This window comes from Streptomyces sp. NPDC012835 (assembly GCF_042900885.1).
Taxonomy (GTDB): Bacteria; Actinomycetota; Actinomycetes; order Streptomycetales; family Streptomycetaceae; genus Streptomyces.
The window spans coordinates 300,295-414,326 of record NZ_JBIBBW010000002.1; the positions used below are offsets into that span (position 1 = coordinate 300,295).

Genomic DNA, 114,032 nt, shown 5'->3' on the forward strand with positions numbered 1-114,032 from the left:
CGGGTGGGCGCCCCGGCCAGCCAGAGCAGCCCGAAGAGGACGGCGGTGAGAATGATCGCGGTGCCCATGTCGCCGCCGAGCATGATCAGACCGAGCAGCATGAACGCGCCGGGGACCAGCGGGACCAGGAGGTGCTTCCACTGGGTCAGCAGCCGCCTGTCCTGTTTGCGGGCGAGCAGGTCGGCGCCCCACAGGACGAGCGCCAGCTTGGCGAACTCGCTGGGCTGGAGCTGGAACGGACCGCCGAGGTAGATCCAGTTCTGGTTGCCGTTGACGGAGCGCCCTATCCCGGGGATCTGGACGAGCACCATCAGGATGACCGTACCGACCAGCAGCGGGTACGACAGGGCGCGGTGCAGCTTGAGCGGCATCCGGGCGGCCAGCAGCATCAGGCCGCCGCCGATGACGACCGCGATGAACTGCTTGCGGAAGAAGTACGCGGCGGGCAGTGACTTCTGGAGCGCGTAGATCATCGAGGCGGAGTAGACCATCACCAGACCGAGCACGGCGATCAGCAGGGCGCTGCCGAGGATCAGGTAGTACGCGGTGAGCGGCCGGTCCCAGGTGCGCCGCAGCTGCTCGTACAGCCGCCGGGGGCCGCCGCCGCGCGGGGCCCGGGTGCCCCCGCTCCCGCCGCCGCGCCGGACCTCCGGGGGCCTGCGCACGGCCGCTCCCGGGGCCCGGCCGCGCAGGGCGAGCCGGAACCGCCGGCCGTTCGCGGGGCAGGCCCCGGTCTCGCGGGCGGTGTCGGCGCCGTGCGGGCCCGCGAGGGCGGGTGCGCCCGGGAGTACGCCCGCGTAGCCCCAGCGGCCCGCCGCGGGGTGCGGCTCTCGGTCCGCGATGTCGTCGGCCGGCATCGTCGCAGTCCCCTCCAGTCGTGCCTGGCGCGGCTGTCGGCGGGCGGAGCCTCCCGGACACCGGTCGGCGGTGGCGCCGCCCCGGACAGCTCGGCACGGCACGGGGCCGGACCGGTCAGGCGTGCTCGGCGGCGAGGGCGTGTACCGCGTCCGCGAACGCCTCGCCCCGCTTGTTGTAGTTGACGAACATGTCCATCGAGGCACACGCCGGGGCCATCAGGACCGTGTCCCCCGGCCGTGCGAGGCGTGCCGCTTCCCGCACCGCCGCCGACATCGCTCCAGTGTCGGTCCGGTCGAGGTCCACGACCGGGACTTCGGGGGCGTGTCGCGCCAGGGCTTCCCGGATCAGCGCCCGGTCGGCGCCCATCAGGACCACCGCGCGCAGCCGTCGCGCCGCCGCGCCGACCAGCTCGTCGAAGGCGGCGCCCTTGGCGAGACCGCCGGCGATCCAGACGATCGGGTCGTAGGAGGCGAGGGACGCCTGGGCGGCGTGGGTGTTGGTGGCCTTGGAGTCGTCGATGTACGTGACGCCGGCGACCTCGGCGACCCGCTCGATGCGGTGCGGGTCGGGGTGGAAGGCGCGCAGGCCGTCCCGGACGGCGGCGGGCTCCACGCCGAAGGCGCGGGCCAGGGCGGCGGCGGCCAGGGCGTTGGCGACGTTGTGCGGGGCGGGCGGATCGACGTCGGAGACCTGGGCCAGCTCCTGCGCCTGCCGGTGGCGGTTCTCCACGAAGGCCCGGTCGACCAGGATGCCGTCCACGACGCCGAGTTGGGACGGCCCCGGAGCGCCCAGCGTGAAGCCGATGGCCCGGCAGCCCTCCTCGACGTCGGCGGCGCGCACCAGCTCCTCGGTGGCCGGGTCGGCCGCGTTGTAGACGCAGGCGACGCGGTTGCCCTCGTAGATCCGGCCCTTGTCGGCCGCGTACGCCGCCATGGAGCCGTGCCAGTCGAGGTGGTCGGGGGCCAGATTGAGCACGGTCGCGGAGTGGGCGCGCACGCTCGGCGCCCAGTGCAGCTGGTAGCTGGACAGCTCGACGGCGAGGACGTCGTACGGCTCCTCGGCGGTGACGGCGTCCAGCAGCGAGACGCCGATGTTGCCGACGGCGGCCGTGCGCAGTCCGGCGGCCGCCAGGATGGCGGCGAGCATCCGTACGGTGGTGGTCTTGCCGTTGGTGCCGGTCACGGCGAGCCAGGGCGCGGCGTCGGGCTTCCGCAGCCGCCAGGCCAGCTCGACATCGCCCCAGACCTCCACGCCCGCCGCCTCGGCGGCCGCGAAGAGCGGCTTGTCGGGCCGCCAGCCCGGCGCGGTGACGACCAGCTCCGTGGAGTCGGGCAGCGTCGCGCCGTCGCCGAGGCGGACGGCGACGCCGAGCTTCTCCAGCTCGGCGCCCTGGGCGCGGGCCCGTTCGTCGTCCACCTCGTTGACCACGGTGACCGCCGCGCCGAGTCCGTGCAGGACCCGGGCCGCCGGGATCCCGGAGACCCCGAGACCCGCGACGGTGACCCGCTTGCCGTGCCAGTTCACTTCTCGGCCGCCCAGCCCGCGTAGAAGATACCGAGCCCCACGATGACGCACATGCCCTGAATGATCCAGAACCGGACCACCACCAGGACCTCGGACCACCCCTTGAGTTCGAAGTGGTGCTGGAGGGGCGCCATCCGGAAGACCCGCTTGCCGGTCATCTTGAAGGAGCCGACCTGGATGACCACCGACATGGTGATCATCACGAAGAGGCCGCCGAGGACGGCCATCAGGAACTCCGTACGGGAGAGGATCGCCAGGCCGGCGATGGCGCCGCCGAGCGCGAGCGAGCCCGTGTCCCCCATGAAGATCTTGGCGGGTGAGGTGTTCCACCACAGGAACCCGAAGCAGGAGCCCATCAGGGCGGAGGCGACGACCGCGAGGTCCAGCGGATCGCGTACCTCGAAACAGGCGTTGGGGTTGGTCAGGGTCGCCGCGTTGGCGCACGCCTCCTGGAACTGCCACAGCCCGATGAAGGTGTACGCGCCGAAGACCATCACCGCCGCGCCGGTGGCCAGACCGTCCAGACCGTCCGTCAGGTTCACGCCGTTGGACATGGCGAGAATCATGAACAGCGCCCAGACCACGAACAGCACCGGGCCGATCGACCAGCCGAAGTCCGTGACGAACGACAGCTTGGTGGAGGCGGGGGTGACACCCCGGTGGTCGGCGAACTGGAGCGACAGCACCGCGAAGGCGATGCCGACGATCAGCTGACCCGCCATCTTCGCCTTGGCCCGCAGACCCAGCGACCGCTGCTTGACGATCTTGATGTAGTCGTCGAGGAACCCGACGAGACCCATGCCGGCCATCAGGAACAGGACCAGCGCACCCGAGAACGACGGCTTCTCGCTGGTGATCACCTTCGCCAGGGCGTAGGCGATGAGCGTGGCGAGGATGAAGGCGATGCCACCCATGGTGGGCGTCCCCTTCTTGCTGCCGTGCGTGCGCGGGCCGTCGTCCCGGATGAACTGCCCGTATCCCTTGCGGGCCAGCAGCTTGATCAGCAGCGGAGTGCCGATCAGGGTCAGAAAGAGCCCGATGGCTCCCGCGAAGAGGATCTGCCTCATCGGCCGGTGACCTCGCCCTCGGTGGCGTTCTCCAGCAGCGCCTGGGCGACCCGCTCAAGACCGACCGACCTGGAAGCCTTCACCAGCACGACGTCTCCCGGACGCAGTTCACTGCGCAACAGGTCGACCGCCGCCTGCGCGTCGGACACGTGCACCGACTCCTCACCCCACGAACCCTCGTTGTAAGCGCCCAATCGCAGCCAGGACGCTTCCCTGCCCCCGACCGCCACGAGCTTGCTGACGTTGAGCCGGACGGCGAGCCGTCCGACCGCGTCGTGCTCGGCGAGCGATTCGTCCCCCAGCTCGGCCATCGGGCCGAGCACCGCCCAGGTACGGCTCCCCTCGGGCCGTGAGGCACCACCCATGGCGACCAGCGCACGGAGCGCCGCCCTCATGGATTCGGGGTTCGCGTTGTAGGCGTCGTTGACGATCGTCACGCCGTCCGAGCGCTCGGTGACCTCCATACGCCAGCGGGAGAGGGTTCCCGCCTCGGAGAGCGCCACGGCGATCTCGTCGGCGGACATGCCCAACTCATGGGCGACGGCGGCCGAGGCGAGCGCGTTCGACACGTGGTGCTCACCGTACAGCCGCAGCGTCACGTCGCTGCACCCGGAGGGTGTTCGAAGCCTGAACGCGGGCTGTCCGGTGGCTGTGAGGCGGACGTTCTCTGCCCGTACGTCTGCTTCGCCCGACTCGCCGAACAGCACGACGCGCGCCTTGGTGCGCGAAGTCATGGCGCGCACGAGCGGATCGTCGGCGTTGAGGACCGCCACTCCGCCGTCCTGCGCGGCCGGCAGTGCCTCCACCATCTCGCCCTTGGCCTGGGCGATCTGCTCGCGCCCGCCGAACTCGCCGATGTGGGCGCTGCCGACGTTCAGTACGATGCCGATCCTGGGCGGGACGAGTCCGGTGAGGTAGCGGATGTCGCCGATGTAGCGCGCGCCCATTTCGAGGACGAGGTAGCGGGTGTCGGCCACGGCCCGCAGGGCGGTGATGGGCAGGCCGATCTCGTTGTTGAGGTTCCCCTCCGGCCATACGGTGGGCCCGGCGCGCTGGAGCAGCTGGGCGATCAGGTCCTTGGTGCTGGTCTTGCCGGCCGATCCGGTCAGTGCGACGGCGGTGGCGCCGAGGCGCTCCACGACGGTGCGGGCGAGGGCCCCGAGGGCCTGGACGACGTCGTCCACGACGATGGCGGGCGCGCCGACGGGGCGGGTGGCCAGTACGGCCACCGCGCCCGCCTCGACGGCGCCCCGCGCGTAGTCGTGGCCGTCGACGCGCTCGCCGGCGAAGGCGGCGAACAGGCTGCCGGGTTCCACCGCGCGGGAGTCGTAGACCACCGATCCGGTGACCAGGACAGCGGTATCCGGTATGTCGTGCGGCTGCCCGCCGACGATGGCGGCGATCTCGGCGAGAGAGAGGGCGATCACTGGGTCATCCCTGACTGTTGTTCTCGTGACGGTGCTCGTGGCGGAGCGGACGGGGGCGCTCGGGGCCCGGTTCGTCGCGGCGGGAGCGCAGGATGGCCTCGCGCAGCACCTGGCGGTCGTCGAAGGCGCGGACGACCCCGGCGATGTCCTGGCCCTGCTCGTGGCCCTTGCCCGCGATCAGTACGGTGTCGTCGGGCCGCGCGCGGGCGACGACGGCGGCGATGGCCGAGGCCCGGTCGGCGTCGACCAGGACGTCGCCCCGCTCGTGGATCGGCACCTCGGCGGCGCCGGCGAGCATCGCGGCGAGGATCGCGAGCGGGTCCTCGCCCCGGGGGTTGTCCGAGGTCAGTACGGCGGTGTCGGCGAGCCGGGCGGCCGCGGCGCCCATCGGTCCGCGTTTGGTCTCGTCGCGGTCGCCGCCGCAGCCGAGGACGATGTGCACCTCGCCCGTGGTGACCTTGCGCAGCGAACGCAGGACCGATTCGACGGCGTCGGTCTTGTGGGCGTAGTCCACGACGGCGAGGTACGGCTGGCCTGCGTCCACGCGCTCCAGCCGGCCCGGCACTCCGGGGACGGCGGCGATGCCGTCGGCGGCGGTCTGCGGGTCGATCCCGGCGGCGGCCAGGGTGACGACGGCGGCCAGGGTGTTGGCGACGTTGAAGGGCCCGGGGAGCGGCGCCCGGGCGCTCACCCGCTCGCCCTTGGGGCCCACGGCGGTGAAGGTGGAGTCGCGCGCGCCGACCTCGACGTTCTCGGCGCGCCAGTCGGCGTCCGGGTGGCCCTCGGCGGAGAACGTGGTGACCGGGACAGCGGACTCGTCGACGAGCCGGCGGCCGTACTCGTCGTCGACGTTCACCACGCCGGTCCTGCTGCGCTCGGTGCTGAACAGCCGGGCCTTGGCCTGGAAGTAGTCCTCCATGCCGGAGTGGAACTCCATGTGCTCCGGGCTGAGGTTGTTGAAGACGGCGACGTCGAAGACGCAGCCGTCGACCCGGCCGAGCACCAGGGCGTGGCTGGAGACCTCCATGGCGACCGAGTCGACCTCGCGCTCGCGCATGACGGCGAAGAGCGCCTGGAGGTCGGTGGCCTCGGGGGTGGTGCGCTCCGACTTGATGCGTTCGTCACCGATGCGCATCTCCACGGTGCCGATCAGGCCGGTGCGGTGGCCGGCCGCGCGCAGGCCGCCCTCGATCAGGTAAGCGGTGGTGGTCTTGCCGGAGGTGCCGGTGATGCCGATCTGGAGGAGACCGGCGCCGGGGCGTCCGTAGATCTCGGCGGCGAGTTCCCCCATGCTGCCGCGCGGGTCGGCGACGACGAGGAGCGGCAGCCCGGTGGTGGCGCAGCGCTCCGCGCCGGTCGGGTCGGTCAGGATCGCGGCGGCGCCGAGGTCGGCGGCCTGGCCGGCGAAGTCGGCGCCGTGGAGGCGGGCGCCCGGCAGTGCCGCGTAGACGTCGCCGGGGCGTACCGCCCGTGAGTCGTGTGTGATTCCGGTCGCTGCCCCGGGGCCCTTCACCTCCCCCGGGGCGGGGGGCTCGGCGCCCAGCAGGGCGGCCAGCTCCGTGAGGGGGATCGGGCGGACCCGCTCCGGGCGGGGCGTCCCCGGCTGGTTCACAGGGGCGTCCTCGGGGGTGGTTCGGTGATCAGCGTGTGGCACGGCGGTGAGCGTACCGGGCTCGGCGGGCGCCGGGCCAAGTGAGGTGGGGCGGTACGCGGGGGGTTCCTGGTGGTTCCCGGAATCGGGGGTGATCGTTGTCACTGGCGCTTTCCCTGGGGGTCACTCGCCGGGTTTGAAGGTGACCGGCAGCCGGGCGGGTGTACTGCCGGTCGGGGCGACCCGCAGTGTCTTGAGAGCGAACTCCATGACCTTCTTGTAGATGGGTCCGCAGATCTGGCCACCGAAGTAACTGCCCTTGGTGGGGTTCTGGATGGCGCAGTAGACGGTGATCTGTGGGTCGTCGGCGGGCGCGAAGCCCGCGAAGGAGGCGGTGTATCCCTTGTAGACGCCGAGTTTCGGGTCGACCCGGTTGGCCGTACCGGTCTTGCCCGCGACGCGGTAGCCGGGGATACGGGCCTTGGTGCCGGTTCCCTCCTCGTCGCCGACGACCGATTCCAGCATGGTGGCGACCGTCTTGGCGGTGTCCTCGCTGACCACGCGGGTCTTCTTGGGGGCCGGGGCGGCGGTGAAGCGGCCGTCGGCGTCGTGGGTGCCGCGGATGAGGGTGGGCTCGGTCCGTACGCCGCCGTTGGCGATGGTGGAGTAGACGGAGGCGGCCTGCATGGCGTTGATGGACAGGCCCTGGCCGAAGGGGATCGTGTACTGCTGCGAGGTGGACCAGTCCTGCGGTTCGGCGAGGATGCCCCGGGTCTCGCCCGGGTAGTTGAGCCCGGTGGGCCGGCCGATGCCGAATTTGGCCAGGTAGGAGTGCAGGACCTTGTTGGCCTCCGGCTGGGTCCCGCCGAGCTGGCCGGTGGCCAGGATGGTGCCGATGTTGCTGGATTTGGCGAGGACGCCGTTGAGCGTCAGGTTCCAGGTGGGGTGGTCGATGTCGTCGTGGAAGAGGCGGTCGCCCCGGTGCAGGGTGTTGGGGACGACGACGTGGGTGCCGGGGGTGGCGGCCTTCTCCTCCAGTACGGCGGCCATGGACATGACCTTGCTGGTGGAGCCGGGTTCGTACACGTCCTGGAGGGCCGCGTTGCCGAGGGAGGCCGCGTCGGCGCGGGAGAGGTCGTTCGGGTCAAAGCCGGGTGCGTTGGCCATGGCGAGCACTTCGCCGGTCCTGGTGTTCTGGACTATCACGTACCCGCGGTCCGCCTTGGACTCCTCGACCTGGTCGGCGATGGCCTGCTGGGCGGCCCACTGGATGTCGCGGTCGATGGTCAGTTCGATGCCGGAGCCGGGTACGGCGGGTGTCTCCCGGGAGCTGGCGGTGGGGACGCGCCGGCCGCCGGACTGGGCGTAGCTGACCTTGCCGTCGCGGCCCGCGAGTTCCTTGTCGAGCATGGACTCGATGCCGCCGCCGCCGTGCCCGGCGGCGTTCACGTAGCCCAGTATCCCGGCGGCGAGGTCTCCGTTGGGGTACACGCGCTTGCTGCTGCCCTCCTGGAACACGCCGGACAGCACGCTGACGCCGGAGCCGCCGCCGGTCTTCTCCTTGGCGGCCTTCTCCGCGAACACCCGCTTGAGGTCCTTGATCTGGTTCCAGACCTGCGGGGTCTGGCGCCTGGCCAGCACCGCGTAGCGGGACTTGGGGGTCTTGAGCTTCTTCACCAGTTCGTCGCTCTCGACGCCGAGGATCGGCGCGAGGAGCGCGGCGGCCTGCTCGGGGGCGTCCGCGATCTTGCTGAAGTCGGGGGTGAACATCATCGGGTCGGCGGTGATGTCGTACGCGTCGACGCTGGTGGCGAGCGCGACCCCGGAGCGGTCGGTGATCTCGCCGCGTTCGGCGGCGATCGTGTGGCTGAGGTAGCGGCTCTTCTCGGCCTTGGCGGCGTACGCGTTGGCGTTGACGGCCTGCACCTGGAGCAGCCGGACGACGAACATCAGCATGACGACGGTCAGCGCGAGCCCGACCAGCCGCAGCCGGGGCCGGGGGCTGGCCAGCTGGATGGAGCGCGGGGCGGTGGAGCGGCCGGCCGGGGGGCGGGTCCCCGGCCGGGGCCGGCCGCCGCCGCTGCCGGAGCGGGCCGGGCCGGGCACCCGGCGGCGCGGTGGTTCCTTGGGCGGCACTGCGTCACCTGCCGGAGGTCGTCGGGGTGGGCGGGCCGGACGCCGTACCGGGCGCGGGGGCCCCGGACGGGTCGGCCGGCGGGGAGGCGGGCGCGGACGGGGCGGGGTCGGACGCCCCACCGGGCCGGCCGGAGGGCTCCGGCCCGGTCGAGGGCGTGGTCGGCGGGGCCTCCTCCATGCCGGAGGGCTGCCCGGACGGCTGCGGGTCGGCGGTCTGCGCCTCGCCCTTGACCGTGCCGTCGGCGTTCAGGAAGGCGGGGCTGCCGCCGGGCACCATGCCCAGCTCGCGGGCGCGCCGCTCCAGGGCGTAGGGCGCCGAGAAGTCGTCGACGTCCCGTTGCAGGGCCTGCTGTTCGTCGGTGAGGTCGGTGGTGCGCTTCTTGAGGTCGGTCAGCCGGAAGGAGCCCTCGCTCAGCGCGGAGTTGAGCATCAGCAGGACGATGAGCCCGCCGGCGAGGAGCAGGACGACCAGCAGGACGAAGGGGGTACGGGCCGCCGAGCTGTTCCCCGCGGGCATCAGCCGGGCGAGCCGCGCGGCTCTCCCCTTCAACTGCTTGGCCGGTCCCCTCACAGAGCGTCCTCCCGGATTCGCTGCGCGCCCCGGAGCCGGGCCGGGGCCGCCCGCCGGTTCTCGGCGACCTCCTCCTCGGTGGGGAGTTCGGCGCCGCGGGTGAGCAGTTTGAGCCGGGGCTGGTAGCGCTCGGGGACCACCGGCAGTCCGGGCGGCGCCGTGTTGGCGGCGCCGGCCGCGAAGACCTGCTTGACCAGCCGGTCCTCCAGCGAGTGGTACGACAGGACGGCGATCCGGCCGCCGACGGCGAGGCTCTTGACCGCCGCGGGGATCGACCGCTCCAGCACGGACAGCTCGCCGTTGACCTCGATGCGCAGGGCCTGGAAGGTGCGCTTGGCGGGGTTGCCCCCGGTGCGCTTGGCGGCCTGCGGAAGCGCGTCGCGGATCAGCTCCACGAGCCGGGCGCTGCGGGTGAAGGGCTCCCGGTCGCGCTCTCTGACCACTGCGGAGACGATTCGCTTGGCCTGCTTCTCCTCGCCGTAGGCCCGCAGGATCCGCACCAGCTCGCCCGGCGCGTAGGTGTTGAGGACCTCGGCGGCGCTGACGCCGGTCGTCTGGTCCATCCGCATGTCGAGCGGCGAGTCCTGGGCGTAGGCGAAGCCCCGGTCGGCCTCGTCGAGCTGCATCGAGGAGACGCCCAGGTCGAACAGGACGCCCTGGACACGGGGAACGCCCAGCCCGTCGAGGACCTCGGGCAGTTCGTCGTAGACGGCGTGCACCAGGGTGGCGCGGTCGCCGAACGGGGCGAGGCGCTCGCCGGAGAGGCGCAGCGCCTCCTGGTCCCGGTCGAGGGCGATCAGCCGGGCGCTCGGGAAGGTCGCGAGGAGCGCCTCGCTGTGCCCGCCGAGGCCGAGCGTGCAGTCGACGACGACCGCGCCGGGCTCGGCGAGCGCGGGGGCCAGCAGGTCCAGGCAGCGCTGGAGCATCACGGGGACGTGTCTGACCTGGTTCACGCGCGTCCCCCGGTGTCGGCGGGGCGGGTGGTGGCCGTCCGCGTATCGCGCTCCGCCGACATGCGGCTCTCCATGGCCGGCTCGCTGCGCTCGCTCATGCGCCCTCTCAGGTCCGGCGCGGCCGTACGTACTGCCGGGTCCCCGCCCGCTCAGGAAGGGGAGGTGGTCCGCCGGCGCCGGGAAGGGCGTCGGCCGACCGCCGAGCGGGAGGGGGCCGAGCCGCACGTTTCGCCGCACACGCGGGGAAATCAGGATGTGGTCCAGGACGTGATCCGGAAGACGAATCGGGGGTCGATCAGGGGGTGTCCGTGAACTTCGCGTCACTTTAGTCCACTGGTCGTTCGGGTCAATCAACCGGCCAGCGCGTCGCGCGGGTCGCTTGCCGGAGGGGCCGAAAGCCGCGATTCACCCGAACGGCCGCTGCCCGCCCGGCCCTGTGGGTTAGCTCACACCACGCCGCGTTGAGGTTCTTTGTCCCCTCTCACCGGGGGCTTCACCGTTCATGGCCGACTAACGTCAGGGGTATGTCGACTTCCGCGCATCTCCCCGCAGAGTCCACCGGGGCCTCCGCCGGTGCGGCCCGTACCGACGGAACGGTCACCGACCGGCTCGTGGACGCCAACCACCGCTATGCCTCCGGGTTCACCGATCCGGGCATGGACGCCCGCCCGGTGCTCCAGGTCGCCGTCGTGGCGTGTATGGACGCCAGGCTCGACCTGCACGACGCCCTGGGGCTCGCCCTCGGCGACTGTCACACCGTCCGCAACGCGGGCGGCGTGGTCACCGACGACGTCATCAGATCCCTCACGATCAGCCAGCGGGCGCTCGGCACCCGCAGTGTGGTGCTCATCCATCACACCGGCTGTGGCCTGGAGAGCCTGACCGAGGAGTTCCGGCACGAGCTGGAGATGGAGGTCGGCCAGCGGCCCGCCTGGGCGGTGGAGGCGTTCCGCGACGTCGACCAGGACGTGCGCCAGTCGATGCGGCGCGTACGAACCTCCCCCTTCCTTCCGCACACCGACGACGTCCGCGGCTTCGTCTTCGACGTGAAGACCGGCCTGCTGCGGGAAATCGACCCCGCCACCGCCTGAGCGGCCGGCCGGCCGACTGAGCGGCGGCACGCCGGGGCACGTACTCCGTTGGGCACCGATCGCGGTGCCCGACGGAGCGGACGGCCGATCGCGCCGACAAATACCACCGACTTATCCACAGGCGGATGACACGAGACGGTAACGGCGAGAAGAATGCGAGGGATGGCAGCGTTCCGGAACATTCCGGGGACGGTGCCCGTGTTTCGGGGAGGGCCGGGCCGTCTGATGACCTTCGGCCCGAGGAAAGGGCCGAGGAGGGCCGGGTGACGACCTATGACGATCGATCGAGCCTCACTGATCTGACCACCACAGCGGAGCGGGTGCGCGCGTCGGTGGAGAGTGTGATCGAGGGCAAGCCAGAGGTCGTACGGCTTTCGCTGACCGTGCTGCTCGCCGAGGGACATCTTCTGATCGAGGACGTCCCCGGTGTGGGCAAGACCATGCTGGCCAAGGCGCTGGCACGTTCCGTCGACTGTTCGGTGCGGCGTATCCAGTTCACCCCCGACCTGCTGCCGTCGGACATCACCGGTGTGTCGATCTACGACCAGCAGCAGCGGGAGTTCGAGTTCAAGCCGGGCGCGATCTTCGCCCAGATCGTGATCGGCGACGAGATCAACCGCGCGTCGCCCAAGACCCAGTCCGCGCTGCTGGAGTCCATGGAGGAGCGCCAGGTCACCATCGACGGGCACACCTATGAACTGCCCGACCCCTTCATGGTGGTGGCCACGCAGAACCCGGTGGAGATGGAGGGCACCTACCCGCTCCCCGAGGCCCAGCGCGACCGCTTCATGGCCCGGGTGTCGATGGGATATCCCAGCGCCGAGGCCGAGTTGCGGATGCTCGACGTGCACGGGAGCGTCTCCCCGCTGGAGGACCTCCAACCGGTGGCCCACGCGCACGACATCGTGAAGCTGATCGACGCGGTGCGCACGGTCCATGTCGCCGAGTCCGTCCGGCGGTACGCGGTGGAGCTGGTCGGGGCGACCCGCGGCCACCCGGATCTCAGACTCGGCGCCTCGCCGCGCGCCACGCTCCATCTGGTGCGGGCGGCGAAGGCGGCGGCGGCACTGGCGGGCCGGGACTACGCGCTGCCGGACGACGTGCAGTCGCTGGCGGTCGCGGTGCTCGCGCACCGGCTGCTGCCCACCGCCCAGGCTCAGCTGAACCGCCGGACGGCCGAGCAGGTCGTGCTGGACATCCTCCAGCGCACCCCGGTCCCCACCGCCGACGGGGGCCGGGCTCCTGGCCGGCCCGGCGCGCCCGGCGGCGGCCTCTTCGGCCAGCAGTCCGGCGCCCGGCGGCTGTGATGGCGCCCGGGGGGCCGGACGGCGCGGACGGCGCGGAGCGCGGCGGGCCGCGCGCGGCGCTCTCCGGGCTGACCACGCGCGGCCGTTCGTTCCTGGCCGCCGGAGTGGCGGCCGGGGTCTGCGCGTATGTGCTGGGCCAGTCGGACCTGCTCCGGGTGGGGTTCCTGCTCGCCGCGCTGCCGCTGATCTGCGTGGCCGTCCTCTACCGCACCCGCTACCGGGTCGCGGGCAGCAGACGGCTGACGCCCTCCAGGGTCTCCGCGGGCTCCGAGGCGCGGGTGCGGCTGCGGATGGACAACGTCACACGGCTGCCCACCGGACTGCTCATGCTCCAGGACCACGTGCCGTACGTGCTCGGGCCACGCCCCCGGTTCGTGCTGGACCGGGTGGAGCCTGGCGGGCGCCGCGAGGTGTCGTACCGGGTGCGCTCGGACCTGCGCGGCCGTTATCCGCTCGGACCGCTCCAACTGCGGCTGAGCGACCCCTTCGGCATGTGCGAGCTGACCCGCTCGTTCAGCGCGTACGACATCCTGACCGTCATCCCGCGCACCGAACCGCTGCCGCCGGTGCGGCTCGGGGGCCAGTCCGCCGGGTACGGGGAGGGCCGGCAGCGCTCGCCCGCGCTGGCCGGCGAGGACGACGTGATCCCGCGCGGCTACCGCTACGGCGACGATCTGCGCCGCGTGCACTGGCGCTCCACCGCCCGCTACGGCGAGCTGATGGTGCGCCGCGAGGAACAGCCGCAGCGCGCCGGCTGCACGGTGCTGCTGGACACCCGGCGGGCCGGCTACCTGGGCTCGGGTCCGGACTCGCCCTTCGAGTGGGCGGTGTCGGGCGCGGCATCCGCCGTGGTGCACATGCTGGAACGCGGCTTCGCGGTACGGCTGTTGACCGACACCGGCAGTTCGGTGCCGGGCGAGGGCACCGACGGCTTCGCGGGGGCCGGCCAGGAGACCGGCGAGGGCGCCGCGCTGATGCTGGACACCCTCGCGGTCGTGGACCACTCGGACGAGCCGGGGCTCACCCGCTGCTACGAGACGCTGCGCGGCTCCACCGAGGGACTGCTGGTGGCCTTCTTCGGCGATCTCGACGAGGAGCAGACCGCGGTGGCCGTCCGGATGCGGCAGCGCGGCGGCGCCGCCGTCGCCTTCGTGCTCGACAGCGACGGCTGGTCGTCGGGCGGGGGGAGCACGGCCCGGAGCGAGGAGCGGTTGCGGCAGCTGCGCGAGGCGGGGTGGACCGCGCTGGCCGTCGAGGCGGGGGCCGAGCTGCCCGAGCTGTGGCGGCAGGCCGCGCGCCAGCACTCGGAATCGGCCGTCGCGGGCGGCTCCACAGGCTTCTCCGGAGGATGGTCATGAGCGGTCGCGGAAGGCTGGCGCTGTGTGCGCTGGCCGCCACGCTGATGTCGGCAGGCGCCCTGGTGCCGCTGGTGGAGCCGGCCTACTGGCTGCTCCAGGCCGGATGCATGGTCGGGGTGATGAGCGGGGTCGGCGCGCTGGCCAGGCGGGTGCCGCTGGCGCGCGCGACGACGGTCGCGCTCCAGGGGCTGTCGGTCCTGCTGATGCTCACGGTGGCCTTCGCGCGGGACCGGGCGCTGCTCGGTTTCGTACCGACCCCGGGGGTGCTGGGCGATTTCGTGGGACTGCTCACCGAGGGCGGCGACGACGTCGGCCGGTACGCCATACCGGCCCCGGCCACGGACGGCATCCGGCTGATGCTGATCGGCGGGGTGCTGCTCATCGGTCTGGCGGTGGACGCCATAGCGGTGACCTTCCGCAGCGCGGCGGCGGCCGGGCTGCCGCTGCTCGCCCTCTACTCGGTGGCCGCGGGGCTCTCCGGCGGGGCCGGCGGCTGGCTGTGGTTCCTGCTCGCCGCCGTCGGCTATCTGCTGCTGCTCCTGGCCGAGGGCCGCGACCGGCTCTCCCAGTGGGGACGGATCTTCGGCGGCACACGGGCGCCGGGCCGCTTCGCGTCCGGCCCGGAAGCGGCGGAGCGCCGCGCCCCGGTGCGTACCGGACGCAGGATCGGGGTGGTGGCGCTGGGTGTGGCACTGGCCGTTCCGGCCGCCCTGCCCGCGCTGGACGGCGGTCTGCTCGCCGAGGCGGGCGGGGGCAGGGGTTCGGGGTCCGGCGGCGGCACCATCTCGGCGGTGAACCCGCTGGTCTCGCTCCAGGACAACCTGAACCAGCCCGAGGACCGCGAGGCACTGCGCTACAAGACCAACGCGAAGGACACCCAGGACCTGTATCTGCGGATCATGGCGCTGGACAAGTTCGACGGGACGTCCTGGCGGTTCTCCCAGCGCAGCGTCGAGGACGTGCCGAAGCGGCTGCCCGGCGCGCCCGGTCTGCGCTCCGATGTCAGCACCACCGAGGTCACGACCAACATCTCGGCCGCCGGCTGGTACCGGCAGAACTATCTGCCCATGCCCTACCCGGCCACCGAGGTGGAGATCGCCGGGCGCTGGCGCTTCGAGCCGACCGGCCGGACGCTGGTGGGCGACCGGGGGCAGTCCACCCGCGGCGCCCGCTACGAGGTCGGCAGCCTGCTGGTCAGGCCCACCAAGGATCAGCTCGCCTCGGCTCCCGAGGCCCCGACCGCGCTGCGCCGCGAATACACCCGGATTCCGGCGATACTCCCGGACGTGGTGAGGGAGACCGCGCTCTCGGTCACCGAGGGCGCCACGAACGACTACGAGAGGGCCGTCAGGCTCCAGGACTGGTTCGCGCTGGACGGCGGGTTCAGCTACAACACCGAGGTCGACTCGGGCACCGGCGTCGCGGCGATCACCCGCTTCCTCCAGAACAAGGAGGGGTTCTGCGTCCACTTCTCCTTCGCGATGGCCGCGATGGCCCGCACGCTGGGCATTCCGGCGCGGGTAGCGGTGGGCTTCACTCCGGGCACCCCGCAGTCCGACGGCAGCATGTCGGTGGGGCTGCGTGACGCGCACGCCTGGCCCGAGGTCTATTTCGAGGGTGTGGGCTGGACCCGGTTCGAGCCGACCCCGAGCCGGGGCAGCGCGCCGGACTACACGCGCCCCGACGCCCCGGTCGACGGGCCGACGGACCCGAGCAGCCCCGACGCCGCCGCGTCGGACACGCCGTCCGCCGAGCCGTCCGCCTCGGACAGCTGCCCCGCCGAGGGGCGGCAGCCGGCCGGGTGCGGCGCCGCCGTGGCCGATGGCGCGGTGCCGCCCACGGACGCGGGACCGCCGGTGGGGACGGTGGCCGGGATCGTCCTCGGCGCGCTGGCCGTCCTGCTGATCCCCCTGCTGCCGTTGCTGTGGCGGCTGCGCGTCCGGGCCTTGCGGCTCGGACCGGGAGGACGCGCCGCCGAGGACGCCTCGGCCAGGACGCTGGCGGCCTGGCGGGAGATCACCGATACGGCCTGGGACCACGGCGTCCCGCCGGACGGTGCGCGGACGCCCCGGAGCGCGGCGGCCGAAATCGTCCGTCTCGGCGGGCTGGAAGGGCCGCCCGCCGAGGCGGTGCACCGGGTGGCCGGGGCGGTGGAGCGGGTGCTGTACGCGCCGGAGCCCCGGCCGGGTACGGGGCTCGCCGAGGACGCCCGGCTGGTCCGTGCGGGTCTGCGGGCCGCCTCGGGCCGCTGGACCCGGCTGCGCGCTCTGCTCGCGCCCCGCTCGTCCGTTCGGGTTGTCTGGGCCGTCTCGGAGGGGTCGCGGAGACTGAACGCGCGCTGGGCGGCCTGGCTGGGGGCGGTCGGCGCCCGCTGGTCGGCGGCCACGGGCCGCTGGCGGCCGTCCCGGCAGCGGGGCTGACCCGGGGAAGCGGGCGGCCGCTCCACGGAACGGACGCGGGGCGCCGGGCACCGACGGGGTAGGTCGGTGCCCGGCGTCCTCGCGTCCGGCCTGGGGCCGGTGGCGCACATGGCTGAGGGGCGGACGCCTCACGCGTCCGCCCCTCAGCCCAAGCCGTGCTCTTACTGCTTCAAGGACTCACTGGCCCTGTTCGTCACGACGGCGCTGCCACCGCTGCTCGATCCGGTTCATCATCGAGCGACGCTGTCTGGGTTGTCGCCGGTCGGCCGAGGCGCCCGAGGCACCGGCCGCCGACTGTTGCTCACCTGGTTTGGGCGCTTTGCGCCAGCCGGTGACCGCCAGGACCGCACAGCCCAGCATGACGAGGAACCCCACCACACTGATCCAGATCTGCTGGGCGACCATTCCGGCCATGAGGAGCGCGATACCCACCAGGAAGCCTGCGACCGCCTGGTAGACCCGTCGCCGGGTGTATGTACGCAGCCCGCTTCCCTCAAGCGCTGTCGCGAACTTGGGATCTTCGGCGTACAGCGCTCGCTCCATTTGCTCGAGCATTCGCTGCTCGTGCTCCGAGAGCGGCACGGAGTCCTCCTAGTCGTCGGTCGCGGGGGGCGACCGGTATGCGGCTCCTTCAAGGATAGGCAGGGAATCGCCCCCGTGAAACCCAGCCTCAACGCCAATTCGCCATTCCGGGCCACCATGTCGGCTCGGCTGTTGAGGCGTTGATTCCCCAACCATCGACCCGTCATGCCGGATGGTGTACCCCGATCATACGGCGCCGGGCGCCGCTCCGGGGGGCCTGTGGCGCACTCCATGCGCAGCTGCGCCGCTGATCAGCCACGCGATGGGGGTCGCCGGGCCCCGCCGGACCGCTCCCCGTCGCACCGGGCGGCTCGGCGGCGGGGCCCGCGCGCCCCCTCGCGGGCCCCGCCCGGGCCGTGGGAACGCTCCGCGGAAGCCTGCGGGAAAAACGTGTTCCGAACGCCCTCCGGATGTCTTCCGTACGCCTTCCGGGACCGGCCCCGGCCTGGGAACGCCGGGAGATCCGTGCGGGGCCCTGATCCGGCCCGGGGGCCCGGCCCAGGCCCGGTCAGCTCTGCTTCTCGCCCAGAACGTGCAGCTGCGTGGCCACGGCGTGGAAGGCGGGCAGCGCGGCGGCCTCCGTCTCCAGCCTCAGCAGCGCGTCCAGGGCGCCGGGCTGGGTGTCCACCAGGCTGCCGGGCACCAGGTCGGCGAAGACCCGCACCCCGTGCACGGCGCCGACCCGCAGACCGGCCTCGCCGACCAGCTCGGTGAGCTGCTCGGCGGTGAACCGCCTGGGCACCGGGTCGCCCTCGCCCCAGCGGCCCGCCGGGTCGCTGAGCGCCCGCCGGGCCTCGGTGAAGTGCCCGGCCAGCGCCCGCGCCAGCACGGCGCCGCCAAGGCCGGCCGCGAGCAGGCTGAGCGCCCCGGCGGGACGCAGCGCCCGCACCGCGTTGCGCACGCCCTCGGCCGGGTCGTCCACGTACTCCAGGACGCCGTGGCACAGCACGGCGTCGAACCCGCCGCGCTCGACCACGTCGAAGAGGCCGTGGATGTCGCCCTGCACGCCGCGTACCCGCTCGGCCACCCCCGCCTCGGCAGCGCGGCGCTCCAGCGCGAACAGCGCGTTCGGGCTCGGGTCGACCACGGTCACCCGGTGGCCCAGGCGGGCGACGGGGACCGCGAAGTTCCCCGTCCCCCCGCCGGTGTCCAGTACGTCCAGGACCGCTGTCCCGGCAGCCTTGGACCGGCGGTCGAGGGCGTCGCTCAGGACCTCCCAGACCACGGCGGTACGGAGGGAACCACGGGGGCGGGATGGCGTCTCCCCGCCGGAAACAGCGGAAGGCTCCGACACGGCAGTTGACTCCTCGGGGCGGCGCCGCCCCGCGCGGCGGGGCGTGGAACGGTGCGGGCTCGGGGCCCGTCGTCGAAGGCGCTCCGTCCGCCCGCGAGGCGGGCGGGACTCACGACCACGGGCCCTGGCCCCACCCTATTGCCTCGGCCCTGCCCGCCCGGTCACCCGCCCGCTCCGCTCACCTGGCGGAACCGCCCGGTCGCTCCGGGGACGGGCCGGCCCCGTCCGACCGGGGCCGGGGCAGCGCGGGATCGAGCGCGAGCAGCTGCTCCACCAGGCGCAGGAACATCGCGGCGTCGCGCAGCAGATCGTCCGCGTCCCGGCTGCTGGCCGCGCCCTTTATCCCCGCCTCGGCGCGGGCCCTGCGGTCGGCGCCCGACGCGAACAGACCGCTCCACTCGGTCAGCTCGGGAGCGATCTCGGGGAGCACCTCCCAGGCACTGCGGATCCGGCGCCTGCGCTGCGGCGTGGTCTCCGGGCGTCCGCGGACCGCGAGCACCGCCGCGGCGGTCCGCAGAGCGGCGAGATGGGCGGTGGCGTAACGCTCGTTCGGAATCTCCAGCCCGGTGGCCTCGTCCAGCCCCGTACGCGCCTGGGCGAGCAGGTCCAGCGCCGCGGGCGGAGCGGAGTCCCGCCGCACGACGGGGTGGACATCGGTGGGTGGCCCGGTCGGGGACGGCGGCGCGGAGGGAAGCGGGGGCGCAGGGGCATCTGTACGGCGCCGGTGGGCGGCGTCCGTGAAGGGGCTGGCCATGACGAGCCTCCTGTCGTCGTGTGACGGCGCTGTGGCCGTATGTGTCCATCCTGGACGACACCACTGACAATCGGCCCTGACCTGCGGTTTTCGCGCACGGAGGACATACGGGACGCCGGTCCGGCGCGGCTCCTCGTGCTGAGCCCCACCGAACCGGCGTCGTCCCCCGTGCTCCCCCGTACTCCCCCGTACTCCCCCGTACTCCCCCGTACTCCCCCGTACTCCCCCGTGTGCCGGAACCCCCGTATCCCCCGTTGGTTCCCGGTACTTCTCCCCGTTTCCCCTTCCCCCGTTCCCCCTCGCGTCGGGGGTGCCGCGCCGTTCCGCCGCCCCGTGTCGGCGGAGCGGCGCGGCGCCCCCTTCGCGCTCACCACTCTTTCGTCCCGGCGGGGGCCGGCCCATCCGCTCCCGTACTCATCCCGTGGTCTGAGTACGCCTACTCAGACCATCCGTACCCGGCCCCGGGCGACCCGCGCTCTGGATACGATCGCCTCCGTGTCCGTACTCCCCCTGATCTTCACCAGCGGCTGGGCCAGCGGCGTCAACGCCTACGCGGTGATCCTGCTGTTCGGCCTGTTCGGCGCGACCGGGCTCAGTGACCAGGTGCCCGACCCGCTCCAGCGCACCGATGTCCTGATAGCCGCCGGCGTGCTCTTCCTCTGCGACGCGGTGGCGGACAAGATCCCGTACGTCGACTCCGTCTGGGACACCGTGCACACGGTCGTCCGCCCGCTGTCGGGCGCCGTGGTCGGCGCGTTGCTGGCCGGGTAGAGCGGGTCGCTGCCGGAGATCGCGGCGGGTGCCGTGGGGGGTTCGACCGCCCTGGTGAGCCATCTGGTGAAGGCGGGCACCCGGATGGCGATCAACACCTCTCCCGAGCCGTTCAGCAATGTCCTCATGAGCACGGCCGAGGATCTGGGGATCGCCGCCGTCGTCACGTTCGCGATCTTCCATCCGTGGGCGGCCGCCGTGATCGCGGGCACGCTGTTGCTGGCGGGCATCGTGATCGTCGCGTTCCTCGCCGCCCGCATCCGCCGCTTCCTGCGGCGCAGGGCCCAGCGCCGGGCGGACCGCGAGGCCGCACGCGGCGGCGGCGCCGAGGGTGCCACCCGCGCCGGAAGTCCCCCGGTCCCGGGCGATTAAAGTCCCTGTCATGGCAGGGATTGTGGTGATCGGCGCCGGGATGGGCGCCATGGCGACGGCCGCCCGGCTGGCGGTGGCGGGCCACCGGGTGACGGTGTACGAGCGTGCGGCCACGTACGGCGGGTCGGTGGGCCGGTTCGAGCGCGACGGGTTCGTCTTCGACACCGGGCCGGGGCTGCTGCGGCTGCCCGCCGTCTACCGCGACCTGTTCGTCAAGACCGGCAAGGAGCCCCTGGAGCGGAGCGTCCGGCTCGACCAGGTGGAACCGGCCAGTCGCCATCTCTTCGCCGACGGTACGGACGTACGGCTGCCCAACACCTCACGCGCGGGCGTGATCTCCGCCCTGGACGCGGCGCTGGGCGCGGGCGCGGGCGAGCGGTGGGCGGCGTTCCTGGGGCGGGCCAGGGACGCCTGGGACCGGTCCCGCAGGCCGCTGCTGGAGGAGCCGCTGTGGCCGGACTGGCAGGTGCTCGGCCGCGATCCCTACCCGGCCGTACGGCAGCGGCGGCTGCTGCGCGGCGCCCGGCAGGCGGCCACCCTCGCGGAGATCGGCGCCTGGGAGCTGGCCGATCCCCGGCTGGCCGCCCTGCTGGACGGCCACGCCCTCGCGTACGGCCTCGATCCGCGCCGCGCCCCGGCGAGCGCCGCCGTGCTGCCGTATCTGGAGCAGACCTTCGGCAGCTGGTATGTGCGCGGAGGGATGCGGGAGTTGGCCCGCGCGGTGTACGAACGGTGCCTGGCCCGCCGGGTGGAGTTCCGCTTCGGCGCCGAGGTCGTCGGGGTCGTCGAGAAGGACGGTGCCGCCGCCGGGATCGAGCTGGCGGACGGTACGGTCGCGGCGGCCGACCACGTCGTGGCCGGTATCGCGCCCGGCCGCCTCGTCGCGCGGGACCCGGACGGGGACGGCGACGTGCGCCCGCGCGGGCCGGGCGGCGGGGACGGCGGGCCGCCGCCCGGCCGGTTCACGGTGCTGCTGGCGCTGCGCGGCGCCCGGGACCCCGAAGCGGCGCACCGTACGGTGGTGCACTCCCCGGACGGAAGCGCCGAGGCCGCCGATGTCTTCGCGGGCCGGACCGCCGCCGTCCCCACGGTCACGGTGACCCGCCCCGACGATCCGGCGACGCGCCCCGACGAGGGCCACGAGGCGGTGACGCTCACCGCGACCGTACCGGCGCACGGGCGCGTCGACTGGTCGGACGCCGCGCTGCGCGAGCGGTACGCCGATGTGCTGGCGCGGCGGGCCGGGGCGGTGCTGCCCGGTCTGGCGGAGCGGCTGATCCGGCGCGAGGTGCGCACCCCGGCCGACACCGAGGCGCAGACCGGCGCCGCGGGCGGTTCGGTGCCGCCTCCCGCGCTGGCCGGGGCCTCGGGCGGGTTTCTGTATCCGGCCAACGCCACCCGTCTGAGCGGGCTGTACCGCGCGGGCGGCTGGGCGCATCCGGGCGGTGGCCTCGCGCACGCCGGGATGTCCGGGGCGCTGGTGGCCGGGCTGATCGTGGAGGGTGCGGAGTTCCGGGGCTCGCGGTGAGCGGTGCGGCGACGTGCGTCGGCGCCGCTCCCGCGAGGCCGGTGATGTCACCTCACCGGCCCCGCGGGGAGGGCCGGTTGACGGCGACGCCTGGCTGACGGTTCGTCAGTACCGGTACTGCTGGTCGTTGTAGTGCGGGTCGTAGCCCTGTTGTTGGGGCTGCTCGCCGGGCAGGGGCGGGAACGCGTTCTCGTCGCGTTCGCGCTGCTGTGGGACCCAGACCCCGCCGGGCGGTGTGTCCCCCGCGTACTGCCTGCTGTCGTAGGGGTCGGCGTACTGCTGCCGGCCATCACCCGGCCCTTCGCCCAGGCCGTCGTACGGTCCGTACGGGTGGCCGTCGTGGGCCGGGGAATGCTGCGACGAGCCGACGTACGGGTCGGAGTAGGCGGCGTACCGCTGGTCGCCGGTCGCGTTCCCGTAGTCGTACTGCGGGGCGTAGGCGTCCTGGGCCGCGTACGCGTCCTGGCCGGGGTAGCCGGTGCTGTACGCGTCCTGCGCGGCGTACGCCTCCTTGCCCGCGTACGCGTCCTGGTTCCCGTAGGAGTCCTGGTCCGCGTAGCCGTCCTGCTTCCGGGGCGCGAAGACGTCCTGGTCCGTCTGGTCCGTCTGGTCCGGGGAGTACTGCTGATAGCCGGGGTAGGCGTCGAAGCCGGTGCCCCATCCGTCGGCGCTCTGCTGACTCCCCCGGTCCTCGCTCCCCTGCTCCCGGGCGGTGTCCTCGGACCGGGCGGCGGCCGGGGCGTCGTCGTAGCCGCCGTACGGCCCGGTGTCGTCGGAGCCGGACCGCTCCCCGTACGCCGGGGCGGCGTCCGCGGGCGGCGTGACCGGCTCGTACTCCAGGTCCGAGACCTCCAGGGCCGGTTCACGGTCGGCCGCCGCCGAACTCGCCCTGCGGCGGCGGCCGGCGCGGGGGCTGCCGCCGATCGACCAGCCGGTGGCGAAGCCGCGGCGGAACGAGAGGGTCACATAGGTCTGGCCGACCGCGAAGGCGATCGCGCCGACCGCGATGACGAAGACCTGGGGAATCAGGACCCCGAGGACCACCACGAGGAATCCGGCGAAGGCGAGGAGCCGCCAGCGCAGCCGCGCCTTGTACTGGAGCAGTACTTCACCCAGCAACCACAGGGCCACGATGCCGAATGCGATGTAGAGGACCGTCCAGCCCATGCGCGCCCCTCTCCTGCGGCCGCCCGCCCGGAACGGGGTCGGTGCGGCCGGTCACGACTGCTCGTGCAGTCCGAGATTCTCGTAGATTTCGAGCGTCGCCGTGGAGTTGTTGAGCGTGATGAAGTGCAAGCCGGGGACACCCTCGGAGAGCAGCTCGGCGCAGAACTCCGTCGCGAACTCGATGCCAATGGAGCGTACAGCGGCCGGATCCTCCTTGACCGCGAGGATCCGCTCCTTCAGCCGGGGCGGGAAGACAGCGGTGGACAGCTGCGGAAGCCGCTCCAGCATCCTGATGCTCGTGACGGGCATGATCTCGGGAATGATCGGTGTCGCGCAACCGGCGGCGGCGACGCGGTCGCGCAGCCGGAGGTAGCCCTCGGGGTCGAAGAACATCTGCGTGATGGCGTAATCGGCACCGGCGCGGCACTTGTCGACGAAGTGCCGGGTGTCCGATTCCCAGTCCGGCGAGCGCGGATGCATCTCGGGGAAGGCGGCCACCCCGACGCAGAAGTCACCGGCCTCCTTGATGAGCCGGACCAGATCGGCGGCGTAGCGCACGCCCCGCGGGTGCTCGACCCACTCGCCCATCGGGTCGCCCGGCGGGTCGCCCCGCACGGCGAGGATGTTGCGGATGCCCGCGTCGGCGTACTGGCCGACCATGTTGCGCAGCTCCGCGACGGACTGGCCGACCGCTGTCAGGTGCGCGACGGGGGTGAGCGTGGTGTCGGCGGCGATGCGCTCCGTCGCCCTGACCGTGCCGGCCCGGGTGGAGCCGCCCGCGCCGTAGGTCACGGAGACGAAGCTCGGGGCGACCGCTTCGACCCGGCGCAGCGCGTTCCAGAGATTGCGCTCGCCCTTTTCGGTTTTGGGCGCCCAGAACTCGAACGAATAGGACGTTTTTCCGGACGCGAGCAGATCTCGCACAGTCCGTGCGTGATCCGATCTGGTCGAAGCTGTACCGAGGGCCATATGTGCAGGTTAGCCAGGGCCTGCCGGTCGTCCCAACCGAACCGGAACATTTGACGGTAATGCCGGGTACCTGGCCGATCGCTGTCCACATGCCGATACGGGCCGGCGGCGCCTCGCCGGTACCGGCGCTCGGCGCCGGACGGGCCTCGCGCCGGTCCGGAAGGCCGGGTCACCCGTCGCGTTCGCGTACCCGCGCGGCCAGGGCCGCCGTCGCGGCGGCCGGGTCGTCGGCCTCGGTGATCGCCCGGACGACGACGATCCTGCGGGCTCCGGCGTCCAGCACCTCGTCGAGGTTGGCCGCGTCGATGCCGCCGATCGCGAACCACGGACGCTCCGGGGCCAGCGCCGCCGTGTACCGCACCAGACCGAGGCCGGGGGCGGGCCGGCCGGGCTTGGTGGGGGTGGGCCAGCAGGGGCCCGTACAGAAGTAGTCCACGCCGGGCTCGGCCGCGGCGGCGTCCACCTCGGCCTCGGAATGGGTGGAGCGGCCGATCAGCGGGGCGCTCCCGAGGATCGCGCGGGCCGCCGGGACGGGCAGGTCGCCCTGGCCCAGATGCAGCACGTCGGAGCCGGCGGCGTGGGCGATGTCCGCCCGGTCGTTCACGGCGAGCAGCCGGCCGTGGCGGCGGCAGGCGTCCGCGAACACCCGGAGGTGCTCCAGCTCCTCGGCCGCCTCCATGCCCTTGTCGCGCAGCTGGACGATGTCCACCCCGGACGCGAGCACGGCGTCGAGGAACTCGGGCAGGTCGCCCTGGCGCCGGCGGGCGTCCGTGCAGAGGTAGAGCCGGGCGTCGACCGTGGGCCTGTCGGCCGTGGGCATGGGAAATTCCCCCCGTTGTCGGTTCGGGCGGGTGCGCGGCGCCGCCATGGCCACCGGGGCCGGGGCGGCGCCGCGCACCGCGGACGGTGCCGGTCTCAGACGGCGAGTGCCTGGGCCCGGCGCTTCACCTCCGTGCCGCGATTCTCGCTGAGCGCCTGCGCGGGCGTGCCCGGCAGGCTGGGGTCGGGAGTGAAGAGCCACTCGAGCATCTCTTCGTCGGTGAAGCCGTCGTCCCTCAGCAGCGTCAGGGTGCCGCTGAGGCCCTTGACCACCTTGCCGCCGTCGATGAAGGCGGCGGGCACCTGAAGCGCCCTGTTCTCCCCGCGCCGCACGGCGATCAGCTGGCCTTCCTTCACCAGCTGCCGCACACGCGTCACCTCGACATCGAACATTTCGGCGATATCGGGCAGGTGGAGCCAGGCGGGGACGAGAGCATCGATCTTTGCGTCAATCTCGGTCACAGGACAAGCGTGCCATCCCGGACTGACAGTCGGTAGCCAAGGGCGCTGAAAGAGGCCGCCACCGCGTCGTGACCGTACCCGTACGTGACGGACGGAACAGCGCCCGGCCGGATTCCGCTCAGCGCACCGCCTTGCGCAGCGGTACGGACGGATCCGCCACCGCGTCCGGCGCGAGCCGCGCGCCCGCCTCGATCAGCTTCCTGCCCTGCGCCAGGTCCCGGGGCCTGCCGACGGCCAGCAGCGCCACCAGCACCCCGTCCCGCAGCCACACCGCCGACCACGCCGCGCCCGCCGGGTCGCCGCGCCGCACCAGGGTGTCGGCCGCGGCGTGGTGGCCCGCGTACTGCACGAACCGGCCGAACTGCTCGGACCAGAAGTACGGCACCGGGTCGTAGACCCGCTCGCTCTCGCCCACCACCCGCGCCGCGACGGTGTGCGGCCCCTGGAGCGCGTTGTCCCAGTGGTGGACCAGCAGCCGTTCGCCGTAGCGGGCCGAGGGGAAGGACGCGCAGTCACCCACGGCGTACACGTCGGGCAGCGAGGTGCGCAGCCCCTCGTCGGCGGTGACGGAACCGTCCGGGCCGAGCGCGATGCCGGAGTCCGCCAGCCAGCCCGTGGCGGGCCGCGCGCCGATGCCCACGACCACGGCGTCGGCGGAGAGCCGCCGCCCGTCGTCGAGCGTCACCGTGCCGGGCTCGACGGCCTCCACGCGCGCGTGGGTGAGGAGTTCGGCGCCGCTCTCCGCGTACCAGCCGGTCATCGGGGCCGTGACCTCGGCGGGCAGCGCGCCCGCGAGCGGCCGGTCCGCCGCTTCGACCACCGTCACGGCGCACCCGGCCTCGCGGGCCGCCGTGGTGAACTCGGCGCCGATCCAGCCCGCCCCGACCACCACGATCCGCCGCCGCTCGCCGAGGACCGGGCGCAGCCGCACGGCGTCGTCCAGCGTCCGCAGCGGATGGACCCCGGCGACCCCCGCGCCGCCGGGCAGGCCGACCGGCTCAGCGCCGGTGGCGAGCACGAGCACGTCGTACGGAACGGGTCCGGCGGCCGTGTCCAACTCGCGGTCGGCGGGGCGCACTCCGGTCACGTCGAGGCCGAGCCGCAGATCGACGGAGAGCGCGCCGAAGTCGATGTCGAAGGCCGAGCTGTCGGCCTTGCCGAGCAGCAGCGCCTTGGAGAGCGGCGGCCGGTCGTACGGCGGGTGCGGTTCGGCCCCGATCAGGGTGATCGGGCCGCGGTAGCCCTTCTCCCGCAGGGCGACGGCCGTCTGTACGCCGGCCATGCCCGCCCCGACGACGACGGCGCCCGGTCCCCCGGTCCGCCCCGGTCCCCGCCGCCCCTGGTGTCCCTGGTGTCCCTGCTGCTCCGGCTCGCTCACCCGGTCACCTTACGCAGAGGGCGCGACGGCCACCGCACGCCGGGCGTGCCGCGGCGCGGGCGCCCTTACCGCACCGGCGGGCCGGGCGTTAGTCTGGCGGGCGACACTACCTCGCGGGAGTCCGGACGCACCGGGCTGAGAGGGAGGCTGACGCGGCCTCCGACCGTACGAACCTGATCCGGGTCATGCCGGCGAAGGGAGGGGCTGGACGCCCATGCAGTCGTCTCGTACCGGTCGCACCGGCAGTGACGTCCTCGTCGTCGGGGGCGGGATCATCGGTCTCGTCACGGCCTGGCGGGCCGCGTCGCGCGGGCTGCGCACCGCCGTCGCCGACCCCGATCCGGGCGGCGGGGCCGCGCGGGTCGCGGCCGGCATGCTGGCCGCCGTCACCGAACTCCACCACGGCGAGGAGACGTTGCTCCGTCTCAACCTGGCGTCCGCCGAGCGCTACCCGGCGTTCGTCGCCGAGCTGGAGGCCGCGAGCGGGCAGGACACCGGCTACCGCGCGTGCGGCACGCTCGCCGTCGCCCTGGACTCCGACGACCGCGCCGAGCTGCGCGAACTGCACGCGCTCCAGCAGCGTTCGGGGCTGGCCCCCGAGTGGCTGACCGGTCGCGAGTGCCGCCGGCTCGAACCGATGCTGGCGCCCGGCGTACGCGGCGGTCTGCGGGCGGACGGGGACCACCAGATCGATCCCCGGCGGCTGGCGCGCGCCCTCCTGACGGCCTGCGAACGCGCCGGGGTCGTCCTGCACCGCGCCGGCGCCGCCCGCCTCGGCGTCGTACGCGACCGGGCCACCGGCGCCGTTCTGTCCGACGGCCGTGTGCTCCACGCCGACCAGGTGGTGCTGGCCGCCGGCAGCCTCAGTGGCACGCTGGAGGGCGTACCGGACGAGGTGCGCCCTCCCGTGCGGCCCGTCAAGGGCCAGGTGCTGCGGCTGAGCGTGCGGCCCCCGTACGCGCCGTTCCTGAGCAGGACCGTACGGGCCGTGGTGCGCGGCGGCCACGTCTATCTGGTGCCGCGCGAGAACGGCGAGCTGGTGATCGGTGCCACCAGCGAGGAACGCGGCTGGGACACCACCGTCACGGCGGGCGGGGTGTACGAGCTGCTGCGCGACGCGCACGAACTGGTCCCCGGCATCACGGAGTTGCCCCTCACCGAGACCTGTGCCGGGCTGCGTCCCTGCTCGCCGGACAACGCGCCGCTGCTGGGCCCCACCGCGCTGCCGGGGCTGAGCCTGGCCACCGGCCACCACCGCAACGGGGTCCTGCTGACACCCGTGACCGGCGAGGTGATGGCCGACGTGCTGACGACCGGCGCGCTGCCGGACCTCGCGCGGCCCTTCACCCCGCTGCGCTTCGGCGCCGCGCCGGCCCCGCACCCGCCCGTACGTCAGGAGCGAACCGTATGACCGACCTGCCCGCGACACCGCGCCCGACGCCCGTCGCCCCGCCCCGCCGCGTCCGTGTCCTGGTGAACGGCGAGCCGCGCGAGTTCGCCGCCCCGGCCGCCCTCGACACCGTCGTGGCCGCCCTCAGCCGGGCCGCCTCGGGGGTCGCCGCCGCCGTCAACGAGACGGTCGTCCCGCGCTCCCGGTGGTCCGCCACCTCCCTCCGGGAGGGCGACCGGGTCGAGATCCTCACCGCCGTCCAGGGAGGCTGACCGCCATGGCCGACGACCCGCTCGTCATCGGTGACACCGCCTTCGGCTCCCGGCTGATCATGGGGACCGGCGGTGCGCCCAGCCTCGATGTGCTGGAGCGTTCCCTGGCCGCCTCCGGGACCGAACTCACCACCGTCGCGATGCGCCGCCTCGACCCCGCCGTCCAGGGCTCGGTGCTCTCCGTCCTGGCCTCCCTGGGCATCCGCGCGCTGCCCAACACCGCGGGCTGCTTCACCGCGGGGGAGGCGGTCCTCACCGCCCGGCTGGCCCGTGAGGCGCTCGGTACGGACTGGGTGAAGCTGGAGGTCGTCGCGGACGAGCGCACCCTGCTGCCCGACCCGGTGGAGCTGCTCGACGCGGCGGAGACCCTGGTGGACGACGGCTTCACCGTCCTGCCGTACACCAACGACGACCCGGTGCTCGCCCGCAGGCTGGAGGAGGCGGGCTGCGCCGCGATCATGCCGCTGGGCTCACCGATCGGCTCAGGACTCGGCATCCGCAATCCGCACAACTTCCAGCTGATCGTGGAGCACGCACGCGTGCCGGTGATCCTGGACGCGGGCGCGGGCACCGCCTCGGACGCGGCCGTCGCGATGGAACTCGGCTGCGCCGCGGTGATGCTCGCCTCGGCGGTGACCCGCGCGCGGGAGCCGGTCCTGATGGCGGAGGGGATGCGCCACGCGGTCGCCGCCGGCCGGCTCGCGTACCGCGCGGGCCGGATTCCGCGCCGCCGTTTCGCGACGGCGTCGTCACCGGTGACCGGGGTGGCGGACTTGGACCCGGAGCGTCCGGCCTTCTCGTGAGGCGTCCGCCGAGGCACCGCGCGAGGCATCCGGCCGTCCCCTGTCCCGGTCCGGGGACGCCGGACCGTCACAGGTCCGCTCCAGTACCCGGGCCGGTCAGCCGGGGTGTCGGTCCCGGCTCGTAGACTCGACGGCGTGGATACGACCCTTCAGGACCCCATCGTCGGGCAGCTGCTCGACGGCCGCTATCGCGTCGACGCGCGCATCGCCGTCGGCGGCATGGCCACGGTCTACCGGGCCGTCGACACCCGGCTCGACCGGGTGCTCGCGCTCAAGGTGATGCACCCGGCGCTCGCCACCGACGTCTCGTTCGTGGAGCGGTTCATCCGTGAGGCCAAGGCGGTCGCGCGGCTGTCGCACCCCAATATCGTCGGAGTCTTCGACCAGGGCGCCGAGGGGGCGTACGTCTACCTCGCGATGGAGTACGTCGCGGGGTGCACCCTGCGCGACGTGCTGCGCCAGCGCGGCGCGCTCCAGCCCCGGGCCGCGCTGGACATCCTGGAGCCGGTGCTGGCCGCGCTCGGGGCCGCGCACCGGGCGGGCTTCGTCCACCGCGACATGAAGCCGGAGAACGTGCTGATAGGGGACGACGGCCGGGTCAAGGTCGCCGACTTCGGTCTGGTGCGCGCCGTGGGCGATGTCACCAACACCACGGGGACGGTCCTGGGCACGGTCTCGTACCTGGCGCCGGAGCAGATCGAGCACGGCGCGTCCGACACCCGGGTCGACGTGTACGCCTGCGGGGTCGTCCTGCACGAAATGCTGACGGGCGCCAAGCCGCACGGCGGGGACACCCCCGCCCAGGTGCTCTATCTGCATCTGAACGAGGACGTGCCCGCGCCCTCGGCCGCCGTCCCCGGGCTCGCGCCCGAGCTGGACGAGCTGGTCGCCGCGGCCACCGCACGCGACCCCGAGCTGCGCCCCGGCGACGCGGTGGCCCTGCTGGCCAGGGCGCGCGAGGCACGCGCCGCGCTCACCGAGGAGCAGCTCGACGCCGTACCGCCGAACGCGAAGCCGGAGCCCGAAGGGGGCGCCGGCGCGGAGAACCGTACATCGGTGATCCCGCGCGCCCTGTCCGCCGAGGACCGCACGGTGCACCGGACGAGCCGGCTGGAGACGCCGCCCCCCGGCCCGCGCGCCCGGTCGCGGCGGCCGGGCGGGGGCCTGGCGACGATGCCCCGGCGCGGGATCGTCGCGGTGGTCCTCGGGGTGCTGCTGACGCTCGGCATCGGCACCGGCGTCTGGTACATCAACTCGGGCCAGTTCACCCGCGTCCCCTCGCTGCTCGGCCAGACCGAGCAGGACGCCAGGAAGCGGCTCGCGGACGAGGGGCTCGACGCGAAGGTCACCAAGGACTTCAGCGAGGCGTTCCAGCGCGGCACCGTGATGGGCACCGACCCCGAGCCGCGCTCACGGGTCCGGGGCAGCGGCCCGGTGACGCTGGTCATCTCGCGCGGCCCGAAGGTCGTCCAGGTCCCCGACCTGGAGGGCCGGCCGCTCACCGAGGCGCGCACCGCGCTGAAGAAGGCCGGGCTGGCCGCCGGAGCGGTCACCAGGGAGTTCAGCGACGACATCGACCAGGGCTCCGTGATCAGCACGAAGCCCGGTTCCGGGACGGACGTACGGCCGGACTCCGGGGTGGCCCTGGTGGTGAGCAAGGGCGCCGCGATCAAGGTCCCCGACGTCAGCGGCACATCGCTGGAGAGCGCCACCGCCGAGCTGGAGGACGCGGGGCTCAAGGTCGAGGTCGCCGGCCGACGGGTGAACTCGACGGTGCCCGAGGGCTCCGTGGCCGAGCAGTCGGCCGATCCGGGGTCGAGGCTGGCCGAGGGCGACACGGTCACGCTGACGGTCTCCAAGGGCCCGCGCATGATCTCCGTACCCGACGTGACCGGGCAGAAGACCGACGAGGCCAGGAAGACGCTGGAGGCGGCGGGCTTCGAGGTCGAGGAGGAGCGCAGCTTCCCCTACCTGGGCGACACGGTGGGCAAGCAGTCCGTGGCGGGCGGCGACGAGGCACCCGAGGGCAGCACCATCACCCTCACGACCAAGGGACTGTGAAGGCTCATGCGCAACCCCGTAGGCGGCCATGTCCCGGTGGCCGGCGGACTGGCGACGGCCGGCCTCGGCTACGCCCGCGAGCTGGCGGCCGAGGCCGTCCAGGTGTTCGTCGCCAATCCGCGCGGCTGGGCGACGCCGGCCGGGAATCCGGCGCAGGACGAGCTGTTCCGCGCCGGGTGCGCGGCCGGGCGGATCCCGGCGTACGTGCACGCCCCGTATCTGATCAACTTCGGCTCGCACACGGAGGCGACCGCCGAGAAGTCCGTGGAGTCGCTGCGCCACAGCCTGCGCAGGGGCCGGGAGATCGGCGCGCTGGGCGTGGTGGTGCACACGGGCTCCGCCACGGGCGGACGGCCCCGTGAGGTGGCCCTCGCGCAGGTGCGGGAGCGGATGCTGCCGCTGCTGGACGAACTGACCCACGACGACGACCCGTTCCTGCTGCTGGAGTCGACCGCCGGCCAGGGTTCCTCGCTCTGCTCCAGGACCTGGGACTTCGGGCCGTACTTCGAGGCGCTCGACGCCCATCCCAAGCTGGGCGTCTGCCTGGACACCTGCCACATCTTCGCCGCCGGGCACGATCTGGCCGGGCCGCACGGGATGCGGCAGACGCTGGACCTGCTGGTGGAGACGGTCGGCGAGGGGCGGCTCAAGCTGATCCACGCCAATGACTCCAAGGACGTGGCGGGCGCGCACAAGGACCGCCACGAGAACATCGGGGCGGGCCGGATCGGGGAGGACCCGTTCCGGGAGCTGTTCTCGCATCCGGCGACCGAGGGCGTCCCGCTGGTCATCGAGACGCCGGGCGGCACGGAAGGGCACCGCGCGGACGTGGAGCGGCTGAAGAAGCTGCGCGACGGCTGACGACCCCCCTCTCCAGGGCCCACGCCGGACCCGGGCGGTCGTACGGGCCGGGCCCGGAGGCGGTCGTACGGGGCGGAAGCCGGTCGTACGGGGCGGAAGCCGGTCGTACGGGCCGGGAGGCGGTCAATACGGGCCGGGAGGCGCGACGGGTCAGAGTTCCGGGCCGTCGCCGGGCAGCTCCTGGTAGGAGTAGCGCTGCTCGGCCCAGGGGTCACCGACGTTGTGGTAGCCGCGTTCCTCCCAGAATCCGCGCCGGTCGGCCGTCATGTATTCCACGCCCCGGACCCATTTGGGGCCCTTCCAGGCGTAGAGCCCCGGCACGACGAGCCGGACCGGGAATCCGTGTTCCGCGGTGAGCAGTTCGCCGTCCTTGTGGGTGGCGAAGATCGTACGGTCGGAGACGAAGTCGGCGAGCCGCAGATTCGCGCTGAAGCCGTATTCGGCCCAGACCATCACATGGGTGACTCCGGGTGCGGGCGGCGCGAGTTCCACGACCGTACGGGCGGGAACGCCACCCCATTCGGCCCCCAGCATGCTGAACTTCGTGACGCAGTGCAGATCGGCGACGACCGTGGAGAAGGGAAGCGCCGAGAATTCCTCGTGATTCCAGCAGTGTTTGTCGCCGTCCGCGGTGGCCCCGAAGACGCGGAACTCCCAGCGTTCGGGCCGGAACTTCGGCACGGGGCCGTAATGCGTGACCGGCCAGCCGCGCTGCAATCGCTGCCCGGGGGGTAGCTCGGACCGCCCCGGCCCTCGCTGTTCCCGGCTCTCCGGCTGACCCATGTCTTCCATGGTGACAGACCGGCGGGGGTGGTCGTGACCAGGCAACGGACCGATCGGGGCAACTCCTACTAAGCATGCACTTACTGGACGGCCCATCGACGCCGGTGCAAAGATGCGCGCATTCCGCTTCGTCATCGTGTTGCCCGAAAGGAGTCTCTGCCATGCAGGGCGACCCCGAGGTCATTGAATTCCTCAATGAGCAGCTGACTGCCGAACTGACCGCGATCAACCAGTACTTTCTGCACGCGAAGATGCAGGAGAACTTCGGCTGGACCAAGCTCGCCAAGTACACGCGCGCCGAATCATTCGACGAGATGAAGCACGCCGAGATGCTCACCGACCGGATTCTCTTCCTGGACGGACTGCCCAACTATCAGCGGCTGTTCCATGTCCGGGTGGGCCAGACCGTCACCGAGATGTTCCAGGCCGACCGGCAGGTCGAGGTGGAGGCGATCGACCGTCTCAAGCGCGGAATCGCCGTCATGCGCGCCAAGGAGGACCACACCTCCAAAGGGATCTTCGAATCGATCCTGGAGGACGAGGAGCACCACATCGATTATCTGGACACGCAATTGGAACTGGTCGAGAAGCTCGGTGAGGCGCTGTACATCGCCCAGGTGATCGAGCAGCCCGACAGCTGAACCGGCGATCCGCGGGCGGGTCCCGGAGACCGGCACGCCCGCCGGTGGCATGTCCCGCCCGGTGGGCCGCGCCGCTAAGCCGCTTCGGGGTGGACCGCGGGCGCCGAGTCGGCGATGTCGGCGAGCACCTCGGACAGCGCCGTCGGCGAACCCTGGTCGAGCAGCTCACGGCGCGGGCAGCCGCCGCGCCCCAGGAGCGACTGGATACGGCGTACGCACGAGCCGCAGTCGGTGCCCGCCTTGCTGGCCGAGGCGATCTGCCGGGGCGTGCACGCTCCGGCCGCCGCGTGTTCCCTGACCTGTGTCTCGGTGATGCCGAAGCACGAGCAGACGTACACGCGGTTCACCTCCCGGCGGGGCCGTTGGCGGGGTCCTGGACCTGGCCACCCCCCGAACTCTTTCGGTGAGGCTAACCTAACCTTACCCGTCCTGGGGGGTGCGGAAAAGTCCGGGAAACGCCAGTGGGGTACGGATCACATCGATCCGTACCCCACTGCCGTACTCCTGCCGTACTCCGCCGCCGTACCGCGCCCGGCGACGGGCCGCGTCCTACTGGTCGCGGTACATCTCGGCGACCAGGAACGCCAGGTCGAGCGACTGGCTGCGGTTGAGGCGCGGGTCGCAGGCCGTCTCGTAGCGCTGGTGCAGATCGTCGACGAAGATCTCGTCGCCGCCGCCGACGCACTCGGTGACATCGTCACCGGTCAGCTCGACATGGATGCCACCGGGGTGGGTGCCCAGGCCCTTGTGGACCTCGAAGAAGCCCTTGACCTCGTCGAGCACGTCGTCGAAGCGGCGGGTCTTGTGGCCGGAGGCCGCCTCGAAGGTGTTGCCGTGCATCGGGTCCGTCACCCAGGCCACCGTGGCGCCGGAGGCCGTGACCTTGTCGACCAGCTCGGGGAGCTTGTCCCGGACCTTGTCGGCGCCCATCCGGACGATGAAGGTCAGCCGGCCGGGCTCGCGGTCCGGGTCGAGCCGGTCGATGTAGGTGAGGGCGTCGTCCACCGTCGTCGTCGGGCCGAGCTTGATCCCGATCGGGTTGTTGACCTTGGAGGCGAACTCGATGTGCGCGCCGTCCAGCTGGCGGGTGCGCTCGCCGATCCAGAGCATGTGGCCCGACACGTCGTAAAGCCGGCCGGTCCGGGAGTCGACGCGGGTCAGCGCCGACTCGTAGTCCAGCAGGAGCGCCTCGTGCGAGGAGTAGAACTCGACCGTGCGGAACTCGGCCGGGTCGGTGCCCGCCGCCTTCATGAAGTTCAGCGCGTTGTCGATCTCACGGGCGAGCTGCTCGTACCGCTGGCCCGAGGGGGACGACTTCACGAAGTCCTGGTTCCAGGCGTGCACCTGGCGCAGGTCCGCGTAGCCGCCGGTGGTGAAGGCGCGGACCAGGTTGAGGGTGGCGGCGGACGCGTGGTACATCCGCTTGAGGCGCTCGGGGTCGGGGACGCGGTCCTTCTCGTTGAACGCGAAGCCGTTGACCGAGTCGCCCCGGTAGACGGGCAGGGTGACGCCGTCGCGGGTCTCGGTGCCCTTGGAGCGGGGCTTCGAGTACTGGCCGGCGATCCGGCCGACCTTCACCACCGGCACGGACGCCGCGTAGGTGAGCACGGCGCCCATCTGGAGCAGCGTCTTGAGCTTGTTCCGGATGTGGTCGGCGGAGACGCCGTCGAACGCCTCGGCGCAGTCGCCCCCCTGGAGCAGAAACGCCTCGCCCTTGGCCACGGCGGCCATCCGGGCCCGCAGCTGGTCGCACTCGCCCGCGAAGACCAGCGGAGGATAGCTCTCCAGCTCGGCGACGACCTCGCGCAGGGCCGCCCGGTCCGGATACTCCGGCTGCTGGGCAGCGGGAAGGTCCTGCCAGGACGGCACGTCGGTCGCGGGCTTCTCAGCGTTCACTGTCACGCGCACCAGATTACGTGGTCGGCGCCACCGGTATCCGCGATGCTCACAGTGTGGAACGACACGGGCGGCTCGCTGCGCGGATGCGCTAGGGTGCCGCCCATGCTCGCGTTTTCGCATCAGACCTGGTGGTGGACCGCTCGTCCGGCGGCCCACTGATCGACGCGCGCACCACGATCGCGAAGGCCGCCCGAGGGGCGGCCTTACGTGTTTCCGGGTCCTCGGCGGACCGGCGGGACGGGCCGTTCCTCCCACCCGGAAGGAACACCCGCCGATGCCCGACACCCCCGGCACGCCCGATGCCCCCGTCCCGCCCGACGCCCCGGCCTCTCCCCGCACGCCCGGCGCCCCGCACGCGCCCGGCTCCTCCCCCGCCCGGCTCGCCCGCCTCGTCGACCGGCTCGGCTCCGCCGACTGCCCGCCGTTCGCGCTGCTGCGCCGCCGCACCCCCGGCCGCGACCACGGCGTCGTGGAGCTGCTGATCGGCTCCGTGCGCGAGGTGGACCGGCTGGCCGACCTCCCGGACGGCAGCGCCGGGCCCTCGCTCGCCCTGGTGCCGTTCCGGCAGATCAGGGAGCGCGGCTTCGACGTACGCGACGACGGGACGCCGCTGGCCGTGCTGGTCGCGGACGAGACGTACGAACTGCCGCTCGACGCGCTCATGGCACAGCTGCCCGCCCACGACGTCCGGGTCGTGGACGGCGCCTTCGACATCGACGACGAGCGGTACGCGCGGATCGTCCGGCGGGTGGTCGAGGACGAGATCGGCCGGGGCGAGGGCGCCAACTTCGTGGTGCGGCGGACCTTCCAGGGGCGCGTCCCGGGCTTCGGCAGGGCCGACGCCCTCGCGCTCTTCCGGCGGCTGCTCGCGGGCGAGCGCGGCGCCTACTGGACGTTCCTCGTGCACACCGGCGGGCGCACCCTGGTCGGCGCGAGCCCCGAGGCGCATGTGCGGATGAGCGGCGGGACCGTCGTGATGAACCCGATCAGCGGCACCTTCCGCTATCCGCCCGGCGGCCCGGACCTGGCGGGGCTGCTGGAGTTCCTCGGCGACCGCAAGGAGACCGACGAGCTGTCCATGGTGGTGGACGAGGAGCTGAAGATGATGTGCGCCGTCGGCGACCGGGGCGGGGTGGTGATCGGTCCCCGGCTCAAGGAGATGGCCCATCTCGCCCATACCGAGTACGAGTTGCGCGGCCGGTCCTCGCTCGACGTGCGCGAGGTGCTGAAGGAGACGATGTTCGCGGCGACGGTCACCGGCTCGCCGGTGCAGAACGCGTGCCGGGTCATCGAGCGCCACGAGACGGGCGGACGCGGCTACTACGGCGGCGCGCTCGCGCTCATCGGGCGCGACGCGGGCGGGGCGCAGACGCTCGACTCGCCCATTCTGATCCGTACGGCGGACATCGACGCCGGGGGCGCGCTGCGGGTGCCGGTCGGCGCGACCCTCGTCCGCGACTCGCGCCCGGAGAGCGAGGTCGCCGAGACGCACGCCAAGGCGGCGGGCGTGCTGGCGGCGCTCGGGTATGTCCGGCCGGTCCCCGCCGGGCCGCGTGCGGTGCGGGACGGTCGCGGGCTCGCGGACGATCCCCGGGTACGGGCGGCGCTGGACGCGCGGCGGGCGGACCTGGCGCCGTTCTGGCTGCGGATGCGCACCGAGCCGGTGTCGCCCTCGGGGCACGCTCTCGTCGTGGACGGCGAGGACACCTTCACCGCGATGCTCGCCCATCTGCTGCGGTCCTGCGGTCTCCGGGTGACGGTACGGCGCTACGACGAGCCCGGACTGCGGCGAGCCGCGCTCGGGCACGACGGACCGGTGGTGCTCGGGCCAGGACCCGGTGACCCGGCCGACAGGACCGACCCGAGGATCCGCGCGCTGCGCGGGCTCACGGCCGAGCTGATCAGGGGGACGGCGGGGCCGCGCCCGCGCGGTCTGCTCGGCGTCTGTCTCGGCCACGAGCTGATCGCGGCGGAGCTGGGGCTCGACACCGTACGCAAGCGGGTGCCGCACCAGGGCACGCAGAGCCGGATCGGCCTCTTCGGGCGCGCGGCGACCGTCGGCTTCTACAACAGCTTCACCGCGCGCTGCGACGACGCGACGGCCGCTGAGCTGGCGGCGCACGGCGTGGAGGTGAGCCGGGAAGCGGCGGCCGGGGAGGTGCACGCGCTGCGGGGCCGCGGCTTCGCCTCGGTGCAGTTCCACCCGGAGTCCGTCCTGACCCTCGACGGCCCGGGGATCGTGACGGAGCTGCTGGCGGGCCTGGGCGCGGGGCGCGCCCCTGGCGGGGGCGGGGCGGCCGCCCGGCGGGGTACGGAGCCGGGCGCGGACCGGCCGGTCGGGCGCGGGCCGCTCGGCTGAGCACGGGCCGGGGGCGGCGCCCGAGGACGGGACGGCCGCCCCCGGAGCCGTCGTACCGGCTCAGCTGTCGTCCAGACCCCGCTCGATCGCGTACCGGACCAGCTCGACGCGGTTGTGGAGCTGGAGCTTGCCGAGGGTGTTCTGCACGTGGTTCTGCACGGTGCGGTGCGAGATCACCAGCCGCTCGGCGATCTGCTTGTACGAGAGCCCCTTGGCGACCAGCCGCAGCACCTCGGTCTCCCGGTCGGTCAGCTCGGGGGCCTTGGGCTCGTCGGACGCGACGGGCGCGGGCTCGGAGGCGAGCCGGCGGTACTCCCCGAGGACCAGGCCGGCGAGTCCGGGGGTGAAGACCGGGTCACCGGCGGCGGTGCGGCGCACGGCGTCCGTCAGCTCCTGGGTGCTGGCCGATTTGAGCAGATACCCCGTCGCCCCCGACTTGACCGCTTCGAGCACGTCGGCGTGCTCACCGGAGGCGGAGAGCACCAGGACGCGCAGCCCCGGATGGGAGCCGACCAGCTCCTTGCAGACCTGGACACCGGGCATACCGGGCAGGTTGAGGTCGAGGACGAGTACCCGCGGGGTGGTGGCCCGCGCCCGGCGCACCGCCTGCGGGCCGTCGCCCGCCGTGGCGACGACCTCGAAGCCCGCCGCGTCCAGATCGCGGGCGACCGCGTCGCGCCACATCGGGTGGTCGTCGACCACCATCACCCTGATCGGGCCGTCCGCCTCCGCGTCCGGCCTGTCGGTCCCGCCCATGTCACGCTCGTTCATCGGTCCGCTCTTCCCCGTCCCCGTGGAACTCTCAATTCGACTTCGGTGCCCTGGCCGGGTACCGAGATCAGCTCGGCGGTGCCCCCGAGATCCCGCAGCCGCCCCCTGATCGACAGGGCGACCCCGAGCCGCCCCTCCCCCTCGGCCTGGGCGAGCCTGCCCTCCGGGATGCCCGGGCCGTCGTCCCGTACGGTCACGGTCACCTCGTCCGCCCAGTCCTCGACCAGGATCCACGCGCGCGCGTCCGCGCCCGCGTGCCGGGTGACATTGTCCAGGGCGGCGCCGACGGCCGCCGCCAGCTCCCGCGCCGCGGCCGGTGCCAGCAGCACCGGGGCGCCCGGTTCGGCGAAGGTGACCTTCGAGGTGCTGTACGGCGCGAGCAGCGTCCGCAGATCGCACGGGCCCTCGGCACCGTCCGGACCTCCGGGCGCGCCGGTCGGGTCGTCCGCCCCGAAGCGGCGGACGACAGCGCCCTCGGCGGCGTCCTCCGACACACGGGTGGCCGGCACCAGTCCGCTGGAGACCAGGGAGCGCAGGGCGATCTCCTGCTCCCCCGCCATCCGGCCCAGTTCGGCGGCCTCGCCGCCCATGGCCGTACCGCGCCGCTGCACCATCGCCAGCACCTGGAGCACGCTGTCGTGGATGTCCCGGGCCAGCCGCTCCCGTTCCCGCGTCGCCGCCTCGATCTCCAGGGCCCGGGCGAGGGTGCGCTCGGAGGCGCGGGCCACCTGGACGACATAGCCGATGGCGATGGACGCGACCCACACCAGCAGGACGTTGTGGACGGTGTCCCGGCTGGGGTGGCCGCGCTCGACGAGATTGGCGGCGGCCACCAGGGACGACGCGAAACCGGCCCAGCGCCAGCCGCCCTTGATCGCGAAGGCGAGGACCGAGCCCGCGGTCCATATCGACGGCAGGGTGGTGCCGTCCACGCTGCGCGCGTCCAGGTCGGCCAGCGGGGTGAGCAGGATGCCGGTGAGCGCGACGGTGAGGTCGGCGATCAGGAAGCGCTTGGTGCAGCTGACCGCGTTGGCCACCTTGGGCAGGGTGGCGAGCGTCCAGACCGCCAGGAACGCGAGGAACACGACGGCGATCCACGGGCGTTCGAAGCGGTCGCGCCCGTAGACGAAGAGCAGGACCGCGTAGCCCATCGTCAGAACGCGGTAGCCGCTCAGCGCGCGCCACAGCGGCTGCTCGACCGACATCCGTACGACCCGCTCGCGCTGCGCCACGTGCCCCCCTGGTCCCTCGCGGCCCCGACGGGCCCTCAGCCGTCCTTCGGACCCGCCTGCTTCGTCCCCGGCGTCCTGGCGTTCGCCGCCTTCGCGTTCGCCGCCCTGGCCTCATCCGCCAACTGCCGCTTCGCCGCCGTCGCGTAGACGTCGACGTACTCCTGACCGCTGAGCTTCATGATCTCGTACATGACCTCGTCGGTGATCGACCGCAGGATGAAGCGGTCGCCCTCCATGCCGTCGTAGCGGCTGAAGTCGAGCGGCTTGCCGATCCTGATCCCCGGACGCATCAGCTTGGGGACCACCTTGCCGGGCGGCTGGATCTTCTCGGTGTCGATCATGGCGACGGGGATGACGGGCGCCCCGGAACCGAGCGCCACCCGGGCCAGACCGCCGGGCTTGCCGCGGTAGAGACGGCCGTCGGGCGAGCGGGTGCCCTCCGGGTAGATGCCGAACAGTTCGCCGTTCTCCAGGACCTTTATCCCGCTCTGGATCGCCGCCTCGCCCGCGCCCCGCACACCCGAGCGGTCCACCGGCAGCTGTCCGACGCCCTTGAAGAAGGCGGCGGTGAGCTTGCCCTTCACACCCGGCGAGGTGAAGTACTCGGACTTCGCGATGAAGGTGACCTTGCGGTCGAGCACCGCCGGCAGGAAGAAGGAGTCGGAGAAGGAGAGATGGTTGCTCGCGAGGATCGCCGGCCCCTCCGCGGGAATGTTCTCAAGGCCCTCCACCCAGGGCCTGAAGGCGAGTTTCAGGGACCCGCCGATGGAGAACTTCATTGCGCCGTAGATCAACTCGGGTGCCTCCTGTGTGCTGTCGGACAGACCTTAACCCGTGGGGGCCCCGGGCTCTCCTTCATGGGTGCCGGACGGACCTGGTCGGTGTCGGCCCGGTCGCGTACGGTGAAGTACATATTCCACAGACTCACGAACAGGAGACCCCGGTGCCGGTCCTCCCTGGAGCCGAGCCGTACCGCCACGAGGGCGGCGAGGTCGGCGTCCTTCTCTGTCACGGATTCACCGGATCCCCTCAGTCGATGCGCCCCTGGGCCGAGTATCTGGCCGAGCGCGGGCTGACGGTCGCGCTGCCGCTGCTTCCCGGCCACGGCACGCGCTGGCAGGACATGCGGATCACCGGCTGGCAGGACTGGTACGCGGAGGTGGACCGGGCGCTGCGGGAGCTGCTGGAGCGGTGCTCGCAGGTCTTCGTCCTCGGCCTCTCGATGGGCGGGGCGCTGGCGCTGCGGCTGGCCGCCAGGCACGGGCGCGCGGTCAGCGGGGTCGTGGTGGTCAATCCGGGGATCAAGGTGCACGGGGCCGCCGCGTACGCGCTGCCGGTCCTGCGCCATCTGGTGCCGTCGACGAAGGGCCTGGCGAGCGACATCGCCAAGGAGGGGACGGCGGAGCTGGGTTACGACCGGGTGCCGCTGCACTCGGCGCACTCCCTGCGCGCGTTCTTCCGGCTGGTGGACGGGGCGCTGCCGCAGGTCACCCAGCCGTTGCTGCTGTTGCACAGCGCCGTGGACCATGTGGTGCCGCCGGCGGACTCGGCCCGGATCCTCAGCCGGGTCTCGTCGGTGGACGTCCGTGAGGTTCTGCTGGAACAGAGCTACCACGTCGCGACGTTGGACCATGACGCGGAGCGGATTTTCGAGGAGAGTCTCGCGTTCATCGGCCGGCTCGCTCCGACTGTCGGGAAGAAGGGGAGCACTACCGGTGGCTGAGCACAACGCGGACCGTGAGCCGCAGCCGATCGACGAGGAAGCGGCCTGGGCGGCGATCGTCGCGGGGTACGGCGAGGAGCCGGCGGATCCGCCGGGCGCCAAGCCGTTCAAGTCCGTGGAGGATCTGGCGCTGCTGGAGGGCGACCGCAACGGCGGTACGGGGCCCGGTGACGAGCGCGACGCGGCGGCCGCGGAGAAGACCCCGGGGAAGGACCCCGCGAAGGACCTCATCAAGGGCCGGGAGAAGGCGCCGGGGAGACCCGCGCCGCCGGACGGCGAGCGGACGCCGGACTCCGGCACCGCCTCCTCCGGCGGCGACGAGGACACGGACGCCACCGGGCCCGATGCCCCGAAGCCGGCGCTGGGCGGCTCCGTGGTCTTCGCGCCCGGCGTGGGCGGTCCGCGCGACTACCGGCTGGCCGAGCCGGGCGACGACGACTTCGACGAGGACGACGAGGGCCATTTCGTCCCGCCGGAGCCGCCTCCGCTGCCGGAGAGCGATGTGACCTCCAGGTTCGCCTGGCTCGCCGTGGTCGGCGGGCCGGTGCTGATGCTGGTCGCGGTGCTGCTCCAGTGGGAGATGACCTGGTGGCTGACGACGCTCTGTATCGGCGGCTTCCTGGGCGGCTTCGCCACCCTGGTGGCCCGGATGAACGGGGACGACGAGGAGAGCGACGACCCGGGGCGCGGCGCGGTCGTCTGACGGCCGTCTTCCCCCGGCGGCCGGGCCCGTTCAGGACGGGGGTACGCGCAGGGCGGCCAGCACCGGAAGGTGATCGGTGGCCGCCCGCAGATCGTCCTCGGTGACGCCGGGCAGCCCGCGGGGCACGCCGCAGCCGAGGACCTCGATGCCCTCGGTGACGAAGACCGCGTCGATGCGCTGCCGGGGCTGTGCGGGCGTCGAGGTGTACTCGTCCCCCCAGGGCGCGACGGCCCAGCAGTCCCGCAGCTTCCCGGCGAGCAGCCGGAAACTCCGGCCGGTGGGACGGTCGTTGAGGTCACCGGCGGCGACGGCGTACGGCACGTCCATGGCCGCCAGCCGCTCCAGCAGCGCCTCGGCCTGGGTGTGGCGCTCCGCGGCCTGGAGGCTCAGATGGCAGCTGAGCAGCCCGAAGCGGGCGTCGCCGATCCGTACGACCGCCGTGGCGAAGCCGCGCCGGTGCAGCCCCGGGGTGCGGGGCAGCAGGATGTCCTCGGTCCGCTCGACGGTGACGCGCAGCGAGCAGAGCAGCAGCGGACCGGTGGCGGGGGCGCCGCCGCCGAGGACCACGAGGCCGGTGTGCGCGGCCAGCCAGGCGGCGCGCTTGCGCCAGCGGAAGAAGCGCGGCGCTTCCTGGACGAGGACCAGATCGGGGGCGCAGGCGCTGATCACCCGCGCCAGCGCCGCCGGGTCGTCCCGCATCGAGCGGATGTTGTAGCTGAGCACCCGGATCAGGGCCGAACCGTCCGGCCCGGTAGCGGAGCCGGGCAGCGTGGGCATCGCCATACGGACAACGTAGCGGGCCCGGCGCGGGCGGGAGGCGCCGACACCACGGGCCCGGCGCGGGCGGGACGGGCGGGCACCGCGGGCCCGGCGCGGGCGGGACGGGCGGGCACCGCGGGCCCGGCACGACCGCGCCCGCCGTATCCCCTGACGGATACGGCGGGCGTTCGGATCGTGTCGGGCCCGGGGGCCGCCGATCGTGTCCGGTCAGCCCTGCCTGGCGAGGTCGGCCGCGCCGACCAGCCCTGCCTCGCCGCCCAGTTGGGCCGCGAGCACCTGGGCGTGCGGGCGCCACTCGCCGCCGATCAGCCAGCGGCGGAACGACTTGCGGATCGGGTCGAGGACCAGTTCGCCCTCGTCCGAGACGCCGCCGCCCACGATGAACGCGGACGGGTCGAAGAGCGAGGCCAGGTCGGCCAGGCCCGCTCCGGCCCAACGGGCCAGCTCCCGGAAGGAGTCGATGGCCACCGGGTCGCCCGAGCGGGCCGCGGTGCTGATGTGCCGCCCCTCGATGCCCTCCGGGGTGCCGTCGCCGAGACCGAGCAGGATCTCCGCGTTCTCCGGCGTCGCGTTGGCGCGCTGCCTGGCGTACCGGACGAGAGCACGCCCTGACGCGTACTGCTCCCAGCAGCCCTGGCTCCCGCAGCCGCACAGCAGACCGTCCGGCACGACCCGGATGTGCCCGAACTCGGCGGCCACGCCGAAGCGTCCGCGCCGCAGCTTGTTGCCGATGATGATGCCGCCGCCGAGCCCGGTGCCGAGGGTGATGCAGATGACGTCCTCGTGCCCCTGGCCGGCGCCGAACCGGTACTCGCCCCAGGCGGCCGCGTTCGCGTCGTTCTCCACGACGACCGGCAGGCCGACCCGCTGCTCGACCTTGTCCTTGAGCGGTTCGTGCCGCCAGTTGATGTTCGGCGCGAAGAGGACGGTCGCGCGCTTGTCGTCCACGTAGCCGGCGGCGCCGATGCCGACGGCCTCGATCCGGTGCCCCTCGCCCGCGCCGGAGACGGCGGCGCAGATCGCGTCGACGATGCCTTCGGCGGTCGACGGAGTGGGCACCTTGTGTGTCTCCAGGATGGTGCCCTCTTCGTCGACCACGCCGGCCGCGATCTTCGTGCCGCCGATGTCGACGCCGATGGTGAGTCCCATGTGTCCCTCAGTTTTCGGTCGAGCCCCGCTGGGGCCAACCGTACCCGAGGGCGGGCGCCCGGCCGGTCAGTCCAGGTCGATGTGGCCGTCGGAGGCGGGGCCTTCGTCCTTGCCGCCGTCGCCCGGGCCCTTCGTGGCGTCGCCCCTGGGGTCCGAGGGGTTCTCGGACTTCCTGGTCTCCGCGGCCGGCCCCCGGGCTTCGCCCCGGGTCCAGCGGGCCTCCTGGCCCTCGACGGCGGAGCGGTAGGCGGCGAGGAGTTCACCGCCGGCGGCGGCGAGATGGTCGAAGACGTCGGGGTTGCGCTCGATGACGGGCTCGACGGCCGCCTTGGCCTGGTGGATGAACTGCTGCACGGCGCCCTGGGCCGCCATCCCCAAGAGCGGGCTCTGGAGCGACGAGACCTTGTCCGCGACGGCGTCGACCAGCTTGCGCAGCTCCTCGGCGGCGGAGCCGGGCGGCGGGCCGTAGGCGGCGCGGCGGCGCGCCTTCTCCGCTTCCAGGTCCTCGGCGCACGCCGCCGCCCAGGCATCGGGGTCGGCGTCGGCGGCGGGACGCTCGGTGGCTTCGCTCATGGGGTACTCCCGCATCGGGTGCCGGTCCTTCCACCGGGGCCGGGGAAGGGGTGCTTCGCGCACCAGGTCGTCACCTTCGACGGTACCGGAACGGCGTGAAGTCGTTCAGGGCGTGCGCGGCCACAGCGCGGGGTCGGGCGTGAACCGGACCCGCAGCACCCCGTCGGTGAGAGCGGCCCCGGTGACCGTGCAGCGGCGCAGCGCCGAGGGCAGCGGCACGGTGCGGTGGAACGGGCCGACGCTGAGCAGGAGTTCGTCGTCCCTGCGCACGAGCCCCAGTTCGCTCTTGACGGCGCCGGGCAGCGGTACGCACCAGACGAGGAGGTTCTCCTCGGCGAGCCGGTCCTCGACCGGCCAGTGCGCGGGGGCGGCGCCCGGGCCGACGGCGGCGGCGCCGAGCCGCGCGAGGTCGTCGGCCCCCCGGGGGTCCCGGCCCAGGTGGGGGGTCTCGTGCGTGGCCGGCCACGCCTCGGACCACTCGTCCAGGCACTTGCGCTGCTGGGCCACGAGCGTGGTCAGCCAGGCACCCGCTTCGGGGGGCAGCACCCGGTTGGCCACGACGGTGTCGACGCGCAGGCCGTACAGCGCGAGCGCGGTACGGGCGGAGCGCAGCGCCTCGGCCGCGGCGGGGCCGGGTTCGGCGACCAGCCGTACGGTCGTGCCGGGGTCCTCGATCAGCGCCTGTACGGCGGCGAGCCCCTCGTCCCAGCGGGCGGCGGCCTCGTACAGCCACTGCGCGGGCATGGGTATCCCGGCCAGCTGGGCCATCATCGGGCGCAGCGCCCGCGCGGCCTGGCGTTCCCGGGGCAGCAGGCGGCGCAGATAGCGGCGCAGCTGCTCGGGCAGGGCGAGCAGGGCGAGGGCGTCGCGCAGCGGGGGCAGGTCGACGACGACCAGGTCCCAGCGGCCGCCGGCGGCCCGGCGCACCGCGTGGAGCAGGGCGGACTGCTGGCCGCCGGGCAGTTCGGTGATCTCCTCGGCGGCCAGCGGGCGGGCGCCGAGGAGGTCGAGTCCGGCGGACAGTCGCTCCTGGAGGGCGAGGGTCTCGGTGCGGAAGTGCTCGCCCGGGTCGATGCCGGCGGCCCACAGACCGGGCTCGACCTCGACGGGCTCCGGGCCGGGCGAGATACCGAGGGGGCCGTCGAGGGAGCCGGCGGAGAGGAGCAGGGCGCGGCCGCCCGCGCGGGCGGCGGCCAGGGCGGTGGCGGCGGCGACGGTGGTACGGCCCGAGCCGCCGGGGCCGGTGACGAGGACCGTACGCATGGGTGTCAGGCTCCCGTGCCGGCTTCGACGCGCTTCTTGAGTCCGGCGAGAGCCCGGTCGATGATGACCTTCTCCGCCTTGCGCTTGATCATCCCGAGCATGGGGATCTTGACGTCGACGGTGAGCCGGTAGGTGACCTCGGTGCCGCCGGCGACGGGCGCGAGGACGTACGTACCGTCCAGGGCGCGCAGCATCTGGGACTTGACCAGCGTCCAGCTGACCTCGTTGTCCCCGGTCCAGGTGTACGCGAGGGTGTGGTCGTCCTTGATCGCTCCGGCGTCCAGCACCAGCCTGACCTGCTCGGCGCGGCCCCGGTCGTCGGTGGCCAGCACCTCGGCCTCCTTGACCTCGCCGGTCCAGTCCGGGTAGCGGGCGAAGTCGGCGATCACGCCCATGACGTCGGCCGGTGCCGCCTCGATCGTGATGCTCGAACTGGTGTGTTCCGCCATCGCCGTGCCTTTCGGGTGCCTGGGTACGCGGTGTGCAGGCTATCGCGAGTGCGCCGGTCCACACCGCCCGGTCCGGGGCCGCCCGTCGTCGCCGGACCCGTGGCTCCCCGGTCCCCGTCGGAGGCCGCCTGTCACCACTCCATGGTCCAGGGCCGCCCGGTGGAGGCGAAGTGCCCGACGTTCACGCACTCCGTGGCGCCGACCCGCATCCGGCGGGCCAGCGGCTGGTGGACATGGCCGAACAGCGCGTAACGGGGCTTCGTCCGGCGGACGGCCTCCAACAGGGCGCGGCTGCCGCGCTCGAAGCGCCGCGCGACGGTGTCGTACGTCAGCTCGGGCACGTCCGGCGGGATGTGCGAGCACAGCACGTCGACCTCGCCGAGCGCCTCGACCTTGGCGGCGTACTCCTCGTCGGAGACCTCGTACGGGGTGCGCATGGGCGTGGTCAGTCCGCCGCCGACGAAGCCGAAGACCCGGCCGCCCAGCTCGACGCGCTCCCCGTCGAGCACGGTGGTGCCGGGCCCGGCGTACTCGTGCCAGAGACCGGGGATATCGACATTGCCGTAGGTCGCGTACGTCGGGGCGGGGAGGGCGGCGAACAGTTCGGCGTACTGCCGCCGCACGGCTCCCTCGATGGCGGTGTCCGGTTCGACGTCGAGTCCGGCCCACAGCTCCCGGCCGAACGCCCGCGCCTCCTCGAAGCGGCGGGCGGTGCGCAGCTCCACGAGCCGGTCGGCGTTGGCGGTGCCGAAGAGGTCGGGGAAGATGCCGCGCGCGTGGTCCGCGTAGTCCAGGAAGAGCACGAGATCACCGAGGCAGATCAGCGCGTCGGCGCCGTCCCCTGCGCTGACGAGGTCCCGCGCGTTCCCATGCACATCACTGACCACGTTGACTCGCATGAAGCCCACCCTAGAACCCGGTCCTGGCCCCCGGTAGTGGGGCGGACCTGCGGTTCCTCGCCGGTGTTCACGGACGTGGACTACTGTGCGCGAGGTACTGTCCATTGCGTGTGACGCAGGGAACATCGGGCGAGGCCCTCTATCGGCGAGCGCGTACCGATGGGTAACGTCCGGGCAGTCCAGTCGTGCTCGTCCCACCGAGCACCTGCCCGTCTTGGACCGCAGCCGGCGTGCACAGAGCCGTGGCGCCGGCGCCCGATGAGGAGCAGCAGTTTTGCGCGAGTTCAGCCTTCCGGCCCTGTACGAGGTCCCCTCGGACGGCAATCTGACCGATCTCATCCGCCGCAACGCCGCTCAGCATCCCGAAGTGGCGGTCCTGGCCCGCAAGGTGGACGGGGTCTGGACGGATGTCACCGCCACCCGGTTCCTCGCCGAGGTACGCGCGGCGGCCAAGGGGCTGATCGCGGCGGGCATCGAGCCGGGCGACCGGGTCGCGCTGATGTCGCGCACCCGCTTCGAATGGGTGCTGCTCGACTTCGCGATCTGGAGCGCGGGCGGCGTCACCGTCCCGGTGTACGAGACGAGTTCGGCCGAGCAGGTGCGGTGGATCCTCGGCGATTCGGGCGCGGTCGCGGCGATCGTGGAGAGCGCTGATCACGCCGCCACGGTGGAGTCCGTACGGGACGGGCTGCCCGGTCTGCGGGACGTCTGGCAGATCGACAGGGGCGGCGTCGAGGAACTGGTCGCGACCGGCGCGGACATCACCGACGGGACGGTCGACGAACGCGCCACGAGCGCGCGGGCCGACGATCCGGCGACCATCGTCTACACCTCGGGCACCACCGGCCGCCCCAAGGGCTGTGTGCTGACGCACCGCAGCTTCTTCGCGGAGTGCGGCAACGCGGTCGAGCGTCTCAAGCCGCTCTTCCGCACCGGCGAGTGCTCCGTCCTGCTCTTTCTCCCGACCGCGCACGTCTTCGGCCGGCTGGTCGAGGTGGCGGCGGTGATGGCCCCCATCAAGCTGGGCTGCGTACCGGACATCAAGAACCTGACCGAGGAACTGGCCGCGTTCCGGCCGACGCTGATCCTCGGTGTCCCCCGCGTCTTCGAGAAGGTCTACAACGGCGCCCGTGCCAAGGCGCGGGCCGACGGCAAGGGCGCGATCTTCGACCGGGCCGCGCACACGGCGATCGCCTACAGCCGCGCCCTGTCCACTCCGCGCGGCCCCTCCCTGGGCCTGCGGATCCGCCACAAGATCTTCGACAAGCTGGTGTACGGCAAGCTGCGCGCGGTACTCGGCGGCAGCGGCGAGCACGCGATCTCCGGCGGCGCCCCGCTCGGTGAGCGGCTGGGCCACTTCTTCCGGGGCATCGGCTTCACCGTGCTGGAGGGGTACGGACTGACCGAGTCCTGCGCGGCCACCGCCTTCAACCCCTGGGACCGGCAGAAGATCGGCACGGTCGGCCAGCCGCTGCCGGGCTCGGTGGTACGGATCGCCGACGACGGCGAGGTCCTGCTGCACGGCGAGCACCTGTTCACGGGGTACTGGAACAACCCGGAGGCCAGCGCGGAGGCGCTGACCGACGGCTGGTTCCGCACCGGCGACATCGGCACGCTGGACGAGGACGGCTATCTCACCATCACCGGCCGCAAGAAGGAGATCCTCGTCACCGCGGGCGGCAAGAACGTCGCCCCCGCCGTCATCGAGGACCGCATCAGGGGGCACGCCCTGGTGGCGGAGTGCATGGTCGTCGGCGACGGCCGCCCCTTCGTGGGCGCGCTGATCACGCTGGACGAGGAGTTCCTCACCCGCTGGGCAGCCGACCACGGCAAGGCCGCCGGTGCCACGGCGGCGGAGCTGCGGCTCGACCCCGACCTGCTGGCGGAGGTGCAGCGGGCGGTGGACGAGGGCAACGCGGCGGTGTCCAAGGCCGAGTCCGTACGGAAGTTCCGGGTGCTGAGGGAGCAGTTCACGGAGGAGGCGGGGCACATCACGCCGTCGATGAAGCTGAAGCGGAACGTGGTGGCGAAGGACTTCGCGGAGGAGATCGAGGCGCTGTACCACCGCTGAGGCCCACACCCACACCCCAAGCGGGCGCGGCGCGGGTGCGCCGGACGCCACCCCCTAGAGCAACTCCCGCAACCGCTCCGCCAGCAGATCCCAGCGCCACCTCTCCTCGACCCACTCCCGCCCCCGCTCCCCCATCCGCCGCCGCAGCCCCGCGTCCCGCAGCAGCGTCACGATCCGCTCCGCCGACTCCGCCGCCGCGACCCGCTCGGGGCCGCCGCGCACCACCCAGCCGGTCTCGCCGTCGAGTACGGCGTCGGGCGCGCCGCCGGAGTCGCCGGCCACGACGGGCAGGCCGGTGGCGGATGCCTCCAGGTAGACGATGCCGAGGCCCTCGACGTCGAGGCCGCCCCGGCGTGTACGGCAGGGCATGGCGAAGACGTCGCCGGCGCCGAAGTGGGCGGGCAGCTCCGCCCAGGGGACGGCGCCGGTGAACCGTACGGAGCCGGTCACGCCGGTCGCGGCGGCGAGCTTGCGCAGGTCGTCCTCGTAGGGGCCGCCGCCCACGACGAGCAGGACGGCGTCCGGGACATGGGCGAGGACGGCGGGCATGGCGCGGATCAGGGTGTCCTGTCCCTTGCGCGGGACGAGCCGGGAGACGCATACGACGACCGGCCGGTCCGTCAGCCCGAGCGCGGCGCGGACGGCGGCGCCGCCGGAGTCGGGGCGGAAGGTCTTCTCGTCGACGCCGGGCGGCAGTTGGACCATGCGCGCGGCGGCGGACGGTGTGAGCGCGGAGGCGATGCGCGAGCGCGTGTACTCGCCGAGGTAGGTGAGGGTGTCGGTGGATTCGCCGACGCGCCGCAGCAGCGTCCGCGCGCCCGGCAGCTGCGCCCACGCCGCCTCGTGGCCGTGGGTGGTGGCGACGATGCGCCGGGCGCCCGCCCGGCGCAGCGCGGGCCCCATCAGGCCGAGCGGGGCGGCGGCGCCGAACCAGACGGACTCGCAGCCGTGTTCCCGCAGCAGTCCGGCGGCCCGCCGGGTGACGCGCGGGGTCGGCAGCAGCATCGTCGTGCGGTCCCGCACGACGGTGAAGGGCTGTTCGGCGTCGAACGCGGCGGTCGCTTCCGCTCCCTCGCGGCCGCGCTTCCAGGTGGAGGCGTAGACGACGAGCCGGTCGGGGTCGAGGCGCAGCGCCATGTTGTGCAGGAACGCCTGGATGCCTCCGGGCCTGGGCGGGAAGTCGTTGGTCACGATCAGTGTCTTGCGCATCCCGGCCGACAGTACCGGGCGGGCGCCCGGCCCTGCTTCACGGCTCTCGCACAGCCTCGCCCGGCATCATGGCTTCCGCCGACCGGAGGACGACACGGAGACGGGTGATCATGGCGGCCGGGCAGAGCGAGGGCACCGCGTCCGGGCACAGCGGCAGCGGCGCGGCGTGGGGCGCGGTCGCGCTGTGGGCTCTGACCAGGGCCGCGCTGCTGCTCTGCGTCTTCAAGGTCGTGACGCTGCCGGGGCCCGATGTGACGAGCGACGTGTCGGTGATCTACCAGGGGTGGTACGAGGTGCTGCGCGCGGGCACCTATCCGCTCTCCGACGTGACGTGGCAGTATCCGCCCGGCGCTGCGCTGGCGGTCGTCTCGCCCGCAGCGCTGCCCTTCCTCGGCTACGCCTCCGCGTTCTTCGTGCTGGTGTGTCTGTGCGACGCGGTCGTGCTGGGGCTGCTGCTGCGCGCGGGCCGGGGCGGGGGCCGGTCGGTGCGGGGCGCGTGGGTGTGGGTCGTGGGGGTGCCGCTGCTGGGTACGACCTCGTACGCGCGCTACGACCTGATGGTGACGGCGGTCGCGGTGGGCGCGCTGCTGGCGGGCGCCGCGCGGCCGAGGCTGATGGGGGCGCTCGCCGGGTTCGGCGCGCTGCTGAAGGTGTGGCCGGTGCTGCTGCTGGCGGGCACGCCGCGCGGCGGGGCGACCCGGCGGTCGTGGACGGCGGCGGTGGTCACGGGGCTGGCGGTGACGGCGCTGTGCTGGGTGGCGCTGCCGGGCGCGCTGGAGTTCCTCACGTACCAGCGCGACCGGGGTACGGAGGTCGAGTCGCTGGGCGCGCTGGTCTTCCAGGTGGCGCGGCACTTCGGCTGGGAGGGGAGCGTGCTGTTCAGCTACGGCTCGGTGGAGTTCGCCGGGCCGTACGTCCCGCTGGTCAGCCGGGCGGCGCTGGCCCTGGCGGTGCTGGCGTTCGGCTGGCTGCTGGTGTGGCGGCTGCGGGCGCGCGAACTGGGCGCGGCCACGGTGTACGACGCGGCGTTCGCCGCCGTGCTGCTGTTCACCACGACGAGCCGGGTGATCAGCCCGCAGTATCTGCTCTGGCTGGTGGGCCTGGCGGCGGTCTGTCTGACGCTGGGGGCGAGCCGGATGGCACTGCCCGCCGGGCTGGTGCTGGCCGCGACGGCGGTGACCCAGCTGGAGTTCCCGCTGATGTTCGACCAGGTGGTGGCGGGTGAACCGGTGGGGGTCGCGCTGCTGTTCGTACGCAACGGGCTGCTGGTCGCCTCGGCGCTGACCGCCTGCCGTGTCCTGTGGCGGGGGACGGTGCCCCGGCGGGAGCGGCCGGCGGGCGAGGGCGCGGGCCGGGGCCGGGGCCGGGGCGGGCTGATCAGCCGAGCCGCTGCCGTACGAAGGCGCGCCACCGCTCGGTGAGGGCGTCCTCCGTGGTGGCCAGGACGTCGTGCGCCGCTGCCGCCACCGCGCCCTTGCGGTGGCCGTGCGCGCCCACCGCGCGGTAGAAGTCGGTCAGCTTCCGCTCGCCCCACCGCTCGGCGATCATCTCGCAGGCCAGCCAGCCGCTTTCGTACGCCCTGGCCAGCAGGTCGGCGTCACCGGCGAAGGCGAAGTCCGCGTCGGACGGCAGGGTCTCGGGGGCCTCGCCGCCGCGGACGGCCCGCTGGAGTTCGGGGGCGATCCGGCCGGCGCCGCGGCCGGTTCCCCGGTACGCGACGAGATCGGCGAAGCCCTCGGAGAGCCAGAGCGGGGTGGCGGCGCTGGTGGCGGTGCGGGTCGCGACGTGGGTGGTCTCGTGGGTGAGGACGACGCGCTGCCCGAAGTCGCCGAGTCCGCCGTACGCCTCGGGGTTGACGATGACCCGGTCGGCCGGCGAGGCGCCCGTGCGGCCCGTCTCGCCGGTGGTGACCGCAGCGATGGAGCGGTAGGTGTCGGCGGGTTCGCCGAGCAGGGCGGCCATGTCCGCCGGCGAGCCCGGTACGAGCAGGACGACCCGGCGGCTCCAGCGGCCCGGCCAGGCGTCGTCGACGGCGGGTACGGCCAGATCGGCGGTGGCCGCGATCCGGCGCAGCCGCCGCTCGTCCTGGCCGACGCCGAGGACCAGGCTGCGCTCGCCGCGTACGGCCCGTACCGGCCCCTGCTGCCAGAGCTGCTGGGCGCCGCCCGCGCCCGGCTCGTCCGCGGTGAGGTACCAGTGGCCGTCGTGCTCGGTGAGCCGCATGGCGCGGGAGGCGGTGACGGGCGCGCTGTCGTAGCCGGTGATCCGGTAGCGCAGCTCGGCGCTCGCGGTGGCGCGGTCGCCGGTGCGTTCGACGCTGGTGAGACGGTACTCCCAGGAGCCGGCGGGTACTTCGGCGAGGTTCTCGAACTCGGCGCGCGCGGAGGCGCGCAGGGCGTGGGATTCCGGGTCGAGGACGGCGAGGTAAGCGTGTTCGTCGCGGTCGGCGAGGGCGGTCGCCCGGCGGTCGAGGGTCCGTCCGATCCCGGCGGTGGCGGTGGCCGTGGCGCGGGGGCCGTCGGTGCGGGGACTGTCGGTGCGAGGGCTGTCGGCGCGCGGCGCCTTCGCCGGGGCCGCGCAGCCGGTGGCGGGCAGCAGCAGGAGGGTGAGGGCGGTCGCGGCGGCCCGGCGGCCACCGCGCCGCCGCGACCGCGCCGCTGTCCTGTGCTGTCCGTTCCGGCCCGTCATGCGGCTGATCGTACGGGCCGCTCGCGGGGGCCGTTACCGGCGCCGGCGCCCGGCTCAGATCCGGGTGACCGAGGAGACCGGCATCATGCCGACCGGGTCGTAGCGCACCGGGGCGCCGGGGTAGGGGGCGTGGATGACCTGCCCGTTGCCCACGTACATGGCGATGTGGCTGGCGTCGGCGCGGTAGGCGACCAGGTCGCCGGGGAGTGCCTGGGAGAGCGGGACCTGCCGGCCCGCGTAGCGCTGTGCCTGGGAGGTGCGCGGCAGGCCGACGCCCGCCTGCGCGTACGACCACTGGGTCAGCCCCGAACAGTCGAAGCCGGAGGGCCCGTTGGCGCCCCAGACGTAGGGCCGCCCGACCGCGTTCTGCGCGGCGCGCACGGCGGCGGCGGCACGCGCCGAGGAGGCCGCGCCGCCGGGGCCGCCGAGGAGGAGCGAGCCGCCCGCGCCGTCACGGTCCGAGCGCGAGGAGCGCCCGTAGTCCCCGCGTTCGGCGGTGGGCAGGGCGGCGAGTACCCGGCGCGCCTCGGCGAGCTTGCCCTCGACGGCGCGTTTGTGGCGGGCGACGGCGGCCCTGCTGCGTTCCAGCTCGGTGAGGTCGCGGGTGGCTTCGGACCGTACCCGTCCCAGCGTCCGCTGGGCCTGCTCCAGTTCGCGCAGGGCGCCGGTCTGGCGCAGGCCGACGCGTTCGAGGACGGCGGCCCGGTCGAGGTAGCCGTCGGGGTCGGAGGAGAGCAGCAGGTCGAGCGCCGGGTCCATGCCGCCGGAGCGGTACTGGGCGATGGCGAGCGAACCGAGTGCTCCGCGCATCTTGTTGACGGCTTCCTGGCCGCGCGCCGCGCGGTCCTGCGCCCGTTCCACGAGACCGCGCAGCCGGCGCGTGCGCTCGTCCGCCCGGTTGTAGCGCTCGGTGGCCTTCTCGGCGTCGGCGAAGAGCCGGTCGACCGTGGCGCGGGTGACCTCGGGCCCCCGCTGCGGGTCGGCTCCCGCCGGGGAGGCGCCGAGCGCCGCCGCCGCGGTGGCCGCCGCTGCGGAGACCACCGTGGCGGCGCCGACGCGGGCACCGAGGCCGGGTCCTGACTGTGTGGGACGGCGATGGGACACCACGGGAAGCCGAACTCCCTTCCGCTGTACGCGCGGACGTGCCCCCTGCCGCCCGACGGGCGGACCGCTTGCCGGGGGCCGCGCGCAGCAGACAGTAGCGGGGCGACCACGGAGCGGCCAACGACCGCCCCGCGCACACAAAGTGGCGCCCCGCCGAAGACCACAAGGTCATCGGCGGGGCACGACGTCAGCGAAGGGCGCGGGATTTCGCCCGAATGGGCGGTGTCGGCGGCGGGTCAGCCGATTCGCACGCCGAACTGGAAGGGCATGTTGCCGATGGCCTCGTAGCGCACGTTGGCACCGGGCTTGGGGGCGTGCAGCACCTGGCCGTTGCCGGCGTAGAAGCCGACGTGGTGCAGGTCGCCGTAGAAGATGACCAGGTCGCCCTGTTGCAGCTGGCTCATGCCGAGGCGCTGGCCGGCGTTGGCCTGGGCCTCGGAGGTGCGGGGTATGGAGACACCGGCCTGGGCGTAGGCCCAGGAGGTCAGCCCGGAGCAGTCGAAGGAGCCGGGGCCGCTGGCGCCGTACACGTACGGGGTGCCGATCTTGCCCTGCGCGGCGGCGAAGGCGGCCGAAGCGCGCTGCGAGGCGGGCACGGACTTGCCGAGGTCGGTACGGGAGGAGTCGGCGCCTGCGCCGGCGCTGGAGGCGGAGCGGCTGGCGCGCTGCTCGTCCTCCTTGACGAGGGCGGCGCGCTCCTGCGCGGTGAGGGTGTTGAGCAGCTTCTGCGCGGCGGCGAGCTTGCCCTGGACCTCGTCCTTCTTCTTGCCGAGTTCCTTGCGGGTGTCGGCCAGGTCAGCGACCTTCGACTGGGCCTCCTTGCGCTCCTGCGCGAGGGACCGCTGCTTCGACTGGATCTCCTGGAGCGCCTGGGCCTGCTTGGCGCTGACCTGGTCGAGCGCGGACGCCTGGTCGAGGTAGGAGTCCGGGTCGGAGGAGAGGAACAGCTGCACGGCGGGGTCGATGCCGCCGGTGCGGTACTGGGCGCTGGCGATCGAACCGAGGCCGTCGCGCAGCTCGTTCAGCTCTTCCTGGCCGCGCGCCACCTTGTCCTGGAGGGCGCTGACCTCCTTCTCCAGCTTCTCCTGCGACTCCTTGGCCCCCGTGTACTTCTCGGTGGCCTTCTCCGCGTCCTCGTAGAGCTTGTCGACCTTCTCCTTGACCTCCGACTTGCTGGGCGTCGGTGCGGCGTTGGCGGAGTTGGCGGTCAGCGCGACGGCGGCGGCGGCGGTCGCGGTGAGCACGGTCACCCGGGTGCGGCTCGGGGGCTTGGGACGACGGTGGGACGCCACGGAGGCGAGCTCCTTCTCCTCAGCCGCCTACCGGGCCAGTGGGGGACGCAGGCCCCGGCTCCACGCGTCCGGCACCCCGAGGAAAGGGGCGAACGATGTGAAATCGGCGGTCCCTTCGCTGCCACCCCGGATGGGTGATCAACCGCGCGAAGGTTCGAGCCATGACCATAGTGACCTACTTGTGATCAGTTCAAATCCTTGCAAGAAAAAACTCAGTCACGACGCATAGTTTTTACAGATGCAGCAGGACATCACACGCTCCGTCATGGACATTTGGCGGCGCGTCATCCCGATGAGTGGTTAATCCGGTCATTCCACGAAGGAGTTGACCAGAAGGGGCCCGACCCCACGAAAGCCACGTCGCTGTATCCGGAAAAGCCACGTCGCCGTACCCGGAAAGCCGCTTCCCGTGACCGGGACCGCCGCTCCCCCCTGCCCTTATACGCGGGACAGCCGCCTGAGCAGCAGCGCGGACGCGACGGGCCGGGCACCGGCCTTCGCCACACCGTCCGCCACCTCACGGTCGGTGGAGACCACCACCACGGGCCGGCCGGGCGGCTCCGCCCTGACGAGCTGACGGATCAGCTCGTCCGCCGTCACCCCCGGCTTGGAGAACAGCACGCGCACCCCGCGCGGCGGCGCGAGCAGCACCGGCGCCGCCAGCTCCGCGCCGTCGAACACACAGGTCATCTCGGCGCCCGTCTGCGCCGCCAGCATGGCGAGCCCGCCGAGCAGCCGCAGCCGCTGCTTCTCCAGCGGCATCGTGGGATAGCCGGTCTTGGTGACGTTGTAGCCGTCCACCAGCAGATGCGCCTGCGGCAGCGCCAACAGCTGGTCCAGCAGCGCCGGATCGGTCTCGGACAGCGCCCGCGCCGCCACATCCTTGGGCGACATCCGGCCCGGCTCCACCGCGTCGACGGCGTCGGCGGGGCGGCTGGTGACGGGCGGCAGCGCCAGCTCGCGCCGCAGCCCCTGCGCGGACTCCAGCACCGTGTCCAGCAGCAGCCGCAGCCGCATGTCCTCGACCGAGCGGCCCTCGCGGGCGGCCCGGCGGCCCGCTTCCACCGTCGCCTCCGCCTCGGCCAGCCGCGCCCTGATCCGGCGGGTCTCGCTCTCGGCCGCCGACACCTGGGCGGCGGCCTCCGCGCGGAGCGCCTCGGTCTCCGCGTTCGTACGGCGCAGGGCGGCCTCGCCGCGCTTGACGTCGCTCTGGGCACTGCGCAGCTTGCGGTGGAGCGCGTCGGCCTCTTTACGGACCGCCTCCAGCTCGGTACGGAGCCGTTCGGTGTCGTTCCTGGTCTGCGCCCTGGCGACGGCCAGCTCCTCGCGCAGCCGCTCCAGCTCCTGCCGGGTCTCCTCGTCGACGCGCTCGGCGTCCGCCCGCTGGGCCTCCTCACCCGCGGCGGCCACCAGCTTCACCCATCCGGGTGGTCTGAGCACATACGCGGCGGCGGCCACGTCGACGGGATCGGCGGCGGCGGGCGGCGATCCCGCCTCCAGCGCGGCGGCCAGCTCGGGCTGGGACTGGGCGAGCCGGTCCCCGATCCGCTGCCGGAAGATCGGGTCGGCCTCCAGCGCGGCGGCCATCGCGTTGCCCGCGAATTTCGCACGTCTGTTCGGGGTGAAGCGCGCGTACTGCCGCAGCTGGGTGGGCAGCTCCGGGACGGTCAGACCACCGAAGGCGTCCGAGACGAGCGCCACGACCCGGCGTCGTACCCCGTCGGGAAGCGGGCGGTCGAGCGTCTCCGCGGCGTCACCGGCCGCACCGGCCGGCTCAGCACCGCCCGCGGGCTGCTCCACGATCCGTCACCCCACTACCCCTTTCGGGCCGCTCCCTCTCAGGAACCCGCGCCCGGCCTGTCCACCAACTCGATCTGATCCACCGCGTTGCACCAACGGCAGCGCACCGACTCGATGGTCTCACTGACCACCTCGCGCTCCTCGACCGTGGGCTCCCCGGCCAGGTCCAGATGGACGTACTCGACGGCCTTCGACGACCGGGTCACGTCGAAGCGGGTCAGATTCCCGCACAGCGTGCACCGCCACCTGGTGGTGGCCGTCGGCTGCGGAACCGTCGGAAGCGTTGCCATCGCGTCGTCCTCTTTTCGTCGTCCCTCGTGCGGTGCCCCGCGGCGCGCCCTCGAACCGCGGATCACACCCCGCAACCCTACGGCCTCGCGGGCACCGCGCGGGGCGGCGAGGCGCTCTGTACCGAAGGGTCCGGTACGGCATGCTCTGTCGGTGATCACATGGCGAGGGCAGAGGACGGCCGGCGTACCCGTGGTGACCTACGGGCTGATCGTCCTGTGCTGTCTGGCCTTCCTGATCGGCCCGGTGTCCGGCCTCGGCGCCGGCCACGGCAGGGGCGACGCGCTCCTCGCCGCGCAGAGCGCGTATTTCGAACGGTGGGGAGTGATCCCGGACGAGCTGGCGCACGGCTCGGCGCGCGCCCTGCTCACCCCGCTCACCGCGCTGTTCGTGCACGGCGGCTGGCTGCATCTGCTCGGCAACATGCTCTTCCTGCACGTCTTCGGGGCGATGACCGAGGAGCGGATGGGCCGGGTCCCCTTCCTGCTCTTCTACCTCGCGGCCGGCTACCTCGCGCTGTTCGCCTACGCGGCGGCCAACGCCGACTCGGACCAGACCCTGGTCGGGGCCTCCGGGGCGATCTCCGGTGTGCTCGGCGCCTTCCTGTATCTCTTTCCGCGGGCCCGCGTCACCAGCCTCTTCCCGTTCCTGTTCTTCCTGCCCCTGCGCTTCCCCGCGTGGATCGTGCTGATCTTCTGGTTCGCGCTCCAGTGGCTGGCCGCCCGGAACGCGGGCGAGGGGCCCGGGGTCGCCTATCTGGCCCATGTGGCCGGCTTCGGTGTGGGCTTCCTCTACGCCTGGGGGCGCTACTGGCGTACCGATAGAGTGGCCGCACAGACCGGGGCCACCGAGGGAGAACGCCAACCGTGATCACCGCGATCGTGCTCATCAAGACCAGCGTCGACCGGATTCCCGAGATCGCCGAGGCCATCGCCGCCCTGGACAGCGTCAGCGAGGTCTTCTCGGTGACCGGGACCTACGACCTGATCGCCATGGTGCGGGTGCCCCACCACGACGATCTGGCGGATGTCATCCCCGGCCGGATCAGCAAGATCGCGGGCGTGGAGGCCACCGACACGCACGTGGCGTTCCGCACCTACTCCCAGCACGACCTGGAGGCGGCCTTCGCGATCGGGCTCGACGCGTAGGACCGCCTCCGGGCACCTCCGGGTCCGTACCCCCGGCCGCGTCCGGCCGGCCGGGAAGGACCTACGCGGCGGCCGTTCCCCGGTCCGGCACGCAACGCCCGTCCTCCGTGCGGTAGTTCCAGCGCGCGCCGTCGCTGACCAGCTCGCGCACCGCCCGTACGAACCGCTCCACGTGCTCGTCCGGCGTCCCGGCGCCGAAGCTCACCCGGATCGCGTTCAGCGAGCGCCCGCCCGGCTCGGCCTCCGGCGCGCCGCACTCCCCCTGCTCCCGCGGGTCGCCGTCCAGCAGCGTCCGTACCAGCGGGTGGGCGCAGAACAGGCCGTCCCGCACCCCGATGCCGTACTCGGCGGAGAGCGCGGCGGCGAAGTGCGAGCTGTTCCACCCCTCCACCACGAACGACAGCACACCGACCCTCGGCGCGTCGTCCCCGAACAGCGAGAGCACCTTCACCTCGGGCACCTCGGCGAGCCCCTCGCGCAGCCGTGCGACAAGGCGCTGCTCGCGGGCCGCCAGCGCGTCGAACCCGGCCTCCTCCAGCGCCTTGCAGGCCGAGGCGATCGCGTACACCCCGATGACGTTGGGCGAACCGGCCTCGTGGCGGGCCGCGGTGGCGTGCCACTCCACGTCCACCCCGCCGTCGGCGCGGCGCGCCACCTTGCGGCTGGCGCCGCCGCCCGCGAGGTACGGCTCGGCGTCCCGGAGCCAGTCGGCCCGCCCGGCCAGCACCCCGGAGCCGAACGGCGCGTACAGCTTGTGCCCGGAGAAGGCGATCCAGTCCACGTCCAGCTCGGCGATGTCCACGGCGTGGTGCGGTACGAGCTGAGCGGCGTCGAGCACGATCCGGGCACCGTGCCGGTGCGCGGCGGCGGCCAGTTCCCGTACGGGCCACAGCTCACCCGTCACATTGGACGCGCCCGTGACACAGACCAGCGCCGGCCCACGGGAGTCGCGCGAGGCGAGCGCGCTCTCCAGGGTGGCGACGGCACCGGCCGGGGTGCGCGGGGCGTCGAGACAGCTCACCCGGGCGTTCCGCCAGGGCAGCAGCGAGGCGTGGTGCTCCGTCTCGAAGACGAACACCTCGCACCCCTCGGGAAGGGCCGCCGCCAGCAGATTCAGCGAATCCGTGGTCGAGCGGGTGAAGACCACCTGGTCGTCCGCGCGGCAGCCGAGGAACTCCGCGACCGTGCGGCGGCTGTTCTCGAACAGATCGGTGGACAGCTGCGAGAGATAGCCGGCGCCCCGGTGGACGCTGCCGTAGTACGGGGCGTACGCGGCGACGTCGTCCCACACCCGCTGGAGCGCCGGGGCGCTGGCCGCGTAGTCCAGGGCCGCGTAGACGACCTCGCCGCCGGTGACGAGCGGCACGGTCACATCCCGTCCGAGCACCGGCAGCGGCGCTCCACAGGCGGGGTCGTCGGAGGGCCGGGCGGGCTGCGCGGCAACGGTGGCGGTGGCGTTCGGGTATGCGGACATGGCGATATCTCCCGGCAGGACAAGGCGGAAAAGCGGCTTCAAGGACCCGCGGGCACGGCAGGGCCGTGACGGTCACGCGGGGGATGCCTCGACACACGGAGAACACCGTGCGGAGGGTGTTGAAGAGGGGCGTGGAAGCCCTAACGCATTCGCTTGCTCACGAGACTGCTCCCTTGAGGACCAGGACCCCAAAGGTGCGAGGGGTCCGCGCTTGCCGTAGACCTCGCTGCCTACGGCCTGGTCTTCACCCGGGGCACCCCGCCACGGACGGAGGGTTGCCGGACAGCGAGCCGGGGCCTAAATCGCTGTCACTCATGACCTTGGGCGAAATTATGGCACAGCGTGCCGCGCCGCCCAACAGGTGTCCGCGATACGGGACAAGGGCGGGCGCCGACCGGCGCCCGCCCCCTGTCGCAGCCGCCGCCGTCAGGCGTTGCTGGCCTCGACCCAGCGCGCCAGCGCCCGGCCCGCCGCGCCCGAGTCGATCGACTCCGCCGCCCGCGCGATCCCCGCCGACAGCTGGAGCTCCAGCGGATCGTCCGTCGGGTCCAGCGCGACCAGCGCCGCCGCCGAGTTGAGCAGTACGGCCTCCCGTACCGGGCCGGTCTCGCCGGCCAGCAGCCTGCGGGCCACATCCGCGTTGTACGAGGCGTCCGCGCCGCGCAGGGCCTCGACCGGCACCAGGGACAGACCGATGTCGCGCGGGTCGAAGGACTGCTCGGTGACGGCGCCGTCCCGGACGACCCAGACCCGGGAGGTCGCGGTGGTGGTCAGCTCGTCGAGCCCGTCGTCGCCCCGGAAGACCAGGGCGGAGGAGCCCCGCTCGGCCAGCACGCCCGCCATGATCGGCGCCATCCGGGCATCCGCGACACCCGTCGCCTGGGCCCGCACCTTCGCGGGGTTGGTGAGCGGCCCCAGGAAGTTGAAGACCGTACGGATACCCATCTCGCCGCGCGCGGCGGCCACGCGGCGCAGGGCGGGGTGGAACTTCACCGCGAAGCAGAAGGTGATGCCCGCCTCCTCCGCGACCCGGGCGACCCGCTCGGGGGACAGCTCCAGATTGACGCCGAGCTTCTCCAGGACGTCCGAGGCGCCGCTCGCCGAGGACGCGGCCCGGCTGCCGTGCTTGACGACCTTCGCTCCGGTGCCCGCGACCACGATCGAGGACATGGTGGAGATGTTCACGGTCTTGGCGCCGTCGCCGCCGGTGCCGACGATGTCGACGGTCCTGCCGGGCACCTCTATGACCCTGGCGTGCTCGTACATCGCCCGTACGAGACCGCTGATCTCGGCGACCGTCTCGCCCTTGGCCCGCAGTGCCACCACGAATCCGGCGATCTGCGCGTCGGTGGCCGCGCCGCTCATGATCCGGTCCATCGCCCAGGCGGTGGCGTCGGCGCTCTGGTCGACGCCGTTGAGCAGCGTGTCCAGTACGCCCGGCCAGGTGAGTGCCGCCACGGTGTCGCCTCCGACGGGGGTAACAGCGCTCATCGCTCGCTCCTGGGGTCCGGGACGGGTACCGGGCCCCTGCGGGGGCCCGGGAGAAGCCTATCGGCGTGCGCCCGGCCCGTAGGACGACCGCCCGCACTGCGGACAGGCTCCGCGCGCCGGGCGGGGAACGCCGAGGGCCCCGGCCGGCCCCCTCGCGGGGAGACCGGGCCGGGGCCCTCGGTGGTGGCGACCTCGCCGAGGCCGGGTGGGATCAGTGGTGGCCGTGGCCGCTCTGGATCTCCTGGTACTCCTCCGCGGTGGGCTTCGGCAGCTGGTTGCCCTCGCCGTAGTAGCCCTTGCTCAGCTTGACCCTGAGCTTCTCGACGGGCGACACCTTGCGCTCCACACCGTTCTCGTCGACCGTCGGGCCGATCTCGGCGGGCGTGTACTGCTCGTGCGCGGTGAGCTTGTGCAGCGCCGCCTGGTCGAGCGGGGCGTGCACCTCGATGAACTCACCGTGCGGCAGCCGCTTGATGACACCGGACTCGCGTCCGTGCAGGACCTTCTCCGCGTCGCGCCGCTGAAGGCCGATGCAGATCCGCTTGGTGACGACGAACGCGAGGACCGGCGCGACGAAGAACGCGATGCGCACGAACCAGGTGATCGTGTTGATCGACAGATGGAAGTGGGTGGCCAGGAGGTCGTTCCCACCACCCGCCAGCAGCACGAAGTACCACACCAGCCAGGCCACGCCGAAGGCCGTACGCGTCGGTACGTTGCGCGGGCGGTCCAGGAGGTGGTGCTCACGCTTGTCCCCGGTGACCCAGGACTCGATGAACGGATAGACCGCGATCGAGCCGAGGACCAGTGGCAGGATCATCAGCGGGATGAAGACACCCAGGACGAGGGTGTGGCCCGCGACGTTGATCTCCCACCCGGGCATGGCCCGGACGAGCCCTTCCGGCATCCCCATGTACCAGTCGGGCTGGGCGCCGGTGGACACCTGGTCGGGACGGTAAGGACCGAGCGCCCAGATCGGGTTGATCGTGGCGATCGCCGCGACCAGCGAGATCAGACCGAAGACCAGGAAGAAGAACCCGCCGGCCTTCGCCATGTAGATCGGCAGCAGCGGCATGCCCACGACGTTGTTGTTGGTCCGGCCGGGACCCGCGAACTGCGTGTGCTTGTGGTAGAAGACCAGGATCAGGTGGGCCACGACCAGCCCGAGCATGATGCCGGGCAGCAGCAGGATGTGGACCGAGTAGAACCGGGCCACGAAGTCGCCGCCGGGGAACTCGCCGCCGAACAGGAACATCGAGATGTACGTACCCACGATCGGCACGGACAGGATCGCGCCCTGGGTGAAGCGCACACCCGTACCGGAGAGCAGGTCGTCGGGGAGCGAGTAACCGGTGAACCCGGTGAACATGCCCAGCACGAACAGCAGGAAGCCGAACAGCCAGTTGATCTCGCGCGGCTTGCGGAACGCGCCCGTGAAGAAGACGCGCATCATGTGGACCATCATCGCCGCGAGGAAGATCAGCGCGGCCCAGTGGTGGATCTGCCGGATCAGCAGACCACCGCGGATGTCGAAGCTGATGTCCAGCGTCGAGGCGTACGCCTCCGACATCAGCACGCCCTGGAGCGGGACGTAACTGCCGTGGTACTCCACCTCGTTCATCGACGGGTGGAAGAACAGCGTCAGATACACACCCGTGAGGATGATGATGATGAAGCTGTAGAGGCAGATCTCCCCGAGCATGAAGGACCAGTGGTCCGGGAAGATCTTCCGCATGTTGGCCTTGGCGAGGGAGTAGATCCCCAGCCGGCCGTCCGCCCAGTCGGCGACCCGCTCACCGGCGGGCGCCTTGCGGCTTTTCTCGTCTGTAGCGGTCGTGGTACTCATCCGCGCTCCCAGAAGGCAGGGCCGACGGGCTCGTCGAAGTCGCCGAGCGCCTCAAGGTTTCCGTCCGCGTTCACACCGATCCGCAGCTGCGGGAGGGGGTGACCGGCCGGGCCGAAGATGACGCGGGCGCCGTCGGAGAGATCGAAGGTGGACTGGTGGCACGGGCAGAGCGCGTGGTGCGTCTGCTGCTCGTACAGGCTGATCGGGCAGCCGACATGGGTGCAGATCTTCGAGAAGGCCACGATCCCCTGGTGGGACCACTCCAGCTCGCGCTTGTCCTTGATCTCGTCCGGCTGGATCCGGATGATCATCAGGGCGGCCTTGGCGATCTCGCTCTGGAAGTTCTCGTCGTGCTCCGAGAGCCCCTCGGGCATGGCGAAGGTCAGCGACCCCACCACGACGTCCTCGGGACGCAGCGGCTCATGCGTGTTCATGTTGATGAGCTGCTTGCCCTTGGCCCACAGCGTGGACCTGAGCTTCTTCTCGGGCAGCGGGCCCAGGTCGCGCAGGAGCACCACACCGGAGAGCGGCACCAGCGCGAGCGCGCCGAACATCGTGTTGCGGATCAGCTTGCGCCGGCCGAAGCCGGACTCGGCCGCGCCCGCGGCGAAGTCCGCGAGGACCTTCTGCTTGACCTCCGGCGGCGCCTCGATCGGGTGACGGTCGTCCGCCACCTCGACGTCCGACATCAGCGTGCGGGCCCAGTGGACCGCGCCCGCGCCGATGCAGAACAGCGCCACGGCCAGCGTCACACCCAGCGAGAGGTGCAGGATGCTGACGTGGCCGAGCGGGAAGACAAAGACGCTCTTGTCGACCGGGAACGCCACGAACGAGGCGATGAACGCCACCGTCGCGAGCATCGACACCAGGAACAGGATCGCGACCATGCGCTCGGACCGCTTGGCCGACCGCTCGTCGATGTCCTGCTTGCGCGGCTGGTGCGCCGGCAGGCCCGGGTCGGCGAACGGGTCGTCCTTGGTCAGCACCGCGCCGTGCGCGGCGTCCTGCTCGCTCGGCAGGTTCTCTTGTGAGATCTCTTCTTGGCTACTCATGACTTCTTGGCCTTAGCGGTGTGGGCAGCGACCCAGACGGCAGCCGCGATCAGAACACCGAGACCGAAGATCCAGGCGAACAGCCCCTCACTGACGGGGCCGAGGCCGCCCAGTTCGAGACCGCCAGGGCTCTCGGTATCGTCCCCGTTCACCGCCTTGACGTAGGCGATGATGTCCTTCTTCTGCTGCTCCGGCATCGTGGTGTCGGGGAAGGAGGGCATGCTCTGCGGGCCGGTCTGCATGGCCTCGTAGATGTGCTTGGGATCCACGCCCTCCAGGCTGGGTGCGGACTTGCCGTGAGTCAGCGCGCCACCCTTGCCGGTGAAGTTGTGGCACTGGGCACAGTTGGTGCGGAACAGCTCGCCGCCGGAGGCGACGCTCGCGTCGGAGGCGCTGTACTGCTCCTTGGTCGGCGTGATCGGACCGGCTCCGAGGGACGCCACGTACGCGGCGAGCTGGTCGATCTCGGCCTGGCTGTAGATGACCTTCTTCTTGGGCACCTGCGGGCCGGGCTGCTGGGCCGGCATCCGGCCGGTGCCGACCTGGAAGTCCACGGCGGCGGAGCCGACGCCGACCAGGGGCGGCCCGTCGGAGGTTCCCTGACCACCGGTGCCGTGGCAGCTGGCACAGCCGACGGAGTAGAGCTTCTTGCCCTCCTCGATGGCGAGGGACTGGGAAGTTTCGTCGGCCTGTGCCTTGCCCGCGGGCGCGAACGCGGTGTACAGCCCCCCGGTGGCCGCCAGCGCGAAGAGTAGGACGACGACCGCCGCCAGCGGATGGCGTCGTCGTGCGGAGAGCTTTTTCACGGATTACCCCGGTGTCAGGATCTTCTGCGTCGGTGCTTCTGGACTGTGTGCGCGTCGGGCGCGTTGCCCGGGCTACTTGATCAAGTAGATCGTGGCGAAGAGGCCGATCCAGACGACATCGACGAAGTGCCAGTAATAGGACACGACGATGGCTGCGGTTGCCTGCTCATGGGTGAACCTCTTGGCCGCGTACGTCCTGCCCAGGACGAACAGGAACGCGATGAGACCCCCCGTCACGTGCAGACCGTGGAAGCCGGTGGTCAGGTAGAACACCGAGCCGTACGGGTCGGAGGAGAGCGAGATGCCGTCCTTCTTGACCAGCTCGGTGTACTCGTAGACCTGACCGCCGATGAAGATCGCACCCATCACGAACGTGACCACGAACCAGGTGCGGAGCTTCTTCACGTCGCCCCGCTCCGCGGCGAAGACGCCGAGCTGGCAGGTGACCGAGGAGAGCACGAGGATGGTGGTGTTCGTCGCCGAGAACGGGACGTTCAGAGCATGAGCCATTTCCTTCCAGTGCTCTGCGCCCATCACCGACCGCAGGGTGAAGTACATCGCGAAGAGGGCCGCGAAGAACATCAGCTCGGAACTCAGCCAAATGATGGTTCCGACGCTGGTGAGGTTCGGTCGATTGACCGACGGGTGCGCGTGCCCGGTTTCTACTGTCGTTGCTGTCGCCACGACCGACATTATGTCGGTCGCTTATCCCGCGCTGACTCCCGGGGTGCCATTCGGTGTGTCCATGGGGTGTGCGCAGCCCGAACGGCCCAGTGAAGAGACGTTCTTACCCGTGCTGACACGGTGTCCGACAGAGTACGATCCGCGCATCGGTTCAGGGCCTGTGGAGTCCTGGAGCCCTCGCAGACACTGATGTCACGGAGGAACAATGCAGCCGACCGCCACGGTGCTGGTCTACAGCGACGACGCGAACACCCGCGAGCAGGTCCGGCTGGCGGCGGGCCGCCGGCCGGCCGCCGACGTACCGCAGGTCGAGTTCCTCGAATGCGCGACGCTGCCGGCCGTGCTGAAGCGGCTGGACGAGGGGGGTGTCGACGTCTGTGTGCTGGACGGCGAGACGGCCCCTGCCGGCGGGATGGGCGTCTGCCGGCAGATCAAGGACGAGGTCTTCAACTGCCCGCCGGTGCTGCTGCTGATCGGCCGCCCGCAGGACGCCTGGCTGGCCACCTGGAGCCGCGCGGACGCCGCGGTGACGCTGCCGGTCGAGCCGGTCGGCTTCGCGGACGCCCTGGCCGGGCTGCTGCGCGGCAGGCTCGCGGGCGCCGCCTGAGCGGCCCGGGACCGGGCGCGCCGCCGCCCGGTCCCGGGGGCCCCACGGGGCGCCCTCGGCCGGTCAGACCTGGGGACGCAGCCGGGCCGCGTCGGCGGGGCTGCTGCCGTCCCTGACGCCTGCCTGGAGGACGCTGCCCTTGCGCCAGTCCTGCCAGTCCAGGTTCCAGTCGCCGAAGCCGTTGCCGAAGTCCTCCATGGAGTCACCCGCGCTGTTGATGACCTGGACGATGTCGCCCTCCTCGACGATCTCGAAGAACCACGCCGCGTTGGCGGTGGACATCCCGGTGCAGCCGTGGCTGACGTTCGCCGCGCCCTGCTGCCCCACGGACCACGGCGCGGCGTGCACGTACTCGCCGCTCCATGTCACCCGGGTGGCCCAGTAGACCGGCAGGTCGTACCCCTCGCTGCCGCCGATGCCGACGCTGGAACCGCGCATCCGTACGAAGCTCTCCTTGCCGAGCACGACCTTGATGCCGTTGCGGGTGGAGAACCCGGGCTTGCCGGTGGTCACCGGGACGGTGTTGATCCATTCGCCGTTGCGGTACACCGTCATGGTGTGCGCGGCGGCGTCGACGATGGCCTCCAGCTTGTTGCCGATCTTCAGGGTGAGCGGCTTGACCGCGCCCCCGTACAGCTTGTCGCTGATCTTCACCCCTTCGAGGCTGCTGGAAGCGGTGACGGTGCTGTTCGCGGGCCAGTACTCCTTGGGCCGGTAGTGGAGTTCCGAGTCGTCCACCCAGTGCCAGGTGCCTTCCTCGGCTCCGGGTGCGCGGACCTTGAGGGAGCGCTCGACGACGTCCCTGGCCGCCTTGGACTTGACCGGCTCGCTGAGGGTGGCGGTGATGGGCTGCCCCACCCCGTACGTGCCCTCCTCCGGGCCGAACTCGACGGTCAGTTTCTTCTTGGCGGCGGCGGTGTCGAAGGTGAGGGTCCGGCTGCCGGGGGCGCCGTCGTTGTTCTCGGTGGCGACCCTGACCGTGTAGCGGGCGCCGGCCGCCAGCGGGGCCGTGGAGTGCCAGCGCATGCCGTCGGCGGTGAGTTCGCCCGCCAGGTAGTGACCGCCGGCGTCCACCGCGGTGACGTCGGTGATCCGGCTGTCGCGGTTCTTGGCGGTGATCTCCAGAGGCTTGTCCGGGTTGGCCTTGACGCTGCCCTCGGGCGCGCTGAAGGCGATCTGCCCGGTGGCGTTGTACGGCTTGGTGGCCAGCGGGTGGGGGTCGTTGCTGCTGCCGCACGCGGTCGCGCCGGCCCCGAGGGACACGACCAGGGTGCAGCTGAGGACGGTGCGCAGACGCGGCGTATGGGTCATGAATCACACGGTATGAAGATTCCGTGAGGACAGCGCGACGAGTGACGCAAACGGGGGGCCCGGACACTCCGTGCTGGAGTGTCCGGGCCCCCCGGAAAGACGCTCTGCGGCAGTTGTCTACTGGGTGCGGCTCTCACCGCGGTAGTACTCGAAGACCCAGCCCCAGAGGCCGATCAGCAGCAGCGGCGCCGAGAAGTACGCCAGCCACCAGCCGACGGCCACGCTGAGGAACAGCAGCGCGCCGCCGATCGCCAGCGCGAACGGCTGCCAGCTGTGCGGGGAGAAGAACCCCACCTCGCCGGCCTCGTCCGCGACGTCGGCCTCCTTGTTGTCCTGGGCGAGCGCGTCCATCCGGCGGGCCGTGAAGGCCAGATAGAACCCGATCATGATGCTCAGGCCGAAGGCCAGGAAGAGCGCCGTCGTACCGACCGGCTCCTTGGACCAGACGCCGTACACGATGGCCACGGCCAGGATGAAGATGCTCAGCCAGATGAACATCCTGCCTTGGATCTTCACTTACCGGCCTCCTTGCCACCGACGAGGGCGCCGCCACCGGCTCCGTGGCCGGCGTTCTCCAGCTCTTCGAGGGCGGCGATCTCCGGGTGGTGCAGATCGAACGCCGGGGATTCCGACCGAATACGCGGCAGGGTGACGAAGTTGTGCCGCGGCGGCGGGCACGAGGTCGCCCATTCGAGCGAACGGCCGTAGCCCCAGGGGTCGTCCACCTCGACCTTTTCGCCGTACTTCGCGGTCTTCCACACGTTGTAGAAGAACGGCAGTATCGACAGCCCCAGGACGAAGGAGCTGATGGTGGAGATGGTGTTCAGCGTGGTGAACCCCTCGACGGCGAGATAGTCCGCGTAACGACGGGGCATACCTTCGGCGCCGAGCCAGTGCTGGACGAGGAAGGTGCCGTGGAAGCCGATGAACAGCGTCCAGAAGGTAATCTTCCCGAGCCGCTCGTCGAGCATCTTGCCGGTGAACTTCGGCCACCAGAAATGGAATCCGGCGAACATCGCGAACACCACGGTCCCGAACACCACGTAGTGGAAGTGCGCCACCACGAAATAGGTGTCCGACACGTGGAAGTCCAGCGGCGGCGACGCGAGGATGACCCCGGTCAGACCACCGAAGAGGAACGTCACCAGGAAGCCGACGGTCCAGAGCATCGGCGTCTCGAACGACAACGACCCCTTCCACATCGTCCCGATCCAGTTGAAGAACTTCACCCCGGTCGGCACCGCGATCAGGAACGTCATGAACGAGAAGAACGGGAGCAGCACGCCACCGGTCACGTACATGTGGTGCGCCCAGACCGTCACCGACAGACCCGCGATCGAGATCGTCGCCGCCACCAGACCGATGTAGCCGAACATCGGCTTCCGGGAGAACACCGGAATCACTTCGGAGACGATTCCGAAGAACGGTAGGGCGATGATGTACACCTCTGGATGCCCGAAGAACCAGAACAGGTGTTGCCAGAGCAACGCCCCGCCATTGGCCGCGTCGAACACATGGGCCCCGAATTTACGGTCCGCCTCCAGCGCGAACAGCGCGGCGGCGAGCACCGGGAAGGCCAGCAGCACCAGCACGGCCGTCAGCAGCACGTTCCACACGAAGATCGGCATCCGGAACATCGTCATACCCGGAGCGCGCATGCAGATGATCGTGGTGATGAAGTTGACCGCGCCGAGGATCGTCCCGAACCCGGAGAACGCCAGACCCATGATCCACAGGTCCGCCCCGATGCCCGGCGAACGCACCGCGTCCGACAGGGGCGAGTAGGCGAACCAGCCGAAGTCGGCGGCACCCTGCGGCGTGATGAAACCGCTCACCGCGATCAGCGAACCGAAGAGGTAGAGCCAGTACGCGAACATGTTCAGCCGCGGGAACGCCACATCGGGCGCCCCGATCTGCAGCGGCATGATCCAGTTCGCGAACCCGGCGAACAACGGCGTCGCGAACATCAGCAGCATGACCGTGCCGTGCATCGTGAACGCCTGGTTGAACTGCTCGTTCGACATGATCTGCGTGCCCGGGCGGGCCAGCTCGGCGCGCATCAGCAGCGCCATCACACCGCCGATGCAGAAGAACGCGAACGACGTGATCAGGTACATCGTGCCGATCGTCTTGTGATCCGTGGTGGTCAGCCACTTCACGACGACGTTGCCCGGCTGTTTGCGCCGTACCGGCAGCTCGTTCTCGTAAGAGTCCTCAGCTGCTGCGGCGGCACCCTGGGGTTCGTTGAGGATGCTCACAGTTTGTTCGTCTCCGCGTTCTTGGCCGGATCCGTCTGCGCGATGCCCGACGGGATGTAGCCGTTCTGGCCCTTCTTGGCCAGCTCTTCGAGGTGCTGCTGGTAGCGCTCCGGAGAGACCACCTTGACGTTGAAGAGCATCCGCGAGTGGTCGGCGCCGCACAGCTCGGCGCACTTGCCCAGGAAGGTGCCCTCCTGGTTGGGGGTCACCTCGAAGGAGTTGGTGTGCCCCGGGATGACGTCCTGCTTCATCAGGAACGGCACCACCCAGAAGGAGTGGATGACATCACGTGAGGTCAGGATGAACCGGACCTTCTCCCCCTTGGGGAGCCACAGCGTCGGACCCGGGTTGTTGTTCTCCGGGTTCCGGGTACCGGGGATGCCGTAGTCGTAGACGCCCTCGGCATGCTGGGGGAAAGCCTTCACGAACCGGTTCGGGATGGCGTCGAGCTCCTTGGGGACCTCGTTGCCGGTGGTGGTCTTCCCGTCCACGTTCTCGATGTAGTTGAAGCCCCAGCTCCACTGGTAGCCGACCACGTTGATCGTGTGGGTCGGCTTGGCGGAGAGGGAGAGCAGCTTCGACTCGTCACGAGCGGTGAAGTAGAAGAGCACCGAGACGATGATGAGCGGGACCACGGTGTACAGCGCCTCGATGGGCATGTTGTACCGGGTCTGCGGAGGTACCTCCACCTTGGTGCGGCTGCGCCGGTGGAAGAAGACACTCCACAGGATCAGACCCCATACCAGTACGCCCGTGATGAGCGCTGCCGCCCACGAGCCCTGCCACAGGGAGAGGATCCGGGGAGCCTCCTCCGTCACCGGGGTGGGCATTCCGAGGCGGGGGAAGTCCTTGTATGTGCAACCGGTGGAGGTCGCGAGGATCAGGCCCGCAGTCAGCACCTGCGGCAGCTTCCGCCGCATCGGGCGCCGCGACGAGCGGTCGGAGCCGTTGGGACTCACGTAGCGCCTTCCCGAGAGTCTCGCCCGCGCGACCGGCTGCGGCCGTCTCCTGGTCGGTCGCCGGCCCGACGCGGGCAGGGGTTTGGATGTTTATGCGGACCAAACCCTACTGGACGTGATTTGAGGTCGTGCGGGGAGGGTGCCCAACGCGCCGCCCGACTCCCCGAAGGGATGGACCACGTTATTCCCGTGCGGGCCGGATCGCCGACCCACGGGTGCGAGGGCGTTCCTGACGCTCCTTCCGGGCACGGTCGCCCGCGTGCGCGTTAGCGTGACGGCGTGCCCTACTTCGACGCCGCTTCCTCGGCCCCGCTGCACCCCGTCGCCCGTCAGGCCCTCCAGGCGTCCCTGGACGAGGGATGGGCGGACCCCTCCCGGCTCTACCGCGAGGGCAGGCGGGCCGGGCTGCTGCTGGACGCGGCCAGGGAGGCGGCGGCGGAGGCCGTCGGCTGCCGTCCGGACGAGTTGGTTTTCACTCCTTCGGGGACGCACGCGGTGCACTCCGGAATCTCGGGCGCGCTCTCGGGGCGTCGGCGTGTCGGACGGCATGTGGCGGTCTCCTCGGTGGAGCACTCGTCGGTGCTGCACGCGGCGGCCGCGCACGAGAGCGCGGGCGGGACGGTGAGCGAGGTGGGGGTGGACCGGTACGGAGCGGTGGACCCGGACGCGTACGCGGCGGTGCTGCGCGCGGACACCGCCCTGGCGTGCCTCCAGTCGGCCAACCACGAGGCGGGCACGGAGCAGCCGGTGTCCGCCGTCGCCGAGCTCTGCCGCAGCCGGGGCGTCCCGCTGCTGGTGGACGCGGCGCAGTCGCTGGGCTGGGGCCCGGTGGAGGGCGCCTGGTCGCTGCTGACCGGGAGCGCGCACAAGTGGGGCGGTCCGGCGGGGGTCGGGCTGCTGGCCGTACGCAAGGGGGTGCGGTTCGCCGCGCCGGGTCCGGCCGACGAGCGGGAGTCGGGTCGCGCCCCGGGCTTCCAGAACATTCCGGCGATCGTGGCGGCGGCGGCCTCGCTGCGCGCGGTGCGCGCCGAGGCGGCGGCCGAGGCGGTACGGCTGCGGGCGCTGGTGGAGCGGATCAGGGCGCGGGTGCCGGAGCTGGTGCCCGATGTGGAGGTGGTGGGGCATCCGGTGCGCCGCCTCCCCCATCTCGTCACGTTCTCCTGTCTCTACGTGGACGGGGAGACGCTGCTGCACGAGCTGGACCGGGCGGACTTCTCGGTGTCGTCGGGCTCGTCCTGCACCAGCTCCACCCTGACGCCCAGTCATGTGCTGCGGGCGATGGGAGTGCTCTCGGAGGGCAATGTCCGGCTCTCGCTGCCCCTCGGGACACCGGAGGCGGAGGTGGACCGCTTCCTGGAGGTGCTGCCGGGGGTGGTGTCCGGGGTGCGGGAGCGGTTCGGCGCGCCGGCCTCCGCCGGGCCCGCCGCAAGCCGACCGGGCGGCAGCGCCGAGCGGGTGGTGGACGCGCTCGGCCGACGGTGCCCGATCCCGGTGATCGAGCTGGCCAAGGTCTTCGGCGAGGTGCCGGTGGGCGGCACCGTGGTGGTCCTCTCGGACGACGGGGCGGCGCGGCTGGACATTCCGGCGTGGTGCGAGATGCGCGGCCAGGAGTACGTGGGCGAGCGGCCGGCGGACCACGGTGTCGCGTATGTGGTCCGCCGGGTGTCGTGAGCGTCGCCCCCGTGGTCCGGCGGCGGTTCGCGCGTCGGCTCAGGCGGCCGTCTCGGGCAGGTGGGCCTGGACCTCGGCCGCCGCGTCGTAGCCGTACGCCTTGGTGAAGCGCTCCATGAAGTGGTTCCTGCGCAGGGTGTACTCCTGCGTGCCGATCGTCTCGATGACCAGGGTGGCGAGCATGCAGCCGATCTGGGCGGCGCGCTCCAGGCCGACGCCCCAGGTCAGGCCGGAGAGGAACCCGGCGCGGAAGGCGTCGCCGACGCCGGTCGGGTCGGCCTTGACGGTCTCGTCCGGGCAGCCGACCACGATCGGCTCGTCGCCGACGCGGTCGATCCGTACGCCGTTCTTGCCGAGCGTCGTGACGCGGTGGCCCACCCGGGAGAGGATCTCCGCGTCGTCCCAGCCGGTCTTGGACTCGATGAGCCCCTTCTCGTACTCGTTGGAGAAGAGGTAGGTCGCGCCGTCGAGCAGGGTGCGGACCTCATCGCCTCCCATGCGCGCGATCTGCTGCGAGAAGTCGGCGGCGAAGGGAATACCGCGGGTGCGGCACTCCTCGGTGTGGCGCAGCATGCCCTCGGGGTCGTCCGCGCCGATCAGCACCAGGTCGAGACCGCCGACGCGGTCGGCGACCTTCTTCAGCTCGATCTGGCGGGCCTCGCTCATCGCGCCCGCGTAGAAGGAGCCGATCTGGTTGTGGTCGGTGTCGGTGGTGCACACGAAGCGGGCCGTGTGCAGGACCTCGGAGATCCGGACGGAGGTGGTGTCGACACCGTGCCGGTCCAGCCAGGCGCGGTACTCGTCGAAGTCCTGGCCGGCGGCGCCGACCAGGAGGGGACGGGTGCCCAGCTGGCCCATGCCGAAGCAGATGTTCGCCCCGACACCGCCCCTGCGCACTTCCAGGTTGTCGACCAGGAAGGAGAGGGAGACCGTGTGCAGCTGCTCGGCGACCAGCTGGTCGGCGAAGCGGCCGGGAAAGGTCATCAGATGGTCGGTGGCGATGGAGCCGGTGACTGCGATTCGCACGGGGTGAACGCTCCTGATGAGGAGAAGGTTGACACTTCACGCTACCGGGTCAAGTGACGGGCCTGATCCGCGAGGCGGGTGGGAACCGCCCCCGCACCCTTTCCGTCCAACGGGCGTTCCCTCGTACAGGGGACGCGGTCGACGGTAGGGATACCCAGAGTATCCGATCAGTTACTCTCCGTCCACCGGTCCGGGAGCGGACGGAACGCCCGACACAGCCGAAGGAGCAGCGGTGACCAGTACGGAGCGGCCCCACGATGACACAACCGGAACCGGCGGAGCGGAGGCGCCCCGCCGCCGTCGGCGGCCCCGGCTCGCGGTCGCCGCGGTGGCGGCTGCGGTACTGGTCGCCGGGGGCGGTGGCGCGTACTTCGCGACGAACGCCTTCGGCGGCGGCGCGCCCCCGGCGGACGGCGGGCCGCCGCCGCTGGCCCTCGACGGTCCCGACGCCGAGGGCCCGGCCTCGGGCGGGGAGGCGCCGCCGCGGGGCATCGCGCCCGGCGAGCCCGATCCGGGCGGCGTCACCTACCGCGCCAAGGGCGCGCTGCCGGAGGGGCCCGGTACGGCGCGGGTCTTCCGGACGAGCGGCGAGGTGACGGCGGCCGATGTGACCCGGCTGGCGACGGCGCTCGGGCTGGCGGGGGCGCCGAGGCCGGAGGGGACGGCCTGGAAGGTCGGTACGGACAAGGACGGTTCGGGTCCGCTGCTGAGCGTCGCGAAGCAGGCGCCGGGGACCTGGACGTATGCCCGGTTCGGCCCGCCGGGTGGCGACAACTGCCTGAAGGGCAGGGCGTGCCCGGCGGGCGGGAGCACGGCGTCCGGTCCGGGCGCCGGGGGTCCGGCCGCCGACGGCGCGGGCGCGGCGGTGAGCGAGGCCGCGGCCAGGAAGGCGGCGGCGCCGGTGCTGGAGGCGCTGGGGCAGGCCGACGCCGATCTGGACGCCGGGCAGTTGATGGGCTCGACCCGGGTGGTGAACGCGGACCCGGTGGTCGGCGGGCTGCCCACCTACGGCTGGTCGACCGGGATCCAGGTGGGTACGGACGGCCAGGTCACCGGGGGCAGCGGTCAGCTGACGGCGCCGGAGCGCGGCGACTCCTATCCGGTGATCGGCGCGGCCGCGGCCCTCAAGGAGCTGAACAGGGCCGCAGAGGGCGCGGGCGGCACGGGTACGGGACGGATCGGCGGCTGCGCGACGGCCGTACCGCTGGAGAGCGGGCGGCCGGCCGCTCCCTGCGAGGCCACGGGCGCCGCCCGCGCGGCCGCACAGCCGGTGGAGATCGACAAGGCGGTCTTCGGGCTCGCGGCGCGGTCGGTGGCGGGCAAGGGCGCGCTCGTGCCGTCCTGGCTGTTCGAGGTGGTGCCCGCCGACGGCGCGGCGCCGTACACGGTGACGCATCCGGCGGTGGCTCCGGAGTTCCTGACGAAGTCCGGGCCGTCGCACCGGGAGCTGCCGGGCGGCCCCTCGTCGGTGGGCCCGGACACGCCGGGGGCCGATGGGTCCGGGAGCGGCACGACCGCCCCGGAGACGTCCCGGTCGAACGGCGTCGTGTCGTACACCTCGGAAGGCCGGAAGCTGACGCTCCACTTCATGGGCGGGGTGTGCTCCACGTACACGCCGCAGGCGGACGAGAGCGGGACGGCGGTGAAGGTGAAGCTGGTCGTCTCCCACCCGGATCCCGACAAGGTGTGCGTGGCGATCGCCAAGGAGCAGTCCGCGACGGTGACCCTGGACCGGCCCCTGGGCGAGCGCCCGGTGGTGGACGCGACGACGGGCGAGAAGCTCGCGCGCCGCTGAGCGGATCGTGTGACGGCAGCGCGACGGCATACGGAAGGGGGGGGCCCCCCCCGGGGGGGGGCCCCCCCCCCGCGCGGCCCCCCCCCCCCCCGGGGCCCCCCCCCCCCGGACCAACAGTATGAGTGGCCGCCCGCGGCCGGGCCCCCCCCCGGGGGGGTGCCCGCCCCCCCGGGCGACAACCCCGCCCCCCGCCCCGCCTACGGTGTCCCGCCCGCCCCCCGCCCCCGGGGGGGGGGCGCCCCCCGGGGGGGGCCCCCCCCCTTCCGTATGCGTTCCGTCCGCCGCGGGGAACCCCCCGGCAGGACCTAGCTGAAGGAGTCTCCGCAGGCGCAGGAGCCCGACGCGTTCGGGTTGTCGATCGTGAAGCCCTGCTTCTCGATCGTGTCCACGAAGTCGATGGAGGCGCCGCCCAGGTAGGGGGCGCTCATCCGGTCGGTGACGACCTTGACGCCGCCGAAGTCCTTGATGACGTCGCCGTCGAGCGAACGCTCGTCGAAGAACAGCTGGTACCGCAGGCCGGAGCAGCCGCCGGGCTGAACGGCGACGCGCAGCGCGAGGTCGTCACGCCCTTCCTGGTCCAGCAGGGCCTTGACCTTGCCGGCGGCGGCGTCGGACAGGAGGATGCCGTCGCTCACGGTGGTGGTCTCGTCCGATACGGACATCTGCTTCTCTCCCGGGTTGTACGGACTGCTTGCGGACAGCTTGCCGACAGTGCAACCGGCTCGGCCGCGGATTCATTCCGGGCGCTGGGCGCTTGTCTTTCCCTACTGTCTTCCCGTCTTCATGCTCGCACACCGGCCGCGCCTTCGGAATGCGTCACATCGACGCTATCGCCATCGTCAAAGTGACGTGAAGCGGCTATGATAAATAGCGTCATTTAGACGAAAAGGCTCGTCCGTTCGTCCGTAGAGAAGAAAAGGTGCGTGCCGTGACCACCACCCCGTCCGTGGACCTCGACGTCCAGCCGACCCCCCTCGCCCTGCTGCTCCTCGGCCGCGGCGCCGACCCGCGCAGCGAGCGCGGCGTGGAGTGCCCCGGCGACCTGCCCTCCCCCTCGGACCCGGATCTGGTGGAGCGCGCCCGCGTGGCGAAGGAGAAGCTCGGGGACAAGGTCTTCGTGCTCGGCCACCACTACCAGCGCGACGAGGTCATCCAGTTCGCGGATGTCACGGGTGACTCCTTCAAGCTGGCCAAGGACGCGGCGGCCCGGCCCGCCGCCGAGTACATCGTCTTCTGCGGTGTGCACTTCATGGCCGAGTCCGCCGACATCCTCACCACCGACGACCAGAAGGTCGTCCTGCCCGACCTGGCCGCCGGCTGCTCCATGGCCGACATGGCCACGGCCGAACAGGTCGCGGAGTGCTGGGACGTGCTGACCGAGGCCGGCATCGCCGACCGGGTGGTGCCCGTCTCGTACATGAACTCCTCGGCCGACATCAAGGCGTTCACCGGCGAGCACGGCGGCACGATCTGCACCTCGTCGAACGCCGAGCGCGCCCTGAAGTGGGCCTTCGAGCAGGGCGAGCAGGTCCTCTTCCTCCCCGACCAGCACCTGGGGCGGAACACGGCGGTACGGGACCTGGGGATGTCGCTCGACGACTGCGTCCTCTACAACCCGCACAAACCCAACGGCGGCCTGACCGCCCAGCAGCTGCGGGACGCGAAGATGATCCTGTGGCGCGGCCACTGCTCGGTGCACGGGCGCTTCTCGCTCGACTCCGTACGTGACGTGCGCGAGCGGATACCGGGGGTCAAGGTGCTGGTGCACCCCGAGTGCAGGCACGAGGTCGTGGCGGCGGCCGACCACGTCGGCTCGACGGAGTACATCATCAAGGCCCTGGAGGCGGCCCCGGCCGGCTCGAAGTGGGCGATCGGCACGGAGCTGAACCTCGTACAGCGCCTGGCGAACCGTTTCGCCCCGGAGGGCAAGGAGATCGTCTTCCTCGACAGGACGGTCTGCTTCTGCTCCACGATGAACCGCATCGACCTGCCGCACCTGGTGTGGACCCTGGAGTCGCTGGCCGAGGGCAACGAGGTCAATGTGATCCAGGTCGACAGGAAGACGGCGGACTTCGCGCAGCTGGCGCTGGAGCGGATGCTGGCGCTGCCGTAGCCCGTACCGTCCGGCCCGCCCCCGCGCCCCCGCGGGACGGGCCGGGCGGTCGGCGCCGTCATCCCGGCGCGCTCCCCGGCCGGGCGAACGCCCTGTCCAGCCCGCGCTTCAGCATCCCCGACACCGGCCGCTCCACGAACCGGTGCACCAGCCAGGCCAGCACCGTGCATCCGGCGATCACCGTGACGACCAGCAGCCGGGGGTCCATGGTGCTCCGGAGGTGGGGGATCAGCGCGGTGCCGGCGGCGTAGTGCGTCAGGTAGAGCGGATAGGTCATCGCCCCCGCCGTGACCAGCCACCTCCACTGGACACGGTCCGTCGCGCCGAGGGCAATGGCCACCATGACCAGCAGGAAGACCGTGAAGACCAGTGTCGCCCCGCGCCAGCCCGACACCCGCTCGACCTCGTCGATCCGCTGCCCCAGTTCGTACTGGCCCATGAGCCAGGCCATGGCGAGGATGCCCCACAGGAGCAGGTCCTGGCCGAAGCGGTGCATGAGGTAGAGGGCGAGGCCCGCGATGAAGTACCAGGCGCCCTCCGGGTTCGCCAGCAGCTCCAGCAGCGGGAGTCGCGAGACCGGGGCGAGCATGGCCACGGCGCCCCAGGCGCAGCAGAAGAGGACGACCTTGCGGTACGTCAGGCCGGTCCACACCACCGCCAGGAACAGCAGGTAGAAGCGCAGCTCGGACCAGAGGGTCCAGTAGACGCCGTCGATGTGCGCGACGCCCGAACCCGCTTGCAGCATCGTGAGGTTGAGCAGGACATCCCGCGTGCGCGGCCGGTCCCAGACGCCCGGGAGAGCGATCAGCACGGCCGTCGTGAAGGCGACGGCGAACCAGTACGCCGGGTAGAGCCGGATCACCCGCGACACGAAGAACTGCCTCGGGGTGCGGCCCCAGCAGGACATGCAGATCACGAAGCCGCTGATCACGAAGAAGATCTCGACGCCGATCCAGCCGTAGGACGCGAGCCGGAAGACGGTCGGCATGAGATCGGACACCGGGCGGTCCCAGACGAGGTTGCCCGGCCGGTCGACCCTGCGGGTGCCGGCGTAGTGGTGCGCGGCGACCATCAGGGCGGCGAGCAGGCGGATGCCGTCGATGGCGTACAGGCGGCGGCCCGCGCCGGCGCGTGAGCCCGCCGGCCCACCGGAGGTCCCGGCGGGCCGGTCCGGCGCGGGTGCCCGCTGAACGGCCGGGGGCCGCACCGGTATCGGCGCCCCGCTCTCCGTACCCCGCATCGGCACCTGTCCGTCCTCACGTGGGAATCCGGGCCGGACGGCACGGGACACCGCACACGCTAAGACCGCCGCCATCACCGCACAGCGGACAGAGCGGAACATTCCTCACCTCCGGGCGGCGGTTGTGTCCCAGCGCTCGTCGAAGCACCCCCCGGAGTTCCCGCGGACTTCACCGCGCCCTCACCGTCGGGACCGACTACGCCCCGATCGACGGGACCGCCGAGTACGAGGTGCCCGCCGGGGACCGGCCGTACCGGCTGACGATGGACGTCTCCCGCGATCCCGCGCTGTACTCGGTGAGCACCCGGGTGGCGGTGGACCGGGTGTTCCGGTCGGCCGGGACTCCGGAGGACGGCGGTTCCGTGCCGCTGCCGCTGTCGTCGGTGCGGTTCTCGCCGGAGCTGTCGCCGTCGAGCACGGCGCCGGCGGGCGGGCCGTTCACGGTGCCCTTCACGGTCGAGGGTGCCGCCGCCGGGAGCAAGGGGCGGGGGCGGGAAGCTCGCCTTCTCGGTCTCGTACGACGAGGGCGCGACGTGGGGGACCGCGAAGGCGGTCGGCGGTGACCGGCTGGAGCTGACGCACCCGGCGGGCGCGGACAGCGTGCCGCTGCGGGCGGAACCGACCGACGGGGACGGGAACACCCTGACCCGGACGATCGAACGGGCCCACCTCATCGCGGAGTGACCGCGCGGCCTCGTCTCGGAGTGACGCGCGGCCCGGCACACGCCGACGCCCCGGTACGGACCGTGCAGACGGTCCGTACCGGGGCGTTCAGCCGGTTACCGGCCGGCGGTCAGGCGTTGACCGGCTCCTGGTCCGGCTCCGCGGCCGGGGCGCCGGCGGCCGGGCCGTCCCCGGCGGAACGCTTCGCGGCCTTCTTCTCGGCCCGGCGCTCCTTGCGGAGTTCGACCATCGCGTACAGCGCGGGCACCAGCAGCAGCGTGAGCAGCGTGGACGAGATCAGGCCGCCGATCACGACCACCGCGAGGGGCTGGCCGATGAAGCCGCCCTCGCCCGTGATCCCCGCCGCCATCGGCATCAGCGCGAAGATCGTGGCGAGCGCCGTCATCAGGATCGGGCGGAGCCGGTGGCGGCCACCCTCGACGACCGCCTCCACGACGCCCAGGCCCTGGGCCCGGTACTGGTTGATCAGGTCGATCAGCACGATCGCGTTGGTGACGACGATGCCGATCAGCATCAGCATGCCGATCATGGCCGGAATGCCGAGCGGCGTGCCGGTCAGCAGCAGCAGGGCGATCGCGCCGGTCGCGGCGAACGGGACGGAGACGAGCAGGATCAGCGGCTGGACGAGCGAGCGGAAGGTCGCGACCAGCAGCATGAACACGATGGCGATCGCCGCGAGCATGGCCAGCGCCAGATTGGCGAAGGCGTCGTCCTGGTCCGAGGTGACACCGCCGATGGTGGCGGTGGCGCCGTCGGGCAGCTCAAGGTTGTCGATCTTCGTCTGGAGCGCCGTGCTGACCGCGCCGGTGTTGTCGCCGAGGGGCCTCGCCGTGATCGTCGCGGAGCGGGCGCCGTCGATACGGGTCATGGAGACCGGGCCGGGAACGAGCTTCACGTCGGCGATCTGACCGAGCTTGACCGGGCCGAGCGGCAGGTTCCGCAGCTCGGCGATGGTGGTGGCGGGCCGCTGCGAGGTGACGACGACATCGCGCTCGCTGTCGTCCAGCATGGCCGTACCCGAGCGGGTGCCGCTCACGGCCTGGGCCACGGCCCCGCCGAGCGCGGCGTCGTTGAAGCCGGCCGCTGCGGCCTTCTCGTTGGCCTTCACCGAGATGCGCGGGACGGACTGCGACAGGTCGCTCTGGACATCGGTGACGTCGTCCAGACCGGCGACGGCCTCGCGTACCTCTTCCGCAGCCTTTTCGAGGGTGTCCGACTCGGACGCCTTGACGACCACGCTGAGGTCCTGGCCGCCGAAGCCGCCGCCCCCGCTGATGGTGGTGGTGCCGATGCCCTTGAGCTTGGCGAGTTCCTTCTCGATGTGCTCCTGGGCCTGCGCGGACTTCTTCGCGTCCGCCAACGTGACCTGGTACGACGCCTGGTTCGCGCCCGTACCGCCGCCGAAGGCCGCCATGAAGCCGGAGGAGCCGACGGTGACCTGGTAGTCCGTGACCTCGTCGAGGCCGGAGAGGAGCTTCTCGATCTTCTTGGCGGAGGCGTCGGCCGTCTCCAGGCTGGTGCCGGGCTCCAGCTTCTGCTGGATGGTGAGGCTCTCCTGGTCGCCCTCGTCGAAGAAGTTGGTCTTCAGGAGCGGTGCCATGCCCAGCGTGACCAGCAGGACCGCCGCGGCGATGACCACGCTGGTGACGCGGCGGCGGGTGGCGAACCCGAGGACCGGCACGTACAGCCGCTGGAGCCTGCCGCGGGTCTCCTCCTCCTCCGCCCGGCGGCGCGCCTCGTCCGCGTCGACGCCGTCCGCGAGCCCCGGTGCCTTGAGGAACCAGAACGAGAGGACGGGGATGACGGTGAGGGAGACGAGCAGCGAGGCGAGCAGGGCGGCCGTGATGGTGAGCGAGAACGAGCTGAACAGCTCGCCGACGATGCCGCCGACCAGACCGATCGGCAGGAACACCGCGACCGTGGTCAGGGTCGAGGCGGTGACCGCGCCCGCGACCTCCTTGACGGCGGTGAGGATGGCCTTCTCGCGCTCCTCGCCGTACCCGAGGTGGCGCTTGATGTTCTCCAGCACGACGATCGAGTCGTCGACGACCCGGCCGATCGCGATGGTCAGCGCGCCGAGGGTGAGCATGTTGAGCGACAGGTCACGCGTCCACAGCACGATCAGCGCCAGGACGATGGAGAGCGGGATGGAGACCGCCGTGACGAGGGTGGAGCGGATCGAGGCCAGGAAGACCAGGATCACGACGACCGCGAAGAGCAGACCGAGCGCGCCCTCGGTGGTCAGTCCCGAGATCGACTTGGAGACTTCGGGGCCCTGGTCGGTGACGACGGTCAGCGAAGCGCCGGAGCCGAGGTCCTTGCGGAGGTCGGGCAGCTTGTCCTTGACGCCGTCGGAGATGGCGACGGCGCTGCCGTCCTTGTCCATCGCGACCATGACCGCGAGGCTGGGCTTGCCGTTCGTCCGGGTCAGGGAGGTCGCGGCGGCCGGCTTCTGCTCGACGGTGGCGATGTCGCCGAGGCGTACGGGCTCGGGCGCCGCCGAGCCGCCGGCGCCGCCCTGGGCGGCCTGGGGCGCGATCCGCAGGTCCTCGATCTGCTTGACGGAGGTGTAGCCGCCGCCGACCTGGACCGTGCGGCTCTTGCCGTCCTCGGTGAAGGAGCCGGCCGGCAGGGTCGCGCCGCCGGCCTTGAGGGCCTCGGAGAGCGACATGGCGGTGAGTCCGGCCGCCGCGAGCTCCCGGTCGTCGGGCGTGACGGAGACCTGGAGTTCGCGCACGCCGTCGATGGTGACCTGGCTGACGCCGTCGATGCCCTGGAGCGCCGGGACCACCGAGCGGTCGAGCTGGTCGGCGAGGGCCTGCTGGTCCTTGTCTGAGGTCACGGCGAGGACGACGGTCGGGATGTCGTCCGTCGAGCCGGCGATGACCTGGGGGTCCACGCCGGAGGGCAGCTGGGACCTGGCGCGGTTCACGGCCTGCTGGACATCGGCGACGAGCTGCTTCGTACCGCTGTCACCGAAGTCGAAGGAGGCCATGACGATGGCGTTGCCCTCGCTGGCCGTGGAGGTGACGGACTTGATGCCGTCGACGCCCTTGAGCGAGTTCTCCAGCGGCTCGACGACCTGCTTCTCGACCACGTCGGGGGAGGCGCCCTGGTAGGGGGCGAGCACCGAGACCATCGGGAGTTCGATGGAGGGCAGCAGCTGCTGCTTGAGCTGCGGTATCGCTATCGCGCCGAACACGATCGCGATGATCGAAATCAGCCCTATCAGGGCCCGTTGCGCGAGGCTGAATTTTGCCAGCCAGGACATGGGGTCTCTCTTCTGTGGTGTACGCGGCAGGTGGGTTCGGCGGCTCGGCCCCGGTCGGCGTACGGAACGCCTCCGGAGGTGGGCACGGCGGCCCCCCTCTACGATCTGCCATCCCCGGGGCCGAACGCGTAGCCCCCAGGTCCCCTTCTTTATCTGCCGCGTACCGCGCCTGGAGTAGCGCCGGGAGCGGTCAGTCCACCTTCGGACGTACCAGACCCGACTCGTACGCGATGACGACGAGTTGTGCCCGGTCGCGGGCGCCGAGCTTCGCCATCGCCCGGTTGACGTGGGTCTTCACCGTCAGCGGGCTGACCCGCAGGCGCGCGGCGATCTCGTCGTTGGAGAGGCCGCCCGCCACCTGGACGAGCACTTCGCGCTCGCGCACGGTGAGGGCGCCCAGGCGGACGGCGTGGGCCGTGCCGCTCCGGTCGGAGTCCGTGCCGCCGCCCTGGGCGAGGAAGGTGGCGATGAGCCCCTTCGTCGCGGCGGGCGAGAGCAGCGCGTCACCCGCCGCCGCGATCCGGATCGCGTGGAGCAGCTCCTCCGGCTCGGCGCCCTTGCCCAGGAAGCCGGAGGCGCCGGCGCGCAGCGACCGCACCACGTACTCGTCGACCTCGAAGGTGGTCAGCATGACGACGTGCACGGCGTCGAGGTCGGGGTCGTCGCTGATCGTCCGGGTGGCGCTGAGGCCGTCCGTACCGGGCATCCGGATGTCCATCAGGACGACATCGGGCCGGGTGGCCCGGGCCAGCTCCACGGCCTGCGCCCCGTCGGCGGCCTCACCGACGATCTCCATGTCGGGCTCGGAGTCCACCAGCACCCGGAAGGCGCTGCGCAGCAGTGCCTGGTCGTCGGCGAGCAGCACCCTGATCGTCATGCGTTCTCCCCCTGCCGCGTACGGTCGTCGACGGGCAGTATCGCCTGCGTGCGGAAGCCGCCGCCGTAGCGGGGGCCGGCGGTGAGGGAGCCGTCGAGGGCGGTGACGCGCTCGCGCATCCCGATGAGGCCGTGGCCGCCGCCGTCGGACGCGCCGGGGTCGGGCCCGCCGGGGTCCGGGCCGGACGCGGGCGTCCGGGGGCCGCCGCCGTCGTCCAGCACGGTTATCTCCACGGTCGCACCGAGGTGGACGACGCTGACCTCGGCCTTCGCCGCCGGCCCGGCATGCTTGCGGACGTTGGTCAGGGCCTCCTGGATGATCCGGTACGCGGCGAGGTCGGCGGCGGCGGGCAGCCCCCGGGTGTGGGCCCGGCCGTTCATGGCGAACTCCACGGGCAGCCCCGCGTTGCGGAAGGTGTCCAGCAGGCGGTCGAGGTGGGCGAGGCCGGGGGCGGGTTCGGTGGGGGCGGCCGGATCGCCGGACTGCCTGAGCAGCCCGACGGTGGCGCGCAGCTCGCTGAGCGCGGAGCGGCCGGCCTCCCGTACGTGTGCGAGCGCCTCCTTGGCCTGGTCGGGGCGCTTGTCCATGACGTGCGACGCGACGCCGGCCTGCACGTTGACCAGCGCGATGTGGTGGGCGACGACATCGTGCAGATCGCGGGCGATCCGCAGCCGCTCCTCCGCGACCCTTCTGCGCGCTTCCTCCTCGCGGGTGCGCTCCGCCCGTTCGGCGCGCTCGCGGATGGCGCCGACGAAGGCCCGGCGGCTGCGTACGGCATCGCCCGCCGCGCCCGCCATGCCGGTCCAGGCGAAGATCGACAGGTTCTGCTGGGCGTACCAGGGGCCGGGGCTGAGGGCCATCGCGACGGCGGTGAGCACGAACATGGTGGCGGCCCCGACCCGCCAGGTGGTGGGCCGGTCGGTGCGCGAACCGACGGTGTAGAGGGCGATGACCGCGCTGAGGACGAGGGGCGCGGGCGGCTGGGCGAGGAGGAGGGCGAGGAGGGTCAGCCCGGCGGTGCAGAGCAGCACGGGCATGGGCGCGCGGCGGCGCAGGACGAGCGCGGCGCCGCTGAGCACCATGAGCACGACACTGACCGCGTCGGGGGTGCGGGCGCCGAAGGTGGGGCCCTCGGGAGCGCCGTGGTCGGTGAACGACCCGACGATCATGACGGCGAGGGCGACGGCGGCCAGCGCCCCGTCCGAGGCGAGCGGATGTTCGCGTGCCCAGCTCCTCGTGCGGGTGTACGCGCTTTCGATTCGGCTCACATCGGGCAACGGTACGGGGTGCGGGCGCGCGCCGGAACGCGCGAGCGCCCCGCACCGTGCGGGTGCGGGGCGCTCAGGAGTGGCTGGGGTCTGGAGTGCGGACGCGGGACATACGCCGTCCCCGGGTGGCTCCGCGCGTCCTCGGGATGGCGCCCCGGGGCGGCGGACGGAGCCGTCCTCCCGTCAGGCGGACGGGATCAGGCCGTCGTCGTTGAGCATCGCGCGGACCTCTTCCATGGTCGCGCCGGGAGCGGGAAGGATCAGCTCGGACGGCTCCAGGGCGTCGTCCGGCAGCGGCTCGCCGAGTTCGCGGACCTTGTCCAGGAGCGCGTGGAAGGTGCGGCGGAAGCCGTCCTCGTCCCCGTCCCTGACCTCGGCCAGCAGTTCGTCGTCGAGTTCGTCGAGTGCGGCGAAGTGGCTGTCCGCCAGCTTCACCTGGCCCTCCCCCATGATCCGTACGATCATGACGCGCCCCTACTGCTTGTCGAATTTATTGGTCGACGGCCGGGCGTCCTGCGTGCCCGTACCGCCCGTGCCGCCCTCGATCGCCGGGCTCGGCGTCGAGCCGCCGGCCAGCTCCGCCTTCATGCGCTGGAGCTCCAGCTCGACATCGGAACCGCCGGAGATCCGGTCCAGCTCGGCGGCGATGTCGTCCTTCGCCATCCCGGACTGGTCGTCCAGGGCGCCGGAGGCGAGCAGCTCGTCGATCGCGCCGGCCCGCGCCTGGAGCTGTGCGGTCTTGTCCTCCGCACGCTGGATGGCCATGCCGACGTCGCCCATCTCCTCGGAGATGCCGGAGAACGCCTCGCCGATCCGGGTCTGCGCCTGCGCGGCCGTGTAGGTCGCCTTGATGGTCTCCTTCTTGGTACGGAAGGCGTCCACCTTGGCCTGGAGGCGCTGCGCGGCGAGCGTGAGCTTCTCCTCCTCGCCCTGGAGCGTCTGGTGCTGTGTCTCCAGGTCGGTGACCTGCTGCTGGAGCGAGGCACGGCGGGACAGCGCCTCGCGCGCCAGGTCCTCGCGGCCCAGCGCCAGCGCCTTGCGGCCCTGGTCCTCCAGCTTGCTCGACTGGCCCTGCAACTGGTTCAGCTGCAATTCCAGCCGCTTGCGCGACGTCGCCACATCGGCGACACCGCGGCGCACCTTCTGAAGCAGCTCCAGCTGCTTCTGGTACGAGTAATCGAGGGTCTCGCGCGGATCCTCGGCCCGGTCAAGGGCCTTGTTGGCTTTCGCGCGGAAGATCATCCCCATACGCTTCATGACACCGCTCATGGGCTTCGCGCGCCCCCTTCTGACGGACTCCAGCTACAGCACTCCAACAGAACCCACAGTACGGGCCCTGTCTCTATTACCGCACTGTTCCAGCGCGGATGCGCTCCTCCCCAAGGACGACTGGCCGTGCGAACGCTCGGACGCAGGGAGTAGAGGCACCCCGACGGCCGTGGGGAAAAGCGGGGACAAGACCCACTCTGTCCCTGTACTGACGCAGGACGTTGCGGGATCGTTCCCCGTCGGGGTGGGGTCCCGCCACGACACCCCGTACCCTTGGTCTTTGTGTTCCGAAGCCGCTCCAAGGAAGAGAAGGCCACCGCCACCAAGGTGACGGCGGACCTCTCCACGCAGCCCCGCGACCCGCAGGCCCCCAAGGGCCGCCCGACCCCCAAGCGCAGTGAGGCCGAGTCGCAACGCCGACGCGCCTCCACGACGCCGACCGACCGCAAGACGGCCATGAAGCGCCAGCGCGAAGCGCGCCGGGCCGACCTGACCAGGCAGCGCGAAGCGCTGGCCAGCGGCGACGAGCGTTATCTGCCGGCCCGTGACAAGGGCCCGGTGCGCCGCTTCGTCCGCGATTTCGTGGACTCGCGGTTCGCCATCGCCGAGTTCTTCCTGCCGCTCGCGGTGGTGATCCTGGTGCTGAGCATGGTCAGGGTCGGCGCCCTCCAGAACATCGCGCTGCTGCTGTGGCTCGGCGTGATCGTGCTGATCGTCATCGACTCGATCGGCATCTGGCTGCGGCTCAAGAAGCAGCTCGCCGTGCGCTTCCCCGACACCCCCAAGCGCGGCGCGGTGGCCTATGGCCTGATGCGTACGCTCCAGATGCGCCGGCTGCGTCTGCCCAAGCCGCAGGTCAAGCGCGGAGAGCGGCCCTGAGTACAGAGGTCTCCGGCTTCTCCGCCGCGAGAGCGAACTGGCTGGCCGGGCTCGGGGGACTGCGCAATGTGGTCCGCCAGGAGCTGGTGGCCCGCCAGCTCGACGAGCAGATAACCGCGCGCTTCCCCTTCGGGCGGCGGCTGCGGGTGCTGGACGTCGGCATGGGCCAGGGCACGCAGGCGCTCCGGCTGGCGCGGGCCGGTCACACGGTGACCGGTCTGGAGTCGGACCCCGGGATGCTGGCCACGGCGCGCGAGACGTTCGCGCGGGAGCCGGAGGGCATACGGGAGCGGGTCAGGCTGATCGAGGGCGACGGCCTGGAGACCGGGGTGCACTTCCTGCCCGGCAGCTTCGACGTCGTGCTCTGCCACGGCGTCCTGATGTACGTGGCGGAGCCGGACGCGATGCTCGCGGGGCTGGCCCGGATGCTGGCGCCCGGCGGCCTGCTCTCCCTCCTGGTGCGCAACGGTGACGCGCTGGCCCTGCGGCCGGGCCTGGCCGGGGACTGGGACGGGGCGCTGGAGGGCTTCGACTCGGCCATGTACACCAACCGCTTCGGGGTGCGCGTCCGGGCCGACCGGCTGGAGGCGCTGACCGCGACACTGGCGGGGATCGCCGCGCCGCTGCACGCCTGGTACGGGGTGCGGGTCCTCACGGACGGCGCCGCCGCCGACGCGCCGCCGCCCGAGGGCGAGGAGCTGGAGCGGCTGCTGACGGCGGAGGACCGGGCGGGGCGCACGGAGCCGTACCGCAGGGTGGCGGCGATGCTGCATCTGTGCGGGGTCCGTGGCTGAGTCGGGCGCGCGCACCTCGGGCGCTTCCTCACGAAGGTGAACGACACGACGGTGAGCGACACGACGGTGAGCGGCGCGACGGTGAGCGGCGCGGTGGACGGCGTGGTGGGCGGCGTGGACGCCGAAGCGGACGGCGATCCCCTCCCCCGGCGCCCGGTCGCGTCCGGCGCGCGGGAGACCCCGAAACTGCCCGCCCGGGAGACCTGGCGGGCCCTGTACCGGCATTTCCGGCCGCATCGCGGGACGGTGGCCCTCGGCGCGCTGCTGGCGCTGATCGGCACGGCGACCGGTCTCGCGCAGCCGCTCGCCGCGAAGGCGCTGGTCGACCGGCTCGGCGCTGGCGGCTCGATCACCGGGGTCCTGCTGCTGCTCACCGGGCTGGTGGTCTTCGGTACGGCGGTCCAGGCGGTCGGCGCGTATCTGCTGGAGCGGACCGCCGAGTCGGTGGTCCTCGCCGCCCGCCGCACCCTGATCGGGCGGCTGCTGCGGCTGCGGCTCCCCGAGGTGGAGCGGACCCAGCCGGGCGATCTGATGTCCCGGGTCACCTCGGACACCACCCTGCTGCGCGCGGTGACGACACAGTCGATCGTCTCGGCCGCCACCGGCAGCCTGGCGTTCCTCGCGACGATCACGCTGATGGGTGTGCTGGACCCGGTACTGCTGGCCGTCACGCTCGGGGTCATCGTGGTGATCGGCGGCGCCGTCGCGCTGGTGATGCCGAGGATCGCGCGGGCGGCCAAGCGGTCCCAGGAGGCGGTCGGCCACATATCCGCGGTGCTGGAGCGGGCCTTCGGCGCGTTCCGCACGGTCAAGGCGTCGGGTGCGGAGGACCGGGAGACCGCGGTGGTGGAGGCGGCGGCCCTGGACGCGTGGCAGCACGGGGTGGCGGCCGCGAAGTGGCGGACGGTGGCCGGGGCTTCGGTCGGGCTGGCCGTGCAGGTGTCGTTCCTGGCGGTGCTGGGGGTGGGCGGGGCACGGGTGGCGTCGGGGGCGATCTCGGTGTCGACGCTGGTCGCCTTCCTGCTGTTCCTCTTCTATCTGATCGACCCGGTGTCGAATCTGGTGAACGCGGTGTCGCAGTACCAGGTGGGTACGGCGGCGGTGGCCAGGATCGTGGAGGCGGAGCGGCTGGAGACCGAGCCGGGGGCGCCGGCGGCGGGCGCTCCGGAAGCGGCCGGCGTTCCGGAAGCGGCGGGCCCGGAGCCCGGCGCTCGCGTGGGCGGGCCGGAGCGGGGGCCTGCCTCGGTCGTCTTCGAGGACGTGTCCTTCCGCTACCGCGACGATCTCCCCTACGTCCACCGCGGTGTCTCCTTCGAGGTGCCGGGTCCGGGCATGACCGCCTTCGTCGGCCCCTCGGGCGCGGGCAAGACGACGGTCTTCGGGCTGGTGGAGCGGTTCTACGAGGCGAGCGGCGGGCGGATCCTGCTCGACGGGCGGGATGTGCGCGACCTGCCGCTGGCCGAGCTGCGCGGCGCCATCGGCTATGTCGAGCAGGACTCGCCGGTGCTGGCCGGGACGCTGCGCGAGAACCTGGTCTTCGCCGCGCCGGACGCCTCCGAGGAGGAGATCCGGCAGGTGCTCGTGCGGGCCAGGCTCGACGGGCTGGTGGAGCGGCTGCCGGACGGGCTCGACACGCTCGTCGGCCATCGCGGCTCCAAGCTGTCGGGCGGCGAGCGGCAGCGGGTGGCGATCGCGCGGGCGCTGCTGCGCGGACCCCGGCTGCTGCTCCTCGACGAGGCGACGTCTCAGCTGGACGCGGTCAACGAGCTGGCGCTGCGGGACGTGGTGGCGGAGGTGTCCCAGGAGGTCACGGTCCTGGTGGTGGCACACCGGCTGTCGACGGTGACGCTGGCGGACCGGATCGTGGTGATGGACGCCGGCCGGGTCCGGGCGGTGGGCACGCACGAGGAACTGGTGGCGGGGGACGCGCTGTACGGGGAGCTGGCGGCGACACAGTTCCTGACGGTCGCGCGCTGACACCCGGCCGCCCCTGCCCGGCGGGGCTCCCGCCCCCTGATCGGCGGCGTACCGCAGGCCGCACCTCGCGGACAAACGGGATACTCCGGGCATGACTGCTTCTCTTCACCGCCGCCGCCCGCGCCGGATCCCGCTGACCCTGACCGCCGTGACCTGTCTGGTCGCGCTGGTGGGCGGCTGCTCCGGCACCGGCGGTACGGGCTCCGGTACGTCGATGTCCGGCACGACCACGCGGGCCGCCGCCGAGCGGAGCGACGGAAACGATCTACAGACGGAGTACGAGACGGTGATCAAGAACGTACTGCCGTCGGTCGTCCAGATCGAGACCGGCAACGACCTCGGGTCCGGCGTCGTCTACGACGGACAGGGCCACATCGTCACCAACGCCCATGTGGTCGACAGACAGCGGACGTTCACGGTCACGGTGGCCAACAGCGAGCAGCCTCTCAAGGCCACGCTGGTCTCCAGCTATCCGCAGCAGGATCTCGCCGTCATCAAGCTCGACTCGGTGCCCGGCGGGCTGAAGGCCGCGAAGTTCGGCGACACCTCGCGGGTCGCGGTCGGTCAGATCGTGCTGGCCATGGGCTCTCCGCTGGGGCTCTCCGGCAGCGTCACCCAGGGGATCGTCTCGGCTGTCGGACGGACCGTCAGCGAGGGCTCGGAGGGCGGCGGCACGGGAGCCACGATCGCCAACATGGTGCAGACCTCCGCCGCGATCAACCCGGGCAACAGCGGGGGCGCGCTGGTCAATCTGGACGGCGAGGTGATCGGCATCCCGACGCTCGCGGCGACCGATCAGCAGATGGGCAACGGCGCGGCGCCCGGGATCGGTTTCGCCATTCCGGTGTCCATGGTCAAGACGGTCGCCGGCCAGATCATCAGGAGCGGCCGGGTCACCGACTCGGGCCGGGCCGCCCTGGGCATCACGGGCCGTACGGTCCTCGGCTCCGACCTCCGCCCGGCGGGGGTCGCGGTCGTGGCGGCCGCGAAGGGCGGCGCGGCGGCCGGGGCGGGGATCAGGGCCGGGGACATCATCACCAAGCTGGGCGGCGCGCCGGTCACCACGATCGAGTCGCTGTCCGAGGAACTCGCGGCGGAGCGGCCGGGGCAGAAGGTCAAGGTGACCTTCACCCGGTCGGGGACGGCGAAGACGGTGGAGGCCACGCTCGGGAAGATGTGAGCCGTACGGACCCGGCGGCGCCCGCGGACCCCTCGTACCGGTCCGCGGGCGCCGTCCACGTCGCGCCGGGGGTCAGCTCTCGTCGGCCCGCAGGCTCATCGGGCCGTAGATCCTGCTGCCGTCCTCGAAGAGGGTGACCTGCTGCGCGCCCCCGTTCAGGAGGTCCTTCCAGACCTCGCCGACCCATGACTCGGCGTCCCCCTGCGTGGTGAACTCCTCCGGCTCCACCGCCGGGGCGACCTCCGTCCCTTCGGCCGTCTCGAACCGCCATGTCCACGCCATGTGCGCCTCCCGATCCCGAGAAACTGATCAATTTGCTGCCCGCAGCGTAGCCGGGCGCGCACCCTGAGCGGTGACGCGGGAGGATCGTCCTCGTGGAACTGACTCTGCTCGGCACCGGAGCCCCCGCCGGACTCCCCCGCCCCCACTGCCCCTGCGCCGCGTGCGCGACCGCACGCGGCACGCGGGCCCGCGCCGCCACCGCACTGCTGGTGGACGGCGTCCTGCTGCTGGACCTGACCCCCGGGGCCGCGCTCGCGGCGGCCCGCGCCGGGCACTCGCTGGCCGGGGTGCGGCAGGTCCTGCTCACCCATCCGCACGACGGGCCCGCCGTGGAGCTGCCCGCCGGGCTGCCGACGGCCGGCCGGGTCGCCGACGGCCGGGTGCTGACACTGCTCGGCGGGCACCGGGTGCGGGCGGTGGCGATGGACGCTCCGGGCACGGGGTACGAGGTGACGTCGTCCGGCGGGCAGCGGCTGCTGTACCTGCCGCCGGGCGGGGCGCCCGCCGGGGTGCCGGACAACGGCGGGGGCGCGTCCGCGCCGGCCGCAACGACGGCCCCGTACGACATGGTCGCCGCGGATGTGACCGGGCGGCCGGACGCGGTGGCCCGGCTGCGGGCGGCCGGGGCGATCGGGCCCGCGACCGATGTCGTCGCCGTGCACCTGGACCACGACGTGCCGCCGGGCGCCGAACTGGACCGGCGGCTGGCCGCGGCGGGCGCGCGGGCCGTGCCGGACGGGACGACGCTGACGGTCGGCGCTTACCACCCCGTACCGGAGGTGCCCCGGCGCACGCTGGTGACCGGCGGGGCGCGCTCGGGCAAGTCCTGGGAGGCCGAGCGGCGGCTCGCGGCCTTCCCCGAGGTGCTGTACGTGGCGACGGGCGGCGGGCGCGACGGCGACCCGGAGTGGGACGCCCGGGTGCGGCTGCACCGGGAGCGGCGGCCGTCGTCCTGGCGGACGACCGAGACCTGCGATCTGGTGCCGCTGCTGGCTCAGGACGGGCCGCCGCTGCTGATCGACTGCCTGTCGCTGTGGCTGACGGACGCCATGGACCGGGTGGACGCCTGGGACGACGGCGCGTGGGCGGCCGGTGGCGAGAAATCGCTGCGGGACCGGATCGCGGAGCTGGCGCACGCGGTGCGCGAGACCCGGCGCACGGTCGTCGCCGTGACCAACGAGGTGGGCGGGGGCGTGGTCCCGGCGACGGTGTCGGGCCGCCGCTTCCGCGACGAGCTGGGCCGGCTGAACGCGGCGGTGGCGGCGGAGTGCGAGCACGTGCTGCTGGTGGTGGCGGGCCAGGCGCTGCCGCTGCGATGAGCCGGGCGCCCGGCGGCCGGGCGGGGCGCTCGGGTGCTCAACAGCCCGGTCCGGCAGGGGTTCCGGCGCCGGCTCCCGCGCCCCGGAGGCGAACCGAGCCCTCGAGGAGGAGAGATAGTGTCGGCGGATGAGTTCGCTTAATCTCGACGACTTCTCCGATCTGATCGAGCGCCCCGACAGCGCCGTGCGGCGCGACGCCGAAGCGCGCCGGGAGCGGCTGACCGTGCCGGCCGGGGCGCTCGGGCGCCTGGACGAGCTGGGCGACTGGCTGGCCGCCGCGCAGGGGTCCGTGCCGGTCAAAGCGATCCGGCAGCCGCGTGTGGTGCTGTTCGCCGGGGACCACGGGGTGGCCGCCCTCGATGTGTCGGGGCGGCCTGCGAAGGGCGCGCACCGGCTGGTGCGGGCCGTGCTGGAGGGCGAGAGCCCGGTCGCGGTGCTGGCCCGCCGGGCGGAGGTGCCCGTACGGATCGTGGACGCCGGTCTGGACTGCGAGCCCGGGCTGCTGCCCGACGAGGTGGTACGGCACCGGGTGCGGCGCGGCAGCGGGCGGATCGACATCGAGGACGCGCTGAGCCCGGCGGAGGCGGAGCGGGCCGTACGGCTGGGGATGGCCGTCGCGGACGAGGAGGCCGACTCGGGTACGGATCTGGTCGTCCTCGGCGACCTGAGCGTCGGCGGCACCACGGCGGCGGCCACGCTGATCGCCGCGCTGTGCGGCACGGACGCCTCGGTGGTCACCGGGCGGGGCGGCGCCGGCATCGACGATCTGGCGTGGATGCGCAAGTGCGCGGCGGTCCGGGACGCGCTGCGCCGGGCGCGGCCGGTGCTCGGGGACCAGCTGGAGCTGCTGGCGAAGGTCGGCGGGGCCGATCTGGCGGCGATGACGGGCTTCCTGCTCCAGAGCGCGGTGCGGCGGATGCCGGTGATCCTGGACGGCGTGGTCTCCGCGGCGTGCGCGCTGGTCGGGCAGCGGGCCGCGTTCCGGGCGCCCGACTGGTGGCTGGCGGGGCAGCTGAGCGGGGAGCCTGCGCAGGCGAAGGCGCTGGACCGGATGGCACTCAACCCACTGCTCGACCAGGGCGTCTGTGCAGGAGAAGGGTCCGGGGCGCTGCTCGCGCTTCCGCTCGTCCAGGCGGCCGCCGCTCTCGCGGCGGAGCTGCCGGAGCGGCCCGGGGCCGAGCAGGAAACCACCGGGGACGAGTGAGGCACCGGATGCGACCGCCGGTCGGCGGTCGCACCATCCGAAGTGAAACGCGATGCCCCATATGATCGCTTTTCATGGGAGATGTTCAGTTGACTGTCGACCGATCGACCCGGGCCCCGGCCTCCGTCCGGGAGGTCACCCCGGAGCGGAGCGCCGTACGTGCGCGGCGGAGCGCGGCGTTCGCGATCTGGTACCTGCGCGCCGTGGCGTCCATGAACTTCCTGAGCGCCTTCTGGGTCTCCTTCGGCCAGGACCTACGGCGGCACAACACCGAGGACCTGTTCACCCCGTACCTGCTCACGGCCGGTTTCGCGTCGGGCGCCTTCACGCTCTTCCTCGCGATCACCATGCGCCGCCGCAAGCGCGCCGCGTGGCTCCTCAACGTCGTGGTCGGCGGCGCGTTCCTGCTGCTGCTCGCCCTGATGATGGCCCTGCCGGAGGTCCGGCACTATCCGCAGAACTGGCTCTCCCTCGCCCTGACCGCCGCCTTCGTGTGCGCCCTGCTGCTGGGACGGCGGGAGTTCTACGCCAAGGGTGACCGGTCCAATCCGAAGCTCGCCGCCGCCGTGGCGGTCGTCGGGCTGGCCGCCGCCTCGCTGCTGGCCGATCTGCTCGTCACCCTCACCAACACCGGACACGGCGGCTCGTCCTTCGGCGAACGCTGGCGGTACGGCGGGATGCGGCTGGTGTCGCTGTCCACGGACACCAGGTTCCCGGGGATCTCCACGCCCGGCTGGGTCAATGTCGTCATCAACGTGCTGTCCACGCTGCTGCTGCTCGCCGTGCTGTACGCGGCCTTCCGCTCCCGCCGGGCCGTCGATCCGCTGACCGAGGACGACGAGGCACGGCTGCGGCTCCTCCTCGACCGGCACGGCGAACGCGACTCCCTGGGGTACTTCGCGCTGCGCCGGGAGAAGAGCGTCATGTGGTCGCCGACCGGGAAGTCCGCCGTCACCTACCGGGTCGTCGGCGGGGTCTCCCTCGCGTCCGGCGATCCGATCGGCGACCCGGAGGCGTGGCCGGGCGCGATCGAGCGGTGGCTGGCCGAGGCCAGGGAGCACGGCTGGGTTCCGGCCGTCATGGGGGCGAGCGAGGAGGCCGGCACCGTCTACGCCCGGCACGGCATGGACGCGCTGGAGCTGGGCGACGAGGCCCTCGTGGAGACCGCGGACTTCTCCCTGGAGGGACGCGCGATGCGGACCGTGCGCCAGGCGTACAACCGGGTCGCGCGCGCCGGGTACCAGGTCCGGGTCCGGCGCCACGAGGACATTCCCGCCGACGAGATGGCCGAGTTGCTGCGCCGCGCCGACGACTGGCGCGACGGCGCCACCGAGCGCGGCTTCTCGATGGCGCTCGGCCGGCTCGGGGACCCGGGCGACGGACGGTGCGTGATGCTCGAATGCCGCGAGAACGGCCCGGAGGGGCCCGGCACCGGCGAGCTGAAGGCGGTGCTGAGCTTCGTGCCCTGGGGGCCGCACGGCCTCTCGCTCGACCTGATGCGCCGTGACCGCGACAGCGAGAACGGCCTGATGGAGTTCATGGTCATCGAACTCCTCCGGGGCGCCGGTGAGATCGGGGTCACCCAGGTCTCGCTGAACTTCGCGATGTTCAGGTCCGTCTTCGAACGCGGCGCGAGGCTGGGCGCGGGTCCGGTGCTGCGGATGTGGCGTTCGCTCCTGAGCTTCTTCTCCCGCTGGTGGCAGATCGAGTCGCTCTACCGCGCCAACGCCAAGTACCGCCCCATCTGGGAGCCCCGTTTCATGCTGTTCGAGAAGAGCGCCGACCTGCTGCGCATCGGCCTGGCGGCGGGCCGCGCCGAGGGCTTCCTCGAAGCGCCCGCCCTGCCGGGCCGGCTGCACCGCAGACGGCTGGAGAGCCGCCGGTGAACCGTGCGGGGCCGCGCGAGGTCGCGCGCCGCGAATGGGGACCACCGGTCCGGGCCGTACGCCGGGCGCTGGCCGCGCGCGGGCCGCGGGCCGTACCGCTGACGATCGGCTCGGTCGTGCTGACGGGGCTGCTCCAGGTCGTGCAGAACCAGCCCTGGGGCTACCGGCCGGTGATGGACCTCGGTGCGGTACGGGCCGAGGACCCGCTGTGGGCGGCCCTGCTCCGTACCCCGCTGTCGCTGTTCGTACCGGCCATCGACCTTCCGGTGTGGGGCGCCCTCGCCCAGGTCCTGCTGGTCTTCGGGCTCGCGGAGATCTGTCTGGGCCGGTGGCGCACGCTGGTGATCGCCTACGTGGCGACGCTGGCCGGGACGCTCTACGCGCGGGCGGGGATCGCGCTCGGGCCCGGCGCGTTCCTCGGGCTGCCCGCATCCGACGCGCTGATCGTCGACACCGGCCCGTCGGCGGCCGTGGTCGGACTGGCCCTCTTCGTGTGCCGGCGCTACCGGGCGTGGTGGACGGGCGGGGCGCTGATCGCCGGTCTGGTGGTCGAGTGCGTCGTCAAGGACAACCTGGCGGGACGGGAGCATCTGGCCGCCGCGGCCGCCGTCCTGGTGGTGTGCGCGGTGCCCTGCCTGACGCGGAGCCGGGAGACGCGCCGGTAGGGCGGCCGGTGTCGCGGGCCACGGGCGGCGCCCGGCGGCACGGCCCCGGTCAACGACGCTCCTCGTCGGGCGTCCCGCCGATCCAGTCCTGGATCCGGCGGCGCGGACCCGCCCAGCGGGCGTCGCGCCGGTAGGCGCGCAGCGCGGCCCTGGCCCGCGCCCGGGGACGGTGGCGGTAGACGCGGCGGGCGTACGGCGAGGCCGGCTTGGCCAGCCGGATCGCGCCGATCAGCGCGACGAAGGGCACCAGGGTGCCGACCAGCGCCATCCGCGGCTTGCCCTTGACCAGGGTGACGAGCACGAAGACGAAGTTGACGAGCAGCGTCAGCACCGCCGAGCCCCGGCCCTGCCGCTGACCGGTGCCCAGCGAGGTGACATCGAGCGGCGAGAATCCGCTGAGCACCAGCAGCGCCAGCGCGGCGGCCATGATCACGGCCTCCACGCTCTGCCGGCCCTGCTCACTCCAGTAGACGTCGTTGAGGTGCAGGATCAGCGCGAACTCGTCGAGCACCAGGCCGGCGCCCACACCGAAGATCACCGCGCAGACCGAGGCCCCCACCCCGTGCCGGCCGCTGCCGACCGCGCCGAAACCGCCGATGACGGTCAGGACCACGCCGGGCACCACATGGTGGATGTGCACCCCGCCCGGCGCGATGTTCCGAAACGGCCCCCTGCCCGCCCGGATGAGCCGGGTGACCGTACGGGTCAGGGCGAAGGTGAGGACGAAGGAGGCGAGGGCGAGCAGCGTGGGGAGCTTGCCCGGCTCGACGATGTTCTGGTGGAACCAGTGACCCATGCCACCCGCTTCCGAATGGTGCGATACACGAAACTTATCGGCATCTGCCCGCTGTGCGGCTCCGGCGCCAGGACTACGCTCGCGCGATGACTTCCATGGACGGCGGTACGGGCGGCGATCAGCGCGGCGAGCCGCCCCGGGACCCGGCCGGACGCGCCTCGGCCGCCGACGGCGCCCGGTTCGCCTTCGGCACCCTCACCGTGCTGCCGGTACGGCTGGAGCGCTGGGACCGCCCGGCCGCCCGCGCCGGAATGCTGTGGGCCCCGGCCGCGGGACTGGCCGTGGGCGGGGCGGCCGCCGCCACGGGCGCGCTGCTGCTGTTCGCCGGCGCGACACCGCTGCTGGCGGCCGTCGCCACCGTCGCCGTCCCCGCCGTACTCACCCGGGGGCTGCACCTCGACGGACTCGCCGACACCGCCGACGGCCTGGGCAGCGGCCGGCCGGCCGAGGACGCGCTGCGGATCATGAAGCGGTCGGACATCGGCCCGTTCGGCGTGATCACCCTGCTGCTGACCCTGCTGGCGCAGACCGCCGCCGTGAGCGCGCTGTACGGGCGCGGCGGGGCGCCCGGCGCTCTCGCCGTCGTGCTGGCCGGGGTCACGGCCAGGATCGCCCTCACCCTGGCCTGCCGTACGGGCGTGCCGGCGGCCCGCCCCGACGGACTCGGCGCCGCGGTCGCCGGGGCCGTGCCGGTGGGGGCGGCGGTGGCCGTCGCGCTGCTCGGCACCGGGGCGGGCGCGGCGGCGGGCGCGGTCCTCGGGCCCCTCGGCGCCGCGCGGCACGCGCTGGCGGTCCTCGTCGCCCTCGGCGCCGCGCACCTGCTGCTGCGCCACTGCGTACGCCGCTTCGGCGGGGTGACCGGCGATGTCTTCGGCGCGCTCGCGGAGACGGCGGCGACGGCCACGCTGGTCGCCCTGACGCTCGGATAGCCCCGCCCGGAGCGGCCCGCTCCGGGGCCCGATCGCCTACCACCGGCAGACCTCCGCCGCCGGGGCAATCGCGGAAAAGCCGCCCACATCCGCGTGAACCGCCGCCCCCGTGAGCGACGCAGATCACTGAGCGTAGGCTCGTTCCCGCCGCTGCCCGGCCGATTCCCGACCGTGGTCGTTACGATGCGGCGGGCATGGTCGGCCCACCCCTCGACCGCCAATGAACTCTACGGAAGCGAGATTTCACCACCGTGACTGCTCTCACTCTCTCCTCCTCCGGCGCGGCGTCGCTGCGCGCGGACGCGGTCGTCGTCGGCGTCGCCAAGGGCACCAAGGGGCCGGTAGCTGCGCCGGGGTCCGAGGCCGTGGACAAGGCGTTCGACGGAAAGCTCGGCAGCGTGCTGGAGACCCTCGGTGCCTCGGGCGCCGAGGGCGAGGTGACCAAGCTGCCCTCGCCCGCCGGGCTGAAGGCGCCGGTCGTCCTCGCGATCGGACTCGGCCCGCTCCCCGACAAGGACGAGACGTACGCGGCGGAGACCCTGCGCCGCGCGGCGGGCAACGCCGCCCGCGCCCTGTCCGGGGTGAAGAAGGCCGCGTTCGCGCTGCCCGTCGAGGCGTCCGAGGACGTCGCGGCCATCGCCGAGGGCGCCCTGCTCGGCGCGTACGCCTTCACCGCCTACCGGGGCGGCGAGAAGAGCGCGAAGAAGGGCGAGGGCCCCAAGCGCCCCCTCGCCGAGATCGCCCTGCTCGGCGCCAAGCCGCGCGACAAGGCGCACAAGGCCGCGGCCGACCGCGCGATCGCGCTGACCGAGGAGGTCAACCGCGCCCGCGACCTGATCAACACGCCGCCGAACGACCTCACCCCCGAGGCGTTCGCCGCCGTGGCCACCGCCGCCGGCAAGGAGAACGGCGTCAAGGTGCAGGTCCTCGACGAGAAGGCGCTCGCCAAGGGCGGCTACGGGGGCATCCTCGGCGTCGGCCAGGGCTCGGCCAACCCGCCGCGCCTGGTCAAGCTGGCCTACACCCACCCCAAGGCGGAGAAGACCCTCGCCCTGGTGGGCAAGGGCATCACCTACGACTCGGGCGGCATCTCCCTCAAGCCCGCGGGCCACAACGAGACGATGAAGTGCGACATGAGCGGCGCCGCCGCCGTGTTCGCCGCCGTCGTGAGCGCCGCGCGGCTGGGGCTGCGCGTCAACGTCACCGGCTGGCTCGCCCTCGCGGAGAACATGCCGTCGGGCACCGCCACCCGCCCCGGTGACGTGCTGCGCATGTACAGCGGCAAGACCGTCGAGGTCCTCAACACCGACGCCGAGGGCCGGCTCGTCCTGGCGGACGCGCTGACCCGCGCCTCGGAGGAGAACCCGGACGCGATCGTGGACGTGGCGACCCTGACCGGCGCGATGGTGCTGGCGCTGGGCAACCGTACGTTCGGCATCATGGCGAACGACGACGCGTTCCGCACGTCGCTGCACGAGATCGCCGAGGAGGCGGGCGAGGCGTCCTGGCCGATGCCGCTCCCCGCCGATCTGCTCAAGGGCATGGACTCCCCCACCGCCGACATCGCCAACATCGGCGAGCGGATGGGCGGCGGGCTGGTCGCCGGACTCTTCCTGAAGGAGTTCGTCGGCGAGGGCATCACCTGGGCGCACCTGGACATCGCGGGACCCGCCTTCCACGAGGGCGCCCCGTACGGCTACACGCCCAAGGGCGGCACCGGCTCCTCGGTCCGTACGCTGGTGAGCCTGGCGGAGCGCACGGCGGCCGGCGACCTCGGGTAGCCGGGACGTCGCCTTCGGCGACGGGCGCGGGGGTGCGGGGCGGGCGCTGCGTGTGCGCCCCGCCACCCCCGCCCCCGCCGGACCTCCCACCGTGCGAAGATGGGTAATCGGCAGGACAGGGCCCCCACCACAGGGCCGAAGACATAGCGGCCGAAGACCAGCCGCCGCCCGGTCACCGGACCGCGCCCGGCGCACATGCATGGAGGACGTGACGTGGCGAACGACGCCAGCACCGTTTTCGACCTAGTGATCCTCGGCGGCGGTAGCGGCGGTTACGCCGCGGCGCTGCGCGGAGCGCAGCTGGGCCTGGACGTCGCACTGATCGAGAAGAACAAGCTGGGCGGCACCTGCCTGCACAACGGCTGCATCCCCACGAAGGCCCTGCTGCACGCGGGCGAGATCGCCGACCAGGCGCGCGAGAGCGAGCAGTTCGGTGTCAAGGCCACCTTCGAGGGCATCGACATCGCGGGCGTCCACAAGTACAAGGACGAGGTCGTCGCCGGCCTGTACAAGGGCCTCCAGGGCCTGGTCGCCTCCCGCAAGGTGACCTACATCGAGGGTGAGGGCCGGCTGTCCTCCGCCACCTCCGTGGATGTGAACGGCCAGCGGGTCCAGGGCCGTCACGTGCTGCTCGCGACCGGTTCCGTACCGAAGTCGCTGCCCGGTCTGGAGATCGACGGCAACCGGATCATCTCCTCGGACCACGCGCTGACCCTGGACCGGGTCCCGCAGTCCGCGATCATCCTGGGCGGCGGCGTCATCGGCGTGGAGTTCGCCTCCGCGTGGAAGTCCTTCGGGACGGACGTGACGATCGTCGAGGGTCTCAAGCACCTCGCGCCGCTGGAGGACGAGAACAGCTCCAAGCTGCTGGAGCGCGCCTTCCGCAAGCGCGGCATCAAGTTCAACCTCGGCACGTTCTTCGAGAAGGCCGAGTACACCGAGACCGGCGTCCGGGTCACCCTGGCCGACGGCAAGACCTTCGAGGCGGAGGTGCTGCTGGTCGCGATCGGCCGCGGCCCGGTCTCGCAGGGCCTCGGCTACGAGGAGCAGGGCGTCGCGATGGACCGCGGCTATGTCGTCGTCGACGAGTACATGCGGACGAACGTGGAGACGATCTCCGCCGTCGGCGACCTCGTCCCGACCCTCCAGCTCGCGCACGTCGGCTTCGCCGAGGGCATCCTCGTCGCCGAGCGGCTGGCCGGTCTGAAGACCGTTCCGATCGACTACGACGGCGTGCCCCGGGTGACCTACTGCCACCCCGAGGTCGCCTCCGTCGGCATCACCGAGGCCAAGGCCAAGGAGATCTACGGCGCGGACAAGGTCGTCGCCCTCAAGTACAACCTCGCGGGCAACGGGAAGAGCAAGATCCTCAAGACCGCCGGCGAGATCAAGCTCGTCCAGGTGAAGGACGGCGCCGTGGTCGGCGTCCACATGGTCGGTGACCGTATGGGCGAGCAGGTCGGCGAAGCACAGCTGATCTACAACTGGGAGGCTCTGCCGGCCGAGGTCGCGCAGCTCATCCACGCCCACCCGACCCAGAACGAGGCGCTCGGCGAGGCCCACCTGGCCCTGGCCGGCAAGCCGCTGCACTCCCACGACTGATGCTTCAGTCCGGGCGCGACGACGACCACTTCCGCACATCTGTTAGGAGCAACTGAAACCATGGCGGTTTCCGTAACCCTGCCGGCGCTCGGCGAGAGCGTCACCGAGGGCACTGTCACCCGCTGGCTGAAGGCCGAGGGTGAGCGCGTGGAGGCCGACGAGCCGTTGCTCGAGGTCTCCACCGACAAGGTCGACACCGAGATCCCGGCCCCGGCCGCGGGTGTCCTGGCCTCCATCAAGGTCGCCGAGGACGAGACCGTCGAGGTCGGCTCCGAGCTGGCGATCATCGACGACGGTACGGGCGGCCACGAGGCGGCCCAGCCGACGGAGGCCGCTCCGGCGCCCGCCCCGGCCGTCGCCGAGCCCGCCCCCGCGCCCGCCGCCGAGGCCCCCGCCGCTCCGGCTCCGGCCGCCGAGCCCGCCCCCGCCGCCGCCCCGGCCGGTGGCGCCTCCGGTACCGACGTCACGCTGCCCGCGCTGGGCGAGTCGGTCACCGAGGGCACCGTCACCCGGTGGCTGAAGGAGGTCGGCGAGGAGGTCGCGGAGGACGAGCCGCTTCTGGAGGTCTCCACCGACAAGGTCGACACCGAGATCCCCGCCCCGGTCGCCGGTGTGCTGCTGGAGATCGTGGTCGGCGAGGACGAGACCGCCGAGGTCGGCGCCAAGCTGGCCGTGATCGGTGCTCCGGGTGCCGCTCCGGCCGCCCCCGCCGCCCCGGCACCGGCCGCGCCCGCTCCGGCTCAGGAGGCCCCGGCCCCCGCCCCGGAACCGGCTCCGGCCCCCGCCCCGGCTCCGGCCCCGGCCGCCGCTCCGGCCCCGGCCCCGGCCGCCGCTCCGGCCCCCGCGCCGGTCCAGGCCGCGCCCGCCGCCGCTCCGGCCGCCCCCGCGGCCCCGGCGCCCGCGCCGGCCCAGCCCGCCGCCCCGGCCCCGGCTCCGGCCGCGACCGCCGGTGACGACGGCGCGTACGTCACGCCGCTGGTCCGCAAGCTCGCCTCCGAGAACGCGGTCGACCTGAGCACCGTCAAGGGCACCGGCGTCGGCGGCCGTATCCGCAAGCAGGACGTCATCACCGCCGCCGAGAACGCCAAGGCCGAGGCCGCCAAGGCGCAGGCCCCCGCCGCCGCGGCTCCGGCCGCCGCGCCGAAGGCGCCGAAGCTGGAGGCGTCCCCGCTGCGCGGGCAGACCGTCAAGATGACCCGGATGCGCAAGGTCATCGGCGAGAACATGATGAAGGCGCTGCACACGCAGGCCCAGCTGACCTCCGTGGTCGAGGTGGACATCACCAAGCTGATGCGGCTGCGCGCGCAGGCGAAGGACTCCTTCGCCGCCCGTGAGGGCGTCAAGCTGTCCCCGATGCCGTTCTTCGTCAAGGCGGCGGCCCAGGCGCTGAAGGCCCACCCGGTCATCAACGCCCGGATCAACGAGGACGAGGGCACCATCACGTACTTCGACTCGGAGAACATCGGCATCGCCGTGGACTCCGAGAAGGGTCTGATGACCCCGGTCATCAAGGGCGCCGGCGACCTGAACATCGCCGGCATCTCCAAGAAGACCGCGGAGCTGGCGGCGGCCGTCCGGGCGAGCAAGATCACCCCGGACGACCTGGCCGGCGCGACCTTCACCATCAGCAACACCGGCTCGCGCGGCGCGCTGTTCGACACGATCATCGTGCCGCCGAACCAGGTCGCCATCCTGGGCATCGGTGCCACCGTCAAGCGTCCCGTGGTCATCAACCACCCGGACCTCGGCGAGACCATCGCGGTGCGCGACATGACCTATGTCGCGCTCTCCTACGACCACCGTCTGGTGGACGGCGCCGACGCCGCCCGCTACCTGACGGCGGTCAAGGCGATCCTCGAAGCCGGCGAGTTCGAGGTCGAGCTCGGCCTGTAGGGCTCACCAGGAACGCCAGCAGGCACCCCGTACGGCAACGGCGCCCCCGCCCGGAATCTCCTCCGGGCGGGGGCGCCGCCGTATCGTTGTCCATCGACCGCCGCCCCCGAGGAGCGCCCTCATGAGTCCGCCCGTCATCCACTCGCTGCGCGAACAGATCCGCGAGCACATCGTGGAAGGGATCGTCAGCGGCCGGTGGAAGCCGGGTGAGCGGATCGTGGAGCGGCGGATAGCGACCGAGCTCCAGGTCAGCCAGACGCCCGTACGCGAGGCCCTGCGCGAGCTGGAGAGCCTGCGGCTGATCGAGTCGGCGCCGAACAAGGGCGTCCGGGTCCGGAATCTGACCGCGGCCGATCTGGAGGAGAGCTACCCGGTACGGGCCGGCCTCGAACAGATCGCCGCCGAGCTGGCGGCCGAGCGCCTCGCGGCGGACTGCTCCGCGCTGGTGCCGCACGTGACCGCGCTGTACACGGCGGACAGCCGGGCCGACGGCACCGCCCAGGTGCGGCACACCGTGGGCTTCCACCGGGAGCTGGTGCGGGCCGCCGGGAACGGCGTCCTGCTGCACACCTGGGAGGGGCTGGGCATCGAGGTCTTCACCGCGCTGTCGATCCGCTGGCTCGGCACCGTGCAGAAGTCGTACGCCGAGGAGCACCAGGAGCTGGTCGAGGCGTTCCGACGGCGGGACCCCGGCATCGGCGCACTGGTGAAGGACCATGTGCTCGGATGTGCACCGCGTGCCTGAAATGCCCCTTCTGGAATGACTTCTCCCTGGTCACTCGGTGCCCACTATCACGGCACGGGATGCCAATTCATTGAGTTCGAGAAGTTTTACCCCTCAACCCTTTGATCGATCATCGATCAACGACTTACAGTCGACGACGGGCTGCACCCAGCCCGTCGCCCTGTCCTGCCAGACAAGGCCATTTCTCCACCCCCCTCCTGTCCGGAAGGCGGCGACCATGCCCGACCCCGTAGGCAAACTTCCGAGCGAGCTGGACCAGCTCCCGGACCGTGATGCCGAGGAGACCGCCGAGTGGGCGGCCTCGCTCGACGCCGTCACCGAGCACGCCGGCCCGCACCGTGCCGCGTACCTGATGCGGCGCACCCTCCAGCACGCAGGAACGGCCGGGGTCCCGGTACCGGCGCTGCTGGAGACGGATTACGTCAACACCATCCCGACCGCCGCCGAGCCCGCGTTCGACGGCGACCTGGAGATGGAATCCCGGATCACCGCCTGGAACCGCTGGAACGCGGCGGCCATGGTCACCCGAGGCGCCCGTTACGGCGTCGGCGGGCACATCGCCACCTTCGCTTCGGCCGCCTGGCTGTACGAGACGGGCTTCAACCACTTCTTCCGCGGCAAGGAGGGGGACGGCTCCGGCGACCAGCTGTACATCCAGGGCCACGCCTCCCCCGGCATCTACGCCCGCGCCTTCCTCGACGGCCGGCTGACCGAGACGGACCTCGACCACTTCCGCCAGGAGTCGGGCGGCAAGGGCCTGCCCTCGTACCCGCACCCCCGGCGGCTGCCCTGGCTGTGGGAGTTCCCCACCGTCTCGATGGGCCTGGGTCCGCTCTCCGCGATCTACCAGGCGCGCTTCAACCGGTATCTGACCAACCGCTCCATCAAGGACACCTCCAACTCGCACGTCTGGGCGTTCCTCGGTGACGGCGAGATGGACGAGCCGGAGTCGACGGCGGCCCTCGCCCTCGCCTCGCGCGAGCAGCTGGACAACCTGACGTTCGTCATCAACTGCAACCTCCAGCGCCTCGACGGTCCCGTCCGCGCCAACTTCAAGATCGTGCAGGAGCTGGAGGCCCAGTTCCGGGGCGCCGGCTGGAATGTCGTCAAGTCGCTGTGGGGCTCCGCCTGGGACGAGCTGTTCGCCCTGGACACCACGGGCGCGCTGGTACGCCGGCTGCGCCAGGTACCGGACGCGCAGTTCCAGACGTACGCGACCCGCGACGTCGCCTACATCCGTGAGCACTTCTTCGGCGTCGACCCGGCCCTGATCGAGCTGGCGAAGCTGCTGCCCGACTCGAAGATCGCGGAGTGTTTCTTCACCTCGCGCGGCGGCCACGAGGCCCGCAAGGTGTACGCGGCCTACCGCGCGGCCCTCGCCCACAAGGGCGCGCCGACGGTGATCCTCGCGCAGACGGTGAAGGGCTACACGCTCGGCGCCGGCTTCGAGTCGCGCAACGCCAACCACCAGATGAAGAAGCTCTCCGGGGAGCAGTTCCGCGCCATGCGCGACCTGCTCGACCTGCCGATCCCGGACTCGAAGCTGGACGAGAGCCTGGTGCCGTACGGCCACCCCGGCGCCGACTCCCCCGAGGTGCGCTACCTCCAGGAGCGCCGCGCGGAGCTGGGCGGTCCCGCCCCGGCCCGCCGGGTGCACGCGGTGGCGCTGCCCGAGCCGTCCGAGAAGCCGTTCCAGGCGGTCTACAAGGGCTCCGGCAAGCAGTCCGTGGCGACGACCATGGCCTTCGTGCGCCTGATGAAGGACCTGATGCGGGACAAGGAGACCGGCAAGCGCTGGGTCCCCATCGTCCCCGACGAGGCGCGCACCTTCGGTATGGAGGCGCTGTTCCCGTCGGCCGGCATCTACTCGCCGCTGGGCCAGACGTACGACCCGGTCGACCGCGACCAGATCATGTACTACAAGGAGGCCAAGGACGGCCAGATCCTCAACGAGGGGATCACCGAGGCCGGCTCCATGGCGGACTTCATCGCCGCCTCCACGTCGTACGCGACGCACGGCGAGACGATGATCCCCTTCTACATCTTCTACTCGATGTTCGGCTGGCAGCGCACCGGCGACCAGATGTGGCAGCTCGCCGACCAGCTCGGCAAGGGCTTCATCGTCGGCGCCACGGCGGGCCGTACGACCCTGACGGGTGAGGGCCTCCAGCACGCGGACGGCCATTCGCACCTGATCGCGTCCACCAACCCGGCGTCGCTCAACTACGACCCGGCGTTCGCGTACGAGATCGCGGTGATCGTCAAGGAGGGGCTGCGCCGGATGTACGGCCCCGAGGCCGAGAACGTCTTCTACTACCTGACGGTCTACAACGAGCCGATGCCGCAGCCCGCGATGCCGGAAGGCGTCGAGGAGGGCATCGTCAAGGGCCTGTACCGCTTCAAGGAGGGCACCCCGGCCGCCGCCGACGCCCCCCGCGCCCAGCTGCTGGCCTCCGGTACGGCGATCCACTGGGCCCTTGAGGCCCAGGAGCTGCTGGCCGCCGACTGGGGCGTGAGCGCCGACGTCTGGTCCGCCACCTCCTGGACGGAGCTGCGCCGGGACGCGCTGGAGGCCGACGCGGCGCTGCTGCGCGGCGAGGAGCGGGTGCCGTACGTGACGCGCGCGCTGTCCGGCGCGCCGGGCCCGGTGCTCGCGGTCAGCGACTGGATGCGTCAGGTCCCGGACCAGATCAGCCAGTGGGTCGAGCAGGACTACTCCTCGCTCGGTACGGACGGCTTCGGCCTCTCCGACACCCGCGAGGCGGCCCGCCGCCACTTCGGTGTCGACGCGCAGTCGATCGTGGTCGCGGCGCTGGCGCAGCTGGCCCGCCGCGGCGAGGTCAAGCCGGAGCGGGTCCTGGAGGCACGCGAGCGCTACGGTCTCTGACCGCGCCGGGGCCGCCCGGTCCGTCCCGCGGGTCCCTTCTCCGGACCCGCGGGGCCCGTCCGGCCCCTATACCAGCTCAAGGAGCCCCTGTCACCCGGTGTCAGGGGCTCCCTGCATCATGGAGACATGCGTGCTGCCCGGCTGATCAAAATGGTGCTCCTGCTCCAGTCCAGACACTCCATGACCGCGGGTGAACTGGCCCGCCAACTCGACGTCTCCGAGCGGACCATCACCCGGGACGCCCAGGCGCTCTCCGAGGCCGGCGTGCCGGTCTACGCGGACCGGGGCAGGAGCGGCGGGTACCGCCTGGTGGGCGGCTACCGCACCCGGCTGACCGGGCTGGCGCGCGGCGAGGCCGAGGCGCTGTTCCTGTCCGGGCTGCCGGGCGCGCTGCGCGAGATGGGGCTCCAGGACGCGTCGTCGGCGGCCCGGCTCAAGGTGTCGGCGGCGCTGCTGCCGTCGCTGCGCGACGCGCCGGACTCGGCGGCGCGGCGCTTCCATCTGGACGCGCCCGGCTGGTACCAGGAGCCCCGCACGCCCGAGCTGCTCCCGGTGGTCGCCGAGGCCGTCTGGAGCGACCGGCTGCTCCGCACGCGCTACGCGCGCCGGGACACGGAGGCGGAGCGGGAGCTGGCCCCGTACGGCTTGGTGCTCAAGGCGGGCGTCTGGTATCTGTGCGCCGGTGTCGAAGAGACCTTCCGGGTCTACCGGATCGACCGGTTCACCAGCGCGGAAATCTTGCAGGAACGTTTTTCCAGGGATGAGTCCTTCGATCTCCCCGCGTTCTGGGAGGAACGGTCCGCCGAGTTCGCCCGCTCACTGCTGCGGACGGAGGTCCTCCTGCGGCTCTCCCCCGAAGGCGTCCACCGGCTGCCGCACGTCACCGACCGGGCAGCCGCCCGGGAAGCCGTCGAAGCGGCGAACGCCCCGGACGGGACGGACTGGCTCACCGTGGTCCTGCCCGTCGAGTCGCTGGACGTCGCGTACGGCCAGCTGCTCGCGCTGGGCCCGGAGGCCGAAGTCCTGGAACCGGCCTCGCTGCGCGCCCGTTTCGCGGCGACGGCTGACCGGATGAGAGCCCTGTACGGCTGAGCGGGTGGCACCGTATCCACACATACCCCTACGAAACGGCGACTCCGCGTGCGCGGCCCTCCGCCAGGCAGGATGCTTGACCCGTGATGGACGAGACGGAGTTCTGGGAGATCATCGACACGACCCGCGAGGCCGCCGACGGCGACCCCGAGGACCATGCCGATCTGCTGGTCGAGCGACTGCTCCAGCTCGACCCCGACTCCGTACTGGACTTCGCGCGCCACTTCGAGTCCCGCTACAACCGCGCGTACCACTGGGATCTGTGGGGCGCGGCGGCCGTACTCCTCGACGGCGCGAGCGACGACGCCTTCGACTACTTCCGCTGCTGGCTCATCGGGCAGGGCCGCGAGATCTTCGAGGGCGCGGTGCACGACCCCGACAGCCTCGCGGAGCTGCTGGACGACTTCGACGAGCGGGTCGACGGGGACGGCGAGGAACTCGGCTACGCGGCGGACGAGGCGTACGAGCAGCTGACCGGCGTGGTGGCCCCCGCCCTGGGCATCGCCGCGCAGCCCGCCGAGCCCACGGGCACACCGCTGGACTTCGAGAACGAGGCGGCGCTGGCGGAGCGGTTCCCCCGGCTGTCGGAACGATTCGGCCCGGAGTGAGCCCGCCGGGGCGCGCCGCACCTGCTCAATCGGTCAGCGACAGTGCCATGCACACGTCGTCCACATAGGCGCCCTCCAGCAGGAACTCACCGCGCAGCACCCCCTCGACGACGAAGCCCTCCGACTCGTACAGCCCGCGCGCCGGAGCGTTGTGCCCCAGCACCCGCAACGTCAGCCGCCGCGCCCCCTGATTGCGCGCGTGCAGCGCCCCCGCGCGCAGCAGGGCCCGCCCCACGCCCCGACCGCGCGCCCAGTCGTGGACCGCCAGGCCCTGTATCTGCCGCACGTGCGCGTTGCTGACGAGCCGCAGGGGCCTGGCCACCCGGATGTACCCGGCGACCGCCTCCTCGCCCCGGCCGCCTCCCGGCACCGCCTCCGCCACCAGGAACTCCTCCGGCGGATGCGACGCGTCGAAGAAGGGCCCGAACGGCGGGGCCGGCCGGGGGGTCACCGTGTGCAACGGCGACCAGGACGCCCGGTCGAGCAGGCTCAGGGCGTCGTCGTCGGCACGGACCGCGGGACGAATCTGCGGGACAGCCATGGCGCAACTGTGCCATGCGGTCCGGGAGGGGCAGGATGGGACCCATGAGGATCGCGGTCACCGGTTCCACCGGGCTCATCGGTACGGCACTTGTACGCTCCCTGCGCGCGGACGGCCACGAGGTGATCCGCCTGGTGCGCCGCCCCGCCCGGGCGGCCGACGAGGTCACCTGGGACCCCGAGAGCCAGCACGTCGACACCCGTGCCCTCAACGGCACCGACGCTGTCGTCCACCTCGCCGGCGCCGGCATCGCCGGCCGCCGCTGGACCGAGGCGTACAAGAAGGAGATCCGCGACAGCCGGGTCCTCGGCACCGCCACCCTCGCCGAGGCCATCGCCTCCCTCGACGCCCCGCCCCGGGTACTGGTCTCCGGCTCCGCGATCGGCTTCTACGGCTACACCGGGGACCGCCAGGTCGACGAGAGCGCGCCCCCCGGCGACGGGTTCCTGCCCGGCGTGTGCGTCGAGTGGGAGGAGGCCGCGCTGGCGGCCGAGGAAGCGGGCGTACGCACCGTCTTCGCCCGCACCGGCCTGGTCGTCTCGGCCGCCGGGGGCGCCTGGGGCCGCCTCTTCCCGCTGTTCCGCGCGGGCCTGGGCGGCCGGCTCGGCGACGGGCACCAGTACTGGAGCTTCATCGCCCTCCACGACGAGGTCGCCGCGCTGCGCCACCTCATCGACACGGACACTCTGGAGGGCCCGGTCAACCTCACGGCCCCGCACCCCGTCACGAACCGCGAGGTCACGGCCGCGATGAGCCACGTCCTCCACCGCCCGGCCCTCCTCCCGGTCCCGGCGGCCGCGCTGCGCCTGGCGCTGGGGGACCTCTCGGAGGACATCCTCGGCAGCCAACGCGTCCTGCCGACGCGGCTGTTGGAGTCGGGTTTCACCTTCGCGTTCCCGACGGTGGCCGAGGCGGTGCGTTCGGCGGTCTAGCTTCGCCGAACGGGTTTTTGGCGGGGGCCGGTGCTCGGGTGCGGGTTGAGGGAGGCGGTGGTGGTGCGGGCCCGCCGGGCGGGAGGGGGTCGGCGGCGCAGGAGGTGGGTGTCCGGACGATAAAGCGTGATGTGTGGCGCATGACGCACCCGTACGGACACGACGACCCGCGCGCGCCGTACATCATGCCGTCCGGACATGCGCCTCCGGAGCCCCCGGCCCCCGCACACCACGGCGGACCCGCACCACCACCCACCGCACCCCCACCCCCCGCCGTCGCCAGACGGCCACGCACCCCCCATGCATCGGTGACCCCGCCCGCGCGCGTCCGCGACGCCCCCTTTCGCTCCCTAGTCTCGGCGTGGACTCGGGCGTTCCAGGGGCCCGGTGCGGGCATCCGCCCTCGCCCGCCGCCTCACCAGCCGCGCCGACCTCGGGAGGGGCTCGTGCTCAGCACCGCCATCAGTAACGCGCACCGCACCACGCACCACGCGGACGTCGTCATCATCGGAGCGGGCCTCGCCGGTCTGTCCGCCGCTCATCATCTGACCAGCGCGGGCGTCACCGTCTCGGTCCTGGAGGCTGCCCCTCGCGTCGGCGGGCGCATGGCCACCGACGAGGTGGACGGGTTCCGGCTCGACCGGGGCGGGCGGCTGCTCACCACCTCGTATCCGGAGTTGCTGCGTACACCGGGGCTGGAGGGCGCCAACGTCCGGATGTTCTCGCCGGGCGTCCTCGTGCACAGTGACGGCCGCAACTACCGCACGGGAGCCGTCGGGAGCGCACGGAGCGCACTCACCGTGGCACGCGCCCTCGCGAGCGCCCCCCGCCCCCCGCTCGGCGGCGCGCTCGACCAGGCCCGGCTGAGCGCGGCCCTCGGCCGCCTCGCGGCGACGCCGACCGACCGGCTGCTGGCCCGGCCGGAACGCACGGCGCTGGAGGCGCTGTCCGCCCGGGGGCTGCCCGCGCGCACGGTCAACAGCTTTGTCCGCCCGCTGCTGTCCGCGCTGCTGTGCGACCCGGATCTCCGTACGTCGAGCCGGTGCGCGGATCTCGCGCTGCGGGCGTTCGCGCGGGGCAGGCTGTGTGTCACGGCGGGCGGCGCCGCCACGCTGCCGGAGTTGCTGGCGCGGACGCTGCCGGAGGGCACGGTCCGTACGGATGTCTGTGTGACGGACGCGTCGATCAACACCGTCACGACCAAGGAGCACGGCGAGATCGGCTGCCGTTCGCTCGTCCTGGCGACGGGCGGGCGGGCCGCCGCCGAGCTGCTGCCCGGGTTGCGGGTGCCGGATTTCCACGCCGTGACGGTGCTCCACCACACGGCGCCCACCGCCCCGTTGACGGACCCGGCGCTGCTGCTGGACGCGGACCGGAGCGGGCCGGTCGCGCACACCGCCGTGATGAGCGCGGTCGACCCCTCGCGTGCGCCGGGGGGCAGGGTGCTGATCTCGTCGACGGTGCTCGGACCGCCCGGACCGGCGGCCGAGTTGGACGGTGCGGTGCGCGCGCATCTGGCGCGGCTGTACGGGACGCCGACGGACGGGTGGGAGCTGCTGGCGGTCCATCACGACCCGGAGGCGGTGCCCGCGATGGCGCCGCCGCACGATCTGCGCCGGCCGGTGAGGCTGCTGTCCGGGCTGTACGTGTGCGGTGACCACCGGGACACCAACACGGTTCAGGGCGCGCTGTTCTCGGGCCGCCGTGCCGCGCACGCGATCCTGCGGGACCTGGGGGTACGGGCGGCGCGGGAGCCGATGCCGCTGACGGCCGCGGCGTAATCAGGACTCCGGCCCCGTCCGGGGCGTCGACTTCCTCCGGACGGGACCGGCTCAACTGCGGTCAGCCGATCGCCGCGACCCGTTCGCGGTAGGTCCGTACGGCCGTCGCGTTGCGGTAGGGCTCCAGCCGCCGTTCGAAGTCCCGTACGTACTCCACGGCGCGGGCGGACCGCATCTCGGTGGCCTGCTGCGCCGCCTCAGCGCCCAGCAGACACGCCTGTTCCAGCTCACCGAGGCCCAGCCGGCCGCAGGCGAGCACGACGCGGCAGAAGAGGCGGCTGCGCGCGAAGGCGGGGGCCCGCAGCCGGAGGGAGCGTTCGGCGTGCTGCACGCAGCTGCGGTACTGCTGGAGGTCGCGGTGGCAGTGCCCGAACTCGTCCGCGAGCTGCGCCTCGTCGAAGAAGCGCGCCCAGTACGGTACGTCGTCGCCCGGCCGCGCCGCCTCCAGGGCGCGTTCGGCCCGTACGAGCGCCGATGTGCAGGCGCGGGCGTCGGCGAGCACGCCGTGGCCGCGAGCCTCCGCCGAGTGCAGCAGCGCCTGGACGACCGGGGGCGCGGAGGCGCCGATGCCCTGCTGGGCGACGCGGGCCAGTTGGACGGCCTCCCGGCCGTGGCCGAGGTAGACGGCCTGGCGGCTCATGGTGATCAGGACGTACGAGCCGTACGCGCGGTCGCCGGCCGCCTGGGAGAGCCGCAGCGCCTGGACGAAGTAGCGCTGGGCGAGGCCGTGCGCGGCGATGTCGTACGAGGTCCAGCCGGCCAGCCGGGTCAGATCGGCGGCGGCGGCGAAGAGTCTGCGGCCGGTGGTCTCGCCGTAGGTGCCGCGCAGCATGGGTTCGGCCTCGTGTTCCAGGTAACGGATGAGGGCCTGCCGGGCGTGGCCGCCGCCGTACGCCTGGTCGAGGGTGCGGAAGAGGTCGCCGACCGAGCGCAGGGCTTCGATATCGCCGGGGGTGACCTTCTGCCCGGCGGCGCGTTCGGTGCGCTGTCTGGGGACGACGGGGAGCGCGGGAGGGGCGGGGGCGGCGGGACTCTTCGTCCCCGCCGGGCTCCCGCGGCCCGCCGGGGGGCCGAGGCCGGCGTTCGCCGTCGTACGCCCCTGGGCGGGCACCCGGGCGCCGCCGCGCGCGGCGGGCGGACCCGGGTGGCCGACCCGTTCGTCGGGACGGCCGATGAGCCAGTCGCGGCTGGGTACGACCAGCCCCGCCGGGGTGAAGGCGATCTTGCGGAGTTCGCTGTGGCTGCCGGAGTCCTTGCGCCACAGGCCGCCGACGATGTCGACGGCCTCCTCCGGGCTGGACGCGAATTCGAGCCCCGCGTAGACGGGGGCGCAGGCGTCCAGTCCCAGGTCCTGGGCGGAGAGCCGGCGGCCGAGCCGGCGGGTGAAGACCTCGGCGATCAGTGCGGGCGTGGTGCCGCGTGGCTGCTGTCCGCGCAGCCAGCGCGTCACCGAGGTTTTGTCGTACCGGAGATCGAGGCCGTGCTCCAGGCCGAGTTGGTCCACCCGCCGGGCGAGCCCCGCGTTGGAGAATCCGGCTTCCGAGATGAGTGCGGCGAGCTGGCGGTTGGGAATGCGCTGCGGAGGTCGTTCCGACATCAGCTGTTCGGTCTCCTGCCTTCCGGGCCCGGGGAGCAGCCCTCATGGAACGGCGCGAATTTAGTAGCCACGACCGCTCCGGCCACTACCTTTGCCCAACGTTCATTCGATCGTGTGAGCAGCGCCGACGCCACTGACCCCGGTGTGACCGGCCCCTTCCTGAGCTGCCCGGGACCACCTGCCCGGCCGTCCCGGCGGGGGCCGCCGTACAGTGGCGGGGGCGCTTGTGGCGCGCGGTGGAGTGGCGAGGGAGGCACGGGCGTGAGTGAGCTGCGGTACATCCATCTGGGGTTCGGCGCGGACAGCGTCGAGTACCAGGAGGCATGGCAGGAGCAGCGCCGGGTGCACGC

99 protein-coding genes, 1 pseudogene and 2 riboswitches (2 of these 102 only partly in view) are annotated in these 114,032 nt (G+C 72.5%); of the genes and pseudogenes, 43 read left to right on the forward strand and 57 right to left on the reverse strand.

Annotated elements, in window-relative coordinates; genetic code table 11:
• From ftsW to rsmH, 8 genes are all read right to left on the reverse strand, one after another.
• Window positions 1-857 carry the 5' portion of a putative lipid II flippase FtsW gene (gene ftsW / locus ACFY6S_RS08825; protein ID WP_388820599.1) on the reverse strand. 652 nt of this gene lie to the left of the window's left edge, so only the first 857 of its 1,509 coding nucleotides appear in the window; the start codon lies at window positions 855-857; the stop codon falls past the left edge of the window.
• 115 nt (window positions 858-972) lie between these two features.
• Window positions 973-2,382, reverse strand: coding sequence for a UDP-N-acetylmuramoyl-L-alanine--D-glutamate ligase (murD, locus tag ACFY6S_RS08830; protein WP_388820602.1), 1,410 nt, complete (start codon window positions 2,380-2,382; stop codon window positions 973-975).
• On the reverse strand, window positions 2,379-3,449 hold the full coding sequence (gene mraY, locus ACFY6S_RS08835) for a phospho-N-acetylmuramoyl-pentapeptide-transferase (protein WP_388820604.1): 1,071 nt from the start codon (window positions 3,447-3,449) through the stop codon (window positions 2,379-2,381). The genes murD and mraY overlap by 4 nt, the downstream gene beginning before the upstream one ends.
• Window positions 3,446-4,876, reverse strand: a complete 1,431-nt coding sequence (murF, locus tag ACFY6S_RS08840; protein ID WP_388820607.1) for a UDP-N-acetylmuramoyl-tripeptide--D-alanyl-D-alanine ligase — start codon at window positions 4,874-4,876, stop codon at window positions 3,446-3,448. The genes mraY and murF overlap by 4 nt, the downstream gene beginning before the upstream one ends.
• Window positions 4,877-4,880: 4 nt before the next feature.
• Window positions 4,881-6,488 (reverse strand): UDP-N-acetylmuramoyl-L-alanyl-D-glutamate--2,6-diaminopimelate ligase, encoded by a 1,608-nt coding sequence (locus tag ACFY6S_RS08845; RefSeq protein WP_388821558.1) that lies wholly within the window; start codon window positions 6,486-6,488, stop codon window positions 4,881-4,883.
• A 162-nt stretch (window positions 6,489-6,650) separates the two neighbouring features.
• Window positions 6,651-8,603, reverse strand: coding sequence for a peptidoglycan D,D-transpeptidase FtsI family protein (locus ACFY6S_RS08850; RefSeq protein WP_388820610.1), 1,953 nt, complete (start codon window positions 8,601-8,603; stop codon window positions 6,651-6,653).
• Window positions 8,604-8,607: 4 nt separating this feature from the next.
• Complete coding sequence (locus tag ACFY6S_RS08855; RefSeq protein ID WP_388820613.1) at window positions 8,608-9,174, reverse strand: cell division protein FtsL; 567 nt, start codon at window positions 9,172-9,174, stop codon at window positions 8,608-8,610.
• Window positions 9,171-10,127: a 16S rRNA (cytosine(1402)-N(4))-methyltransferase RsmH gene (gene rsmH, locus ACFY6S_RS08860; RefSeq protein ID WP_388820617.1), complete on the reverse strand. Its 957-nt coding sequence runs from the start codon at window positions 10,125-10,127 to the stop codon at window positions 9,171-9,173. The genes ACFY6S_RS08855 and rsmH overlap by 4 nt, the downstream gene beginning before the upstream one ends.
• Window positions 10,128-10,651: 524 nt before the next feature.
• Between rsmH and ACFY6S_RS08865 the strand changes: the two genes are divergently transcribed.
• The 4 genes from ACFY6S_RS08865 (at window position 10,652) to ACFY6S_RS08880 (ending at window position 16,303) form a co-directional block, all read left to right on the forward strand.
• On the forward strand, window positions 10,652-11,218 hold the full coding sequence (locus ACFY6S_RS08865; RefSeq protein WP_388820619.1) for a beta-class carbonic anhydrase: 567 nt from the start codon (window positions 10,652-10,654) through the stop codon (window positions 11,216-11,218).
• 263 nt (window positions 11,219-11,481) lie between these two features.
• A complete protein-coding gene (locus ACFY6S_RS08870) occupies window positions 11,482-12,525 on the forward strand; it encodes an AAA family ATPase (RefSeq protein WP_388820621.1) in 1,044 nt (347 codons plus the stop codon).
• On the forward strand, window positions 12,525-13,883 hold the full coding sequence (locus tag ACFY6S_RS08875) for a DUF58 domain-containing protein (RefSeq protein ID WP_388820624.1): 1,359 nt from the start codon (window positions 12,525-12,527) through the stop codon (window positions 13,881-13,883). The genes ACFY6S_RS08870 and ACFY6S_RS08875 overlap by 1 nt, the downstream gene beginning before the upstream one ends.
• A complete protein-coding gene (locus ACFY6S_RS08880; RefSeq protein ID WP_388820626.1) occupies window positions 13,880-16,303 on the forward strand; it encodes a transglutaminaseTgpA domain-containing protein in 2,424 nt (807 codons plus the stop codon). Before ACFY6S_RS08875 ends, ACFY6S_RS08880 begins: the two co-directional genes overlap by 4 nt.
• A 177-nt stretch (window positions 16,304-16,480) precedes the next feature.
• Here the strand turns inward: ACFY6S_RS08880 and ACFY6S_RS08885 are convergent, their stop codons facing one another.
• The 3 genes from ACFY6S_RS08885 to ACFY6S_RS08895 form a co-directional block, all read right to left on the reverse strand.
• Entirely contained in the window at window positions 16,481-16,885 is a 405-nt protein-coding gene (locus ACFY6S_RS08885) for a DUF3040 domain-containing protein (RefSeq protein WP_388820629.1), read from the reverse strand.
• Window positions 16,886-17,393: 508 nt separating this feature from the next.
• Window positions 17,394-18,179, reverse strand: coding sequence for a methyltransferase (locus ACFY6S_RS08890; protein ID WP_388820631.1), 786 nt, complete (start codon window positions 18,177-18,179; stop codon window positions 17,394-17,396).
• A gap of 178 nt (window positions 18,180-18,357) precedes the next feature.
• A complete protein-coding gene (locus ACFY6S_RS08895) occupies window positions 18,358-18,933 on the reverse strand; it encodes an SAV_6107 family HEPN domain-containing protein (RefSeq protein WP_388820634.1) in 576 nt (191 codons plus the stop codon).
• Between the two features lie 495 nt (window positions 18,934-19,428).
• Here ACFY6S_RS08895 and ACFY6S_RS08900 point away from each other — a divergent pair.
• Window positions 19,429-20,076, forward strand: a pseudogene (locus ACFY6S_RS08900) (DUF4126 domain-containing protein).
• A 10-nt stretch (window positions 20,077-20,086) separates the two neighbouring features.
• Complete coding sequence (locus ACFY6S_RS08905; RefSeq protein ID WP_388820637.1) at window positions 20,087-21,604, forward strand: phytoene desaturase family protein; 1,518 nt, start codon at window positions 20,087-20,089, stop codon at window positions 21,602-21,604.
• 105 nt (window positions 21,605-21,709) lie between these two features.
• On the opposite strand, the gene ACFY6S_RS08910 is transcribed toward ACFY6S_RS08905, so the two are convergent.
• From ACFY6S_RS08910 to ACFY6S_RS08930, 5 genes are all read right to left on the reverse strand, one after another.
• On the reverse strand, window positions 21,710-22,771 hold the full coding sequence (locus ACFY6S_RS08910) for a hypothetical protein (RefSeq protein ID WP_388820639.1): 1,062 nt from the start codon (window positions 22,769-22,771) through the stop codon (window positions 21,710-21,712).
• Window positions 22,772-22,822: 51 nt separating this feature from the next.
• Window positions 22,823-23,740 (reverse strand): methylenetetrahydrofolate reductase [NAD(P)H], encoded by a 918-nt coding sequence (gene metF / locus ACFY6S_RS08915; protein ID WP_388820642.1) that lies wholly within the window; start codon window positions 23,738-23,740, stop codon window positions 22,823-22,825.
• 169 nt (window positions 23,741-23,909) lie between these two features.
• On the reverse strand, window positions 23,910-24,560 hold the full coding sequence (gene thiE, locus ACFY6S_RS08920) for a thiamine phosphate synthase (RefSeq protein ID WP_388820645.1): 651 nt from the start codon (window positions 24,558-24,560) through the stop codon (window positions 23,910-23,912).
• A gap of 95 nt (window positions 24,561-24,655) precedes the next feature.
• Entirely contained in the window at window positions 24,656-25,021 is a 366-nt protein-coding gene (locus ACFY6S_RS08925) for an Rv2175c family DNA-binding protein (RefSeq protein ID WP_388820649.1), read from the reverse strand.
• Window positions 25,022-25,139: 118 nt separating this feature from the next.
• Complete coding sequence (locus ACFY6S_RS08930; protein WP_388821561.1) at window positions 25,140-26,303, reverse strand: NAD(P)/FAD-dependent oxidoreductase; 1,164 nt, start codon at window positions 26,301-26,303, stop codon at window positions 25,140-25,142.
• A gap of 199 nt (window positions 26,304-26,502) precedes the next feature.
• A riboswitch (TPP riboswitch) is annotated at window positions 26,503-26,616 on the forward strand.
• Here ACFY6S_RS08930 and thiO point away from each other — a divergent pair.
• The 5 genes from thiO to ACFY6S_RS08955 all read left to right on the forward strand — a co-directional run bounded on the left by thiO (window position 26,614) and on the right by ACFY6S_RS08955 (window position 31,786).
• Window positions 26,614-27,810 carry a glycine oxidase ThiO gene (thiO, locus tag ACFY6S_RS08935; protein WP_388820652.1) on the forward strand — a complete coding sequence of 399 codons (1,197 nt, stop codon included), beginning with the start codon at window positions 26,614-26,616 and terminating at the stop codon, window positions 27,808-27,810. (Overlaps the previous riboswitch by 3 nt.)
• Window positions 27,807-28,061 carry a sulfur carrier protein ThiS gene (gene thiS / locus ACFY6S_RS08940; RefSeq protein WP_388820655.1) on the forward strand — a complete coding sequence of 85 codons (255 nt, stop codon included), beginning with the start codon at window positions 27,807-27,809 and terminating at the stop codon, window positions 28,059-28,061. Before thiO ends, thiS begins: the two co-directional genes overlap by 4 nt.
• A 5-nt stretch (window positions 28,062-28,066) precedes the next feature.
• A complete protein-coding gene (locus tag ACFY6S_RS08945; protein ID WP_388820658.1) occupies window positions 28,067-28,864 on the forward strand; it encodes a thiazole synthase in 798 nt (265 codons plus the stop codon).
• Window positions 28,865-28,999: 135 nt separating this feature from the next.
• Window positions 29,000-30,925 carry a Stk1 family PASTA domain-containing Ser/Thr kinase gene (gene pknB / locus ACFY6S_RS08950; protein WP_388820661.1) on the forward strand — a complete coding sequence of 642 codons (1,926 nt, stop codon included), beginning with the start codon at window positions 29,000-29,002 and terminating at the stop codon, window positions 30,923-30,925.
• A 6-nt stretch (window positions 30,926-30,931) separates the two neighbouring features.
• The gene (locus tag ACFY6S_RS08955; protein ID WP_388820664.1) at window positions 30,932-31,786 is read left to right on the forward strand and encodes a deoxyribonuclease IV; all 855 of its coding nucleotides are present in this window, start codon (window positions 30,932-30,934) and stop codon (window positions 31,784-31,786) included.
• A 150-nt stretch (window positions 31,787-31,936) separates the two neighbouring features.
• On the opposite strand, the gene ACFY6S_RS08960 is transcribed toward ACFY6S_RS08955, so the two are convergent.
• Entirely contained in the window at window positions 31,937-32,569 is a 633-nt protein-coding gene (locus ACFY6S_RS08960) for a sulfite oxidase-like oxidoreductase (protein WP_388820667.1), read from the reverse strand.
• Window positions 32,570-32,730: 161 nt separating this feature from the next.
• Here ACFY6S_RS08960 and bfr point away from each other — a divergent pair, with 161 nt between their 5' ends.
• Window positions 32,731-33,210 carry a bacterioferritin gene (gene bfr / locus ACFY6S_RS08965; RefSeq protein ID WP_388820669.1) on the forward strand — a complete coding sequence of 160 codons (480 nt, stop codon included), beginning with the start codon at window positions 32,731-32,733 and terminating at the stop codon, window positions 33,208-33,210.
• 74 nt (window positions 33,211-33,284) lie between these two features.
• On the opposite strand, the gene ACFY6S_RS08970 is transcribed toward bfr, so the two are convergent.
• Both ACFY6S_RS08970 and ACFY6S_RS08975 read right to left on the reverse strand, forming a co-directional pair.
• Window positions 33,285-33,557 carry a bacterioferritin-associated ferredoxin gene (locus ACFY6S_RS08970; protein ID WP_388820672.1) on the reverse strand — a complete coding sequence of 91 codons (273 nt, stop codon included), beginning with the start codon at window positions 33,555-33,557 and terminating at the stop codon, window positions 33,285-33,287.
• A gap of 202 nt (window positions 33,558-33,759) precedes the next feature.
• Window positions 33,760-35,112 carry a class II 3-deoxy-7-phosphoheptulonate synthase gene (locus ACFY6S_RS08975; RefSeq protein WP_388820674.1) on the reverse strand — a complete coding sequence of 451 codons (1,353 nt, stop codon included), beginning with the start codon at window positions 35,110-35,112 and terminating at the stop codon, window positions 33,760-33,762.
• Between the two features lie 271 nt (window positions 35,113-35,383).
• On the opposite strand from ACFY6S_RS08975, the gene ACFY6S_RS08980 reads away from it, so the two are divergent.
• Complete coding sequence (locus ACFY6S_RS08980) at window positions 35,384-37,468, forward strand: anthranilate synthase family protein (RefSeq protein WP_388820677.1); 2,085 nt, start codon at window positions 35,384-35,386, stop codon at window positions 37,466-37,468.
• Between the two features lie 60 nt (window positions 37,469-37,528).
• Here ACFY6S_RS08980 and ACFY6S_RS08985 read toward each other — a convergent pair whose 3' ends face one another.
• From ACFY6S_RS08985 to ACFY6S_RS08995, 3 genes are read right to left on the reverse strand one after another with little or no spacing between them, the layout of a single operon-like run.
• On the reverse strand, window positions 37,529-38,239 hold the full coding sequence (locus tag ACFY6S_RS08985; protein WP_388820680.1) for a response regulator: 711 nt from the start codon (window positions 38,237-38,239) through the stop codon (window positions 37,529-37,531).
• Window positions 38,236-39,471 (reverse strand): MacS family sensor histidine kinase, encoded by a 1,236-nt coding sequence (gene macS, locus ACFY6S_RS08990; protein ID WP_388820683.1) that lies wholly within the window; start codon window positions 39,469-39,471, stop codon window positions 38,236-38,238. Before macS ends, ACFY6S_RS08985 begins: the two co-directional genes overlap by 4 nt.
• A gap of 35 nt (window positions 39,472-39,506) precedes the next feature.
• The gene (locus ACFY6S_RS08995; RefSeq protein ID WP_388820686.1) at window positions 39,507-40,265 is read right to left on the reverse strand and encodes a lysophospholipid acyltransferase family protein; all 759 of its coding nucleotides are present in this window, start codon (window positions 40,263-40,265) and stop codon (window positions 39,507-39,509) included.
• A gap of 149 nt (window positions 40,266-40,414) precedes the next feature.
• On the opposite strand from ACFY6S_RS08995, the gene ACFY6S_RS09000 reads away from it, so the two are divergent.
• Complete coding sequence (locus ACFY6S_RS09000) at window positions 40,415-41,194, forward strand: alpha/beta hydrolase (protein WP_388820688.1); 780 nt, start codon at window positions 40,415-40,417, stop codon at window positions 41,192-41,194.
• Entirely contained in the window at window positions 41,187-41,897 is a 711-nt protein-coding gene (locus ACFY6S_RS09005; protein ID WP_388820691.1) for a hypothetical protein, read from the forward strand. Before ACFY6S_RS09000 ends, ACFY6S_RS09005 begins: the two co-directional genes overlap by 8 nt.
• 30 nt (window positions 41,898-41,927) lie before the next feature.
• Here the strand turns inward: ACFY6S_RS09005 and ACFY6S_RS09010 are convergent, their stop codons facing one another.
• The 6 genes from ACFY6S_RS09010 to ACFY6S_RS09035 form a co-directional block, all read right to left on the reverse strand.
• A complete protein-coding gene (locus ACFY6S_RS09010; RefSeq protein WP_388820694.1) occupies window positions 41,928-42,680 on the reverse strand; it encodes an endonuclease/exonuclease/phosphatase family protein in 753 nt (250 codons plus the stop codon).
• Between the two features lie 204 nt (window positions 42,681-42,884).
• Window positions 42,885-43,826: an ROK family glucokinase gene (locus ACFY6S_RS09015; RefSeq protein ID WP_388820697.1), complete on the reverse strand. Its 942-nt coding sequence runs from the start codon at window positions 43,824-43,826 to the stop codon at window positions 42,885-42,887.
• 66 nt (window positions 43,827-43,892) lie between these two features.
• Entirely contained in the window at window positions 43,893-44,399 is a 507-nt protein-coding gene (locus ACFY6S_RS09020) for a DUF5304 domain-containing protein (RefSeq protein ID WP_388820700.1), read from the reverse strand.
• A gap of 105 nt (window positions 44,400-44,504) precedes the next feature.
• On the reverse strand, window positions 44,505-45,662 hold the full coding sequence (locus ACFY6S_RS09025; protein ID WP_388820703.1) for an ArsA family ATPase: 1,158 nt from the start codon (window positions 45,660-45,662) through the stop codon (window positions 44,505-44,507).
• 5 nt (window positions 45,663-45,667) lie between these two features.
• Window positions 45,668-46,111 carry an SRPBCC family protein gene (locus tag ACFY6S_RS09030; RefSeq protein WP_388820705.1) on the reverse strand — a complete coding sequence of 148 codons (444 nt, stop codon included), beginning with the start codon at window positions 46,109-46,111 and terminating at the stop codon, window positions 45,668-45,670.
• Window positions 46,112-46,242: 131 nt separating this feature from the next.
• On the reverse strand, window positions 46,243-47,010 hold the full coding sequence (locus tag ACFY6S_RS09035) for a metallophosphoesterase (protein ID WP_388820708.1): 768 nt from the start codon (window positions 47,008-47,010) through the stop codon (window positions 46,243-46,245).
• A 274-nt stretch (window positions 47,011-47,284) separates the two neighbouring features.
• Between ACFY6S_RS09035 and ACFY6S_RS09040 the strand changes: the two genes are divergently transcribed.
• The gene (locus ACFY6S_RS09040; protein ID WP_388820711.1) at window positions 47,285-49,081 is read left to right on the forward strand and encodes an AMP-dependent synthetase/ligase; all 1,797 of its coding nucleotides are present in this window, start codon (window positions 47,285-47,287) and stop codon (window positions 49,079-49,081) included.
• A gap of 54 nt (window positions 49,082-49,135) precedes the next feature.
• On the opposite strand, the gene ACFY6S_RS09045 is transcribed toward ACFY6S_RS09040, so the two are convergent.
• The gene (locus ACFY6S_RS09045; RefSeq protein WP_388820714.1) at window positions 49,136-50,290 is read right to left on the reverse strand and encodes a glycosyltransferase family 4 protein; all 1,155 of its coding nucleotides are present in this window, start codon (window positions 50,288-50,290) and stop codon (window positions 49,136-49,138) included.
• A 110-nt stretch (window positions 50,291-50,400) separates the two neighbouring features.
• On the opposite strand from ACFY6S_RS09045, the gene ACFY6S_RS09050 reads away from it, so the two are divergent.
• On the forward strand, window positions 50,401-51,711 hold the full coding sequence (locus ACFY6S_RS09050) for a glycosyltransferase 87 family protein (protein WP_388820717.1): 1,311 nt from the start codon (window positions 50,401-50,403) through the stop codon (window positions 51,709-51,711).
• On the opposite strand, the gene ACFY6S_RS09055 is transcribed toward ACFY6S_RS09050, so the two are convergent.
• From ACFY6S_RS09055 to ACFY6S_RS09075, 5 genes are all read right to left on the reverse strand, one after another.
• Window positions 51,668-52,978: a hypothetical protein gene (locus tag ACFY6S_RS09055; RefSeq protein ID WP_388820721.1), complete on the reverse strand. Its 1,311-nt coding sequence runs from the start codon at window positions 52,976-52,978 to the stop codon at window positions 51,668-51,670. The two genes, ACFY6S_RS09050 and ACFY6S_RS09055, sit on opposite strands and share 44 nt — an antisense overlap.
• 54 nt (window positions 52,979-53,032) lie before the next feature.
• Entirely contained in the window at window positions 53,033-54,085 is a 1,053-nt protein-coding gene (locus ACFY6S_RS09060; protein WP_388820724.1) for an NlpC/P60 family protein, read from the reverse strand.
• Window positions 54,086-54,318: 233 nt separating this feature from the next.
• Window positions 54,319-55,374 carry an NlpC/P60 family protein gene (locus tag ACFY6S_RS09065; RefSeq protein ID WP_388820727.1) on the reverse strand — a complete coding sequence of 352 codons (1,056 nt, stop codon included), beginning with the start codon at window positions 55,372-55,374 and terminating at the stop codon, window positions 54,319-54,321.
• A gap of 438 nt (window positions 55,375-55,812) precedes the next feature.
• The gene (locus ACFY6S_RS09070; RefSeq protein ID WP_388820730.1) at window positions 55,813-57,174 is read right to left on the reverse strand and encodes an NYN domain-containing protein; all 1,362 of its coding nucleotides are present in this window, start codon (window positions 57,172-57,174) and stop codon (window positions 55,813-55,815) included.
• Window positions 57,175-57,212: 38 nt separating this feature from the next.
• Window positions 57,213-57,464 (reverse strand): hypothetical protein, encoded by a 252-nt coding sequence (locus tag ACFY6S_RS09075; RefSeq protein ID WP_329069089.1) that lies wholly within the window; start codon window positions 57,462-57,464, stop codon window positions 57,213-57,215.
• Window positions 57,465-57,615: 151 nt separating this feature from the next.
• Here ACFY6S_RS09075 and ACFY6S_RS09080 point away from each other — a divergent pair, with 151 nt between their 5' ends.
• Window positions 57,616-58,332: a rhomboid family intramembrane serine protease gene (locus tag ACFY6S_RS09080; protein WP_388820734.1), complete on the forward strand. Its 717-nt coding sequence runs from the start codon at window positions 57,616-57,618 to the stop codon at window positions 58,330-58,332.
• On the forward strand, window positions 58,329-58,610 hold the full coding sequence (locus tag ACFY6S_RS09085) for an Lrp/AsnC family transcriptional regulator (protein ID WP_388820737.1): 282 nt from the start codon (window positions 58,329-58,331) through the stop codon (window positions 58,608-58,610). The genes ACFY6S_RS09080 and ACFY6S_RS09085 overlap by 4 nt, the downstream gene beginning before the upstream one ends.
• 61 nt (window positions 58,611-58,671) lie before the next feature.
• Here ACFY6S_RS09085 and ACFY6S_RS09090 read toward each other — a convergent pair whose 3' ends face one another.
• From ACFY6S_RS09090 to ACFY6S_RS09115, 6 genes are all read right to left on the reverse strand, one after another.
• Entirely contained in the window at window positions 58,672-60,084 is a 1,413-nt protein-coding gene (locus tag ACFY6S_RS09090; protein WP_388820740.1) for an aminotransferase class V-fold PLP-dependent enzyme, read from the reverse strand.
• 202 nt (window positions 60,085-60,286) lie between these two features.
• Window positions 60,287-60,404: riboswitch (SAM riboswitch) on the reverse strand.
• Between the two features lie 106 nt (window positions 60,405-60,510).
• Window positions 60,511-61,575, reverse strand: coding sequence for an anthranilate phosphoribosyltransferase (gene trpD / locus ACFY6S_RS09095; protein WP_388820743.1), 1,065 nt, complete (start codon window positions 61,573-61,575; stop codon window positions 60,511-60,513).
• Between the two features lie 211 nt (window positions 61,576-61,786).
• The gene (locus ACFY6S_RS09100; protein WP_388820746.1) at window positions 61,787-63,421 is read right to left on the reverse strand and encodes a cytochrome bc complex cytochrome b subunit; all 1,635 of its coding nucleotides are present in this window, start codon (window positions 63,419-63,421) and stop codon (window positions 61,787-61,789) included.
• Window positions 63,418-64,473 (reverse strand): Rieske 2Fe-2S domain-containing protein, encoded by a 1,056-nt coding sequence (locus ACFY6S_RS09105; RefSeq protein WP_388820749.1) that lies wholly within the window; start codon window positions 64,471-64,473, stop codon window positions 63,418-63,420. The genes ACFY6S_RS09100 and ACFY6S_RS09105 overlap by 4 nt, the downstream gene beginning before the upstream one ends.
• On the reverse strand, window positions 64,470-65,279 hold the full coding sequence (locus ACFY6S_RS09110; protein ID WP_388820752.1) for a c-type cytochrome: 810 nt from the start codon (window positions 65,277-65,279) through the stop codon (window positions 64,470-64,472). Before ACFY6S_RS09110 ends, ACFY6S_RS09105 begins: the two co-directional genes overlap by 4 nt.
• Window positions 65,280-65,351: 72 nt before the next feature.
• Window positions 65,352-65,972 (reverse strand): heme-copper oxidase subunit III, encoded by a 621-nt coding sequence (locus ACFY6S_RS09115; protein ID WP_388820755.1) that lies wholly within the window; start codon window positions 65,970-65,972, stop codon window positions 65,352-65,354.
• 196 nt (window positions 65,973-66,168) lie between these two features.
• Between ACFY6S_RS09115 and ACFY6S_RS09120 the strand changes: the two genes are divergently transcribed.
• Complete coding sequence (locus ACFY6S_RS09120) at window positions 66,169-66,570, forward strand: hypothetical protein (protein WP_388820758.1); 402 nt, start codon at window positions 66,169-66,171, stop codon at window positions 66,568-66,570.
• 63 nt (window positions 66,571-66,633) lie between these two features.
• On the opposite strand, the gene ACFY6S_RS09125 is transcribed toward ACFY6S_RS09120, so the two are convergent.
• The 4 genes from ACFY6S_RS09125 to coxB form a co-directional block, all read right to left on the reverse strand.
• The gene (locus ACFY6S_RS09125; RefSeq protein ID WP_388820761.1) at window positions 66,634-67,881 is read right to left on the reverse strand and encodes an Ig-like domain-containing protein; all 1,248 of its coding nucleotides are present in this window, start codon (window positions 67,879-67,881) and stop codon (window positions 66,634-66,636) included.
• A 117-nt stretch (window positions 67,882-67,998) separates the two neighbouring features.
• A complete protein-coding gene (locus ACFY6S_RS09130) occupies window positions 67,999-68,397 on the reverse strand; it encodes a cytochrome c oxidase subunit 4 (protein WP_388820764.1) in 399 nt (132 codons plus the stop codon).
• The gene (gene ctaD, locus ACFY6S_RS09135; RefSeq protein ID WP_388820767.1) at window positions 68,394-70,139 is read right to left on the reverse strand and encodes a cytochrome c oxidase subunit I; all 1,746 of its coding nucleotides are present in this window, start codon (window positions 70,137-70,139) and stop codon (window positions 68,394-68,396) included. Before ctaD ends, ACFY6S_RS09130 begins: the two co-directional genes overlap by 4 nt.
• Complete coding sequence (coxB, locus tag ACFY6S_RS09140; RefSeq protein WP_388820770.1) at window positions 70,136-71,098, reverse strand: cytochrome c oxidase subunit II; 963 nt, start codon at window positions 71,096-71,098, stop codon at window positions 70,136-70,138. Before coxB ends, ctaD begins: the two co-directional genes overlap by 4 nt.
• A 279-nt stretch (window positions 71,099-71,377) precedes the next feature.
• Between coxB and ACFY6S_RS09145 the strand changes: the two genes are divergently transcribed.
• On the forward strand, window positions 71,378-72,769 hold the full coding sequence (locus ACFY6S_RS09145; RefSeq protein WP_388820773.1) for a cysteine desulfurase/sulfurtransferase TusA family protein: 1,392 nt from the start codon (window positions 71,378-71,380) through the stop codon (window positions 72,767-72,769).
• Window positions 72,770-72,808: 39 nt separating this feature from the next.
• Here the strand turns inward: ACFY6S_RS09145 and ACFY6S_RS09150 are convergent, their stop codons facing one another.
• Window positions 72,809-73,795, reverse strand: coding sequence for a carbohydrate kinase family protein (locus ACFY6S_RS09150; protein ID WP_388820776.1), 987 nt, complete (start codon window positions 73,793-73,795; stop codon window positions 72,809-72,811).
• Window positions 73,796-74,027: 232 nt separating this feature from the next.
• Between ACFY6S_RS09150 and ACFY6S_RS09155 the strand changes: the two genes are divergently transcribed.
• Window positions 74,028-75,590 carry a hypothetical protein gene (locus ACFY6S_RS09155; RefSeq protein ID WP_388820779.1) on the forward strand — a complete coding sequence of 521 codons (1,563 nt, stop codon included), beginning with the start codon at window positions 74,028-74,030 and terminating at the stop codon, window positions 75,588-75,590.
• A gap of 305 nt (window positions 75,591-75,895) precedes the next feature.
• Here the strand turns inward: ACFY6S_RS09155 and ACFY6S_RS09160 are convergent, their stop codons facing one another.
• Window positions 75,896-76,252, reverse strand: coding sequence for an iron-sulfur cluster assembly accessory protein (locus ACFY6S_RS09160; protein ID WP_329069058.1), 357 nt, complete (start codon window positions 76,250-76,252; stop codon window positions 75,896-75,898).
• Between the two features lie 257 nt (window positions 76,253-76,509).
• Here ACFY6S_RS09160 and nadA point away from each other — a divergent pair, with 257 nt between their 5' ends.
• Window positions 76,510-77,703: a quinolinate synthase NadA gene (nadA, locus tag ACFY6S_RS09165; RefSeq protein WP_388820784.1), complete on the forward strand. Its 1,194-nt coding sequence runs from the start codon at window positions 76,510-76,512 to the stop codon at window positions 77,701-77,703.
• A 58-nt stretch (window positions 77,704-77,761) separates the two neighbouring features.
• Here nadA and ACFY6S_RS09170 read toward each other — a convergent pair whose 3' ends face one another.
• Both ACFY6S_RS09170 and ACFY6S_RS09175 read right to left on the reverse strand, forming a co-directional pair.
• Entirely contained in the window at window positions 77,762-78,943 is a 1,182-nt protein-coding gene (locus ACFY6S_RS09170; protein ID WP_388821564.1) for an acyltransferase family protein, read from the reverse strand.
• Between the two features lie 196 nt (window positions 78,944-79,139).
• Window positions 79,140-79,397, reverse strand: a complete 258-nt coding sequence (locus tag ACFY6S_RS09175) for a hypothetical protein (RefSeq protein WP_388820787.1) — start codon at window positions 79,395-79,397, stop codon at window positions 79,140-79,142.
• Between the two features lie 8 nt (window positions 79,398-79,405).
• Between ACFY6S_RS09175 and ACFY6S_RS09180 the strand changes: the two genes are divergently transcribed.
• Window positions 79,406-79,627, forward strand: a complete 222-nt coding sequence (locus ACFY6S_RS09180; RefSeq protein ID WP_388820790.1) for a hypothetical protein — start codon at window positions 79,406-79,408, stop codon at window positions 79,625-79,627.
• A 109-nt stretch (window positions 79,628-79,736) separates the two neighbouring features.
• On the opposite strand, the gene ACFY6S_RS09185 is transcribed toward ACFY6S_RS09180, so the two are convergent.
• The 5 genes from ACFY6S_RS09185 to ACFY6S_RS09205 form a co-directional block, all read right to left on the reverse strand.
• A complete protein-coding gene (locus ACFY6S_RS09185; protein WP_388820792.1) occupies window positions 79,737-82,898 on the reverse strand; it encodes an efflux RND transporter permease subunit in 3,162 nt (1,053 codons plus the stop codon).
• A gap of 190 nt (window positions 82,899-83,088) precedes the next feature.
• A complete protein-coding gene (locus ACFY6S_RS09190; protein ID WP_388820795.1) occupies window positions 83,089-83,775 on the reverse strand; it encodes a response regulator in 687 nt (228 codons plus the stop codon).
• A complete protein-coding gene (locus tag ACFY6S_RS09195; protein WP_388820798.1) occupies window positions 83,772-85,052 on the reverse strand; it encodes a sensor histidine kinase in 1,281 nt (426 codons plus the stop codon). The genes ACFY6S_RS09190 and ACFY6S_RS09195 overlap by 4 nt, the downstream gene beginning before the upstream one ends.
• 174 nt (window positions 85,053-85,226) lie before the next feature.
• Window positions 85,227-85,508, reverse strand: a complete 282-nt coding sequence (locus tag ACFY6S_RS09200; protein WP_388820801.1) for a hypothetical protein — start codon at window positions 85,506-85,508, stop codon at window positions 85,227-85,229.
• 9 nt (window positions 85,509-85,517) lie between these two features.
• Window positions 85,518-86,312 carry a PspA/IM30 family protein gene (locus ACFY6S_RS09205; RefSeq protein ID WP_388820804.1) on the reverse strand — a complete coding sequence of 265 codons (795 nt, stop codon included), beginning with the start codon at window positions 86,310-86,312 and terminating at the stop codon, window positions 85,518-85,520.
• Window positions 86,313-86,594: 282 nt separating this feature from the next.
• Here ACFY6S_RS09205 and ACFY6S_RS09210 point away from each other — a divergent pair, with 282 nt between their 5' ends.
• The 4 genes from ACFY6S_RS09210 (at window position 86,595) to ACFY6S_RS09225 (ending at window position 91,142) form a co-directional block, all read left to right on the forward strand.
• Window positions 86,595-87,191, forward strand: coding sequence for a DUF3043 domain-containing protein (locus ACFY6S_RS09210; protein ID WP_388820808.1), 597 nt, complete (start codon window positions 86,595-86,597; stop codon window positions 87,189-87,191).
• 68 nt (window positions 87,192-87,259) lie between these two features.
• Complete coding sequence (locus ACFY6S_RS09215; protein ID WP_388820811.1) at window positions 87,260-87,985, forward strand: class I SAM-dependent methyltransferase; 726 nt, start codon at window positions 87,260-87,262, stop codon at window positions 87,983-87,985.
• Between the two features lie 186 nt (window positions 87,986-88,171).
• Window positions 88,172-89,962 carry an ABC transporter ATP-binding protein gene (locus tag ACFY6S_RS09220; RefSeq protein WP_388821567.1) on the forward strand — a complete coding sequence of 597 codons (1,791 nt, stop codon included), beginning with the start codon at window positions 88,172-88,174 and terminating at the stop codon, window positions 89,960-89,962.
• A gap of 91 nt (window positions 89,963-90,053) precedes the next feature.
• The gene (locus tag ACFY6S_RS09225; protein ID WP_388820814.1) at window positions 90,054-91,142 is read left to right on the forward strand and encodes a S1C family serine protease; all 1,089 of its coding nucleotides are present in this window, start codon (window positions 90,054-90,056) and stop codon (window positions 91,140-91,142) included.
• Between the two features lie 72 nt (window positions 91,143-91,214).
• On the opposite strand, the gene ACFY6S_RS09230 is transcribed toward ACFY6S_RS09225, so the two are convergent.
• The gene (locus tag ACFY6S_RS09230; RefSeq protein WP_388820817.1) at window positions 91,215-91,424 is read right to left on the reverse strand and encodes a hypothetical protein; all 210 of its coding nucleotides are present in this window, start codon (window positions 91,422-91,424) and stop codon (window positions 91,215-91,217) included.
• A gap of 92 nt (window positions 91,425-91,516) precedes the next feature.
• On the opposite strand from ACFY6S_RS09230, the gene ACFY6S_RS09235 reads away from it, so the two are divergent.
• The 4 genes from ACFY6S_RS09235 (at window position 91,517) to ACFY6S_RS09250 (ending at window position 96,498) form a co-directional block, all read left to right on the forward strand.
• Window positions 91,517-92,743, forward strand: coding sequence for a bifunctional adenosylcobinamide kinase/adenosylcobinamide-phosphate guanylyltransferase (locus ACFY6S_RS09235; RefSeq protein ID WP_388820820.1), 1,227 nt, complete (start codon window positions 91,517-91,519; stop codon window positions 92,741-92,743).
• 127 nt (window positions 92,744-92,870) lie between these two features.
• Complete coding sequence (cobT, locus tag ACFY6S_RS09240; protein WP_388820823.1) at window positions 92,871-93,947, forward strand: nicotinate-nucleotide--dimethylbenzimidazole phosphoribosyltransferase; 1,077 nt, start codon at window positions 92,871-92,873, stop codon at window positions 93,945-93,947.
• A 74-nt stretch (window positions 93,948-94,021) separates the two neighbouring features.
• Window positions 94,022-95,833 carry a phosphatidylglycerol lysyltransferase domain-containing protein gene (locus ACFY6S_RS09245; protein ID WP_388820826.1) on the forward strand — a complete coding sequence of 604 codons (1,812 nt, stop codon included), beginning with the start codon at window positions 94,022-94,024 and terminating at the stop codon, window positions 95,831-95,833.
• On the forward strand, window positions 95,830-96,498 hold the full coding sequence (locus ACFY6S_RS09250; RefSeq protein WP_388820829.1) for a hypothetical protein: 669 nt from the start codon (window positions 95,830-95,832) through the stop codon (window positions 96,496-96,498). The genes ACFY6S_RS09245 and ACFY6S_RS09250 overlap by 4 nt, the downstream gene beginning before the upstream one ends.
• Window positions 96,499-96,547: 49 nt before the next feature.
• On the opposite strand, the gene ACFY6S_RS09255 is transcribed toward ACFY6S_RS09250, so the two are convergent.
• Window positions 96,548-97,294 carry a hypothetical protein gene (locus tag ACFY6S_RS09255; RefSeq protein ID WP_388820831.1) on the reverse strand — a complete coding sequence of 249 codons (747 nt, stop codon included), beginning with the start codon at window positions 97,292-97,294 and terminating at the stop codon, window positions 96,548-96,550.
• A gap of 95 nt (window positions 97,295-97,389) precedes the next feature.
• Between ACFY6S_RS09255 and ACFY6S_RS09260 the strand changes: the two genes are divergently transcribed.
• The 8 genes from ACFY6S_RS09260 (at window position 97,390) to ACFY6S_RS09295 (ending at window position 108,831) form a co-directional block, all read left to right on the forward strand.
• Window positions 97,390-98,223 (forward strand): adenosylcobinamide-GDP ribazoletransferase, encoded by an 834-nt coding sequence (locus ACFY6S_RS09260; RefSeq protein WP_388821570.1) that lies wholly within the window; start codon window positions 97,390-97,392, stop codon window positions 98,221-98,223.
• 251 nt (window positions 98,224-98,474) lie between these two features.
• Entirely contained in the window at window positions 98,475-100,004 is a 1,530-nt protein-coding gene (locus tag ACFY6S_RS09265) for a leucyl aminopeptidase (protein ID WP_388820834.1), read from the forward strand.
• A gap of 213 nt (window positions 100,005-100,217) precedes the next feature.
• On the forward strand, window positions 100,218-101,606 hold the full coding sequence (gene lpdA, locus ACFY6S_RS09270; RefSeq protein WP_388820837.1) for a dihydrolipoyl dehydrogenase: 1,389 nt from the start codon (window positions 100,218-100,220) through the stop codon (window positions 101,604-101,606).
• Between the two features lie 60 nt (window positions 101,607-101,666).
• Window positions 101,667-103,499: a 2-oxoglutarate dehydrogenase, E2 component, dihydrolipoamide succinyltransferase gene (gene sucB / locus ACFY6S_RS09275; RefSeq protein WP_388820840.1), complete on the forward strand. Its 1,833-nt coding sequence runs from the start codon at window positions 101,667-101,669 to the stop codon at window positions 103,497-103,499.
• A 121-nt stretch (window positions 103,500-103,620) separates the two neighbouring features.
• A complete protein-coding gene (locus ACFY6S_RS09280) occupies window positions 103,621-104,244 on the forward strand; it encodes a GntR family transcriptional regulator (RefSeq protein WP_388820843.1) in 624 nt (207 codons plus the stop codon).
• Between the two features lie 217 nt (window positions 104,245-104,461).
• Window positions 104,462-107,131, forward strand: coding sequence for a pyruvate dehydrogenase (acetyl-transferring), homodimeric type (gene aceE, locus ACFY6S_RS09285; protein WP_388820846.1), 2,670 nt, complete (start codon window positions 104,462-104,464; stop codon window positions 107,129-107,131).
• A gap of 126 nt (window positions 107,132-107,257) precedes the next feature.
• Window positions 107,258-108,223, forward strand: coding sequence for a helix-turn-helix transcriptional regulator (locus tag ACFY6S_RS09290; protein WP_388820849.1), 966 nt, complete (start codon window positions 107,258-107,260; stop codon window positions 108,221-108,223).
• An 86-nt stretch (window positions 108,224-108,309) separates the two neighbouring features.
• Window positions 108,310-108,831, forward strand: a complete 522-nt coding sequence (locus ACFY6S_RS09295; RefSeq protein WP_388821573.1) for a DUF4240 domain-containing protein — start codon at window positions 108,310-108,312, stop codon at window positions 108,829-108,831.
• A 25-nt stretch (window positions 108,832-108,856) separates the two neighbouring features.
• Here the strand turns inward: ACFY6S_RS09295 and ACFY6S_RS09300 are convergent, their stop codons facing one another.
• A complete protein-coding gene (locus tag ACFY6S_RS09300) occupies window positions 108,857-109,372 on the reverse strand; it encodes a GNAT family N-acetyltransferase (protein WP_388820852.1) in 516 nt (171 codons plus the stop codon).
• Window positions 109,373-109,407: 35 nt separating this feature from the next.
• On the opposite strand from ACFY6S_RS09300, the gene ACFY6S_RS09305 reads away from it, so the two are divergent.
• Together ACFY6S_RS09305 and ACFY6S_RS09310 are read left to right on the forward strand one after the other, a co-directional pair.
• Complete coding sequence (locus ACFY6S_RS09305) at window positions 109,408-110,304, forward strand: TIGR01777 family oxidoreductase (RefSeq protein ID WP_388820855.1); 897 nt, start codon at window positions 109,408-109,410, stop codon at window positions 110,302-110,304.
• A 461-nt stretch (window positions 110,305-110,765) separates the two neighbouring features.
• Complete coding sequence (locus tag ACFY6S_RS09310) at window positions 110,766-112,085, forward strand: NAD(P)/FAD-dependent oxidoreductase (protein WP_388821576.1); 1,320 nt, start codon at window positions 110,766-110,768, stop codon at window positions 112,083-112,085.
• 61 nt (window positions 112,086-112,146) lie between these two features.
• Here the strand turns inward: ACFY6S_RS09310 and ACFY6S_RS09315 are convergent, their stop codons facing one another.
• Window positions 112,147-113,682 carry a regulator gene (locus ACFY6S_RS09315; protein WP_388820857.1) on the reverse strand — a complete coding sequence of 512 codons (1,536 nt, stop codon included), beginning with the start codon at window positions 113,680-113,682 and terminating at the stop codon, window positions 112,147-112,149.
• Between the two features lie 261 nt (window positions 113,683-113,943).
• On the opposite strand from ACFY6S_RS09315, the gene lipB reads away from it, so the two are divergent.
• Window positions 113,944-114,032, forward strand: the 5' portion of a protein-coding gene (gene lipB / locus ACFY6S_RS09320; protein ID WP_388820860.1) for a lipoyl(octanoyl) transferase LipB. It continues 829 nt past the right edge of the window; 89 of the gene's 918 nt are visible here — the first part of the coding sequence; its start codon is at window positions 113,944-113,946; its stop codon lies off the right edge, out of view.

Bases quoted from the DNA above. Each gene is read 5' to 3' on its own strand.
- mraY (WP_388820604.1), bottom strand. From the start codon at position 3,449: ATGAGGCAGATCCTCTTCGCGGGAGCCATCGGGCTCTTTCTGACCCTG.
- ACFY6S_RS08865 (WP_388820619.1), top strand. From the start codon at position 10,652: ATGTCGACTTCCGCGCATCTCCCCGCAGAGTCCACCGGGGCCTCCGCC.
- ACFY6S_RS08875 (WP_388820624.1), top strand. From the start codon at position 12,525: ATGGCGCCCGGGGGGCCGGACGGCGCGGACGGCGCGGAGCGCGGCGGG.
- ACFY6S_RS08880 (WP_388820626.1), top strand. From the start codon at position 13,880: ATGAGCGGTCGCGGAAGGCTGGCGCTGTGTGCGCTGGCCGCCACGCTG.
- ACFY6S_RS08895 (WP_388820634.1), bottom strand. From the start codon at position 18,933: ATGGCCAGCCCCTTCACGGACGCCGCCCACCGGCGCCGTACAGATGCC.
- ACFY6S_RS08905 (WP_388820637.1), top strand. From the start codon at position 20,087: ATGGCAGGGATTGTGGTGATCGGCGCCGGGATGGGCGCCATGGCGACG.
- ACFY6S_RS08910 (WP_388820639.1), bottom strand. From the start codon at position 22,771: ATGGGCTGGACGGTCCTCTACATCGCATTCGGCATCGTGGCCCTGTGG.
- metF (WP_388820642.1), bottom strand. From the start codon at position 23,740: ATGGCCCTCGGTACAGCTTCGACCAGATCGGATCACGCACGGACTGTG.
- thiE (WP_388820645.1), bottom strand. From the start codon at position 24,560: ATGCCCACGGCCGACAGGCCCACGGTCGACGCCCGGCTCTACCTCTGC.
- ACFY6S_RS08930 (WP_388821561.1), bottom strand. From the start codon at position 26,303: ATGGCCGGCGTACAGACGGCCGTCGCCCTGCGGGAGAAGGGCTACCGC.
- thiO (WP_388820652.1), top strand. From the start codon at position 26,614: ATGCAGTCGTCTCGTACCGGTCGCACCGGCAGTGACGTCCTCGTCGTC.
- thiS (WP_388820655.1), top strand. From the start codon at position 27,807: ATGACCGACCTGCCCGCGACACCGCGCCCGACGCCCGTCGCCCCGCCC.
- ACFY6S_RS08945 (WP_388820658.1), top strand. From the start codon at position 28,067: ATGGCCGACGACCCGCTCGTCATCGGTGACACCGCCTTCGGCTCCCGG.
- ACFY6S_RS08955 (WP_388820664.1), top strand. From the start codon at position 30,932: ATGCGCAACCCCGTAGGCGGCCATGTCCCGGTGGCCGGCGGACTGGCG.
- ACFY6S_RS08960 (WP_388820667.1), bottom strand. From the start codon at position 32,569: ATGGGTCAGCCGGAGAGCCGGGAACAGCGAGGGCCGGGGCGGTCCGAG.
- bfr (WP_388820669.1), top strand. From the start codon at position 32,731: ATGCAGGGCGACCCCGAGGTCATTGAATTCCTCAATGAGCAGCTGACT.
- ACFY6S_RS08980 (WP_388820677.1), top strand. From the start codon at position 35,384: ATGCCCGACACCCCCGGCACGCCCGATGCCCCCGTCCCGCCCGACGCC.
- ACFY6S_RS08985 (WP_388820680.1), bottom strand. From the start codon at position 38,239: ATGAACGAGCGTGACATGGGCGGGACCGACAGGCCGGACGCGGAGGCG.
- ACFY6S_RS09010 (WP_388820694.1), bottom strand. From the start codon at position 42,680: ATGGCGATGCCCACGCTGCCCGGCTCCGCTACCGGGCCGGACGGTTCG.
- ACFY6S_RS09015 (WP_388820697.1), bottom strand. From the start codon at position 43,826: ATGGGACTCACCATCGGCGTCGACATCGGCGGCACGAAGATCGCGGCC.
- ACFY6S_RS09020 (WP_388820700.1), bottom strand. From the start codon at position 44,399: ATGAGCGAAGCCACCGAGCGTCCCGCCGCCGACGCCGACCCCGATGCC.
- ACFY6S_RS09025 (WP_388820703.1), bottom strand. From the start codon at position 45,662: ATGCGTACGGTCCTCGTCACCGGCCCCGGCGGCTCGGGCCGTACCACC.
- ACFY6S_RS09030 (WP_388820705.1), bottom strand. From the start codon at position 46,111: ATGGCGGAACACACCAGTTCGAGCATCACGATCGAGGCGGCACCGGCC.
- ACFY6S_RS09035 (WP_388820708.1), bottom strand. From the start codon at position 47,010: ATGCGAGTCAACGTGGTCAGTGATGTGCATGGGAACGCGCGGGACCTC.
- ACFY6S_RS09045 (WP_388820714.1), bottom strand. From the start codon at position 50,290: ATGCGCAAGACACTGATCGTGACCAACGACTTCCCGCCCAGGCCCGGA.
- ACFY6S_RS09050 (WP_388820717.1), top strand. From the start codon at position 50,401: ATGGCGGCCGGGCAGAGCGAGGGCACCGCGTCCGGGCACAGCGGCAGC.
- ACFY6S_RS09055 (WP_388820721.1), bottom strand. From the start codon at position 52,978: ATGACGGGCCGGAACGGACAGCACAGGACAGCGGCGCGGTCGCGGCGG.
- ACFY6S_RS09075 (WP_329069089.1), bottom strand. From the start codon at position 57,464: ATGGCAACGCTTCCGACGGTTCCGCAGCCGACGGCCACCACCAGGTGG.
- ACFY6S_RS09090 (WP_388820740.1), bottom strand. From the start codon at position 60,084: ATGTCCGCATACCCGAACGCCACCGCCACCGTTGCCGCGCAGCCCGCC.
- trpD (WP_388820743.1), bottom strand. From the start codon at position 61,575: ATGAGCGCTGTTACCCCCGTCGGAGGCGACACCGTGGCGGCACTCACC.
- ACFY6S_RS09100 (WP_388820746.1), bottom strand. From the start codon at position 63,421: ATGAGTACCACGACCGCTACAGACGAGAAAAGCCGCAAGGCGCCCGCC.
- ACFY6S_RS09105 (WP_388820749.1), bottom strand. From the start codon at position 64,473: ATGAGTAGCCAAGAAGAGATCTCACAAGAGAACCTGCCGAGCGAGCAG.
- ACFY6S_RS09115 (WP_388820755.1), bottom strand. From the start codon at position 65,972: ATGTCGGTCGTGGCGACAGCAACGACAGTAGAAACCGGGCACGCGCAC.
- ACFY6S_RS09120 (WP_388820758.1), top strand. From the start codon at position 66,169: ATGCAGCCGACCGCCACGGTGCTGGTCTACAGCGACGACGCGAACACC.
- ACFY6S_RS09125 (WP_388820761.1), bottom strand. From the start codon at position 67,881: ATGACCCATACGCCGCGTCTGCGCACCGTCCTCAGCTGCACCCTGGTC.
- ACFY6S_RS09160 (WP_329069058.1), bottom strand. From the start codon at position 76,252: ATGTCCGTATCGGACGAGACCACCACCGTGAGCGACGGCATCCTCCTG.
- ACFY6S_RS09170 (WP_388821564.1), bottom strand. From the start codon at position 78,943: ATGCGGGGTACGGAGAGCGGGGCGCCGATACCGGTGCGGCCCCCGGCC.
- ACFY6S_RS09185 (WP_388820792.1), bottom strand. From the start codon at position 82,898: ATGTCCTGGCTGGCAAAATTCAGCCTCGCGCAACGGGCCCTGATAGGG.
- ACFY6S_RS09190 (WP_388820795.1), bottom strand. From the start codon at position 83,775: ATGACGATCAGGGTGCTGCTCGCCGACGACCAGGCACTGCTGCGCAGC.
- ACFY6S_RS09200 (WP_388820801.1), bottom strand. From the start codon at position 85,508: ATGATCGTACGGATCATGGGGGAGGGCCAGGTGAAGCTGGCGGACAGC.
- ACFY6S_RS09205 (WP_388820804.1), bottom strand. From the start codon at position 86,312: ATGAGCGGTGTCATGAAGCGTATGGGGATGATCTTCCGCGCGAAAGCC.
- ACFY6S_RS09225 (WP_388820814.1), top strand. From the start codon at position 90,054: ATGACTGCTTCTCTTCACCGCCGCCGCCCGCGCCGGATCCCGCTGACC.
- ACFY6S_RS09230 (WP_388820817.1), bottom strand. From the start codon at position 91,424: ATGGCGTGGACATGGCGGTTCGAGACGGCCGAAGGGACGGAGGTCGCC.
- cobT (WP_388820823.1), top strand. From the start codon at position 92,871: ATGAGTTCGCTTAATCTCGACGACTTCTCCGATCTGATCGAGCGCCCC.
- ACFY6S_RS09245 (WP_388820826.1), top strand. From the start codon at position 94,022: ATGGGAGATGTTCAGTTGACTGTCGACCGATCGACCCGGGCCCCGGCC.
- ACFY6S_RS09255 (WP_388820831.1), bottom strand. From the start codon at position 97,294: ATGGGTCACTGGTTCCACCAGAACATCGTCGAGCCGGGCAAGCTCCCC.
- ACFY6S_RS09260 (WP_388821570.1), top strand. From the start codon at position 97,390: ATGGACGGCGGTACGGGCGGCGATCAGCGCGGCGAGCCGCCCCGGGAC.
- sucB (WP_388820840.1), top strand. From the start codon at position 101,667: ATGGCGGTTTCCGTAACCCTGCCGGCGCTCGGCGAGAGCGTCACCGAG.
- ACFY6S_RS09280 (WP_388820843.1), top strand. From the start codon at position 103,621: ATGAGTCCGCCCGTCATCCACTCGCTGCGCGAACAGATCCGCGAGCAC.
- aceE (WP_388820846.1), top strand. From the start codon at position 104,462: ATGCCCGACCCCGTAGGCAAACTTCCGAGCGAGCTGGACCAGCTCCCG.
- ACFY6S_RS09290 (WP_388820849.1), top strand. From the start codon at position 107,258: ATGCGTGCTGCCCGGCTGATCAAAATGGTGCTCCTGCTCCAGTCCAGA.
- ACFY6S_RS09295 (WP_388821573.1), top strand. From the start codon at position 108,310: ATGGACGAGACGGAGTTCTGGGAGATCATCGACACGACCCGCGAGGCC.
- ACFY6S_RS09300 (WP_388820852.1), bottom strand. From the start codon at position 109,372: ATGGCTGTCCCGCAGATTCGTCCCGCGGTCCGTGCCGACGACGACGCC.
- ACFY6S_RS09305 (WP_388820855.1), top strand. From the start codon at position 109,408: ATGGGACCCATGAGGATCGCGGTCACCGGTTCCACCGGGCTCATCGGT.
- ACFY6S_RS09315 (WP_388820857.1), bottom strand. From the start codon at position 113,682: ATGTCGGAACGACCTCCGCAGCGCATTCCCAACCGCCAGCTCGCCGCA.